103 protein-coding genes and 1 tRNA gene (1 of these 104 running past the window's edge) are annotated in these 114872 nt (G+C 62.7%); 60 read left to right on the top strand and 44 right to left on the bottom strand.

Annotated features, from left to right (window positions below; all coding sequences use genetic code 11):
* Positions 1 to 382: the start of a DUF1295 domain-containing protein gene (locus A3A9_RS0118165; RefSeq protein ID WP_027060048.1), read on the bottom strand. Its footprint begins 455 nt before the window's first position; the window shows 382 of its 837 coding nt (coding positions 1-382); the start codon lies at positions 380 to 382; its stop codon lies off the left edge, out of view.
* A gap of 183 nt (positions 383 to 565) precedes the next feature.
* Complete coding sequence (locus A3A9_RS39060; RefSeq protein ID WP_051371003.1) at positions 566 to 1114, bottom strand: hypothetical protein; 549 nt, start codon at positions 1112 to 1114, stop codon at positions 566 to 568.
* Positions 1115 to 1249: 135 nt separating this feature from the next.
* Here A3A9_RS39060 and A3A9_RS0118155 point away from each other — a divergent pair, with 135 nt between their 5' ends.
* From A3A9_RS0118155 to A3A9_RS0118130, 6 genes are all read left to right on the top strand, one after another.
* Entirely contained in the window at positions 1250 to 1912 is a 663-nt protein-coding gene (locus tag A3A9_RS0118155) for a response regulator (protein WP_027060047.1), read from the top strand.
* Positions 1909 to 3312, top strand: a complete 1404-nt coding sequence (locus A3A9_RS0118150; protein ID WP_063827782.1) for an ATP-binding protein — start codon at positions 1909 to 1911, stop codon at positions 3310 to 3312. Before A3A9_RS0118155 ends, A3A9_RS0118150 begins: the two co-directional genes overlap by 4 nt.
* A 64-nt stretch (positions 3313 to 3376) precedes the next feature.
* The gene (locus A3A9_RS0118145) at positions 3377 to 3988 is read left to right on the top strand and encodes a rod-binding protein (protein WP_027060045.1); all 612 of its coding nucleotides are present in this window, start codon (positions 3377 to 3379) and stop codon (positions 3986 to 3988) included.
* A 13-nt stretch (positions 3989 to 4001) separates the two neighbouring features.
* Positions 4002 to 4427, top strand: coding sequence for a hypothetical protein (locus tag A3A9_RS0118140; RefSeq protein WP_027030856.1), 426 nt, complete (start codon positions 4002 to 4004; stop codon positions 4425 to 4427).
* 29 nt (positions 4428 to 4456) lie between these two features.
* Positions 4457 to 4996, top strand: a complete 540-nt coding sequence (locus tag A3A9_RS0118135) for a hypothetical protein (protein ID WP_027060044.1) — start codon at positions 4457 to 4459, stop codon at positions 4994 to 4996.
* A gap of 215 nt (positions 4997 to 5211) precedes the next feature.
* Complete coding sequence (locus tag A3A9_RS0118130) at positions 5212 to 5496, top strand: SCP2 sterol-binding domain-containing protein (RefSeq protein WP_027060043.1); 285 nt, start codon at positions 5212 to 5214, stop codon at positions 5494 to 5496.
* 73 nt (positions 5497 to 5569) lie between these two features.
* Here the strand turns inward: A3A9_RS0118130 and A3A9_RS0118125 are convergent, their stop codons facing one another.
* Both A3A9_RS0118125 and odc2 read right to left on the bottom strand, forming a co-directional pair.
* A complete protein-coding gene (locus A3A9_RS0118125) occupies positions 5570 to 6139 on the bottom strand; it encodes a GNAT family N-acetyltransferase (RefSeq protein WP_027060042.1) in 570 nt (189 codons plus the stop codon).
* Between the two features lie 96 nt (positions 6140 to 6235).
* Positions 6236 to 7369, bottom strand: coding sequence for an ornithine/lysine decarboxylase (gene odc2 / locus A3A9_RS0118120; RefSeq protein ID WP_027060041.1), 1134 nt, complete (start codon positions 7367 to 7369; stop codon positions 6236 to 6238).
* A 541-nt stretch (positions 7370 to 7910) separates the two neighbouring features.
* Between odc2 and A3A9_RS0118115 the strand changes: the two genes are divergently transcribed.
* The 4 genes from A3A9_RS0118115 (at position 7911) to A3A9_RS0118100 (ending at position 11985) form a co-directional block, all read left to right on the top strand.
* Positions 7911 to 9104 carry an amidase gene (locus tag A3A9_RS0118115; protein WP_027060040.1) on the top strand — a complete coding sequence of 398 codons (1194 nt, stop codon included), beginning with the start codon at positions 7911 to 7913 and terminating at the stop codon, positions 9102 to 9104.
* 3 nt (positions 9105 to 9107) lie between these two features.
* Positions 9108 to 10007: a LysR family transcriptional regulator gene (locus A3A9_RS0118110; RefSeq protein WP_027060039.1), complete on the top strand. Its 900-nt coding sequence runs from the start codon at positions 9108 to 9110 to the stop codon at positions 10005 to 10007.
* An 89-nt stretch (positions 10008 to 10096) separates the two neighbouring features.
* Positions 10097 to 10765 (top strand): DUF1007 family protein, encoded by a 669-nt coding sequence (locus A3A9_RS0118105; protein ID WP_027060038.1) that lies wholly within the window; start codon positions 10097 to 10099, stop codon positions 10763 to 10765.
* Positions 10762 to 11985: a nickel/cobalt transporter gene (locus tag A3A9_RS0118100; protein ID WP_027060037.1), complete on the top strand. Its 1224-nt coding sequence runs from the start codon at positions 10762 to 10764 to the stop codon at positions 11983 to 11985. Before A3A9_RS0118105 ends, A3A9_RS0118100 begins: the two co-directional genes overlap by 4 nt.
* A 41-nt stretch (positions 11986 to 12026) precedes the next feature.
* Here A3A9_RS0118100 and denD read toward each other — a convergent pair whose 3' ends face one another.
* The 4 genes from denD to A3A9_RS0118080 all read right to left on the bottom strand — a co-directional run bounded on the left by denD (position 12027) and on the right by A3A9_RS0118080 (position 15003).
* Positions 12027 to 13004: a D-erythronate dehydrogenase gene (gene denD / locus A3A9_RS0118095; RefSeq protein ID WP_027060036.1), complete on the bottom strand. Its 978-nt coding sequence runs from the start codon at positions 13002 to 13004 to the stop codon at positions 12027 to 12029.
* Positions 13005 to 13016: 12 nt separating this feature from the next.
* On the bottom strand, positions 13017 to 13229 hold the full coding sequence (locus tag A3A9_RS0118090; protein WP_027060035.1) for a hypothetical protein: 213 nt from the start codon (positions 13227 to 13229) through the stop codon (positions 13017 to 13019).
* Between the two features lie 89 nt (positions 13230 to 13318).
* The gene (locus A3A9_RS0118085) at positions 13319 to 14284 is read right to left on the bottom strand and encodes a cation diffusion facilitator family transporter (protein WP_027060034.1); all 966 of its coding nucleotides are present in this window, start codon (positions 14282 to 14284) and stop codon (positions 13319 to 13321) included.
* A gap of 32 nt (positions 14285 to 14316) precedes the next feature.
* A complete protein-coding gene (locus tag A3A9_RS0118080; RefSeq protein WP_027060033.1) occupies positions 14317 to 15003 on the bottom strand; it encodes a GNAT family N-acetyltransferase in 687 nt (228 codons plus the stop codon).
* A gap of 83 nt (positions 15004 to 15086) precedes the next feature.
* Between A3A9_RS0118080 and A3A9_RS0118075 the strand changes: the two genes are divergently transcribed.
* Positions 15087 to 16271 (top strand): pyridoxal phosphate-dependent aminotransferase, encoded by a 1185-nt coding sequence (locus tag A3A9_RS0118075; RefSeq protein ID WP_027060032.1) that lies wholly within the window; start codon positions 15087 to 15089, stop codon positions 16269 to 16271.
* A 152-nt stretch (positions 16272 to 16423) separates the two neighbouring features.
* Positions 16424 to 16798, top strand: a complete 375-nt coding sequence (locus A3A9_RS0118070) for a YciI family protein (protein WP_027060031.1) — start codon at positions 16424 to 16426, stop codon at positions 16796 to 16798.
* A 33-nt stretch (positions 16799 to 16831) separates the two neighbouring features.
* Here the strand turns inward: A3A9_RS0118070 and A3A9_RS0118065 are convergent, their stop codons facing one another.
* The 3 genes from A3A9_RS0118065 to A3A9_RS0118055 all read right to left on the bottom strand — a co-directional run bounded on the left by A3A9_RS0118065 (position 16832) and on the right by A3A9_RS0118055 (position 19669).
* Positions 16832 to 17587: an SDR family oxidoreductase gene (locus A3A9_RS0118065; protein WP_027060030.1), complete on the bottom strand. Its 756-nt coding sequence runs from the start codon at positions 17585 to 17587 to the stop codon at positions 16832 to 16834.
* 294 nt (positions 17588 to 17881) lie between these two features.
* Positions 17882 to 18622: a tellurite resistance TerB family protein gene (locus A3A9_RS0118060; RefSeq protein ID WP_027060029.1), complete on the bottom strand. Its 741-nt coding sequence runs from the start codon at positions 18620 to 18622 to the stop codon at positions 17882 to 17884.
* Between the two features lie 117 nt (positions 18623 to 18739).
* Complete coding sequence (locus A3A9_RS0118055; RefSeq protein WP_027060028.1) at positions 18740 to 19669, bottom strand: rhodanese-related sulfurtransferase; 930 nt, start codon at positions 19667 to 19669, stop codon at positions 18740 to 18742.
* A 201-nt stretch (positions 19670 to 19870) separates the two neighbouring features.
* Between A3A9_RS0118055 and A3A9_RS0118050 the strand changes: the two genes are divergently transcribed.
* On the top strand, positions 19871 to 20509 hold the full coding sequence (locus A3A9_RS0118050; protein WP_027060027.1) for a 2-dehydro-3-deoxy-phosphogluconate aldolase: 639 nt from the start codon (positions 19871 to 19873) through the stop codon (positions 20507 to 20509).
* Between the two features lie 71 nt (positions 20510 to 20580).
* Here the strand turns inward: A3A9_RS0118050 and A3A9_RS0118045 are convergent, their stop codons facing one another.
* The 3 genes from A3A9_RS0118045 to A3A9_RS0118035 all read right to left on the bottom strand — a co-directional run bounded on the left by A3A9_RS0118045 (position 20581) and on the right by A3A9_RS0118035 (position 24931).
* Positions 20581 to 20781 (bottom strand): hypothetical protein, encoded by a 201-nt coding sequence (locus A3A9_RS0118045; RefSeq protein ID WP_027060026.1) that lies wholly within the window; start codon positions 20779 to 20781, stop codon positions 20581 to 20583.
* Between the two features lie 172 nt (positions 20782 to 20953).
* Positions 20954 to 22792, bottom strand: a complete 1839-nt coding sequence (locus A3A9_RS0118040; protein ID WP_245279066.1) for a DUF882 domain-containing protein — start codon at positions 22790 to 22792, stop codon at positions 20954 to 20956.
* 576 nt (positions 22793 to 23368) lie between these two features.
* A complete protein-coding gene (locus A3A9_RS0118035) occupies positions 23369 to 24931 on the bottom strand; it encodes a sigma-54-dependent transcriptional regulator (protein ID WP_027060024.1) in 1563 nt (520 codons plus the stop codon).
* Between the two features lie 156 nt (positions 24932 to 25087).
* Between A3A9_RS0118035 and A3A9_RS0118030 the strand changes: the two genes are divergently transcribed.
* The 13 genes from A3A9_RS0118030 to A3A9_RS0117970 all read left to right on the top strand — a co-directional run bounded on the left by A3A9_RS0118030 (position 25088) and on the right by A3A9_RS0117970 (position 40636).
* Positions 25088 to 26926: a M3 family oligoendopeptidase gene (locus A3A9_RS0118030; RefSeq protein ID WP_027060023.1), complete on the top strand. Its 1839-nt coding sequence runs from the start codon at positions 25088 to 25090 to the stop codon at positions 26924 to 26926.
* 360 nt (positions 26927 to 27286) lie between these two features.
* Positions 27287 to 28075: an NADH dehydrogenase gene (locus A3A9_RS0118025; RefSeq protein ID WP_027060022.1), complete on the top strand. Its 789-nt coding sequence runs from the start codon at positions 27287 to 27289 to the stop codon at positions 28073 to 28075.
* Between the two features lie 157 nt (positions 28076 to 28232).
* A complete protein-coding gene (locus A3A9_RS0118020) occupies positions 28233 to 29390 on the top strand; it encodes an aminodeoxychorismate synthase component I (protein WP_430515888.1) in 1158 nt (385 codons plus the stop codon).
* Entirely contained in the window at positions 29339 to 30001 is a 663-nt protein-coding gene (locus A3A9_RS0118015) for an aminotransferase class IV family protein (protein WP_033838655.1), read from the top strand. Before A3A9_RS0118020 ends, A3A9_RS0118015 begins: the two co-directional genes overlap by 52 nt.
* A 3-nt stretch (positions 30002 to 30004) precedes the next feature.
* Positions 30005 to 30931, top strand: coding sequence for a heme-dependent oxidative N-demethylase family protein (locus tag A3A9_RS0118010; protein ID WP_027060019.1), 927 nt, complete (start codon positions 30005 to 30007; stop codon positions 30929 to 30931).
* Positions 30932 to 30933: 2 nt separating this feature from the next.
* Positions 30934 to 32172 carry a hypothetical protein gene (locus A3A9_RS0118005; protein WP_027060018.1) on the top strand — a complete coding sequence of 413 codons (1239 nt, stop codon included), beginning with the start codon at positions 30934 to 30936 and terminating at the stop codon, positions 32170 to 32172.
* A gap of 127 nt (positions 32173 to 32299) precedes the next feature.
* Positions 32300 to 33745, top strand: a complete 1446-nt coding sequence (locus A3A9_RS0118000; protein WP_027060017.1) for a homospermidine synthase — start codon at positions 32300 to 32302, stop codon at positions 33743 to 33745.
* Positions 33746 to 33928: 183 nt separating this feature from the next.
* Positions 33929 to 34306 carry a hypothetical protein gene (locus A3A9_RS0117995; RefSeq protein WP_027060016.1) on the top strand — a complete coding sequence of 126 codons (378 nt, stop codon included), beginning with the start codon at positions 33929 to 33931 and terminating at the stop codon, positions 34304 to 34306.
* A 191-nt stretch (positions 34307 to 34497) separates the two neighbouring features.
* Positions 34498 to 36615: a bifunctional metallophosphatase/5'-nucleotidase gene (locus tag A3A9_RS0117990; protein ID WP_027060015.1), complete on the top strand. Its 2118-nt coding sequence runs from the start codon at positions 34498 to 34500 to the stop codon at positions 36613 to 36615.
* 136 nt (positions 36616 to 36751) lie between these two features.
* Positions 36752 to 37816, top strand: a complete 1065-nt coding sequence (gene hemH, locus A3A9_RS0117985; RefSeq protein ID WP_027060014.1) for a ferrochelatase — start codon at positions 36752 to 36754, stop codon at positions 37814 to 37816.
* Between the two features lie 51 nt (positions 37817 to 37867).
* Positions 37868 to 39079, top strand: a complete 1212-nt coding sequence (locus A3A9_RS0117980) for an NAD(P)/FAD-dependent oxidoreductase (RefSeq protein ID WP_027060013.1) — start codon at positions 37868 to 37870, stop codon at positions 39077 to 39079.
* Positions 39080 to 39200: 121 nt separating this feature from the next.
* Positions 39201 to 40151 (top strand): SPFH domain-containing protein, encoded by a 951-nt coding sequence (locus A3A9_RS0117975; protein WP_027060012.1) that lies wholly within the window; start codon positions 39201 to 39203, stop codon positions 40149 to 40151.
* 20 nt (positions 40152 to 40171) lie between these two features.
* On the top strand, positions 40172 to 40636 hold the full coding sequence (locus A3A9_RS0117970; RefSeq protein WP_027060011.1) for an NfeD family protein: 465 nt from the start codon (positions 40172 to 40174) through the stop codon (positions 40634 to 40636).
* Here A3A9_RS0117970 and A3A9_RS0117965 read toward each other — a convergent pair.
* Positions 40633 to 41634 carry a KpsF/GutQ family sugar-phosphate isomerase gene (locus A3A9_RS0117965; protein ID WP_027060010.1) on the bottom strand — a complete coding sequence of 334 codons (1002 nt, stop codon included), beginning with the start codon at positions 41632 to 41634 and terminating at the stop codon, positions 40633 to 40635. The two genes, A3A9_RS0117970 and A3A9_RS0117965, sit on opposite strands and share 4 nt — an antisense overlap.
* 206 nt (positions 41635 to 41840) lie before the next feature.
* Here A3A9_RS0117965 and A3A9_RS0117960 point away from each other — a divergent pair, with 206 nt between their 5' ends.
* Positions 41841 to 43646, top strand: a complete 1806-nt coding sequence (locus A3A9_RS0117960; RefSeq protein WP_027060009.1) for an outer membrane beta-barrel protein — start codon at positions 41841 to 41843, stop codon at positions 43644 to 43646.
* A gap of 23 nt (positions 43647 to 43669) precedes the next feature.
* Here A3A9_RS0117960 and galU read toward each other — a convergent pair whose 3' ends face one another.
* Positions 43670 to 44575, bottom strand: coding sequence for a UTP--glucose-1-phosphate uridylyltransferase GalU (galU, locus tag A3A9_RS0117955; protein ID WP_027060008.1), 906 nt, complete (start codon positions 44573 to 44575; stop codon positions 43670 to 43672).
* A gap of 211 nt (positions 44576 to 44786) precedes the next feature.
* Here galU and A3A9_RS0117950 point away from each other — a divergent pair, with 211 nt between their 5' ends.
* Complete coding sequence (locus tag A3A9_RS0117950; RefSeq protein ID WP_027060007.1) at positions 44787 to 46010, top strand: lytic murein transglycosylase; 1224 nt, start codon at positions 44787 to 44789, stop codon at positions 46008 to 46010.
* A 28-nt stretch (positions 46011 to 46038) separates the two neighbouring features.
* On the top strand, positions 46039 to 47265 hold the full coding sequence (locus A3A9_RS0117945; protein ID WP_027060006.1) for an SGNH/GDSL hydrolase family protein: 1227 nt from the start codon (positions 46039 to 46041) through the stop codon (positions 47263 to 47265).
* A gap of 68 nt (positions 47266 to 47333) precedes the next feature.
* Here A3A9_RS0117945 and A3A9_RS0117940 read toward each other — a convergent pair whose 3' ends face one another.
* A complete protein-coding gene (locus A3A9_RS0117940; RefSeq protein WP_027060005.1) occupies positions 47334 to 48788 on the bottom strand; it encodes a glutamate synthase subunit beta in 1455 nt (484 codons plus the stop codon).
* A gap of 141 nt (positions 48789 to 48929) precedes the next feature.
* Complete coding sequence (gene gltB / locus A3A9_RS0117935; RefSeq protein ID WP_027060004.1) at positions 48930 to 53675, bottom strand: glutamate synthase large subunit; 4746 nt, start codon at positions 53673 to 53675, stop codon at positions 48930 to 48932.
* Between the two features lie 469 nt (positions 53676 to 54144).
* On the opposite strand from gltB, the gene A3A9_RS0117930 reads away from it, so the two are divergent.
* Entirely contained in the window at positions 54145 to 55197 is a 1053-nt protein-coding gene (locus A3A9_RS0117930; protein WP_027060003.1) for a threonine aldolase family protein, read from the top strand.
* 128 nt (positions 55198 to 55325) lie between these two features.
* On the opposite strand, the gene A3A9_RS0117925 is transcribed toward A3A9_RS0117930, so the two are convergent.
* A complete protein-coding gene (locus tag A3A9_RS0117925) occupies positions 55326 to 55799 on the bottom strand; it encodes an Hsp20 family protein (RefSeq protein WP_027030903.1) in 474 nt (157 codons plus the stop codon).
* A 479-nt stretch (positions 55800 to 56278) separates the two neighbouring features.
* On the opposite strand from A3A9_RS0117925, the gene A3A9_RS0117920 reads away from it, so the two are divergent.
* The 4 genes from A3A9_RS0117920 to A3A9_RS0117905 all read left to right on the top strand — a co-directional run bounded on the left by A3A9_RS0117920 (position 56279) and on the right by A3A9_RS0117905 (position 58752).
* On the top strand, positions 56279 to 57256 hold the full coding sequence (locus A3A9_RS0117920) for an alpha/beta fold hydrolase (RefSeq protein WP_027060002.1): 978 nt from the start codon (positions 56279 to 56281) through the stop codon (positions 57254 to 57256).
* 146 nt (positions 57257 to 57402) lie between these two features.
* Positions 57403 to 57558, top strand: coding sequence for a hypothetical protein (locus A3A9_RS45235; protein WP_202596390.1), 156 nt, complete (start codon positions 57403 to 57405; stop codon positions 57556 to 57558).
* A 3-nt stretch (positions 57559 to 57561) separates the two neighbouring features.
* Positions 57562 to 57810 (top strand): DUF1127 domain-containing protein, encoded by a 249-nt coding sequence (locus A3A9_RS0117910; protein WP_027060001.1) that lies wholly within the window; start codon positions 57562 to 57564, stop codon positions 57808 to 57810.
* A gap of 111 nt (positions 57811 to 57921) precedes the next feature.
* Positions 57922 to 58752: a helix-turn-helix domain-containing protein gene (locus tag A3A9_RS0117905; RefSeq protein WP_027060000.1), complete on the top strand. Its 831-nt coding sequence runs from the start codon at positions 57922 to 57924 to the stop codon at positions 58750 to 58752.
* A gap of 6 nt (positions 58753 to 58758) precedes the next feature.
* On the opposite strand, the gene hisN is transcribed toward A3A9_RS0117905, so the two are convergent.
* On the bottom strand, positions 58759 to 59532 hold the full coding sequence (gene hisN / locus A3A9_RS0117900; RefSeq protein WP_027059999.1) for a histidinol-phosphatase: 774 nt from the start codon (positions 59530 to 59532) through the stop codon (positions 58759 to 58761).
* A gap of 314 nt (positions 59533 to 59846) precedes the next feature.
* Positions 59847 to 60788, bottom strand: a complete 942-nt coding sequence (locus tag A3A9_RS0117895; protein WP_027030908.1) for an N-formylglutamate amidohydrolase — start codon at positions 60786 to 60788, stop codon at positions 59847 to 59849.
* A gap of 163 nt (positions 60789 to 60951) precedes the next feature.
* On the opposite strand from A3A9_RS0117895, the gene cpdR reads away from it, so the two are divergent.
* Both cpdR and A3A9_RS0117885 read left to right on the top strand, forming a co-directional pair.
* On the top strand, positions 60952 to 61314 hold the full coding sequence (cpdR, locus tag A3A9_RS0117890) for a cell cycle two-component system response regulator CpdR (RefSeq protein ID WP_027030909.1): 363 nt from the start codon (positions 60952 to 60954) through the stop codon (positions 61312 to 61314).
* Between the two features lie 105 nt (positions 61315 to 61419).
* A tRNA-Val gene (locus tag A3A9_RS0117885) sits at positions 61420 to 61494 on the top strand.
* Between the two features lie 260 nt (positions 61495 to 61754).
* Here the strand turns inward: A3A9_RS0117885 and A3A9_RS0117880 are convergent.
* The 5 genes from A3A9_RS0117880 to A3A9_RS0117860 form a co-directional block, all read right to left on the bottom strand.
* Entirely contained in the window at positions 61755 to 62819 is a 1065-nt protein-coding gene (locus tag A3A9_RS0117880) for a glycosyltransferase family 8 protein (protein ID WP_027059998.1), read from the bottom strand.
* A gap of 252 nt (positions 62820 to 63071) precedes the next feature.
* A complete protein-coding gene (locus A3A9_RS0117875) occupies positions 63072 to 64553 on the bottom strand; it encodes a hypothetical protein (protein ID WP_245279065.1) in 1482 nt (493 codons plus the stop codon).
* Entirely contained in the window at positions 64498 to 65466 is a 969-nt protein-coding gene (gene fcl / locus A3A9_RS0117870; RefSeq protein WP_027059996.1) for a GDP-L-fucose synthase, read from the bottom strand. The genes A3A9_RS0117875 and fcl overlap by 56 nt, the downstream gene beginning before the upstream one ends.
* Before the next feature lie 11 nt (positions 65467 to 65477).
* Positions 65478 to 66545 (bottom strand): GDP-mannose 4,6-dehydratase, encoded by a 1068-nt coding sequence (gene gmd, locus A3A9_RS0117865; RefSeq protein ID WP_027059995.1) that lies wholly within the window; start codon positions 66543 to 66545, stop codon positions 65478 to 65480.
* 90 nt (positions 66546 to 66635) lie between these two features.
* Positions 66636 to 67790, bottom strand: coding sequence for a dihydrodipicolinate synthase family protein (locus tag A3A9_RS0117860; protein WP_027059994.1), 1155 nt, complete (start codon positions 67788 to 67790; stop codon positions 66636 to 66638).
* A gap of 239 nt (positions 67791 to 68029) precedes the next feature.
* On the opposite strand from A3A9_RS0117860, the gene A3A9_RS0117855 reads away from it, so the two are divergent.
* The 14 genes from A3A9_RS0117855 to A3A9_RS0117790 all read left to right on the top strand — a co-directional run bounded on the left by A3A9_RS0117855 (position 68030) and on the right by A3A9_RS0117790 (position 84133).
* Complete coding sequence (locus tag A3A9_RS0117855) at positions 68030 to 69088, top strand: LacI family DNA-binding transcriptional regulator (protein ID WP_027059993.1); 1059 nt, start codon at positions 68030 to 68032, stop codon at positions 69086 to 69088.
* Positions 69085 to 70101, top strand: coding sequence for a Gfo/Idh/MocA family protein (locus tag A3A9_RS0117850; RefSeq protein ID WP_027059992.1), 1017 nt, complete (start codon positions 69085 to 69087; stop codon positions 70099 to 70101). Before A3A9_RS0117855 ends, A3A9_RS0117850 begins: the two co-directional genes overlap by 4 nt.
* Complete coding sequence (locus A3A9_RS0117845) at positions 70098 to 71699, top strand: acyl CoA:acetate/3-ketoacid CoA transferase (protein WP_027059991.1); 1602 nt, start codon at positions 70098 to 70100, stop codon at positions 71697 to 71699. The genes A3A9_RS0117850 and A3A9_RS0117845 overlap by 4 nt, the downstream gene beginning before the upstream one ends.
* Complete coding sequence (locus tag A3A9_RS0117840) at positions 71692 to 72468, top strand: enoyl-CoA hydratase/isomerase family protein (RefSeq protein WP_027059990.1); 777 nt, start codon at positions 71692 to 71694, stop codon at positions 72466 to 72468. Before A3A9_RS0117845 ends, A3A9_RS0117840 begins: the two co-directional genes overlap by 8 nt.
* A 14-nt stretch (positions 72469 to 72482) precedes the next feature.
* Complete coding sequence (locus A3A9_RS0117835) at positions 72483 to 73994, top strand: aldehyde dehydrogenase family protein (RefSeq protein WP_033838654.1); 1512 nt, start codon at positions 72483 to 72485, stop codon at positions 73992 to 73994.
* Positions 73995 to 74052: 58 nt separating this feature from the next.
* Positions 74053 to 75306 (top strand): ABC transporter substrate-binding protein, encoded by a 1254-nt coding sequence (locus A3A9_RS0117830; RefSeq protein ID WP_027059988.1) that lies wholly within the window; start codon positions 74053 to 74055, stop codon positions 75304 to 75306.
* 156 nt (positions 75307 to 75462) lie between these two features.
* The gene (locus tag A3A9_RS0117825) at positions 75463 to 76413 is read left to right on the top strand and encodes a carbohydrate ABC transporter permease (RefSeq protein WP_027059987.1); all 951 of its coding nucleotides are present in this window, start codon (positions 75463 to 75465) and stop codon (positions 76411 to 76413) included.
* The gene (locus A3A9_RS0117820) at positions 76410 to 77369 is read left to right on the top strand and encodes a carbohydrate ABC transporter permease (protein WP_027059986.1); all 960 of its coding nucleotides are present in this window, start codon (positions 76410 to 76412) and stop codon (positions 77367 to 77369) included. Before A3A9_RS0117825 ends, A3A9_RS0117820 begins: the two co-directional genes overlap by 4 nt.
* Positions 77370 to 77389: 20 nt before the next feature.
* On the top strand, positions 77390 to 78505 hold the full coding sequence (locus A3A9_RS0117815) for an ABC transporter ATP-binding protein (protein ID WP_027059985.1): 1116 nt from the start codon (positions 77390 to 77392) through the stop codon (positions 78503 to 78505).
* Positions 78506 to 78593: 88 nt separating this feature from the next.
* Positions 78594 to 80096: a GMC oxidoreductase gene (locus A3A9_RS0117810; RefSeq protein WP_027059984.1), complete on the top strand. Its 1503-nt coding sequence runs from the start codon at positions 78594 to 78596 to the stop codon at positions 80094 to 80096.
* Entirely contained in the window at positions 80093 to 80854 is a 762-nt protein-coding gene (locus A3A9_RS0117805) for a 3-ketoacyl-ACP reductase (protein ID WP_027059983.1), read from the top strand. The genes A3A9_RS0117810 and A3A9_RS0117805 overlap by 4 nt, the downstream gene beginning before the upstream one ends.
* A gap of 11 nt (positions 80855 to 80865) precedes the next feature.
* On the top strand, positions 80866 to 82494 hold the full coding sequence (locus tag A3A9_RS0117800; RefSeq protein ID WP_027059982.1) for a GMC family oxidoreductase: 1629 nt from the start codon (positions 80866 to 80868) through the stop codon (positions 82492 to 82494).
* Between the two features lie 13 nt (positions 82495 to 82507).
* Positions 82508 to 82825 carry a Dabb family protein gene (locus tag A3A9_RS0117795; protein WP_027059981.1) on the top strand — a complete coding sequence of 106 codons (318 nt, stop codon included), beginning with the start codon at positions 82508 to 82510 and terminating at the stop codon, positions 82823 to 82825.
* 90 nt (positions 82826 to 82915) lie between these two features.
* On the top strand, positions 82916 to 84133 hold the full coding sequence (locus A3A9_RS0117790; protein ID WP_027059980.1) for an MFS transporter: 1218 nt from the start codon (positions 82916 to 82918) through the stop codon (positions 84131 to 84133).
* Positions 84134 to 84212: 79 nt separating this feature from the next.
* Here the strand turns inward: A3A9_RS0117790 and A3A9_RS0117785 are convergent, their stop codons facing one another.
* From A3A9_RS0117785 to A3A9_RS0117730, 12 genes are all read right to left on the bottom strand, one after another.
* Complete coding sequence (locus A3A9_RS0117785; RefSeq protein WP_027059979.1) at positions 84213 to 85058, bottom strand: EamA family transporter; 846 nt, start codon at positions 85056 to 85058, stop codon at positions 84213 to 84215.
* 7 nt (positions 85059 to 85065) lie between these two features.
* Positions 85066 to 85974: an endonuclease/exonuclease/phosphatase family protein gene (locus A3A9_RS0117780; RefSeq protein ID WP_027059978.1), complete on the bottom strand. Its 909-nt coding sequence runs from the start codon at positions 85972 to 85974 to the stop codon at positions 85066 to 85068.
* 207 nt (positions 85975 to 86181) lie between these two features.
* A complete protein-coding gene (locus tag A3A9_RS0117775; RefSeq protein WP_027059977.1) occupies positions 86182 to 87735 on the bottom strand; it encodes a cation:proton antiporter in 1554 nt (517 codons plus the stop codon).
* An 83-nt stretch (positions 87736 to 87818) separates the two neighbouring features.
* Positions 87819 to 88883: an ABC transporter ATP-binding protein gene (locus A3A9_RS0117770; protein ID WP_027059976.1), complete on the bottom strand. Its 1065-nt coding sequence runs from the start codon at positions 88881 to 88883 to the stop codon at positions 87819 to 87821.
* Positions 88884 to 88899: 16 nt separating this feature from the next.
* Positions 88900 to 89691, bottom strand: coding sequence for an ABC transporter permease (locus tag A3A9_RS0117765; protein WP_027059975.1), 792 nt, complete (start codon positions 89689 to 89691; stop codon positions 88900 to 88902).
* Positions 89688 to 90677, bottom strand: a complete 990-nt coding sequence (locus A3A9_RS0117760; protein ID WP_033838653.1) for an ABC transporter permease — start codon at positions 90675 to 90677, stop codon at positions 89688 to 89690. The genes A3A9_RS0117765 and A3A9_RS0117760 overlap by 4 nt, the downstream gene beginning before the upstream one ends.
* Positions 90678 to 90756: 79 nt before the next feature.
* Complete coding sequence (locus A3A9_RS0117755; RefSeq protein WP_027059973.1) at positions 90757 to 91863, bottom strand: ABC transporter substrate-binding protein; 1107 nt, start codon at positions 91861 to 91863, stop codon at positions 90757 to 90759.
* 243 nt (positions 91864 to 92106) lie between these two features.
* Positions 92107 to 93279 (bottom strand): iron-containing alcohol dehydrogenase, encoded by a 1173-nt coding sequence (locus tag A3A9_RS0117750; RefSeq protein ID WP_027059972.1) that lies wholly within the window; start codon positions 93277 to 93279, stop codon positions 92107 to 92109.
* Positions 93280 to 93296: 17 nt separating this feature from the next.
* The gene (locus tag A3A9_RS0117745) at positions 93297 to 94685 is read right to left on the bottom strand and encodes an aldehyde dehydrogenase family protein (protein ID WP_027059971.1); all 1389 of its coding nucleotides are present in this window, start codon (positions 94683 to 94685) and stop codon (positions 93297 to 93299) included.
* Between the two features lie 87 nt (positions 94686 to 94772).
* Positions 94773 to 96143: a glutamine synthetase family protein gene (locus tag A3A9_RS0117740; protein WP_027059970.1), complete on the bottom strand. Its 1371-nt coding sequence runs from the start codon at positions 96141 to 96143 to the stop codon at positions 94773 to 94775.
* Positions 96144 to 96241: 98 nt separating this feature from the next.
* Positions 96242 to 97783 carry an amino acid permease gene (locus A3A9_RS0117735; protein WP_027059969.1) on the bottom strand — a complete coding sequence of 514 codons (1542 nt, stop codon included), beginning with the start codon at positions 97781 to 97783 and terminating at the stop codon, positions 96242 to 96244.
* A 22-nt stretch (positions 97784 to 97805) separates the two neighbouring features.
* The gene (locus A3A9_RS0117730) at positions 97806 to 98624 is read right to left on the bottom strand and encodes an N-formylglutamate amidohydrolase (protein WP_027059968.1); all 819 of its coding nucleotides are present in this window, start codon (positions 98622 to 98624) and stop codon (positions 97806 to 97808) included.
* A gap of 136 nt (positions 98625 to 98760) precedes the next feature.
* On the opposite strand from A3A9_RS0117730, the gene A3A9_RS0117725 reads away from it, so the two are divergent.
* From A3A9_RS0117725 to A3A9_RS0117715, 3 genes are all read left to right on the top strand, one after another.
* Positions 98761 to 99588 (top strand): MurR/RpiR family transcriptional regulator, encoded by an 828-nt coding sequence (locus A3A9_RS0117725; RefSeq protein ID WP_027059967.1) that lies wholly within the window; start codon positions 98761 to 98763, stop codon positions 99586 to 99588.
* Between the two features lie 201 nt (positions 99589 to 99789).
* A complete protein-coding gene (locus A3A9_RS0117720; RefSeq protein WP_027059966.1) occupies positions 99790 to 100950 on the top strand; it encodes an efflux RND transporter periplasmic adaptor subunit in 1161 nt (386 codons plus the stop codon).
* Positions 100947 to 104078 carry an efflux RND transporter permease subunit gene (locus A3A9_RS0117715; protein WP_027059965.1) on the top strand — a complete coding sequence of 1044 codons (3132 nt, stop codon included), beginning with the start codon at positions 100947 to 100949 and terminating at the stop codon, positions 104076 to 104078. Before A3A9_RS0117720 ends, A3A9_RS0117715 begins: the two co-directional genes overlap by 4 nt.
* Positions 104079 to 104098: 20 nt before the next feature.
* Here the strand turns inward: A3A9_RS0117715 and A3A9_RS0117710 are convergent, their stop codons facing one another.
* From A3A9_RS0117710 to A3A9_RS0117685, 6 genes are all read right to left on the bottom strand, one after another.
* Positions 104099 to 104503 carry a GtrA family protein gene (locus tag A3A9_RS0117710; protein ID WP_027059964.1) on the bottom strand — a complete coding sequence of 135 codons (405 nt, stop codon included), beginning with the start codon at positions 104501 to 104503 and terminating at the stop codon, positions 104099 to 104101.
* Entirely contained in the window at positions 104500 to 105318 is an 819-nt protein-coding gene (locus A3A9_RS0117705) for a ChbG/HpnK family deacetylase (RefSeq protein WP_027059963.1), read from the bottom strand. The genes A3A9_RS0117710 and A3A9_RS0117705 overlap by 4 nt, the downstream gene beginning before the upstream one ends.
* Positions 105315 to 106298 (bottom strand): glycosyltransferase family 2 protein, encoded by a 984-nt coding sequence (locus A3A9_RS0117700; protein ID WP_033838652.1) that lies wholly within the window; start codon positions 106296 to 106298, stop codon positions 105315 to 105317. Before A3A9_RS0117700 ends, A3A9_RS0117705 begins: the two co-directional genes overlap by 4 nt.
* On the bottom strand, positions 106291 to 107472 hold the full coding sequence (locus tag A3A9_RS0117695; protein ID WP_033838651.1) for a glycosyltransferase family 87 protein: 1182 nt from the start codon (positions 107470 to 107472) through the stop codon (positions 106291 to 106293). Before A3A9_RS0117695 ends, A3A9_RS0117700 begins: the two co-directional genes overlap by 8 nt.
* Before the next feature lie 209 nt (positions 107473 to 107681).
* Positions 107682 to 108719 carry a zinc-binding dehydrogenase gene (locus tag A3A9_RS0117690; RefSeq protein WP_027059960.1) on the bottom strand — a complete coding sequence of 346 codons (1038 nt, stop codon included), beginning with the start codon at positions 108717 to 108719 and terminating at the stop codon, positions 107682 to 107684.
* Between the two features lie 55 nt (positions 108720 to 108774).
* A complete protein-coding gene (locus A3A9_RS0117685; protein ID WP_027059959.1) occupies positions 108775 to 110016 on the bottom strand; it encodes an acyl-CoA dehydrogenase in 1242 nt (413 codons plus the stop codon).
* A 119-nt stretch (positions 110017 to 110135) separates the two neighbouring features.
* Here A3A9_RS0117685 and A3A9_RS0117680 point away from each other — a divergent pair, with 119 nt between their 5' ends.
* From A3A9_RS0117680 to A3A9_RS42710, 7 genes are all read left to right on the top strand, one after another.
* Entirely contained in the window at positions 110136 to 110951 is an 816-nt protein-coding gene (locus A3A9_RS0117680) for an SDR family oxidoreductase (RefSeq protein ID WP_027059958.1), read from the top strand.
* A 39-nt stretch (positions 110952 to 110990) separates the two neighbouring features.
* Positions 110991 to 111476 (top strand): MaoC family dehydratase, encoded by a 486-nt coding sequence (locus A3A9_RS0117675; protein ID WP_275451172.1) that lies wholly within the window; start codon positions 110991 to 110993, stop codon positions 111474 to 111476.
* On the top strand, positions 111473 to 112513 hold the full coding sequence (locus A3A9_RS0117670; RefSeq protein WP_027059957.1) for a phosphotransferase family protein: 1041 nt from the start codon (positions 111473 to 111475) through the stop codon (positions 112511 to 112513). The genes A3A9_RS0117675 and A3A9_RS0117670 overlap by 4 nt, the downstream gene beginning before the upstream one ends.
* The gene (locus A3A9_RS0117665) at positions 112513 to 113289 is read left to right on the top strand and encodes an SDR family NAD(P)-dependent oxidoreductase (RefSeq protein WP_027059956.1); all 777 of its coding nucleotides are present in this window, start codon (positions 112513 to 112515) and stop codon (positions 113287 to 113289) included. The genes A3A9_RS0117670 and A3A9_RS0117665 overlap by 1 nt, the downstream gene beginning before the upstream one ends.
* A 116-nt stretch (positions 113290 to 113405) precedes the next feature.
* The gene (locus A3A9_RS0117660) at positions 113406 to 114050 is read left to right on the top strand and encodes a TetR/AcrR family transcriptional regulator (protein ID WP_027030953.1); all 645 of its coding nucleotides are present in this window, start codon (positions 113406 to 113408) and stop codon (positions 114048 to 114050) included.
* 192 nt (positions 114051 to 114242) lie between these two features.
* The gene (locus A3A9_RS0117655; protein WP_027059955.1) at positions 114243 to 114491 is read left to right on the top strand and encodes a DUF680 domain-containing protein; all 249 of its coding nucleotides are present in this window, start codon (positions 114243 to 114245) and stop codon (positions 114489 to 114491) included.
* 224 nt (positions 114492 to 114715) lie between these two features.
* Positions 114716 to 114872: helix-turn-helix domain-containing protein (locus tag A3A9_RS42710; protein ID WP_245279071.1), on the top strand; the 157-nt coding region annotated here is incomplete at its 3' end.

Raw genomic sequence — 114872 nt, 5'->3', positions numbered from 1 at the left:
TGGAAAGTGAAAGCAGCCAGGCAGCGCCGGCCTGGATCTGCAGAAACCAGAACAGCCGGCGCGGAAAATCCTCGCCCCATTCGCTGCGCAATTGCGCATAACGCGGATCGTCACCGCCGTGCAGGGTTCTGCCAACGATATGCAGTCCAAGCCTGATCGCCCAGATCGCCGCGAGCAGGGCGACGACGACAGCCCTCGTCCCCGCGTGCTGCCAGCCGGACAATGGAACCAGCGCCATGGCGATGCCGGCGGCGCCCACCGCGAACGACCAGATCGCATCCACCCAGCCGGACTTGCCGCTTCGAAGGGCAATCGCCCAGGCGATCGACATGACGAGAGACAGGCAAATGCCCACACCGACAAACAAGATTGCAAACGTCACGACGTAGCCCTGCACGATCACTGTGATCTGTTGCGTGAGTTACGCTTCGGCATGGCGGCAAGTTTCCGGCATGCTCAGAGTTTTGCGGAACCAGCACCTCTATCTGTTCAGATATCGGCGCCGTGCGGCAAGGCAGCCCCGGCTTCATCCGGAGCAGCCTTGTCGATCTGACCGTGATTGCGCTCAAGCCTTAGGTGGAGGCGGTGCGTCATCGCCCGGGCCGGGCCCACGCGCGTCCGGTCCGAAATCACGCCAGCCATGACGCGGGCCGTGCGGATGTGGCGGCCGTAGCTCATCGACGCGGCCGTCGCCATGGATCACCATCCCGGCATGAACGAAGCCGTCGTCGAAGCGGCCTTGCACCGTCACCTCCTCGTTTTGCGCCACAAGTGCTGCATTGCTACCTCCAGGCCCAACGTCGACCAGTGTTCGGCCTGTGCTGTCGGAAATGATGAACTTGTTGCCGAATATCTCGGCGACTTTGCCCTTTACCGCGACGAGGCTGTCATCGGCCATGGCGTTGATGGCGACGGGCGGGAGCAGTGCCTGACGTTCATCGTGGTGCGATACCTTCATGGCGACGGCACCCGCCACCGCGCCAACCAGCAGCATGCCCACCAGCGCCGAGCCGCCGATGATTCTAGCGCCGAGCCGGCGCTTGGACGGTCGGGTGGTTTCAACACCGCTGGTTTCCGTCGGGCTTGCGGGTCCAATATTGTCTTGGTTCGACATTCCTAAAAATCCTTTTGTGCGTTGTAGACACCGCATTTCTAGCCGAGCAGGTCGAACCGAAACTGAACCGAGCCGTTCAGGTTGAGTTAAGCTGGAGCGCCTATCCGGCACGCCAGAAGGGATACGGTCCAACACATGCGCATCCTGCTCATAGAAGACGACAAGACGCTTTCCGACGGTATCGCCAAGGCGCTCCGATCGGAGAACTTTGCTGTCGATGTGGCGCGTAACGGTGAAGACGGCATGCATCTTGGTGACACGGAAGCCTATGACGCGGCTGTGCTCGACCTTGGTCTGCCCAAAGTCGACGGAATCAGCGTGCTCACCTCATGGCGCAAGGCGAACCGGACGATGCCGGTCCTGATCCTCACCGCGCGCGATGGATGGTCGCAAAAGGTCGAGGGCTTCAAGGCCGGTGCCGACGACTACATGACCAAACCATTCCGGATCGAGGAACTTGTCATTCGGTTGCGAGCTCTTGTACGGCGCGCGGCAGGCCATGCAGCCCCGCAAATCAGCTGCGGCCCATTGAGCTTTGACGCGCAGCTCGGGACGTTTGAAAAGGACGGGCTGCCGCTCAAGCTCACGGCGCTGGAATGGCGTGTCCTGCAATGTCTCATCCTGCGCAAGGATACGACAATCGATCGGTCCAACCTTGTCGAACGTGTCTATGAAGGTGATGCCGACGTCGATTCGAACTCGATCGAAGTGATCATTGCCAGGCTTCGCCGAAAGATCGGGCATGACATGATCGCGACGGAGCGTGGCCGGGGCTATCGTCTGGTATCGGCGCCATGAACCCGCTTGGTCGCTTTCGGCGATTGGCACCGAAATCCATTGCGGCGCGGCTGGCGTTGGGATCCGCCGTCCTGGTTATGGCGGCTTTGATCGCCACGGGCATCAGCACAGGGATCGTTCTTTCGCGGTTCATCCGCGACCAGATCGACCAGCGCCTCGATACGCAAATCGGTGCCGTAACGAGTGCGCTGGAAAACAAGCCATCATTGCCCGATCTCCTGGCGCTGAACGATCCGCCGCCATTCGACCGGCCCGGTGCCGGCTGGTACTGGACGGCGACGGTCGATGGCCACACCTATCGTTCGGCTTCGCTTAATGGCGGCGATATCATCAATGGTGGTTCAGACCACTGGTGGGGTGGATGGCATGACGGGCCGCTGGACGCCAATGAGCGCCCTCGCCCGTTCAACGGGGTCGGCCCACGAGGCGAGCCGCTTTATCTGCGCGTTCAGGTCGTGCCGATGAACGGTACATGGATAACAATTACGGCTTCCGCACCCGCGCATGCGCTGGTTCGGCCACTTCGCGATGCGCTGGCACCCGTCATTTTGGCGATGCTGGCACTGGGGATGCTGCTCGCGGCTGCAAGCGTCTTGCAGATGCGACTGGGTCTTCGGCCCCTCAAGCGCGTGACGAAAGGCCTGGAGGATGTTCGCGCAGGCCGCGCCACCCACATCGAAGGCAATCAACCCAGGGAATTGAGTGGGTTGGTGAACGAGCTGAACTCACTGATCAAGCAAAACGCCGAAGGCATGAGGCGTGCCCGCGGTCACGTCTCGAACCTTGGCCACGCGCTTAACACGCCACTCGCGGCTTTATCGTTGTCTCTCGCCGGCAGCAGGAACGGACGCGATACCGAGCGTCTGAGGCTTGTTGGCGAGATGCAGGAGCGCATTCGACATCACCTTGGGCGAGCGCGCGCTGCGGCCCTGAATGGACCCGCCCACGTCAGCACCGCGATCAGGCCGCGCGTTCTGGACTTGAATATTGTTCTTTCAAAAATCAACGCTGAGCGCGGGTTGAGCGTGGCGGTCGATGTGCCCGAGACCCTTGCCGCCGCCTGCGAACCGCAGGATCTCGATGAGATGCTGGGCAACATACTGGACAATGCCTTCAAATGGGCTGCGAGCACGATCTCCATCAGAGGTCGCAATGACGGCACCCAGGTCTCGATAGAAGTCGCCGATGACGGACCTGGCATAAGCGTGGAGAAAATCGAGGACGTTCTGCAGGCCGGCAAGAAGCTCGACGAGACCGTCGTCGGTCACGGGTTTGGAATGTCGATCACCAGGGAACTCGCAGAGCTGTACGGCGGAGATCTCAATCTTGGCAAAGCTGCGCTAGGCGGACTGAAGGTCGTCGTTCGACTGCCAAGCCCGGTAGCAGCCAATGAGACATAGCCATGAACAGGCTACCGTCTCGAGCTTTCTCTCCCCCGCAAGCCTGCCACAAGCTTGTTGAGGCATGGTCTGGCCAAGGAACCCCGGCAAAAGGCGGACTTTCTTGGCGATTTCTCCACCCAGCGACATCGTTATGGATGTCGCCCAAGCTGCCGATCCTATGGATATAGAGGCTGCCCGCGCCGCGCTGACAAAGCGCGCGGGTGGTGCCGCCGGGACATTCTCGGTCGACACCGCGGCGTCCGTCGATGCCGGCTCGATCCTCTCGCGCGCCACGGCTGACAAAGCGGCGGCGACAGCCGATCCGGCCAAGAAATTCAAGAAGTTCGAGGCGATGGTCTTGCAGACCTTCATCCAGAACATGCTGCCTAAGGACACCGAGGGTGTCTATGGCACCGGGCTTGCCGGCGACATGTGGAAATCGCAGCTCGCCGAGCGCGTTGCCGACGTCATGGCCGAGCGCGGCGGCATCGGCATCGCCAAATCGATGCTCGCCGACCACTATATGGACGGTAAGCGCAAGGTGCCGATCGGTCCGATTTCAAACGGACCGGAAAAGACCGAGGTCGATCAGCAGACCCGTCTGTCCACCTCGCTCGTCCAGGAGCTGCAGCGCAAGGCCGCCAGGTCGATGACCGGCGACGAGACAACGATAAAAACAGACATCAAGATCTAAACTGGGAAACGCCATGGCCGACAATTCGGAATTCACACCCAACCTGCCGGCACGCACGACGGAATCGGAAACACCGATCCAGTTCGCGCGGCCGGGCAACCTCGCCGCCATCATCGGCCGCATCGAGGAGGTGGTCGAGGAAGAGACCGCCGGGATCCGCAACGACACCAGCTACGACCTCAAGGCGTCGAACGCCCGCAAGAGCCGCTATCTCTATGAATTGAACCGCGCCATGAAGGGCGGCGCCGAGGCCGAGTTCGTCGAGCAGCACCGCGAAGGCCTGACCCGGCTGCGCCAGAAGCTGGCGAAGAACGAGGCCGCCATCCTGGCGCATCTGAGCGCCGTCAACGAGGTCGCCAATCTGCTGCGCAGCGCCATCCAGCGCGCCGAGACCGACGGCACCTACTCCGCCGGCGAGTTCGGCCGGGCGCAAGGCTAGACGCAAATGATCTCACGCTCGATATCTCTGTGATCAAGGTCATCGCCATCGCGGTCTGGGTCTGCGCCGCCACGCTCGGCGCGGTCTTCTATTCGTTCCAGGCCGCCGGCGATCGCGGCGTTGGTGAGAAACCCAAACCGATGCTGGGCGGGCTCGATTACGTCAAGACCGACATCATTTCGGTGCCTCTGATCCGCGATTCCGGGATCAACGGCTACTTCCTGGCCAAGCTGGTCTACACCGTCGAGCCGGAGCAGATAAAGAAACTGTCGATCCCGGCCGAGGCGCTGATCACCGATCAGGTCTACACCTATCTTTATTCCAATCCCCAGATCGACTTCAGCAAGAAGGGCTCGATCGACCTCGATGCCTTTCGCGCCGCGATCCGCGACACCATCAATGCCCGCGTCGGCGCAACCCTTGTGCATGAGGTTCTGGTCGACCAGATCAATTTCCTGAGCAAGGACGAGATCCGCGACAACTGGCTGCGCCGCCGGCAGGATTCCAGCCCGAAGGCGCCCGAGAAGCCTGAGACGCCTGAGGCTGCAACGCCGGTCAGCGCGCATTGAACCAACCCGCACCCACCCGGCACCGGTGATCCCGCAGGTTGCCCCGGTGCGACGATAGGAACCAGCTTCCAGGATTCGCGTTGACGTAAACGTCAACCCAAAGCTATATGCGGCAGCGACCGTGATCGCCATGCGGCATGGACTTCGACAGGATCGGGGTGCCGTAGCGCGCCAGATATAATAAACCAGAAGATGCAACAAACCAGGAGAACAGCGTGAGCGTTCAGGAGATTGCCGAGAAGATCAAGTCGCGTGTGGCCAGCAGCGGGTTCGATCGTTCCGTGAAGTTCGACACCGGCAGCGACGGCGTCATCGTCATCGACGGCGCAAGCGTCTCGACATCAGACGCCCCCACCGACTGCACCATCAAGCTTTCGCTCGACGATCTCGATTCGCTGATCGCTGGCGACTTGAACCCGACCATGGCGTTCATGACCGGCAAGATAAAGGTCGAAGGCGACATGACGGTCGCCATGGCGCTCAGCCAGTTGATCGGCTGAGCAACCCGCCTAGATGTTACAAAAAACGCCGCCTTTTCGGGGCGGCGTTTTCATTTGAACGGCAATAGGGGTTTCAGGCGGCCAGCGTCCGCGCCTGTGTCTTCAGCTTGCGGCCTGAAGCCTTCAACGTGCCGTGCACGCCATCAAGCGCGCCGTCCGCCAGTTCCAGCGCCAGCAGGCGGTGGCGCTCATAAGGCCCCGGCATCGCCAGCGAACCAGTTTTGGCGGCCGAGAATCCGAAGCGTCCGTAATAGGGCGCATCGCCAACCAGCAGGATGGCCGCGTGACCGAGACGCGCGGCTTCCGCGATGGCATGGCGCATCAGCGCCGAGCCGATGCCGGCATTCTTGAGCGACGGATCGACTGCGAGAGGGCCAAGCAGCAGCGCTGCCGGACCGCCCTCGCCCAGCCTGACGTCCCACAGCCGCACCGTGCCGGCGACGCCGCCCGATGCGTCGCGCGCGACAAAGGCCAGGCCTTCCGAGGGCCGGCGGCCACGCCGCAACTTCTCCGACGATTTGGTCTTGCGCTTCGGCCCCATGGCACGATCGAGCAAGGCTTCGCGCGCCGCGACGTCGGCAACGGTTTCGGCGACCATTGTGAAGGCCGGCGCATGAGCTACGATTTCAACTGACATTTCCATTTCCGCGATCCTTCACGAGCGGAGCTTGTTCCACAGGCGAGCCCAAGCGGGCGACAGGCGCCCACCTGGGATGATCTGATCGGTTCTTTCGAACCGTCAGATCACGTAGGATCGGAGAGGCTCGAAGCCGTTGAACGCGACCGCCGAGTAGGTGGTCGTGTAGGCGCCGGTGCCTTCGATCAGCACCTCGTCGCCGATGGTCAGCGACAAGGGCAGCGGATATGGCGTCTTCTCGTACATCACGTCGGCCGAATCGCAGGTCGGGCCGGCGAGCACGCAAGGCGCGGTCTCGGTGCCGTCATGGCGGGTGACGAGGGGATAGCGGATCGCCTCGTCCATCGTCTCGGCCAGGCCGCCGAACTTGCCGATGTCGAGGAACACCCAGCGCACATTGTCGTTGGCGGCCTTCTTCGAGATCAGCACGACTTCCGACTTGATGACGCCGGCATTGCCGACCATGCCACGACCCGGCTCGATGATGGTTTCCGGAATGGCATTGCCGAAATGCTTGCGCAGCGCCGAGAAGATCGCCTGGCCATAGGCCTGGGCCGCCGGCACGTCACGCAGGTATCGCGTCGGGAAACCGCCGCCCATATTGACCATCTTCAAGACGATGCCTTCCTCGGCCAGCGTCGAAAACACCTTCTTGGCGTCGGCCAGCGCACGGTCCCAGGCGGTCAGGTCGGTCTGCTGCGAGCCGACATGGAACGACACGCCATAGGCGTCGAGGCCGAGGCCTTTGGCATGGCGCAGCACGTCGACAGCCATATCAGGCACGCAGCCGAACTTGCGCGACAGCGGCCATTCGGCACCTTCACCGTCGGTCAGCACGCGGCAGAACACACGCGCCCCGGGAGCGACGCGGGCGATCTTGTCGACCTCTTCGACGCAATCGACCGCGAACAGCCGGATGCCGAGCTGGTAGGCGCGTGCAATGTCACGCTCCTTCTTGATGGTGTTGCCGAAGGAGATGCGGTCCGCGGGCGCACCGGCGTCCATCGCCATCTCGACTTCGGCAACGGAAGCGGTGTCGAAGGACGAGCCCATCGCAGCAAGCAGGCGCAGGATTTCCGGCGCCGGGTTTGCTTTCACCGCATAGTAGATCTTGGAATCGGGCAGCGCCTTCTCGAAGGCGCGGAAATTGTCGCGCACGACATCGAGGTCGACGACGAGGCAGGGGCCGGACGGACGTCGGGTGGCGAGGAAGTCGAGGATGCGCTGTGTAGCCATCGGAATTCTCCAACACGCCTTTCGGCGCGCACAAGGGTGCGTACGCGGGCTGTCGGCCTCGCGAACACGCGGTCAAACAAAGGCGGGACGGAAATCCATGGAACCAGCCGGTGGAGACCCCGGAACCATGAAGCGCCGTCTCGCGGCGATGAACCTTGGCCTTGCCCGGCTTCGGTTCGCTTTGTCTGCCTTGGCTTGGATTGGGAGAACCCCGTTCCGCACTGCCGGCAATGAAGGTGTGCCTCTTTAGTAACCCCGGTCTTTGGACAACCGGAAGAGAACCAGAAAGGCCCGCACCGTCGTTGCTTCAAGGTGTCCTCGGGCTGGCGGTTGGCCGCTAGACCGACTGGAGGGGTTGGCTCCAGTTACCTTACCGATTTCCCTCACCATTCGAGGATCGGCGGACACCCACAGGCACGTGCGACTTTGGGCAAGCGCGATATATGGCTGGTTGCCGTCACAATCAATAAAAATCGTATCTCCGGTTGTAAAATTTCTGGCATCGAACAATGTAGGCACAACCGTATTCGGATATCGAACGATGACAGGCACGCACGGCCCCTTCAACGCCTTTCTCGATCTTCGCCAGATGCCGGTGGCACATGCCGAGCTCGGCCCGCTCGCCGGCCTGCGCCTCGCAGTCAAGGACATCTATGACGTTGCCGGCTACCGCACCGGTTGCGGCAATCCTGTGAAATTCGCCGAAAGCCATGCCGCCTCGCGCACCGCACCCGCCGTGCAGATGATTCTCGATGCCGGCGCGCGCTTTGTCGGCAAGACACAGACCGACGAGCTTGCCTTTGCGCTGTATGGCCAGAACGCGCATTTTCCGTTTCCGCTGAACCCGGCGGCACCAGACCGCGTCACCGGCGGCTCGTCTTCCGGATCTGCGGCGGCGGTCGCGGGCAGGCTGGCAGACATTGCTACCGGCTCCGACACGGGCGGCTCGATCCGCGCGCCGGCGAGCTTTTGCGGGCTGATTGGCCTGCGCACCACGCATGGCCGCATTTCGCTTGATGGAGCCATGAAGCTGGCGCCGAGCTTCGACACGTTCGGCTGGTTCGCCGACGACATCGAGACCTACGAGACCGTCGGCAAGCTGCTGCTTGGCCGCGACCCGCACCAGCACGCCCTCGACCGCCCCCTGTCGATCACCTGGCTGGACGAGATGGTCGCTCGCCCCGCCCTTGCCGAATATGCCGGGATGAAGGCGCTGGCAGGTAGGGTTTGCGGCGCACTGGCAACACCAACGACACGCTTCAGCTCTTCTCCTGATGAACTCTACTGGTGCTTTCGCCGGTTGCAGGCCAGGGAGGCCTGGGGCGTGCACGGCGAATGGATCACCAGCGGCGAGCGCGACCTTGGCCCCGGCGTCGAGGAGCGTTTCGGCTTTGGCCGTGCCGTCGATGACCGCACAGTGCAAGCCGAAAAGGTTCGTCGCCTGACCTTTCGCGGCGAACTGAGCGCCTTGCTCGGCAGGGACGGCGTCCTTGTCCTGCCGACGGTGCCGGGCCCAGCACCCTATCTCGACAGTACGCCGGAACAGTTCCAGGCCTATCGCGAGCGGGCCCTGCATCTTCTGTGCCTGGCCGGGCTCTCCGGTTTTCCACAGATCACCTTGCCCATCGGTTCGGTCGCCGGCGCACCGTTCGGCCTGTCGCTGCTTGGCCCTTCCGGCAGCGACATTGCCCTGATACGGCTCGGCCGAAGACTTCTCGACGCAGCAAAGGCCTGAACCATGGACACACTGACCCGCATGCGCGCCTTCATCGACGTCGTCGAGGCCGAGGGCTTTTCGGCGGCAGCGCGCAAGATCGGCCGCTCCAAGGCGTTGCTGTCAAAGTATGTGCGCGAACTGGAAGATGAGCTCGGCGCGCTGCTGCTCAACCGCACCACGCGCCAGTTCTCGATGACCGAGGCCGGCCACACCTATTACCGGCGCGCCTCGGAGATCGTGCGTGAGGTCGACAGCCTGGCCGATGCGGTGCGCGAATCCTCCGGCGACGTGCGCGGCCGGATCAAGCTGTCGGCGCCGCGCACCTTCGCCGACGCACCGATCGGCCAGTCGCTGATCGACTTCGCCAAGCAGCATCCCGACATCGTGCTCGACATCCAGCTCGACGACCGCTTCGTCGACCTAGTCGAGGAAGGTTTCGACCTCGCGGTGCGCATCTCGCGGCTGGAGAATTCGTCGCTGATCGCCAGGCGGCTGGCGCCATTCTCGATCAAGCTTTGCGCTTCTCCTGAACTGATCGCCAAGCACGGCATGCCGACACGGCCGCAGGACCTCGGCCACATGCCCTGTATCGTCGACACCAATGGCCGCGGGCTGAACAACTGGGCGTTCAAGGGCGACAACAACGATCAGCTGAGCGTCGCCGTGTCGGGTCCGATCGAGGTCAACAGCCCGATGGCGGCACGCGCTGCTTCCGTGGCGGGCCTTGGATTTTGCATCCTGCCGGATTTCATCGCGGCGCCCGATCTCAAGAGTGGTGCGCTGGTGACGGTGCTCGACGACCGCATCCTGTCCGGCGGCGGCATCTTCGCCGTCTACCCGCACCGCCGCTATCTGCCGGCCAAGGTCCGTGTTTTCGTCGACTTCCTGGTGCAATGGTTCAGGACGCGCGAGGTCGCTTGACCTGTTCCAGCCATGTCCCGGTCCCAATTTCGCCCCCTTTCTGGTTCCTCTCGATATCTCTCCGAGGCCCAAGGGAATCGCGACCGGGAATGCACCTGAAACGGCACGCAATCATGCTGGCTTCGGCCCTGGCGGCGGTTTTCGCCGCCACGGAACCTGCTTACGTGCATCCACACGTCTTCGCCGAGGCCCGCCTCGACGTGATCCTCTCCCCGGATCACCAAAGTGTGAAAGCGCTGCGCCATCTCTGGCGCTTCGACGACCTGTTTTCGAGTACGGTGATGATGGAGTTCGACAAGAACTCCGACCTGAAGCTTGACGACAAGGAGCTGAAGGATGTCGCCGACACCGTTCATGCCTCGCTGGCCGAGTTCAACTATTTCCAGCTCGTCACGCAAAACGGCAAGGACGTGACGATGACGCCTCCGCCGCATTTGATGGCCAATTTCGACAACGACCAGTTGATCATTCTGTTCGAATCCGAACCCAAGGTGCCGATCAAGCTGACCGGCACGATCGACATCGGCGTCTATGACCCGACCTTCTACACGGCGATCGACTTCACCGAGGATTCCAACATCACGGTCGAAGGCCTGCCATCGAATTGCACCAGCAAGGTCATCCGTCCGGACCCGGATGAGGCCATCAAGGAAAACCAGAAGACCCTGACGGATGCCTTCTTCAACGACCCGACGGGCACAGACATGAGCAAGATCTTTGCCACCAAGCTCGAACTGACCTGTCAGCCAGAAGGATGACCCCGGTGACGAAACCGTCCCTGCGTTTGGCACTCGGCCTGTTGGCCCTCACCTTTGCCGCGATGCATTTCGCCAACGCCGCGCACGCCCAATCCTCGCTCGGCATCGGCGTCAATGACGGCATGGCGCCAACCACCGGTCCGTTCGCCCACATCCTGATGTGGATCAACCTGCGGCAGCAGGAATTCTACCGCGCCCTTGCCGGCGCCATGAAGGCGATGCGCCAGGATGGCGGCAAGATCTGGATCCTCATCGGCCTGTCCTTCGCTTACGGCATTTTCCATGCCGCCGGCCCCGGCCACGGCAAGGCGGTGATCTCGTCCTACATGGTCGCCAATGAAGTGGCGCTGCGGCGCGGCATCCTGTTGTCCTTCGTCTCGGCCCTGCTGCAGGGCCTGACGGCGATCGTTGTCATGCTGCTCGCCTATTTCGTCCTGCGCGGCACCACCATCTCGATGACCGACGCGGCCTGGTTCATGGAGATCATGAGCTTTGCCCTCGTCACGCTGTTCGGCGCCTGGCTCTTATGGCGCAAACTCGGCCCGTCCGTTCTGCGCCTGTTTGGCAGGGCTCCCGCCTACAGCCTGTCGGCGGCCCATGCCGGTCATTCTCATGCGGGTCATTCCCACGCTGGCCATTCGCACGCAGCCCACAACCATTCGGCGCATGCCCATTCGCATGCGCTGCAGGTTCATGACGACCATGTGCATGACCATTCGCACGATCATCACGACCATGGCGCACATGATCACCACCACGATCATGCTGCACATGATCATGCCCCCCATGATCACGGCGCACATGACCATGCGCATCACGATCATGCAGATGGCGAGGTCTGCGAAACCTGCGGCCATTCGCATGCGCCGGATCCGGCGCTGCTGTCGGGCGATCGCTTCGACTGGCGCACCGCCTGGTCGGCGGTCGCAGCCGTCGGCATCCGCCCCTGCTCCGGCGCGTTGATCGTGCTCAGCTTCGCGCTGCTCAACGGGCTCTGGCTCGGCGGCCTGCTGTCGGTGCTGGCGATGTCGCTGGGCACCGCCATCACCGTCTCGGCGCTGGCAACGCTTGCCGTAACAGCCAAGAACTGGGCCGTGTATTTCGCCGGCGACGGCCGCATGGGCAATCGCATCCACTCGATCGTCGAGATCGGCGGCGCCGCCTTCGTCTTCCTGTTCGGATTGTTGCTGCTGTCGGCGAGCCTGACGGGCAGCGTCTAGGCCTGGCCCATCCCGATCAAACGGGTGGGCTCCACAGACCTCTAACTGGGAATCTTGCCACCCAGCTCATCCTCGATATGCGCGCGGATGATCTCGTCAAAGCTTTTCTCGGCGCTGAAGCCAAGATCCCTTGACCGTCGCGCTTCGAACCGGGTCGGCCAGCCTTTGACGATTGCCCAGATCGTCTCGTCCGGCTCCTCGCGGATCAGGCTTACCGCATTCGGCCCGGCAATGCGCTCCAGCGCCTCGATCTGCTCGCCGACGGTGACGGCGACACCCGGCATAGTCAGATTGCGGCGCGGCCCGACGGCGGCGCCGTCGATCCCGGCTGCATGGATCAGAAAATTCACCGCCGAGCGCGGGCTGGCATGGGTGTGCACGACCGAGCGCGACACCGGCAGGATCGCCTCATGGCCGCTCAACGGTTCGCGGATGATGCCGGAGAAGAAGCCGGAGGCCGCCTTGTTTGGCTTGCCGGGCCGCACGCAGATCGTCGGCAGCCGGATGCCGATGCCGTCGAAGAAGCCGCGCCTGGAATAGTCGGCCAGCAGCGCCTCGCTCATCTGCTTCTGCGTGCCATAGGAGGTCAGCGGTGTCGGATGGAATTCATCCGGGATGACATCCGGGAACGGCGCGCCGAACACCGCGATCGACGAGGTGAAGACCACGCGCGGCGCAAAGCCGGCCAGCCTTATGGCATCGAACAGGGCGCGCGTGCTGTCGAGATTGACGCGGTAGCCGAGATCGAAATTCGCTTCCGCCTCGCCCGACACGATGCCGGCGAGATGGAAGACGACATCGGGGCGTGACGCGACCAGGCTTTCAGCCGCATTTGCCTCGGCGAGGTCGCCGGTGTGAATGCTGACGCTGACGCCGTCCATGGCCGGCGCCTGCGGCGGCACGATGTCATGCAAATCGAGCGCGGTGATCTTCGCCCCACGCAGCGTGCCGTCCTTGGCCAGCCGGGCGATGAGTTTGCGGCCGACCATGCCTGCGGCGCCAGTGATCAGAATGCGCATGTCAGATATTCCTTACTTGCCCTGATTTTTGCGCTGGGTGCGCGCGCGCAGCCAGAACACGAGGAAAAACGCCAGCACGAAGACAATGCCGAAGATACCCGCCAGCACGGTCGAAAAACTGCCGAGTGCCAGCATCACGGTCGGCAGGTAGAATGCGGCAATGCCGAACAGCAGCATGATCCAGACCGCCGCGATGGCCGCATTGCGCGTCTCGCGGTCCATCATGCCGCACCGGGGCGGCGGTCGTTCATCGGGTTGGGTTTCAAAGCTGGAGAACTCCTGAGGCAGGTCCGATCAATGGTCATCGATCGGGCCTAATGATGGTGGCCGTGATGCGCAGCCGCATCATGCTCATGCTCATGGTCGTCGCCGTCATCGGCGCATTGGTCGAATTCCGGTTCCACGGTGGCATGGCTGATGCCGTGCTCGCTGGCAAGCCGCTTCTTGATGGCGCTGACTGCCTGATGCGCATCGACGCCCTCGTCGAGGCAGGCATGCAGCGTCGCCATGTTGCTTGAGCCGTCAATCGACCAGACATGCATGTGGTGTATCTCGCGCACGCCAGTAACCGTCGTTTCCAGGTCCTTGGCGACCAGGTCGCGGTCGAGGCTTGGCGGCACGCCCTCGAGCAGGACATGGGCCGCGGCGCGCATCAGCGACCAGGCCGTCGACAGGATCAGCAGCGAGACCAGCACCGACAGGATCGGGTCGATTGGCGTCCAGCCGGTGGCAAGGATCACCAGTGCGGCCACGATTGCCGCCGCCGAGCCAAGCAGGTCGCCAAGCACATGCAGGATGGCGCCGCGCATGTTCAGGCTTTCGTGGTCGCCGCCATGCAGCACCAGGAACGAGCCGATATTGACCAGCAGGCCGAGGATCGCCACCACCAGCATCGGTCCGCCCAGCACCGGCGCCGGCGCTTCAAGACGTCCCCAGGCTTCATAGACGATCCACAGCGCGATGATGAAGATCGCAACGCCGTTGGTATAGGCCACCAAGGTCTTGACCCGGCCAAAGCCATAGGTGAGGCGGCCGGTCGCCGGCCGTCCCGCAAGATGGAAAGCATACCAGGCAAGGCCGAGCGCGATCGCGTCGGCAAGCATGTGACCGGCATCGGCCAGCAGCGCCAGCGACCCGGTGAAGAGACCGCCAAGCGCCTCCGCCACCATGAAGCCCGCCGTCAGGCAGGCCGCGATCAGCACGCGCTTCTTGTCGGTCGAGCCATGCACATGGCCGGCGCCATCATGGTCATGCGCGCTATGATCGTGGGTGTCGGCCAATGGCAACTCCTGTTATGCGCCTCAAGCCGGACTTAAGCGCCGAATTCCGCGCGACAATCCTCGAGCCGTCGCTTCTGCTGGCCGGCACCGTCGAAATTGGCCGGATCGAGCCACGCCTCATAGGCCTTGCGCAGAGCCGGCCATTCCTTGTCAATGATCGAATACCATGCGGTGTCGCGGTTTTCACCCTTGACGATGAGGTGCTGGCGGAAAATGCCCTCGGACTTGAAACCGAAGCGTTCCGCCGCCCGCTTCGACGGCTCGTTACGGTTGTTGCACTTCCATTCGTAGCGACGGTAGCCGAGCTCATCGAAGATGTATCTCATGAACAGGAACTGCGCTTCCGTCGCCGCCGGCTTGCGCGAGATCAGCGGCCCCCAATAGATGTTGCCGATCTCGATGACGCCGTAGGCGGGGTCGATGCGCATCAGCGTCTGGCGTCCGGCGACCTTGCCGCTTGCCTTGTCGATGGTGGCGAAGAACAGCGGATCCTCGCTGGCCTCGACCTTGTCCAGCCATGGCTGGAAGGCTGCACGGGTTTCCGGCGGATAGTCTGGCAGCCAGGCGAAGCGGCCGTCGACATCGGACACTGAAGACGCTTCATAGAGGCCATCGCCGTGCTTTGTGGCGCTCAGCGGTTCAAGCCGGACATATCGGCCGTCGATCGCCTTGCGCTCGGGTCGCGGACGCGGTTGCCAATCCTTGAGATTTTCGGACACCAAAAACTCCAATCCGTTTGACTTTTGCGGGCCGAAGCTCACAAAAACATGACCCAACAGTAAGAACCACACGGACGGGAAAAATGCTCCACACGATTTCGGCCTTCGATCGTCTCGGCGAGGAAAATGCGTTCGCGGTGCTGGCGCGGGCGACCGCATTGGCGAGCCAAGGCCGCGACATCGTCAATCTCGGCATCGGCCAGCCCGACTTCAAAACGCCTCAACACATCGTGGAAGCCGCGATCAAGGCGCTGCGTGACGGCCATCACGGCTACACGCCGGCCAACGGCCTTCTGGCGACGCGCGAGGCGGTGGTGCGCCGCACGCTGACGACCACCGGCGTCGAAGTCTCACCCGAGACCGTGATGATCCTGCCCGGTGGCAAGCCGACCATGTTTGCCGCCATCCTGATGTTCGGCGAACCCGGCGCCGAGATCCTCTATCCGGATCCCGGCTTTCCCATCTACCGCTCGATGATCGAATTCACCGGTGCGGCGCCCATCCCAGTGCCGATGCGCGAGGAAAACGGCTTTGCCTTCTCTGCCGAGGAAACACTGGCGCTGATCACCTCCAAGACCAGGCTGCTGATCCTCAACTCGCCAGCCAATCCGACCGGCGGCGTGACGCCGCGCGCCGAGATCGAAAAGCTGGTCAAGGGGCTGGAGAAGCACCCTGATGTCGCCATCCTCTCCGACGAGATCTATGACGTCATGACCTATGACGGCGAGACGCATTGCTCGCTGCTCGCCTACCCTGAAATCCGCGACCGGCTGATCGTGCTCAACGGCTGGTCGAAGACCTGGGCGATGACCGGCTGGCGCATGGGCTGGTCGATCTGGCCGAATGGTGACAAGGGCGCCCATCTCTACGACAAGGTGCGCAAGCTGGCGGTCAATTGCTGGTCCTGCGTCAACGCGCCGAGCCAGTTCGCCGGCATCGCCGCCATCGACGGCCCGCAGGACGACGTCGACACAATGATGCGCGCCTTCGACCGCCGCCGGAAGATCGTCGTCGAAGGATTGAACGCTCTGCCCAACATTTCCTGCATCACGCCCAAGGGCGCATTCTACGCCTTCCCCAATGTCTCGAAGACCGGCTGGAAGGCAAAGAAGCTTGCCTCCGCTTTGCTCGACGAGGCCGGCGTGGCGCTGATCGGCGGCCCCGATTTCGGCATTCTCGGCGAAGGCTATATCAGGCTCTCCTACGCCAACTCCGAAGAGAACATTTTGCGAGCGCTGGAGCGGATCGGGGCGTTCCTGGCCAAGTGAGGCTCGGAACGGTCCGGCCATCTCTTTCCTGATGGTCGCGGCTGGCGGCAATAATGGTGTCATGAGCCGTCCGGAGGACGCATGGCCCGGGCTGGGCGTGCACGTCGGGAACGGCTACGCTTCCTGGATCAGGATCGAAGCAGGTGCCTTAGATGTTCTATGCAATCCTTGCCTATCACGTGGAAGATGCGATCAAGGCGCTGACCCCGCGGGAAGACGCGGCACTGATGGCCGAGTTGCTGAAGATCAACATCCGGCTTCATGAGGAAGGCGCGCTTGGACCGTCCGCGCGTCTGGGGGCGACACAGGATGCCTTCACGCTGCGCGGCCCGGGCGATGGCACGATCATCGACGGGCCCTTCGCCGAGACCAAGGAGCAGTTGCTCGGCCTCTATGTTGTCGACTGCGCCACGAGAGACGAGGCAATCACGATCGCCCGCGACCTTCGCCGCGTCAATCCTACCGCCGTCTACGAGATCAGGCCTATTCTGCTCTTCAAGCCCGGCGTGCCGCTGACAGGCAAATGAGCCGTCGACGAAAGCCCTGCCGGTCCCGGCCGCTCACCCACGCCCGACAAACGGCATCTTGGTCGCCATCACGGTCATGAACAGCACGTTGGCATCGAGCGGCAGGCTGGCCATGTGGACGACGGCATCGGCAACGCGCTGGACGTCCATCACCGCTTCAGCTGATATCGAGCCGTTGGCCTGCGGCACGCCGACGGTCATCGGCTGCGCCATGTCGGTCAGCGCGTTGCCAATATCGATCTGGCCGCAGGCGATATCATAGGGGCGGCCGTCGAGCGCCAGCGTCTTGGTCAGCCCCGTAATGGCATGCTTGGTCGCCGTATAGGGCACCGAGCCGGGGCGCGGCGCATAGGCCGACACCGAGCCGTTGTTGATGATGCGGCCACCCATCGGCCGCTGCTTGCGCATGGCGCCGAAGGCGGCACGCGCACACAGGAACGAACCGGTAAGATTGACGCCGACAATATCGTTCCAGACCTCGACCGGGATCTCGTCGATCGGCGTCGACTTGTAGCCCATGCCGGCATTGTTGAAGAGCAGGTCGACGCGGCCGAAAGCCTCCGTCACCGCCTTGAACAGATGATCGACCTCACCGGCCTTGCTGATGTCGCAGGCAACCGCCAATGCCCTGGCTTCGGTCGGTCCGGCCTCGGCGATCGCCGCATCCAGCACCGGCTTGCGGCGGCCGCAGAACACTGTGTTCCAGCCGGCCTTGAGCAGCGCCGTGGCAACACTCTTGCCGATGCCCGTGCCGGCGCCGGTGACGATGGCCGTTTTCTGATCTGTCATGATTGTCCTCCGGCAGCGCCGCGCGCCTGACTTATTTCTCGGGATTTGGCTCAGGAAGAAGGCATCGCAAATGACGGTAGCGATGGCAAGCGGCCGGCCGGGGCGCGATCTCGAAAAGCCAGATCGGTTTTTCGGAAGCTCTGACAGGGGGTCGACAAAAAGGGCGGTCATTGGCGACCGCCCTGATCTGAACCGGGCTTGGGAGGAGGAAAGCCGATCCGACTGTGTAGAATCATGCGCTTCCTGAGTTAACGAAAGGTTAACGCCGGGAGTACTGGCTGTCCCGATCTGAGGCTACCAGCGCGGATTGGGCGAAGTACCCGTCGTTGTTGCCGGCACCTTGGCCGCCGAAACCGTCGCCTCGACATGGTCGACCAGCGCGTCCGGCAGGCCAAGCCGGCCGGCGAGCAGGTCGAGATAGCCGCGCTCGGCGCGCGTGTCGGGATCGATGGTAAGGCGCGATGCCGTATAGAGTTCGAGCTTCTGCGCGTCGGTGTGGGCACCCGCCACCAGCGTGTCGAGGTCGAGCGGGCTTTCCAGCTCTGCCATCAGGAATTTCTCGGCATCGAACCCGATCCCCGACAGGCTGAGCTTGCCGGCAATCTTCTTGCGTTCCTCGTCGTCGACATGGCCGTCAGCCTTGGCCGCCGAGATCATCGCCCGCACCAGCGTCAGTGTGAACTCATCCTCGCCCTGCGGGGCCTGCGACGGGTGGAAGGCGGTGTCCTTGGGCGGCGGCAGCAATTCCGGTTCGCCGGCGGCGGACGCCTGCTCCGGCGCGTTGCCGGCCTTGTAGTTCTGGTAGGCCTTGTAGGCGAGGCCGCCGATCGCGGCCAACCCACCAAGCTTCACCGCGGCACCGGTCACTTCGCGGCCAGCACCTGTTCCAAGCAGCACTGCCGCCAGGGCACCGGCGGCCAGCGGATTGTCCTTGGCCATCTGCACGGCCTGGCCCGCCTTGTCGCGGACAGTGCCGCTGGTGCCGGGAATTTGCGAGCCGAGCAGATCGTCGAGAAGCTTCTTGGGATCGAACATTCAGTGCCTCCAGCATGTGCCCGGCCGAACGGGCAGGTTTCGAACGCCGAAGACGTAGGTCCCAAAACTTGACATTGCAATGACAGGCGCCGCTTTGCCGCGCGCCTTAGCCCTCGATCAGGATCCGATATGCGGCCCCTTGCCCCGGGCTTGCGCAAGTTCAACCTGCCGCTGGCGCTCGGCATAGCGCTGGCGGTCCTCGTCGGTACGGGCGTCAAAACAATGCGGGCAAGAGATGCCGGCGGCAAATTTGGGCGATATCAGATCGCTTGCCGTCAGCGGATGGCGGCAGGCTCGGCAGAGCTCCGCATCGCCCTCGGCGAGGCCGTGCGACACCGAGACCCGCTCGTCGAAGACGAAGCACTCGCCTTGCCACAGGCTCTGCTCGGCCGGCACCTCTTCGAGATATTTGAGGATGCCGCCCTTGAGGTGGAATACGTCCTCGAAGCCGAGCGATTTTACGTAGGCCGTCGCCTTCTCGCAGCGAATGCCGCCGGTGCAGAACATCGCCACCTTGCGGCCTTCGAGCTCCGTCCGATGCGCTTCCACCCAGGCCGGGAATTCGCGAAAGCTTGCGGTCGCCGGATCGACCGCGCCCTTGAAAGTGCCGATCGAAACCTCGTAGGCGTTGCGCGTGTCGATGACGATCGTGTCGGGCTGCGAAATCAGCGCGTTCCAGTCGGCGGGCACGACATAGGTGCCGGCGCTCGTCGCCGGATCGATGTCCTCGACGCCCATGGTGACGATCTCGCGCTTCAGCCGCACCTTCATGCGGTGGAACGGCATGTCCGCGGCACCGCTGAACTTGACCTCGAGGCCCTCCAATCCGTCGATGGCTTCGATATAGGCGATCAGCTCGGCGATTGCGGCCTCGCTGCCGGCGACCGTGCCGTTGATGCCCTCATGCGCCAGCAGCAGCGTGCCCTTGATGCCGCGTCCGCAACAGAAGGCAGCGAGCGGCGCGCGCAGTTCGTCAAAGGCATCGAGCCGGGCAAACCGGTAGAGCGCGGCGACGCGGACGGGCTGGGATGGAGCGGACGGTGTCATTGCCAGAGCAACTAGACGCTCGTAAAAGCCGATTCAAGGCAAAACGGGTTTGGCAGCCTGTCATGGCCCTGTCGGAGAAGAGCCGGTAAACTGTCCGACGGCGCGTGACATCGCGACGCGACCGGTTTCGTGGACAGGCAAACACGCGTCTGCTAATCGGTTGAAATCGCCTTCGATATGGCTCGACACGGAGAGAGACAGATGCCCAGCAAGACCGAAAAACTCCTGTCGCTTCTCAACGGCCAGCCGGTCATCCCGGTGCTGAAGATCTCTGATGTCGCCAACGCCGTGCCGCTGGCCCGCGCCCTGGCGCGTGGTGGCCTGCCGGCGATCGAGATCACGCTGAGGACCGCCGACGCGCTGGAAGCGATCCGGCGCGTGGCGGCCGAAGTCGAGGAAGCCATCATCGGCGCGGGCACCATTCTGGACAGCAAGCAGTTCGACGAGGCAGCCAGCGCCGGTTCGCGCTTCATCGTCAGCCCCGGCATCACGCGCGAGCTTCTGGCGGCAGCCGCCGACAGCGAGGTTCCGCTGCTGCCCGGCGCCATCACGCCCGGCGAGATCATGGCCGCGCGCGAGGCCGGCCTGCGCTTCCTGAAATTCTTCCCGGCCGAGCAGTCCGGCGGCATCGCTTCGCTGAAGGCTTTCGCCTCACCGCTCGCCGACGTGAAATTCTGCCCGACCGGCGGCATCACCGGCAAGAACGCCGCCGATTACCTCAGCCTGTCCAACGTCATCTGCGTCGGCGGCTCCTGGGTGGCGCCCGATGACCTCGTCAAGGCCGGCAAATGGGATGAGATCGAAGCCCTCGCACGCGCTGCCAGCCAGCTTAAGAAATAGCGTTGCCACGCGCACACAAAAAACCCGGCCAGCTTCCGCCGACCGGGTTTTTCAAAATCGACTTTGACTGATCAGTTGCAGACCTTGACCTCTTTGGTCACCTTGTGATGGTGCTTCCAGGTCGTGACCACCCTGGTGTGGCAGTGCTTCCTCATCATGTGCATATGCATATGATTGTCGGTCTTGACGACAACGGTCTCTGCCTGTGAGGGCGCAATGGCCGCCGAAGCGGTTGCCAGCGCAATGACCGATGCCAATAGAGTGTTCTTCATGGATATCCCCGGGGTTTGAAGGTACGGGGGAGAAACTCTTGCAGCAGCAACGAGTTCCACGATCACAGCAATGTCAGGCCGGCGTGATCGGCGCAGAGTCCACCCTTGGCCAGGACAGCAAAAAGCCGCACAGGTCGCCCAGCGCGGCTTCAGCAATCTTCTGGTCTGTTCGTTACTTCGTCTGGAAGCGAGCGACCGACATGAACTTGACGGCGTTGCCGGTGAAGCGGTTGGCGTCAGCCATCTGGTTGCCCGGCTGGAAGCCGGCCGTGTAAACCTCGCTCGGAGCGGTATGCACGATGTTATAGGCATAGCCCGGCGCCGTTGTAGGGCTCGCGACGGTGGCAACAGCCTCGCCGCTGGTCAGCGCCCAGCGGGCGGCCTGAGGTGCCGCAGCGACCACCACGGCCCTCGGGCCGGGTTTCTGGTCGCGCGCGGTGGCCCTGGCTTCCTTGCGGGTCGTCTTCACGCCGGCGCCGATCGCGGCGGCCGGATCGGAACCGGCCGGACGAGCGGCGACGGCCTGGCGCGGCGTCGCAACATCGACATAGGACGGATCGTTGAAGGCCGAGCGCGGTTCTTCGGCTAGGGAGGCAACCTGATATTCGTCGGCGTTGCCGACCTGGGTCCCGACTTGGGCCCCAACCTGAGCATTGGCCTCGTCGAGCACCGCCTTGACGGCGTCCGGCTTAGCCGGCTCCGGCCGTGCCGAAGGCAGCACCGCGAACGCATCGGTGGCGGTCTTGCCCTGTTCGGCCGTCTCCGCCAGCGCCATCAGCACATCCTTGCTGGGCGGCGGTGCAAGCTCGGCCGGCAGCGTCGGACGCCATGTCGGCAAGGGAATGTTGTTGACGGCGACCTGCGCCGGATCGGCGGCGGCGGTTGCAGCCGCTGTTACCGCGACGGGGTCAGCCTTGCCGAAAGGCATGTTCGCCGGCGCCTGCGCGATCGCAACGGCCCGTTCGGTCGTGGCCGTCGCATCCGCCGTGGCGAACGGAACATTCTCAGGCTGTTGCGCGCCGACGTCAGCCTTCGGCCGCGGCGCGAAATCGGGCAGCGGAATCTCCTTGGCAGGCAGCGCCGCGATGATCGTCTCCGGTGTATCCTTCTCAGGCTCGGGAGCCTGATCTTCGGCGACCTGCGGAATTTCGGCACGCTGCGCATTCTCGGGCGCGACTATGGCGATGCCCGGCAGGTTGCTGCTCTTGGCCGTCGCTGCCGGCTTCAGGCTCTTGGCCCTGGGCGCGGGGGCTGCGGAAGCGGTCTCGACGTCGGCGCTGTCATCGGCCTCGTCGTCGCCACCGCCACCAAAGAAGGCGGAGAGGAACCCGCCCGACTTCTTGCTGCCGCCGCCGATACTAGCCATCTCGACATTCGGCGTGCCCGAACCCTTGCGCGCCTTGTAGGAAGCCATTGCCTGCTCATAGCCGGGCAGCGGCCGGCCGTCGCTCGGCACATGCAGCGTCTTGCCATTGGGGAACAGGCTGACCAGTTCCTGGCGGCTGATGCCGGGCCAGTGGCGCACATTGCCGACATCCATATGAACGAATGGCGAACCCGAGGTCGGGTAGTAGCCGACGCCACCACCCTGCATCTTGAGGCCGATGTTGCGCAGCTTCTTCAGCGGCACGCCGGGAATGTAGAAATCCATCGCCTTGCCGAGCATGTGCTGGCTCTTCTCGGCGACACCCCGGCCGCGGCTGCGCAGCATAGAATTGGTCGACGGCGAGCGGTAGCCGCATACGACCTGGATATAGTCGGTGGCGCCGCTTTCCCGATACGCTTCCCAGACCAGGTCCAGCAGGCGCGGGTCCATCTTGGTCGGCTCGTTGCGGCGCCAGTCGCGCAGGATGATGTTGATCTTGCGCAGGCCCTCGGGATCGTAGCGGCCATTGCGCTTGTAGACGATCTCGGCCTTCTCATGCGTATGGAGGTGGTAGAGCTTCAGCGAACGAACTTCGGCCTGGGCGCCGGTGGCGGCCGCGGCAACAAAACCAAAAGCGACAATCAACGCTGCCAGCCATCTCGGCCAGACGCTCAAGTGATCGTGACGCCCGTTTTTGAATCGTTCGATTCTGTTCAAATCAAAAGGCCTTGCAGGCTGCCGTTTGTCCCCGGATTTGCCCAAACGGATGTGTGGTTTTCACATCCGAATATCGATCCTAATGGTTAATCATCGCTTATTGAAGCCGAAATGCGGTAACACCGTGGCGATATCCCGTCAAAAATTGTTCACAAGGTTTCTTGGTAAACCGCTGGTTTAGATCAGGATTCCGGCTTTGACCGAACACGATCTGTTACCGTTAGCCTTAATGCGTGAACAGAGCTGTCCACAGGCTTGCCATATTCCATCCGAAACCCCCGATACAGGGCCAATCCTGGCATTGCAAGCTGGTCCCGGCCTTGCGTCCAGGCATGTCGCCCAAAGGTTGCAAGACAAGATGCATGAAGCAGACGCCTGAAGCGCGTCGCGGGAAATCCGTTTCGGCGTGACGCGATTTAGAGCAATTCCAGGAAAAGTGTGAAACGGTTTTCCCGGGAGAAGCGCATAGCGCATCCCCATGGGAATTGCGTAAAAACAAAGAGTCTAGGACGCGAGCCGTTCCACGCGGCCGGTCTCAGGGTCGATGCCGTATTCCTTGAGCTTGCGATAGAGCGTCGAGCGGCCGATGCCGAGGCGGCGGGCGACTTCGCTCATCTGGCCGTTATAGTGGTCGATGGCGAGCTTGATCATTTCAAGCTCGACATCGGCCAGCGCCCGTACATTGCCGCGCTCGTCGAGCGCGCGCAGCATCCCGAAGCGAGGCTGAAGCCTTGATGGCTGCTCGGGCGTGGCCGTTGGTCCTGCTTCGCCAGCCAGAAGATCATCATCGCGTGGTTCCAGCGATGGCGGCGCAACGATTTCCGTTTCGAGATTGCCATCCCCCGCGAGATTGCCATCTGTCTTGAGATCGACAGTGCCTTCGACCTGCGCCCGGATCTGCGGAAAATCATCGACATCAAGCACATCGCCTTCACACAGCACCGAGGCGCGGAAGACGGCGTTTTCGAGCTGCCTTATGTTGCCGGGCCAGTCATAGGCCTGCAGCACGGCAAGTGCTGGCGCCGAAATGCCTTGCAGGCGGCGGCGCGGGTCGGCGGGCGCCACCTTCTCCATGAAATGCGTGACCAGATGGGGAATGTCGTCGCGCCGGTCGCGCAACGGCGGCACGAAGATCGGGTAGACGTTCAGCCGGTAGAACAAATCCTCGCGGAACTTGCCGTCCTTGACCTGCTGCAGCAGGTTGCGGTGCGTTGCCGAAATCAGCCTGATGTCGACCCTGACGGTGGCGCGGCCGCCGACCGGATCGACCTCACCGTCCTGCACGGCGCGCAACAGCTTGACCTGCACGTCGAGCGGCAGGTCGCCGATCTCGTCCAGGAACAGCGTGCCGGAATGCGCTTCAACGAACTTGCCGGTGTGCTTGTCGGTGGCGCCGGTAAATGAGCCCTTCTCGTGACCGAAGAGGATCGATTCGACCAGATTGTCGGGGATGGCACCGCAATTGACGGTAACGAAGGGTTTTGAGCGGCGATCGCCGGTGCCCTGGATGGCGCGAGCCACCAGTTCCTTGCCGACGCCGGATTCGCCTTCGATCAGGATCGGTATGTTGGAGGCAGCCGCCTTCTGGCCAAGGCGGATCACCCTGTCCATCGCCGGACTGTGGGTGATCATGTCCCTGAAGGTCAAAAGCCCGCCGCGCTTGCGTGATGTGCGCTTGACCTCGCCCTCGACCGCCTCGACCTTGAGCGCATTGGCGATCGACGCCTGCAGCCTGTCGGGAGAGGCCGGCTTGACGACGAAATCGAAGGCGCCGTGACGCATCGCCGACACCACGGTCTCGATGCCGCCCTGGGCGGTCTGGACGATGACCGGGACGGTGATGCCGCGTTCGCGCATCGCCTTCAGCACGCCGATGCCGTCGAGACCGGGCATGACAAGGTCGAGTATGACGACCGAGACGTCGCGGGCGCTTGGCCCGTCGAGCACGTCGAGACCAGCGGCGCCGCCGTCGGTGACGATTGCCGTGTGGCCGAACCGCGTCACCGCCGCCTCGAGCAGCCGGCGCTGTACCGGATCGTCATCGACTATGAGTATGGAACCTGTCATGACTTTATGAGTTGCCCGCTCGAAATCCCGATGGATCATCTTGGCACAGGGTTCTAAATAAGCTTTCAAAAAACCCGGTGAACGAATTGCTTAGGATTTGACCGGCTTCCTCATTCCCCTCGATTCTGGCTCCGTGGTTTAAAGAAGGTATTGTCCATGCGCATGATGTTTGATCGGCGGCTTGCGGCACCAGCGTCCGGTCAGGGCGCGGCCGAGCTTGGCGATCTGCCGGAATGGAACCTTGCCGACCTCTATGCCGGGATGGAAGCGCCGGAACTGAAGCGTGACATCGCCAGGGCCGCCGCCGACGCGATCGCCTTCGAGACCCGCTGGAAAGGCACGCTCGCCGCCGAGGCCGGGCGCGGCGACGCCGGCAAGCTCGGCGAGGCGCTGGTCGCCTACGAGGCGCTGGAGGAACTGATCGGCCGCATCGTCTCTTATGCCGGTCTCATCTATGCCGGCAACACCGCCGACCCGCAGCGCGCCAAGCTCTATGGCGATATCCAGGAGAAGATGACCGATGCCAGCGCACATCTCCTGTTCTTCGCCCTCGAACTGAACCTGATCGAGGACGCCGCGATCGAAAGCGCACTTGCCGCCGATTCCGCATTCGGCCATTACCGGCCGTGGGTGCTCGACCTCAGAATGGACAAGCCCTACCAGCTCGAGGACCGCGTCGAGCAGCTTTTCCACGAGAAGTCGATCACCGGGCGCGGCGCTTGGAACCGCCTGTTCGACGAGACGATGACCGACCTGCGCTTCGACATTGATGGCGAGGAATTGACGCTGGAGCCGGCACTCAACCGCCTGCAGGATGCCGACAGTGATGTGCGCCGCCGTGCCTCCGAGGCGCTGGCCGCGACCTTCCGCAAGAATTTGCGCACCTTCACGCTGATCACCAACACCCTGGCCAAGGACAAGGAAATTTCCGACCGCTGGCGCGGCTTCGAGGACATCGCCGATTCACGTCATCTCGCCAACCGCGTCGAGCGCAGCGTGGTCGATGCGCTCGCCACCGCGGTGCGCGAGGCCTATCCGCGCCTGTCGCATCGCTATTACGCGATGAAGGCGCGCTGGCTCGGCATGGAGGTGATGAACCATTGGGACCGCAACGCGCCGCTGCCGGAGACGCCGCAGGCGGTGATCGGCTGGGACGAGGCCAGGAATACCGTGCTGTCGGCCTATCAGCGCTTCTCGCCGGAGATGGCCGAGATCGCCCGCACCTTCTTCGACCGCAACTGGATCGACGCGCCGGTGCGCCCCGGCAAGTCGCCCGGCGCCTTTGCCCATCCGACCGTGCCATCGGCCCACCCCTATGTGCTGCTCAACTACATGGGCAAGCCGCGCGATGTGATGACGCTGGCGCATGAACTCGGCCACGGCGTTCATCAGGTGCTGGCCGCCGGCCAGGGCGCGTTGATGGCCTCGACGCCGCTGACGCTGGCCGAGACGGCTTCCGTCTTCGGCGAGATGCTGACCTTCCGCTCGCTGCTCGAGCAGACCACCGACAGGCGCGAACGCAAGGCCATGCTCGCCCAGAAGGTCGAGGACATGATCAACACAGTGGTGCGCCAGATCGCCTTCTACGAATTCGAGCGCAAGGTGCATGCCGAGCGCCGCAACGGTGAACTGACATCCGACAAGCTCGGCCAGTTCTGGCTGGAAGTGCAGGCGGAAAGCCTGGGGCCGGCGATCAAGTTGCGTGAGGGCTACGAAGTGTTCTGGACCTACATCCCGCACTTCATCCATTCGCCGTTCTACGTCTACGCCTATGCGTTCGGCGACTGCCTGGTGAACTCGCTCTACGCCGTCTATCAGAACGCCGAGCGCGGCTTCCAGGACAAGTATTTCGAGATGCTGCGCGCCGGCGGCACCAAGCATCACTCCGAGCTTCTGGCGCCTTTCGGCCTCGACGCCACCGACCCCGCCTTCTGGCAGATCGGCCTGGGGGTGATCAGCGGCCTGATCGACGAACTGGAAGCACTCGACGGCTGACCCCTCTCGCCCGCGCAGAACAGTTTAGCCGGAATGCATATCGGGATCGCACTATTCCTATGCTAAATATTTGTTCTTGAAGGACTCTAGACAGAAGTTTTTCCCATAGCTTTCCACAAGCTCTATGATAGCCTTCACTCCAAGCTCAGCCGGAGCGCATGCGGATCGGCGAGGGAAAGTCTCAGCCGGCCGTGACGCTCAGGCGAATGCGACAACGGCCGTTGGCCATGGGCAAGCAAAGCCGATCGCCGACTGCTCGAACCGAGGCCGGCTGTTCCGCGAACCCGCGGAACCATCACCGAGTAGTCCATCGCCTGAGGTCATGACCCCACGGCAGACGGATTTGACTGGAGAGAGACAATGGGCACTTTTTTCTACGTGGTCCTGGCGTTCTTGGTAGGCGTGTTGGTCGGCTGGTTCATCTGGGGCCGCCTGCGCGGTGAGCTCGACAGTTTGCGCGGCGACCTCGACCGCACCCGCAGCGAGCGTGACAGGCTGCGCGCCGACAGCGACCGCCTGACGGGCGAACTCAATGCATGCGGCAAGACCAGGGCCGACCTTGAGCGCCAGTTGCGCGACGCGCAGGCTGCAGGCAGCGGCGGCGCAAAGGCCGCCAGTCAGCCGCCGGCCGCCCTGGTGTCGACGCCGGCCGTGGCCAAATCCGCTTCGGCACCGGCCAAGGCTGCACCGGCCAAACCAGCCGCACCAAAGCCCGCAGCAACAAAACCCGTCGTGGCCAAACCTGCGGCTCCAGCCAAACCCGCGGCGAGCAAACCCGCAGCCGCCGGCTCGGCGACCAAGAGCGGGGCCGCTCCCAAGGCTGCGGCAGCCGCCGCGGCCAAGGCAGCCGCTCCCAAGGCAGCCGCACCGGCAGCGGCCAAACCAGCGGCGGCCAAGCCGGACAATCTGCGCCGGCTGATCGGCATCGGCCCGGTCAACGAGAAGCTGCTCAAGGGACAAGGCGTGACCACTTTCGCCCAGATCGCTGCCTGGACAACCGCCGACATCGAACGGATCGAGCATGCCCTGCAGTTCGGTGGCCGCGTCGAGCGTGAGCGCTGGGTTGAACAGGCCAAGCTGCTGGCCGCCGGCAATGAGGCGGAGTTCGCGAAACAATTTCCGAGCGCGGGAACCTCTAGCAACACCTGAACGCTGGAGGCGGATTATTAAGCCGGCGGCGCCAAAGGCCCGCCGGTTTTGTTTTTGGCAGGCAAGGCCGGTCATAGGTCGGCTTTGAGGGGCAAGGTGCCGTTCCCTCGATTGCACGCGAGCAGCCCCCCATATAGAGCGATCGTCGGCTTCATCGATCCCGGTTCCCATGTCCCTGCCCGCCGCCATTTTCCGCAACGACGAAAGCGCGCGCCAGCTCGTTTTCGAGCGGCCGGCCGACATCATCGTGGCGCATGAGGCACGGGACTTCTTGCCGGCGCTGGAGGCCGCACAGGCAGCGCACGACGCCGGCAAATGGCTGGCCGGCTATTTCTCCTACGAAGCGGGTTACCTGCTCGAACCGAAGCTCGTTCCGTTGCTGCCGGACGGGCGCCGCGCACCGCTGATCTGCCTCGGCGTCTTCGATGCTCCGGAAGAAGAAGCGGTGCCGCCGCGCGACGTGGCGACCCCGAACGGCCCGATCTTCGACGCAAGGGCGACGTGGTCATTCGCGGACTACGAGAAGCGCTTCTCGCGGCTGCACCAGCACATCAGGCAAGGCGATTGCTACCAGGGCAATCTGACCTTTCCGGTGCAGGCGCAATGGTCGGGCGACCCGCTCGCCGCCTTTGACGCGCTGACCGAACGCCAGCCGGTGAAGTATGGCGCGCTGGTCGCGCTGGGTGACCCTATCGTGCTGTCGCGCTCGCCCGAACTCTTCTTCGAGATCAACGCACAAGGCATGATCGAGACCCACCCGATGAAGGGTACCGCACCGCGCGGCGCGACCAGGGACGAAGACGAACGGCAGAAGACCTTCCTGCGCAACGACGAGAAGAACCAGGCCGAGAACCGGATGATCGTCGACCTCCTGCGCAACGACATCTCGCTCATCAGCGAGGTGGGTACACTGGAGGTGCCGGCGCTGTTCCGCATCGAAAGCTACCCGACCGTCCACCAGATGGTCAGCGACGTCAGGGCAAGGCTGCTGCCCGGCCTCTCGATCCGCCAGGTCTTTGCGGCGTTGTTTCCCTGCGGCTCGATCACCGGCGCGCCAAAGATCCGCGCCATGGAGATCCTGCACGATCTGGAGGGTAAGCCGCGCGACGTGTATTGCGGTGCGATCGGGTGGATCGCGCCCGGCGGCACCATGCGCTTTTCCGTAGCAATCCGCACCATCTCGCTCTTTGCCAGTGGCGAGGCCGTCTACAATGTCGGTGGCGGCATCGTCTTCGATTCGACGCCCGAGGAGGAGTATCAGGAGTGTCTGCTCAAAGCCCGCTTCGCGACGGGGACACCGCCGACTTCGAACTGATCGAGACCATGCGCTGGGAGCCCGGTCCGGGCTTCCTGCGCTTCGATCGCCACCTTGCGCGCCTTTACGGCTCGGCGGCGGAACTGGGTTTTGCCTGCGACCCGCAAAGGATCGCCGAGGTGCTGGGCGACGCCCTCGATGGCGCCCGCACAGCCATGCGCACACGGCTCGCTTTGGCGCGCAATGGCGACGCGACGGCCTCGGCGCAACCCTATGAGCCGCTCGCCGCCGACAAGGTCTGGGTGCTGCGGCTGGCGCGGACGAGGCTCGATTCAGGCAACACGCTGCTGCGCCACAAGACCAGCCGGCGGCAACTCTACACGCATGCCCGCTCCGAATATCTCATCACCCAGGCCGACGAGGTGCTACTGGCCAATGAGCGCGGCGAACTCTGCGAAGGCACCATTACCAATGTCTTCGCCGATTTCGGCGACGGCGTGCTGGCGACGCCCCGGCTCGACTGCGGCCTGCTGCCTGGTGTATTGCGCGCCGAGCTTCTGGATGAAGGCCGGGCGAAGGAAGCAATCTACAGCTACGACGATCTGAAATCCGCCAAGGCCTTGTTCGTCGGCAATTCGCTGCGCGGACTGATCCCTGCGAGACTGACCTGAAGCATGACGTCCTTGCCCACCCACACTCCCTATGATGGCTCGTCGAAGCTGTTCACCATCGGGCTGAAGCCGCTCGACCCGGCATACTGGATCGAGGTCGACGGCTATCTTCTACCCTATCTCGCCGAGAAGCGCCGGCTCTATGCAGAAATCCCGGAGCGGGTTTTCGTCGAGGAGGACGGCACGCGCGACGCCCAGCAGGAAGTGCTCGAATTGCTCGGCGCGCATCTGCCAGAGAGATTTCCGAGCACCCATCGCCGCACCGATGCGGGCATCGAGGTGACGGAGACCGCGAACCACCTTCCCCTGCCTTCTGGTCTCGCCGATGCGCCACTGGTCACAGCCTCGCTGCTGGTCCAGGAAGACCTGATCCTGATGCGCCGCGACGACAGCGGCTGGCGGCTTGCAGCCGGTTCGCTGTGCTTTCCCTCGTCCTGGTCGCTCACCGAAAAATTCGGCAAGCCGCTGCAGCAGATCCACGAGCCTGTGCCGGGCTTCGGCCCGGGCACGCGTCCGGCCGAATTGATCAACCGCATGTTCGACGGCCTGCAGGGTCAGGCGGTCGAGCGCTTCAACTGGTCGATCCAGGCCGACAATGCGCTCTACCATCCGCTGTCCAATGTCGAGCGCATCGACCGCGCCACCAACCGGCCGACACGCTTCCCGGACGGTGACGTCAACGCGCACGCCTTCATCCGCGTCGAACGTCAGACGCTGCGCAAATTGCCGTCCTCGCGCGACATCCTGTTCACCATCCGCATCCATCTCGACCCGCTCGCCGTGCTGGCGCGGCACCCGGACCGGGCCGCACTGGCATCCTCCTTTGCCGGACAATTGCTGGCACTGGACGAGGCTCAACTTGACTACAAGGGGCTGACATCGGACCGTGACCGGATGGTGCAAAGCCTGGAAGCCATGGCGCGGGGGTGACAATGATCTGGACTGTCGTGAGGCGGGCCGCGCTGCTCGGTGCCTTGCTGGCGTTGCCGCTAACGGCGCGCGCCGAACCGGTGACCTATGCCGGCAAGCTCGGCAACATCGACATCGTCGTCGAATTCACCGGCGATCCGGCAACGGCCGGCGCGGCACTGGCGGGCCGCTATTTCTATCGCTCCAAGGGCGTGGATATCCCGTTGCAGGCGAAGTCGAACAAGGGCACCGCCTTCCAGTTGGCCGAGGAAGAAGCCTGCGATGCCAAGAAGTGCGGCGAAGGTCAGGCCCCGCCAATTGCCGCTGTCTGGCGGCTGAGTTCCTCCGACAAGGGCAAGACGCTGGAGGGCACCTGGACCGCCAAGAAAGCCTTGCCGTTGAAGCTGACCCGGATCGCGAGCCGGGCGCAGACCGAGACGCCGGCGACGACGCCACGCGATCTCTATGATTTCACCGACATGACGTTCTCGGCCGACAATGCGCCAATCACCATGGCCGCTTCACCCTATGATTATCTCAAGCTCGATTTCGCGCCAAAGGCGGATGCCAAGGCCGGCTGGCCAGACGCGGCCTATGATTACGTCACCGATCCGCGCACCAAATTCGCCCGGCCGCGCATTGTCGATCTCGCCGGCGGCACGCCGATCGAGGCCGCCAATGCCTTGCTGCAGAGCCGGCACTGGCATGACAGCCTCAGCGCCCTGAGTTGCGCGGCCCTGCGTTATGCCGGTTTCCACGAAGGTCCGCCCATCGAAGGCATGGATGACGGCTCCCTTGGCGGCTACGAGGATTCGCATTCGCAAGTGACGTCGCTGACGTCAAAGCTGATGAGCTGGCGGGAATCCGGCAGCCTGTTCTGCGGCGGGGCGCATCCGGACAATTATTCCAACGGCTATGTCATGGATGTGCGCCGGGGCGCACTGCTTGGCCTTCAGGACATGTTTTCCGATACAGTCGACGGTAAACCCGGCCCTTCGCTGCTCGCCTTCGTCAGGGAAAAACGCAAGAAGCCGAGCGACCAGACAGAGGTGGAGTCCGAGGCCGAATGCGGCACCGACGATCTGATCAACGACTATCTGGCCGCCAGCCTCAAACGCGATGGTGACAAGCAGATTCTGGTCTTCGGGTTCCAGGATTTGCCCAACGTCATCCAGGCTTGCGGCGACGACCTGCTTGAAATGCCGGTCTCCGAGGCACAGGCGCTGTTCAAGCCGGAATTCGCGAAATTGCTGGAACCGTAGGCGGATCTGGATGGTCCCGGGCTAACCCTGTCCCTGCTTTTCCCTTTATTGTGACAATGATCTATGGTTTGTCGCGCCGCGGCCAGACGGCTGCGGCAAAGCGTTTTCTGAAGGAGTGCTCGATAAAATGGCGAATGAAAACTGGCCCGTTTACGGTGAGATCACCGGCCCCGTGGTGATGATCGGCTTCGGTTCGATCGGCCGGGGAACGCTGCCTCTCCTCGAACGCCATTTCAAGTTCGACAAGTCGCGCATGACGGTCCTCGATCCGCGCGACACCGACCGCAAGCTGCTCGACGAGCGCGGCATCGCCTTCGTCCAGGATGCGGTGACCGAGAAGAACTACAAGAAGCTGTTGACGCCGCTGCTGACCAATGGCGGCGGCCAGGGCTTTTGCGTCAATTTGTCGGTCGATACCGGCTCGGTGGACCTGATGCGGCTTTGCCGCAAGCTCGGCGTGCTCTACATCGACACCGTCGTCGAGCCGTGGCTCGGCTTCTATTTCGACGCCAAGGCCGACAATGCCAGCCGCACCAACTATGCGCTGCGCGAAGCGCTGATCAAGGAAAAGCACGACAAGCCCGGCGGCGCCACCGCCGTCTCCACCTGCGGCGCCAACCCCGGCATGGTCTCGTGGTTCGTCAAGCAGGCACTGGTCAATCTCGCTACCGATCTCGGCTTGGAGTTCTCGGAGCCTGGGCACGAAGACCGCGAGGGCTGGGCCAAGCTGATGAAGAAGGCCGGCGTCAAGGGCATCCACATCGCCGAGCGCGACACCCAGCGCGCCAAGAAGCCGAAGCCGATGAATGTGTTCTGGAACACCTGGTCGGTCGAGGGCTTCATCTCCGAGGGCTTGCAGCCGGCCGAGCTCGGCTGGGGCACGCATGAGAACTGGATGCCGAAGAACGCCAAGAAGCACAAACACGGCTCCAAGGCCGCAATCTACCTGGAACAGCCCGGCGCCAACACGCGCGTGCGCTCCTGGTGCCCGACGCCAGGCCCGCAATACGGCCTGCTGGTGACGCACAACGAGGCGATCTCGATCGCGGATTTCTTCACCGTCCGCTCCAAGAAGGGCAAGGTTCAGTACCGGCCGACCTGCCACTATGCCTACCATCCCTGCAACGACGCGATGCTGTCGCTGGATGAGATGTTCGGCGCCGCCGGCAAGCCTCAGCCGGTGCACCACGTGCTTGACGAGAACGAACTGGTCGACGGTGTCGATGAGCTCGGCGTCTTGCTCTACGGCCACGACAAGAATGCCTACTGGTACGGTTCGCATCTCTCGCTCGCCGAGGCGCGCAAGCTGGCGCCCTATCAGAACGCCACCGGCATGCAGGTCACGTCGGCGGTTCTGGCCGGCATGGTCTGGGCCCTGGAAAACCCTGACGCCGGCATCGTCGAGGCCGACGAGATGGACTACAAGCGCTGCCTGGACGTGCAGGCGCAATATCTCGGCCCGGTCGAGGGCCACTACACCGACTGGACACCGCTCGACAGGCGCCCGGGCCTGTTCCCCGAAGACCTTGACCGTAGCGACCCGTGGCAATTCCGCAACATCCTCGTCCGATAGCACCCTGGGCACCATGCCTCATTGCCTTGCAATCGCCCGGAAATCGGGCGATTGAAGGAATGCGGCTTGAAGCGGTGTGCATCCCATAGGATGCTTACCGCTATAACACTTGGGACGTTCGTATCGGGCCTTCCAGAAATCGAATCCGATTTTCTCGGCCGATGCGTTTGGAGAGGATTTCACATGACTATTGCGCGCAAAGTTCTTTCTGTGGGCGTGGCGGGTGCCCTTGCCACGATGCTCGCTGCCTGCACCACCAGCGGTCCTGACCAACCGCCGATGGCGGCCGCGCCGAAGGGGGTCGAGGGCTCGTGGATCGATGGCACCGGCAAGGCCTTGTCGACATTCAACGGCGGAAAATACAAGACTGTTTCGGCCGAAACCGGCGAGCCATTCGCCGAGGGCACCTACACCATGACTGGCGCTACGTCCCTCGAGATCACCGGTACCTCCTTGATCCGTCAGACGCAGATCAACACCAACTGCCTGATGGTGTCCATCAATCAGCTCAACTGCACGGACGCGGCCGGCAAGAACTTCGTGTTTACGCGCCGGAGTTGAACCAACACCGGTCGGACTTCAAAAAAAGGACGGCGGCCACTGGCCGCCGTCCTTTTTTATGCCGGCAAATGTCACCGGATTTCTGCTTGCGTCGACCCGAACACGATGGGAACATGACCCAGGCGCTGGCTGTTATATCCCAGTCAAGCAAGAGCGTTAAACGCCGCTGATCAGCTTTCCAGGAGACGAAGATGAAGAAGATTGTCGCCATTGCCGCACTTTCCGCCTCCGCGCTCGGCTTGTCGGTCGGCGCGTCCTTTGCCGACTACACATTGAACATTTTGCATTTCAACGATTGGCACAGCCGCATCGAAGGCAACAACAAATACGAGTCGACCTGTTCGGCCGACGAAGAGACCAAGGGCGAATGCATCGGCGGCGCCGGCCGGTTGATCACGGCGATCGCCCAGGAGCGCAAGAAGCTTGAAGGGCAGAACGTGCTGCTGCTCAATGCAGGCGACAGCTTCCAGGGATCGCTGTTCTACACCACCTACAAGGGCGCTGTGGAAGAGGAATTCCTCAATCAGATCAAGCCCGACGCGGTGACGCTGGGCAACCACGAATTCGACGACGGCGAGAGCGCGCTGGTGCCTTACCTCGACAAGGCGAAGTTCCCGATCGTCAGCGCCAATGTGGTGCCCAACCACAAGTCTGGCGCAGCGGGCAAGATCAAGCCGTCGATCGTCGTCGACGTCGGTGGCCAGAAGATCGGCATCATCGGCGCCGTCACCAACGACACGCCCGAACTCGCATCCCCCGGCCCCAATATCGCCATTGCGGACGACGTCAAGTCGATCACCGCGGAAGTCGAGAAGCTCAAGGCGCAGGGCGTCAACAAGATCATCGCCGTGACCCATATCGGCTACAACAGGGAGCGCGATGTCATTGCCAAGATCCCCGGCATCGACGTGGTCGTCGGCGGCCACAGCCACACGCTGTTGTCGAACACCGATCCGAAGGCTGCGGGCCCCTACCCGACGATGGTCGACAACCCCGACGGCTACAAGGTGCCGGTCGTGCAGGCGGCCTCCTATTCGAAATATCTCGGCGAGTTCAAGGTGGTGTTCGACGACAATGGCGTCGTCAAATCGGCGAGCGGTGATCCGATCTATCTCGACAAGTCGATCACGCCGGATCACGCCGTGCTTGCCCGCATCAAGGAACTCGGCGCGCCGATCGAGGCCCTGAAGAACAAGGAAGTGGCCGAAACCACCGACGTGATCGACGGCAGCCGCGAGAATTGCCGCGCCAAGGAATGCGCGATGGGCAACCTCGTCTCCGACGCCATCCTCGACCGCGTCAAGGGACAGGGCGTCGAGATCGTTATCTCCAATGGCGGCGGCCTGCGCGCCTCGATCGACAAGGGTACCGTCACCATGGGTGAGGTGCTGACCGTGCTGCCGTTCCAGAACACGCTGGCGACCTTCCAGATTTCCGGCAAGGATCTGGTCGCGGGTCTCGAAGGCGGTCTCAGCCAGATCGAGGACGGCGCCGGCCGCTTCCCGCAGGTCGCGGGTCTCAAATATTCCTTCGACAAGTCGGTTGCGCCCAATGCCGGCCGCGTCAAGTCGGTGGAGGTGATGGAGAACGGCGCCTGGACGCCGATCAACCCCGACAAGGATTATCTCGTCGCCACCAACAACTATGTCCGCCAAGGCGGCGACGGCTACAAGGTCTTCGCTGAAAAGGCCAAGAACGCCTATGATTACGGTCCGGGCCTCGAACAGGTCGTCGCCGACTATCTCGCAGCGCACCGGCCCTACACGCCGAAGCTCGACGGCCGCATCACCGAAATCGCCGCGACCGTCGCGGCGGCGCCTGCTGCCGAGCCGGCCAAACCTGCCGAACCCGCAAAGCCGGCGGAGACCGCGCCGGCAGCGCCAGCACCGGCCGAAGCCGCCAAGCCAGCCAAGCCCGCCGACGCAGCACCGGCCATGCCGGAACTGCCCGCCAACTCAGGCGATATCGCCAACACGCCACCGGCCATATCGACGGAGGCAGCACCGCCACCACCCGCTCCGCCGGCTCCCGCACCAGCGGCGCCTGCACCAGCCGAACCGGCAAAGCCGGCCGAAGCTGCTCCGGCCCCTGCGCCAGCAGAACCCGCGAAGCCTGCAGAGCCAGCAAAGCCCGCTGAAGCCGCTCCAGCCACGGGCAGCCATGTCGTCGTTGCCGGCGACACCTACTGGGATCTGGCAAAGAAGGCCTATGGCGATGCGACCAAGTGGAAACTGATCTATGAGGCCAACAAGGGTCAAAGACCCCACCAGCTCAAGCTTGGCGCGACGCTGACCATCCCGGCGAAGTAGCGCCGCTTCGCCTCTTCCAACGACAAACCCGCCTGGGAAACCGGGCGAGTTTTGCGTTTTCAAGCTAAGGTGCGGCCAGACGCTGCATTGAAAGCGGACGCAAGATGGTTAGGTTCGCGTCTTCTGGAGAACCCGTATGACGCTTTCCACCCCTGTCGATGCCACAGCCGCGAAGGCCGTCGGCCCCTTGCCGACCGGCCATCCGCCGGTCAAGGCCGGCAAGGTCGGCGTCATGCTGGTCAATCTCGGCACGCCTGACGGCACCGACTTCAAGCCGATGTGGCGCTATCTCAGGGAATTCCTCTCCGATCCGCGTGTCATCGAACTCAACAGGGCAATCTGGTATCCGATCCTCTACGGCCTTGTGCTGACGACGCGGCCGAAAAAGTCGGGCGCCAACTACGCCCGGATCTGGAACCGGGAGAAGAACGAGTCCCCTCTGCGCACCTACACCCGCGCCCAGGGCGAAAAGCTTGCCGAGGCGCTGCGCGACCTGCCCAATGTCGTCGTCGACTGGGCGATGCGCTACGGCAATCCATCGACGGCGAGCGTCACTGAGAGCTTGGTCGCGCAAGGCTGCGACCGCATCCTCTCGTTCCCGCTCTATCCGCAATATTCGGCGACCACCACCGCGACAGCCAACGACCAGCTGTTTCGGGCGCTGATGAAGATGCGCCGCGCGCCTGCCGTGCGCAGCGTGCCGCCCTACTATGACGAGCCCGTCTACATCGAGGCGCTGGCACGTTCGATCGAGCAGCATCTGGCGACGTTGGATTTCGAGCCGGAGGTGGTCATCACCTCCTATCACGGCATCCCGAAACCGTATTTCGAGAAGGGTGATCCCTATCATTGCCACTGCCAAAAGACGACCCGGCTGTTGCGTGAACGGCTAGGGTGGGATGACAAGAAACTGATCATCACCTTCCAGTCGCGTTTCGGCGCCCAGGAATGGCTGCAGCCCTACACCGACAAGACCGTGGAGAAACTGGGCAAGGACGGCGTGAAGTCGATCGCCATCGTCAACCCCGGCTTTTCCGTCGACTGCATCGAGACGCTCGACGAGATTGGCCGGGAAGCAGCCGAGACCTTCCATCACGCCGGCGGCAAGAATTTCGCCCATATCCCTTGCCTCAACGACAGTACCGAGGGCATGGCCGTGATCGAGGCCATGGTGCGGCGGGAATTGTCAGGCTGGGTCTAACCGGAACAACGCTCGCTTCGGGGCGTTGAGGCGCGCTTTCCGGAGAAATGGATGTCCCGCAAACTTGATCTCAGAACTGGCCGGCCCGTCTGGTCCGCCTATCGCGCACCGGCGGTGCCGACTTCAGCGCTGACCCGAGACGTCAAGACAGATGTGCTGATTATCGGCATGGGCATCAGCGGCGCCATGATGGCAGAGGCGCTGACGGCGGAAGGCCATCAGGTGATCTGCATCGATCGGCGCGGACCGCTCAAGGGCTCCACCCCCGCGACCACCGCGCTTGTGCAGTTCGAAATCGACCAGCCGCTTTCGACGCTCTCGAAGATGATCGGCAAGACCTCTGCGCAACAGGCCTGGCGGCGCTCGCGGCTCGCCGTGACCAATCTTGCTGGCCGCATCGCAGAACTTGGCATCAACTGCAGTCCAAGTCGCACCCAGTCACTCTATCTCGCCGGCACTGTGCTGGGTCCTTCGGAACTGCGGGAGGAAGCCGACGCACGACGGCAAGCTGGCATAAAGGCGACCTATCTCACACCGGCCCCGCTGGCTGAGCGATACGGCATCGATCGCGACGGCGCCATTCTTAGCCACGACAACATCGCGCTCGACCCGCGCAAGCTGACGGCCGGGCTGCTGCTCAAGGCCCTGGAGCGCAAGGCGCGCTTCTACGCCCGTGTCGAAGCGACGGCGATCAAGGACAGTGCCGACGAGATTATCGTCTCCACAAAGGACGGCCCCACCATCACGGCACGGCATGTTGCCCTGGCCACGGGCTATGAGCTGGTCGACATCGTGCCGGCGGCGGCGCATCAGGTCATCTCGACATGGGCGATCGCGACACACCCGCAATTGCGAAAGATCTGGCCGGAAGCCGCGTTCATCTGGGAAGCATCGGATCCCTATCTTTACATGCGCGCGACAGCCGATGGCCGTGTCATCTGCGGCGGCGAGGACGAGGATTTTGTCGACGAGGCAAGGCGCGATGCACTCATCGCCGACAAGAGTGCGCGCATTGCCGAAAAACTGGGCCGGCTGTTTCCTCATCTCGACGTCAGGCCCGAATTCGCCTGGACCGGCTCCTTCGGTACAACCACCACGGGCCTGCCCTATATCGGTGCGGTTCCCAGGCATCCACGCATCCATGCCGTCATGGGCTATGGCGGCAACGGCATCACCTTCTCCCAGATCGCTTCCGAAATCATTCCGGCTTCGATCAAAGGGCTTGCCGACATGGATGCAGAGCTGTTCGCATTCAATCGCTGATTGCAATCCTGCAAACAATCCCTCATCACCTGATTGTAACGCTGCTGAAACACACTTAAGTCTTTGGTGAAGTCGGCGGCACTGAAATATGTCGCGCGGCTTGCATCTGAGGGAGAGCCAAATGGGTTTCAGTGGTTTCGATATTGCGGTTGTCGTTCTGGTGGCCCTTGTCGTGTTGGTGCTGTTCAAGGGCATCAAGACAATTCCGCAAGGCTACAACTATACCGTCGAACGCTTTGGCCGTTACACCAAGACACTGAGCCCGGGCCTCAACATCATCACACCGTTCGTCGACCGCATCGGCGCCAAGATGAACATGATGGAACAGGTGCTCGACGTTCCGAGCCAGGAGATCATCACCCGCGACAACGCCATCGTCGGTGTCGACGGCATCGCGTTCTATCAGATCCTCAACGCGGCACAGGCGGCGTACCAGGTTGCCGGACTGCAGAACGCCATCCTCAACCTGACGATGACCAACATTCGTACCGTGATGGGCTCGATGGACCTCGACGAACTCCTGTCTAACCGCGACGCCATCAACGAGCGCCTGCTGCGCGTTGTCGATGAGGCAGCGCATCCGTGGGGCATCAAGATCACACGCGTCGAGATCAAGGACATCAACCCGCCGGCCAACCTCATCGAATCGATGGGCCGCCAGATGACAGCCGAGCGCAACAAGCGCGCGCAGATCCTGGCTGCCGAGGGTCTAAAGCAGTCGCAGATCCTCGAAGCCGAAGGCCGCAAGGAAGCCGCCTTCCGCGACGCCGAGGCACGCGAGCGCTCGGCCGAGGCGGAAGCCCGCGCCACGCAGGTGGTGTCGGAAGCGATTTCCAAGGGCGACGTGCAGGCGCTGAATTACTTCGTGGCGCTCAAATACACCGAAGCGCTTGGCAGGATCGGCACCGCCACCAACAGCAAGATCGTGCTGATGCCCTTCGAGGCGTCGTCGCTGATCGGCTCGCTTGGCGGCATCGGCGAGATCGCCAAGGAGGTCTTCCGCAGCGAAGGCACGACCGGCGCGCAGCGCCAGACCGCCCGCCCGCCGGTCGTACGTCCGAGCGAAAACTGAGATCATAGGGGTACATTCCCATGCTCGACCGCATCGTTTCCGAACTCGGCCCCTGGAACTGGATGGTTCTGGGCTTTGTCCTGCTGGTGATGGAAGTCATAGCACCCGGCATCTTCATGCTCTGGATCGGCATCGCGGCGCTGATCATCGGCGCTGTGTCGCTGCTGATCTGGGATGCGGCGATCTGGACCTGGCAGGTTCAGGTCCTTGCCTTTCTGGTTCTCTCGCTGGTCTCGGCCTATGTCGGCAAGAGGGTAGTCGGCAGTCGCAATGATCCGACGGACCAGCCGCTGCTCAACCGGCGCGGCGCTCAGATGGTCGGCAGGATGGCGACGCTCGCCGAACCGATCAAGGACGGCCGCGGCCGCATCAAGCTCGGCGACACGCTATGGCGCGTCGCCGGTCCGGACCTGCCAGCCGGCACACAGGTGCGAGTGATCGGGGCGGCCGATACGGACCTGGAGCTGACGGTCGAACGGGTCTAAGCGGCGCCGATGCGCAGCAGGTCGTGGAAATGCACCACGCCTAGCGGCATATTGTTCTTGGTCACCACCAGCGCACCGATATTGTGCTCGTTGAGCAGCGCGATGGCCGTGCCCGCAAGCGTTTGTGGGTCGACCGTCTTGGGCGTGCGGGTCATCACCTCGTCGACGGTCACGTCGGCCAGGTGGCGGTGCAAATTGCGCGCGACATCGCCGTCGGTGATGATCCCGGCCAATTCGCCATTGGTGTCCACGATCAGGACGCAGCCGACCTTCTTCTGCGATAGCGTCATGACCGCTTCCGGCATCTTGGTGCCGAGAAGCGCTAGCGGAATCTGGTCGCCGACCCGCATGATCTCGGAGACCAGCGTCAGGTTGGCGCCGAGCTGGCCGCCGGGATGGAAGGTGCGGAAATGGTCCGGCGTGAAGCCGCGCGCCTCGAGCAGCGCGATCGCCAGCGCATCGCCGATGACCAGTTGCAGCAGCGTCGATGTCGTCGGCGCCAGGCCGTGCGGGCAGGCCTCCGGGGTGCGCGGCAAAAGCAGCACCACGTCGGCCGCACGCGCCAGGGCCGATGTCTCCCCAGCTGTGATGGCGATAAGCGGAATGGAGAAACGCCTGGAATAGGCGATGATACCCTTGAGCTCGAGGCTTTCGCCCGACCACGACATGGCGATGATGGCATCGTCCTTGGCGATCATGCCGAGATCGCCATGGTTGGCCTCGACGGGATGGACGAAAAAGGCCGGTGTGCCGGTCGAAGCGAGCGTCGCGGCGATCTTCGAGCCGATATGGCCGCTTTTGCCGACACCGGTGACGATCAGCCGGCCTTCGATCTTCGAGATCATATCGACGGCCTGGGCAAACGGCGCGGCCAGTCCGTTCTCGAGCGCTTCGGCAAGGGCTGCGATCCCGGCCTGCTCGGTTGCCACAGTTCTCAGTGCCGAATCAATCGACGCTTGCCTGTCCAGGGGCTTCTTATCGAGGGGTCTCGCCTGCATGGATGATGCGATTAACGCTTTGCCGCCCGCCTGTCCAACAGAAATGGTATTGACGCCGGGGAGCAGAGCCCCGGGGCGCCGCGCGATCCTGTAAAACAGCGGCGCTTTAACCGACTGAACGGCCGCCGCCTCAACCCTCCGTTAACCATCCCCATTTACGGTTCGGTAAGTATGGCGCGCATAGCGCCGCGCAAGCAGTGGTGGCGATGTCCGGGGCCCAGCCAGAAAAATCAACAGGACGACAGGGCAAGGCGGTATGCGCCTTGTTGCTGGCGACCAGCATGCTTGCCTTGCTGCGCCCGGGCGCCCTTCATGCCCAGGAAACGGAGCTGCGTGGCGAGGTTTCAGAATCGGCGATCCTGTCCGACCAGCAGCGCAAGGCAAGGCAGCTCGCCCTTGCCGCCCAGGGCCAGCAGGCACCGGCCGATGCCGCGACCGACAACACGCCGCCGCGCACCTATTTGCCGGCCAGCGCCGGCGCTGTCCCTGACGACACGAACACTGATGCCGCGACCGCCGCCGGCAGCATCTTCGATCCGCCGCAGGCGACCGACGACACCGCCACCGACAATCCGACGCCGCCCAAACCCCGCCGCCGCCCTTCGACGACCGGGCAGAACGCAGCGGATCAGGACAAGACTAAGGCTGGCACCAAGGCGGCCGACAAGTCGAAAAAGAAGAAAAAGACGACGGCTGCAACCACCGATACCACCGCTTCAACGACCGCCTCCACGACGGACGCTACCGGTACGACCGACACGGATGAGGAGACGGCCAACCGCCGTGCGCTGACCGTCGACAGCGCCGACAGGCAGAAACTCGACCCCGGCGCCGAGCGCACCGCCGCCATCGAAGGCCAAAACAAGAAAGCCGAGGAAGATCCGTTCGCCGCCCCCGGCGTCAAATGGGGTTCCTTTGTCATCCGGCCGACGATCGAACAGGGCCTGACCGCCACGACGAACGGCGATTCAAGCAGTGCCGGCACGTCGGCCCTGCTGTCCGAGACGGCATTGCGTTTTACCGCCATTTCCGACTGGCGCGAAAACTCCGCCACCATCGACGGTTATGGCATTTTCCGCGAGACCGTGTCGGGCTACCCGGTCCACGATGCGCAAGGCCGCATCGAAGGCCAGTACAATGTCGATCTCGACAATGAACTGCGCGCCATCGCCAAGCTCGGCTACGAAGCCGTGCCGGAATCCGCGTCTTCACCCGATGCCATCTCCGGTGTCAGCACGCAGCCGCTGCGGCAGACAATCGACGGCAGCCTCGGCGTCGAAAAGGCGGTCGGCAAAATGCAGTACACGTTGACCGGCGCGGTCTCGCACGACTTCTATAGCGACGCCAAGCTTTCGGACGGCACCACGCTGTCGCAGAAGGACCAGGACAACACGCTCTACACGGCGACCTTGCGCGCCGGTTACGAAATTTCGCCGGCCCTGACCCCGTTCAGCGAAATCGAGGTCGGCCGCCGAGCCTATGATCAGCGCATCGACAATGAAGGCTTCGAACGCTCCTCGACACGCCTCGGCGCTCGCGCCGGCCTGCAACTCGACATGGGTGAGAAGCTGTCGGGCGAATTCTCGGCCGGCTGGCTGAGGGAAGCCATCGACGACAACAGCCTGGAGGCGATTTCAGGCGCCACCGTCAACGCCGACCTCAAATGGTCGCCGGAGCGCGGCACCACGATCGGCCTCACCGGCAAGACCACCGTCGAGACAACGACCACGGCAGGTGAAAGCGGCGACATTCTCTATTCCGGTCGACTGACGGGCGAGCGGATAATCCGAGCCAATCTGACCGCGAATGCGGCTCTCGGCCTCGACTGGCGCCACTATGTCGGCATCGACGGCCATGACCAAATCTTGAGCGCTGAGGCCGGGCTGACCTGGTGGCTGAACCGCTATGCCGGCCTCACCACGCGGGTGAGAACCGAAAAGCTGACCAGCAACCTGCCCGGCCGCGACTACACCGCCAACAGCATCTATCTCGGCTTGAAGGTTCAGCGCTGAGGACGTCTGAGCGGGGCGGGGTCCTAAAACGCTGCCCCACGGCGCTCTGATGGCTTCATCTCGTCGAGCAGCGTGCGGATGACGCCAGCCATGTTCTCGTTCATGTCGCTGCGCCACAGCGCGAAGGCGACATTGGCCTCGACAAACCCTTCCGGCGAGCCGCAGTCGAAGGTGCGGCCCTGATAGTGATAGCCGTAGAAGGCCTGCTGCTTTTCCAGCTTCAGCATGGCGTCGGTGAGCTGGATTTCGTTACCGGCGCCCTTTTCCTGGCCTTCGAGGATCTTGAAGATCTCGGGCTGCAGGATGTAGCGGCCGTTGATGTAGAGATTGGACGGCGCCATGCCGGTCTTCGGCTTCTCCACCATCTCGGTGATGCGGAAGCCGTGATGCGTGTCCTCGCCACGGCCGACGATGCCGTATTTGTGGGCCTCGACCGGGTCGCATTCTTGCACGGCGATGATGTTGTTGCCGGTTTCCTCGTAGAGCTCGACCATCGACTTCATGCAGCTCTTTTCGGACTGCATAATCATGTCGGGCAACAACAGCGCGAACGGCTCGTCGCCAACCAGTTCGCGTGCGCACCAGACGGCATGGCCAAGCCCCATCGGTACCTGCTGGCGGGTGAAGCTGGTCTGCCCGGGCGCCGGCTGCAGCCGCTGCAGGCGGGCAAGCTGCTCGTCCTTGCCGCGTTGGGCCAGCGTGTCATAAAGCTCGAACTGGATATCGAAATGGTCCTCGATGACCGCCTTGTTGCGGCCGGTCACGAAGATGAAATGCTCGATGCCGGCCTCGCGTGCCTCATCCACCACATACTGGATGACCGGCCGGTCGACGACGGTCAGCATCTCCTTGGGAACAGCCTTGGTGGCTGGGAGGAACCGCGTGCCGAGACCGGCGACCGGGAAAACTGCCTTGCGAACTCTCTTCATGCTTTCAATTATCCGTTTGCAGGCCGGCTCCGCAATCCCTGTCTCGCGACATTTTCACGCCGGAATTGAAGATTACTGAAGCGGGTGTGGGAAACTTCCACCGGTTAAAGCATCGAGGTGTCTTTTCGTTCCAGGCGACACCTATGGTAAACTAATTCCTAACCCGGTTCGGCGATGAATGGTCTTTCCTGAGACAGAGAAGGAGGAAAAGATGTCCGTTCGCAATGCCGCAAAAATTTTTACCAGCGTCATGACGGCAGCCAGCCTCTCGCTCGCTCTGCTGATGCCTGCCGGGCCGGCTTTCGCCGACGCCGGTTTCCGGCAATGGGTCGCCGGTTTCCGTGCCACCGCGGTGGCGGGCGGCGTTTCCGGCGCCGTCTACGACCAGGCTTTCAGGGACATCAAGGACCCCGACCCCGTGGTGCTCGACAAGGCGCGCACGCAGCCTGAATTCACAGCGCCCGCCTGGGATTATTTCGACAACCGCGTCCACGACCAGTCCATCGCCGTCGGCCAGCAGATGGCCAAGAAATGGAAGCCGTGGCTGGACAAGATCGAGGCTAGGTTCGGCGTCGACCGCTACATCCTGCTGGCGATCTGGTCGATGGAATCGAACTATGGCGAAATCCTCAAGCGCGACGACATCATGCGCAATGTCGTGCGTTCGCTGGCGACGCTGGCCTATGGCGACCCCAAGCGGTCGAAATATGCCCGCACCCAGCTGGTCGCGGCGCTGAAGATCCTGCAGACCGGTGACATCGACGAAAGCCACCTCATGGGCTCCTGGGCCGGCGCCATGGGCCAGACCCAGTTCATCCCCACCAGCTACCAGCATTATGCCGTCGACATGGACGGCAACGGCAAGCGCGACATCTGGAATTCCATCCCCGACGCGCTGGCGACATCAGCCAATCTGTTGAAGAAGAATGGCTGGCAGGCCGGCAAGACTTGGGGTTATGAAGTCACCTTGCCGGCCGGCAAGTTGCCCGCTGGATCGAAGACGATCGCGCAATGGCAGGCACTCGGCGTCGCAAGGGCAAGCGGCAAGCCGTTCAAGAACCTCACCGACAAGGCAACGCTGAAGGTGCCGGATGGCCGTGGCGGGCCAGCCTTCCTGATGGTCAGGAATTTCTCCGTCATCAAGGCTTACAACAACGCCGACAAATATGCCCTCGCCGTTGGCCTTCTCGCCGACGAGATCGCCGGCGGCAGCGGCCTCGTGCAGGATTGGCAGCGGCCGTTCACCAAGCTCTCCTTCGAGGAAAGGCAGGAGCTGCAGCAGCGGCTTTCGCAGCACGGCCTTTATGACGGCAAGTTCGACGGCAAGATTGGTGACGGCACGAAAACAGCCATCATGACCTATCAGGCGAAGGTCGGCTTGACCCAGGACGGGTATCCGAGCATGGAAGTGCTCAAATGGCTCAGGAAGAAATAGAGCCTGTTACGGACTAGGGAGGAAATGTTTGGTCTGGGCTAAGCGCATTGGGACGCTCGTTCGTCGCATGCCGGTGCTTGTCCTGGCCATCGCTGTGCTGGCCATTGCCGTGGCGGGTACCGTCCATGTGCCGGCCATGGCGCAGGAACAGCCGCAGCAAAATCGTGGCTGGTCGTTGCGCGACCTTCTGTTTCCGCGCCGCAGCGAGCGCGTCGAGCCGCCAGCCGACGTCCTGAAGGCAAAGCCGAAGCCGCGCAAACCCAAGGCCCCACGCGCGCCCGCCGAGCCACAGACGCCAATCGTTGAGAAGGCACCGGACGCCCACACTGTTCTGGTCGTCGGCGACTTCATGGCGTCCGGTCTCGCCGAGGGCCTGGACACCGCCTTTGCCGACAACCCAGCCGTCAGGATCGTTGTTCGCTCCAATGGCTCGTCGGGCTTCGTGCGCGATGATTTCTACAACTGGCCAGAACAGATCAAATCGTTGATCGAGACCGAAAAACCAGCCGCCGTCGTCGTCATGCTGGGCTCCAACGATCGCCAGCAGATGAAGGTGGGGGATGTGCGCGAGCAGCCTCGATCCGAGAACTGGACCAAGGAATATGAGCGCCGCACCGACGAATTCGGCAAGGCGATCGCCACCGCCAAGGTGCCGTTCCTGTGGGTCGGCATGCCAGCCTTCAGGGTGCCGAAGATGACATCCGACATGCTGGCCTTCAACGACATCTACCACAAGGCCGCCGAAAGCCATGGCGGCGAATTCGTCGATGTCTGGGACGGCTTTGTCGACGAGAACGGCGCCTTCATTACCAGCGGCCCCGACATGAACGGCCAGCCGGTGCGGCTGCGCGCCGATGACGGCATCAACGTGTCGACAGCAGGCAAGCGCAAGCTTGCCTTCTATACCGAAAAGCCGCTGGCGAAGATCCTGGGCCTGGCCGCTCCCGGAAGCCTGGCCCCGGCGACCGCCCCAGCCGGCGCGCCCGTCGAAGCGCCGGCACCGGCCGCAGCACCAATCGTCATCGACCGCACCGCGCCCATGCTGCTCAGTGATCCGGCACTCGACGGCGGCACCGAATTGCTCGGCGCCGAACCGCCGGCCAAGGCCAATCCAGCCCTTCCCGGAGAAAAACTGGTGATCGAGGGCAAGGCGCCGGAGGCTTCACCCGGCCGCGCCGACGATTTCTCCTGGCCGCCGAAGGCAAGCCCGGCAGCCACTGCGGCGGCCGATACGACGACTACCGTCAATCGCTAAGCGATCCGGGTTTCGTGGAAAACAAAAAAGGCGCCTGATCGGCGCCTTTTCCATTCGAAGCAGAAGCCTCAGCGCGGCAGGACGCTCGTCCCCATCAGCGCCTCGTCGATGGAGCGCGCGGCTTGGCGTCCCTCGCGGATCGCCCAGACAACAAGCGACTGGCCACGGCGCACGTCGCCGGCGGCATAGAGCTTGTCGACGCTGGTCTTGTAGTCACGGTCATTGGCCGTGACGTTCCTGGAGCGACGGCTATCGGTGGTGATTTTCATCGCTCCCTCCAATTCCGCTGCCACGCCGGCCTTCGCCGGACCGGCAAAGCCGATGGCGATGAAGGCGAGATCGGCACGGATGACGAATTCGGAGCCGGCGATCGGCTGACGCTTCTCGTCGACCTCGCAGCACTTGACGCCAGTCAGCTGGCCTTCTTCGCCGATGAACTCGAGCGTCGCCACCTGGAACTCGCGCTCGGCACCCTCGGCCTGCGAGGACGAGGTGCGCATCTTGGTCGCCCAGTAGGGCCATACCGCGAGCTTGTCTTCCTTCTCCGGCGGCTGCGGGCGGATGTCGAGCTGGGTGACGCGCACCGCGCCCTGGCGGAAAGCGGTACCGACGCAGTCGGAAGCGGTATCACCACCCCCGACGACGACGACATGCTGTCCGCCGGCAATGATCGGATGCGAGGGCCACGCCACCGACTGGATCGGTTCGCCGCCGACACGGCGGTTCTGCTGCACCAGATACGGCATGGCATCATGCACGCCGCCGAGATCATCGCCGGGAATGCCTGCCGCGCGCGGCGCTTCCGAACCGCCGCAATAGAGCACGGCATCATATTCAGCGAGCAGTTCGGCCACAGGCTTGTCGACGCCGACATTGACGCCGCAATAAAACGTCACGCCCTCGCCCTGCATCTGTTCAATGCGCCGGTCGATATAGTGCTTCTCGATCTTGAAGTCGGGAATGCCGTAGCGCATCAGCCCGCCCGGTCGGCTTTCGCGCTCATAGACATGAACATCGTGGCCGGCGCGTCCGAGCTGCTGGGCGGCGGCCATGCCGGCAGGGCCGGAACCGATGATGGCGACCCGCTTTCCCGTCTTCTTCTCCGGGGGATAGGGCCTGATATGGCCGGTCTCGTAAGCCTTGTCGGCGATCGCCTGCTCGACCGTCTTGATAGCGACCGGAATGTCCTCGAGGTTCAGCGTGCAGGCTTCCTCGCAGGGCGCGGGGCAAATGCGGCCGGTGAATTCGGGGAAATTGTTGGTCGAATGCAGGTTGCGGATCGCGTTGTCCCAGTCGCCGGCATAGACGAGGTCGTTCCAGTCAGGGATCTGGTTGTGGATCGGACAACCCGTCGGTCCGTGACAGAACGGAATGCCGCAATCCATGCAGCGCGCGGCCTGTTTCTCGACCTCCTTGTCCGACATCGGCAGCGTGAATTCGCGGAAATGCCGGATGCGGTCTGAAGCTGGCTGGTACTTGTGCACCTGCCGGTCGATTTCGAGAAAGCCTGTTACCTTGCCCATGGTCCAGTTCCTGCTGTCCAGATGGTGCGGGGTTCGCCGCACCCGTTAACCTCTTGAGGCAGCCATGGCAAGCGTGCACCCGAGGTCAAACCGTCGATGAAGGTGGGCCGGGAAGCCTGGACCTCCCGGCAATTGCGAAATCTATTCGGCCGCGACGCCCATGCGCATGCGTTCCATCTCGATCAGCGCCCGGCGGTATTCGACCGGCATGATCTTGCGGAATTTCGGCCGGAAAGTCGTCCAGTCGTCGAGAATCTCGCGGCCGCGCACCGAACCTGTGAAGTGCACGTGGTTCGAGATCAGCTGGTAGAGCCGTTCCTCGTCATGGCTGGTCATGTCGCCGGAGACATCGACGCGACCCTTGTGGTCGAGATCGCCGCCATGGTGCAGCAGCCTTTCCATCAGATCGTCTTCTTCCGGCACCGGTTCCAGCTCGACCATCGCCATGTTGCAGCGCTCGGCGAAGTCGCCTGCCTCGTCCAGCACATAGGCAACGCCGCCCGACATGCCGGCAGCGAAGTTGCGGCCGGTCTTGCCGATGACGACGACGATGCCGCCGGTCATGTATTCGCAGCCATGGTCGCCGACGCCTTCGACGACGGCAGCCACACCCGAATTGCGCACCGCGAACCGCTCGCCGGCAACACCGGCGAAATAGGCCTCGCCCTCGGTCGCGCCATAGAGCACCGTATTGCCGACGATGATCGATTCCGCCGCGACGATCTTGGACTCTTCCGGCGGCCGGATGACGATGCGCCCGCCCGACAGGCCCTTGCCGACATAGTCGTTGGCAGCGCCGACGAGCTCGAACGAGACGCCGCGCGCCAGGAAGGCGCCGAAGGACTGGCCGGCGGTACCGGTGAGCTTGACCTGAATCGTGTCCTCGCGCAGGCCCTTGTGCTTGAAGCGCCTGGCGACTTCGCCCGACAGCATCGCGCCCGTCGAACGGTCGACATTGCGGATGTCGACCTCGATCTTCACCGGCAGCTTGCTCTCGAGTGCGGGCTTGGCCAATTCGATCAGCTTGCGATCGAGCACATCGGCGATCGGATGCTTCTGCCGCTCGGTCCAGTGCACCGCTTCATGTGGCGCATCGGGCTTGTGGAACATCTTCGAGAAGTCGAGGCCCCGCGCCTTCCAGTGCACGATCAGCTCGCGCTTTTCCAGAAGGTCGGTGTCGCCGATGATCTGGTCGATATGGGCGTAGCCCATCTCGGCAAGCAGTTCCCTCACCTCTTCCGCGACATAGAAGAAGAAGTTGATGACATGCTCGGGCGTGCCCTTGAAGCGCTTGCGCAGCACCGGATCCTGCGTCGCGACGCCGACCGGGCAGGTGTTGAGATGGCACTTGCGCATCATGATGCAGCCGGCCGCGATCAGCGGCGCGGTCGAGAAGCCGAACTCGTCGGCACCGAGCAGCGCGCCGATGATGACGTCACGGCCGGTGCGCAGGCCACCATCGACCTGCAGCGCCACGCGAGAGCGCAGGCCGTTCAGCACCAGCGTCTGGTGCGTCTCGGCAAGGCCCATTTCCCACGGGCTGCCGGCATGCTTGAGCGAGGTCAGCGGCGAAGCGCCGGTGCCGCCATCATAGCCCGAGATGGTGATGTGGTCGGCGCGCGCCTTGGCGACACCGGCCGCGACCGTGCCGACACCGACTTCCGACACCAGCTTGACCGACACGTCGGCCGCCGGATTGACGTTCTTCAGATCGTAGATCAGCTGCGCCAGATCCTCGATCGAATAGATGTCGTGATGCGGCGGCGGCGAGATCAGGCCGACGCCCGGCGTCGAGTGCCTGACCTTTGCGATAGTCGCGTCAACCTTGTGGCCAGGCAGCTGACCGCCTTCGCCGGGCTTCGCGCCCTGCGCCACCTTGATCTGCATCATGTCGGAGTTGACGAGGTACTCGGCCGTCACGCCGAAACGACCCGAGGCAACCTGCTTGATCGCCGAACGTTCGGGATTCTTGCCGCCGCCAGGCAGCGGCAAGTAACGGTCCGCTTCTTCGCCGCCCTCGCCGGTGTTCGACTTGCCGCCGATCTGGTTCATGGCACGCGCCAGCGTCGTGTGCGCTTCACGCGAGATCGAGCCGAACGACATCGCCCCGGTCGAGAAGCGCTTGACGATATCGGCCGCCGACATCACGTCGTCGAGCGCGACCTTCTTGCGACCGGTCTCCTCGGCCAGCTTGATCTTGAACAGGCCGCGAATGGCCTGGGCGCGAGCCGTCTCGCTGTCGATCTGCGCGGAATAGTCCTTGAACGTCTCCCACGAACCCTGGCGCACGGCATGCTGCAAGGTAGCGACCGCATCGGGCGACCACATATGGGCCTCGCCGCGCATGCGGAACAGATATTCGCCACCGACTTCCAGGCTGTTGCGCAGCACCGGATCGTTGCCGAACCCGTCCGTGTGACGGCTGACCGTCTCGCCCGCGACCTCGTCCAGCCCGACGCCTTCGATCAGCGTCGCGGTACCGGTGAAGTATTGCTGCACGAAATCGGTCTTCAGCCCGATCGCGTCGAAGATCTGCGCGCCGCAATAGGACTGATAGGTCGAGATGCCCATCTTGGACATCACCTTGAGGATGCCCTTGCCGATCGACTTGATGTAGCGCGACACGACTTCGTAGGCGTCGACCTCTTCCGGCAGCTCGCCGCGCTTGTGCATGTCGAGCAGCGTGTCGAAGGCGAGATAGGGGTTGATCGCTTCCGCGCCGTAACCGGCAAGGCAGCAGAAATGATGCACTTCGCGCGGCTCGCCGGATTCGACGACGAGGCCGACCGAGGTTCGCAGACCCTTGCGGATCAGGTGATGATGGACCGCGGCTGTCGCCAGCAGTGCTGGAATGGCGATGCGGTCCGGGCCGAGCTGGCGGTCGGATAGGATGATGATGTTGTAGCCGCCGGCGACGGCTGCCTCGGCGCGTTCACACAGGCGGTCGATGGCGCCCTGCATGCCGGCAGCGCCCTCGCTCGACCCATAGGTAATGTCGATCGTCTTGGTGTCGAAACGGTCCTCCGTATGACCAATCGAGCGGATCTTTTCCAGATCGCCATTGGTCAGGATCGGCTGTCGCACCTCGAGCCGCTTGCGGCGCGAATTGCCGACCAGGTCGAAGATGTTCGGCCTGGGGCCGATAAAGGACACCAGGCTCATCACCAGTTCCTCGCGGATCGGGTCGATCGGCGGGTTGGTGACCTGGGCGAAGTTCTGCTTGAAATAGGTGTAGAGCAGCTTCGACTTGTCCGACATCGCCGAGATCGGCGTGTCGGTGCCCATCGAACCCACGGCTTCCTGGCCGGTGGTCGCCATCGGCGACATCAACAGCTTGGTGTCTTCCTGGGTGTAGCCGAACGCCTGCTGGCGATCGAGCAGGCTCACGTCCCTGCGCAGTTCGCGTGGTTCGACCGGCTTCAGATCTTCCAGGATAAGCTGCGTGTTGGCGAGCCAGGTCTTGTAAGGATGCTTGGTGGCGATCTCCGACTTGATCTCCTCGTCGGGAACGATGCGGCCCTTGGCAAGGTCGATCAGAAGCATGCGGCCAGGCTGCAGCCGCCACTTCTTGACGATCTTCTCCTCCGGCACCGGCAGCACGCCGGCCTCCGAGGCCATGATGACGCGGTCGTCATCGGTGACGATGTAGCGCGCCGGGCGCAGGCCGTTGCGGTCGAGCGTGGCGCCGATCTGGCGGCCATCGGTGAAGGCGACCGCCGCCGGCCCGTCCCACGGCTCCATAAGGGCTGCATGGTATTCGTAGAAAGCCTTGCGGTCGGCACCCATGAGCTTGTTGCCGGCCCATGCTTCCGGGATCAGCATCATCATGGCGTGGCTGAGGCTGTAGCCGCCCTGGAACAGGAACTCGAGCGCATTGTCGAAACACGCCGTGTCGGACTGGCCGTCATAGGAGATCGGCCAGAGCTTCGAGATGTTGTTGCCGAACAGTTCGGAATCGACCGACGCCTGCCTGGCCGCCATCCAGTTGTTGTTGCCGCGCACGGTGTTGATCTCGCCATTATGCGCGACCATGCGATAGGGATGCGCGAGCTTCCACGACGGGAAGGTGTTGGTCGAGAAACGCTGGTGGACGAGGATCAGCGCAGTCTCGAAACGCGGGTCCTTGAGGTCCTTGTAATAGGCGCCGACCTGGTAGGCCAGGAACATGCCCTTGTAGACGATGGTGCGCGCCGACAGCGACACGCAATAGGCGCCGATATCCTTGTTGTCGTTCTCGGCGTAGATGCGGCCGGAGATGACCTTGCGCAGCAGATAGAGCCTCGCCTCGTATTCCTCGTCATCGGGAATGTCAGCCGTGCGGCCGATGAAGACCTGGCGATGGAACGGCTCGGACGCGACGATGTCGGGCGCCTTGGACAGCGACGAATTGTCGACCGGCACGTCACGGAATCCGAGCAGCGGCAGCCCCTCGGACTGCGCCGATTCGGCGATGATTTCTTCGATATGGGCACGCAACTCCGCGTCCTGTGGCATGAACCAGTGTCCGACGCCGTATTGACCGGCGGACGGCAGTTCAATGCCCTGGGCTGCCATTTCCTCGCGGAAAAATTGGTCGGGAAGCTGCACCAGAACGCCGGCGCCATCGCCGACCAGCGGGTCGGCGCCGACGGCGCCGCGATGCGTCAGGTTTTCAAGCACGGCAAGCCCGTCCTGGACGATCTGATGCGACTTCACGCCCTTCATATTGACGATGAAGCCGACGCCGCAGGCATCATGCTCGTTGCGTGGATCGTAGAGGCCCTGAGAGGCAAAACCGGTTCGGCCAATGTCGGTTCGGCCAATGGCGGTTCGAGACGTATTTTTGACGGCAGCCGCTTTCGTCTGCGCGGCCTGGCCGTTCGTCGCAGAGAGCGTCATGTCCGTCATTGTCCTGTCCTCCATCCCAGCCCTTCAGGCGCCGGTTTGCCTTGGCAAGCGCTTGGCTCGCCCTGATCCCTGTGGCACGTCTTGCGAAATCCTTGCGAAACCAGGCGGCCTCCCGCATGGCTCCATCGTACAGGCCAGCTCCTGGCCGTCCACCTGTCGCTCGCAGCAACAGCCGGAGAGGCCAATATGTTACGCCAATCCAGCCTGTTTTGTGCGACAAAATAAGACAGCACTACTGTCCTAAATTTTTATGGCAGAATTCCCCAAGACACACAAGACCGATTCACAAAAAACTTGGGCGTTCCGCGACATAAAATTTCGTGAAGTTGACGAAAAACGTAAGCTTAAGTCGCCAACCTTTTAGCTCTGAGTTGATTGGCTTTAACGGTTTTCCGGCATCTGGCCCCTTGCGATTGGCCCGCGAAACCGGTCAAGTTCGCCCCGGTTTCCCCAAGACATAGGCAGATGCATGTTCTTCGCTTCCGACAATTGGGCAGGCGCCCATCCCAATATCGTTGCCGGCCTGTCGGCCGCGGCCGGCGGCTTTGCCACCGCTTATGGTGACAGCGCACTCGACCAGGCGGTCTATCAGCGCTTCAGCGAGATTTTCGAACGTGAGGTTGCCGTGTTCTTCGTGGCGACCGGCACCGCCGCCAATTCGCTGTCGCTGACCACCTTCAACAAGCCCGGTGGCATTTCCTTCGCCCATCGCGAATCGCATGTCATTGAAGACGAATGCGGCGCGCCGGAATATTTCTCGGGCGGCTCGCGGCTGCACGCCGTGGATGGCGCACTGGGCAAGATCGACCCGCACAATCTGGAACGGACAATCGGCCGTTTCGCACCAGAAATCGTCCATTGGGGCCGGCCGATGGCCGTCTCCATCACCCAGTCGACCGAGGTCGGCACCATCTACGGCCTGGAAGAGATCGAGACGATCTCGGCCATCGCCAAGAAGCATTCCGTACCGCTGCACATGGATGGCGCCCGCTTTGCCAATGCACTGGTCGCGCTCGATACGACGCCGGCCGAGATGACCTGGAAGCGCGGTGTCGACATCCTGTCCTTCGGTGGCACCAAGAATGGCTGCTGGTGCGCCGAGGCGATCGTGTTGTTCGACCTCGACCGTGCCAAGGAACTGGCCTTCCTGCGCAAGCGCGCCGCCCAGCTGTTTTCGAAGTCGCGCTTCGTCGCGGCGCAATTCGAAGCCTATTTCAAGGACGGCCAATGGCTCGACACCGCGCGCCACGCCAACGCCATGGCTGCGCGGCTGGCGGCGGCGATCGAGGATTCGGCCAACGCGAAGCTCGCCTGGCTGCCGCAGGCCAACGAAGTGTTTGCGGTGATCAAGAAGAGCGAAGCCGACAGGCTGCAGGCAGCGGGCGCTGCCTTCTACGACTGGCACAAGCCGCATGGCTTCGACGGCCATGTCGGCGAGGATGAGTTGCTCTATCGCTTCGTCACCAGCTTTGCCACGACATCAGAGGACGTCGACCGTTTTGGCCAGCTGATCGCCGGATAACAGGTCGCTGTTATAGCCAACAAAAAAGCGGCGCCTTTCGGCGCCGCTTCCGTCTCGGGAGGAGACTTCAAAGCAATTCCAGGAAAAGTCTGAAGCGGTTTTCCGTCCGGAATTGCGTATGACAGATATTACGCGGCTGCAGCCGTCTTGGCCTCGATCTGCTTGGCCTTGGCCGGAGCCGAGGTGATCGCGATCTTGCGCGGCTTCAGCTCCTCGGGAATGTTGCGCTTGAGGTCGACGAAGAGCAGGCCGTTCTTCAGCGCGGCGCCGACGACTTCAACGTGATCGGCAAGCTGGAAGCGGCGCTCAAAGGCCCTGGAGGCAATGCCGCGATAGAGCAGCTCGGAGCCTTCGCCGGTACCCTCGTCCTTGCGCTCACCCTTCACGGTCAGCACGTTGCGGTGGGCTTCGATCGAGATTTCCTCGTCGGAGAAGCCCGCAACCGCCATCGAAATCCGGTAGGAATCCTCACCGGTGCGCTCGATGTTGTAGGGCGGATAGGTCTGCGCGCCATCCGGCTGCGCAAGCGAATCCAGCATGGTGAAGAGACGGTCGAAGCCGACGGTCGAGCGGTAAAGCGGGGAAAAATCAACATGACGCATGAGGTGTTCTCCTGTTGAGCAACATGGTTTGCGTATGGCCGGTGCGAAACCCATAAGCGGCGTTTCGGGAGGACCAGCGGCCCCGACATTGGCGACCGCAACCCACATCTGGGGAGCGCTCGAAAGCATTTCAAGATTTTTTGCTGGATGGTGAAAGCGGAGTGACCTGCCCTTGATGAACGGCAGATGAACCGGCGCTTCGGCGCCCGTTCAGACAGCCGGCGCTAAAGTCCAACCAAGATCAAGGATTGGCGGCGCCGGATCTTGCTGAGGTGCCGCAACGAGGCCGACCGGGTGTTAACGTCCCTTCCTCCCGGATCGACAAGGCCGGAAGCACGCTCTCGAGCGGCTTCCGGCCTTCCCCGTTGCAACCCGGCAAACCCGGATTTGCTTTGCTTTTGATGTGTTGACGTCTATCAACTCGGGCGGGGCCAGCCGCGACAGGCTGGCACGTGAAGACGCCAAGCACAAAGCGCCGAATGACGGACCTTTTCCAAGACACGCCGCTTTTCCACGAAACCGAGGGCAATCCGCGACCGGAAAACGCCACCGGCGGCTTCTTCGTCACGCGTGATCGCAAGAAGATCCGCTATGGCCTGTTCGCGGCGGTGGCGCGTCCCATGCGGGGCACGGTGGTGCTGCTGCCCGGCCGCAACGAGTGCATCGAGAAATATTTTGAAACCATCCGCGACCTTGCCGCGCGGGGCTTTGGCGTCGCTACCCTCGATTGGCGCGGCCAAGGCGATTCCGACCGGCTGATCCGCGATCGCCAGCGCGGTTATGTCAAAAGCTTTCGCGATTATACCGCGGACCTCGAACAGTTCTTCGAGGAGATCGTGCTGCCCGATTGCCGCGGGCCGTACTACATCCTCGCCCATTCCGCTGGGGCGGTGATCACGCTGCTCGCCGCGCCATCCATGGTCAACCGCGTGCGGCGCATGGTTTTGATCGCGCCGTTCCTGACGCTGCCCGACCTGCCGGTTTCGATCACGACCGTCCGCCGCATCTGTTCGTTTTTCTGTGCTTTGGGCCTTGGCCGGCTCTATGCTGCCTGGGGTCCGCGTCCCAGACACACGCTTCCGTTCGAGGCCAACAAGGTGACTTCTGACCCGCAGCGCTACCGCCGCAACACGCGCATCTACGAAGAATATCCGCAAATGGCGCTTGGTGGTCCGACGATCCGCTGGCTGCAGGCAGCGGCCAAGGCTTCGGAGGCCGTCAGCGATCCTGACTTCATGGCCCGGATTCAGGTTCCCTTGCTGATCATCGCCGCCGGCGCCGACCAGGTCGTCTCGACCAAGGCGGTGGAGGGATACGCCAGAAGGCTGAGACTCGGTTCGATGCTGATGATCGACGGCGCCAAGCACGAAATCCTGCAGGAAGTCGACCTCTACCGCGAACAATTCCTCGCCGCCTTCGACGCCTTCATTCCCGGCTCCGACGACCCGACGGCCTGATCGGCGCCATAGCTGACACACCGTTGTCAGTATGGCCGGGGGGCCGCACCCCCACGGCACACAAACTGCTAAAGATTCTGACAGCCCATACCCGTTCCAGAATGCTCATCTGCATGCGTCGAACTGAACGCCATGGAGATGAGATCATGACCGAGAAAACCTGTGCCGCCTGCGATTGCCAACTCGATGCCAACCCGATCCGCGTCAAGGTCGGCGGCAAGACCGTCGAGGTCTGCTGCGAAGAATGCGCCTTCGCGCTGAACGAAGCCGGCGCCTCGGCGGCCGGCGCCGGGGAGGAGTGAGCGATGCGTCCGAACCATACAGCGGCGGCGCCCTATCTGGCCTGCAACGGTCGAGCAGAGACGCCAGCAATCGGCGCCTCGACCTTTCGCGGGTCCTTGCGCGCACGTAGCGTCGCGGTCGCCAACTGGATCGGCCGGCAGATGGAGAAACGCCGAAGCCGGATGGCCTTGCAGGAAATGACCGACGACCAGCTCAAGGATATCGGTCTGTCACGCGGCCAGGCCTATTCGGAATTCAGGCGGCGCTTGTGAGATTGAGAGCCACCTGTCGAGAAGTCTCCTGACAGGATTGGGCAGGCCGTTCGCGTAAAGTGCCCATAGCACCTGGATCAACTCCCGGTGCTATGAAAGAACCCAAACATCATGTCGCAATTCACGGTTCACCCGCTCCTCGACACCGGCACCGTCAAGGTGCGTGATGTCGTCTGCAGCGGCGAATGCCGGCATAAAAGCGAAGAGGAATGCACGGCCGCCACACATCTGGTGTTTCCCTATCGCGGCGTCTTCGTGCGCCATGTCGGTCGCAATGACGCCGTCGCCGAAGCCAACCAACTGCTGTTCTTCAACGAGGCGGAACTCTACCGGATCAGCCACCCGATCGAAGGCGGCGATTCCTGCCTCGACCTCGTCATCGACGAGGCTCAGCTGCGGGAACTGGCGCCGAAGGAACAGCTGCGCTTCGGTGGTGTCCTGGCATTTCGTCGCCAGCGCCGCCGCATCGATCCGCGAGCGCAGGCGCTGGTGGCATTGCTGCGCCACAGCCTGAGCCGCAATGTCGCGGAAACGCTGGAGGCCGAAACGCTTGCCCTGACATTGGTGCGGCGGTCTCTCGGCGAACGTACCTCGCATGTCGCGGGCGCCAGTCCGGGACGACAGAAGCTGGTCGACCGCGCCAAGCTCGTTCTGTCATCGGACCTGTCACGGCGCTGGACGCTGGCCGAGATCGCCGCGGAGGTCGGCGTCTCTCCGGTTTATCTGACGCAAATGTTCCAGCAGGTCGAGGCGATGCCGCTCTATCGCTATCATCTGCGCCTGCGGCTGGCGCGTGCGCTCGACCTGCTCGGAAGCTACGACAATCTGACGACGCTCGGCATGGATCTCGGCTTCTCCAGCCACAGCCATTTCAGCTCGGCCTTCAGGCAGGTCTATGGGCGCACGCCGGCGGAGTTCCAGCGCTCGATCCGATTGCGCTGAAAGCAGTTAGCCGCGCAGAGCAGCCATGGCGGCTGCGTGCAGCTCCGGTGTCGCGGCGGCCAGGATATCGCCGCCCTTTTCCGCCGGCCCGCCGTCGAAAGTGGTGACGATCCCGCCCGCCTTCTCGATGATCGGGATCAGCGCCACGATGTCGTAGGGCTTCAGCCCGGGATCGGCGACGATATCGACGCTACCAGACGCAATCATGGCGAAGGCATAGCAATCCGCGCCGTAGCGGGCGAGCTGGACCCGCTTCTCGAACGCGTCATAGCGGGTGCGCGCCTCGCCCTTGAACAGCGCCGGCGTCGTGGTGAACAGCGTCGCCTCGTCGAGCTTTGTCGTCTTGCGGGTCGTCAGTTTTCGCGGGCCGCCCGGCCCCTCATAATGCGAGCCCGAGGCGTTGGCGTAGAACAATTCGCCGGTGAAGGGCTGCGCCATCATGCCGGCGACGGCGTCGCCATCGACCGTCAACCCGACCAGCGTCCCCCACACCGGCAGGCCGGAAATGAAGGCGCGCGTCCCGTCGATCGGATCGATCACCCAGACATGCTTGCTGGAGATGTTTTCGCTGCCATGCTCCTCGCCCAGGATGCCATGATCGGGATACTCAGCCGATATCAGCGCCCGAATGGCACGCTCCGTCTCTCGGTCGGCTTCCGTGACCGGATCGAAGCTGCCCTTTTCCTTGTTGGCGACCGCGCCCTGGGCACGGAAGCGCGGCAAGGTTTCCGCCGCTGCCGCCTGCGCGATACGGCGCATGAAATCTATGCTGATGTCCAACTGAGTCTCCCGCCTTACGACATGCCCAACTGGCTCTGTCGCGAATTTCCTGCCAAAATAAGGGTGTTTATCGATTTATCCGTCGCGTTTTGCGTTGCCAAAATGTCACAAAAGCGTCCCCGAAACGCAATTTCCACATCACTCTGAATTAAAAATGCCTGAACGTCGCTTGACATTTGTGCACCGCACAATACCCTCGACCTCGGACAGGTTTTCCTGTCCATGCCCTCCTTGGGCGTTTCCTCCCTAGACTTCGACCGTATCGTGAAAGCGATGCGGTCTTTTTTTACGCCTTGCACTTTGGGCAGCCCATTTCACTCCGCCGCCAGCGGCAGGTCGATGAAATGATGGTCGGGCATCGCCATCAAATCCGCCGAAAATCGCGTCAAATCGTCGGCCAGCGCGTCGAAGCCGGCGGCCTTCTCGAATGTCCGCTCATTCATGTAGAGCCCGCGATTGACCTCGATCTGCAGCGCATGCAGATGACGCGCCGGGCGACCATAGTGCTCGGTGATGAAGCCGCCGGCATAGGGCTTGTTGTGGGCGACCGTATAGCCCATCGCCGAGAGCAGGCCGATCGCGGTCTCGGTCAGGGCCGCGGTGGCGGAAATGCCAAAACGGTCGCCGATGATGAAGTCCGGCCGCAGGCCGCTGTCGCCGACACGGATGCTGGCCGGCATCGAATGGCAATCGATCAGCACGGCAAAGCCGAAGCGGGCATGCGTCCTGGTCAAAAGCCGCTTCAGCGTCTCGTGATACGGCTTGTAGACGGCTTCGATGCGGGCGACCGCTTCGGCCAGCGGCAAGCGGCCGGAATAGATGTCGAGCCCCTCGCCGACGAGCTTCGGCACGGTGCCGAGGCCGCCGGCCACCCGCGCCGACCGGATGTTGCAGAAGGACGGCACCGGTTCGGCGAACATGCGTGGGTCGAGTTCCCACGGTTCGCGATTGACGTCGAGATAGGCGCGCGGGAAATTCGCCGCCAGCATCGGCGCTCCCAGCGCCACGGCACCGCCGAACAGCTCATCGACATAACAGTCTTCCGAGCGGCGGATTGCGTTGCGGTCGAGCCTTGCCATGGCAAGGAAGCGCTCTGGATAATAACGGCCGCTATGCGGTGAGTTGAACAGGAAGGGTACGCGCTGCTCGGCGCCCGATCGGATTTCGAAGGGTGGAACGACCGAAAAATCCTCGGCTGCCGTCTTCAATTTGCACGAACCCGAAAACACCAATGCGTCATCATATGAAAGTGCCACCTTGCTGGCCGCATGTCCAGCATTTCGCCACGCACATTGCCTTGCCAAATGCGGATAATGCTTCGCCGCGTTCACTTGATGTTTACCGTCACCTCCTCATATACAGGATGGTTAACGGGCTGCCCCAGCGGCAGGCTCGGGCGGGTGATTCGGACGGGATATCATGGCACGCATTCTTCTGGCTGAAGACGACGACGATATGCGTCGGTTCCTCGTCAAGGCGCTGGAACGCGCCGGCTACCAGGTCACCGATTTCGACAATGGCGCCAGCGCCTATGAGCGGCTGCGCGAGGAACCGTTCTCGCTGCTGTTGACCGACATCGTCATGCCGGAGATGGATGGCATCGAGCTGGCGCGCCGTGCCACCGAGATCGATCCCGACCTCAAGGTCATGTTCATCACCGGTTTCGCCGCCGTTGCGCTGAACCCGGATTCCAAGGCGCCGAAAGACGCCAAGGTGCTGTCGAAGCCCTTCCACCTGCGCGACCTCGTCAACGAGGTCGAGAAGATGCTGCAGGCGGCCTGAGCCGCCTTCCGCAAAGGCATCATCGCTGCGGCGAGACGACGCCTTCTTTCCTTTTTCTCGCTATTGACGCGCCGGACCAAAAATGGTGTATGCGCGGCTTCGGATGGGCGTGTAGCTCAGCGGGAGAGCACTGCATTGACATTGCAGGGGTCACAGGTTCAATCCCTGTCACGCCCACCATCCTTTCAATAACTTAGCTAACATCTTGATAGACCGCACCGGGCTCACCGGCTGCCTCGTCTCGGGCCCTGTCGTCAATGAGCTTCCATCGCTTCAGATGGGCGCTTAGTCGCTTCCAAGGCGCACTGGCGGCTAACGTGTATTCGCGGACCGGTGCGGGTCTGCACTTCTAGCGGCTCGCTCCTCCCCGCCAACGGCGGTATTTGAGAGCCCGCTGCCCCAACCGCCGCCCAAGGCAGCGGGCTGGTTTTTTCAGATATTCAGGCCCGGTCGCGTCTTGCCTGCAGGATCAGACGACGCTTCTGACGCCGCCGATCGCCGAACGGGAATAGAAGATAGCCGATATTGCGCAGCCGCCGCACAAACGTTGCAACGGTGCGCCTGGCCCGGCCCACCTTTCGCGGTGGCGCGATGGCTTCCGACAGCACCTGTTCATACCACGAGGTGATTCGGCTCCAGATCCAGAAATGGTGCCCCAAAGGACGGTTGATGGAATGCCAAGGCTTCAGAGGGCCCGGGTAGTGCACAATGAAAGGGTCTTCTACCGACGCTCCGTAAACTTGCGCGTCCTCGGTCGCGAGTTGCGTCTCCAGCGCGACCGCTGAGACAACGTTCCAACGAGGATCGATGACGGCAACCCGGCCATTGAACAGAATGTTCAAGACATCCTGGTCGACAAACCAATAGGCCCTCTCCGCCAGAATCGACCGCACGCAGTGATCGTAGGCTGGACGATCTATGCGAGCCAAATCGAATAGCAGGACGCCGGCTTGAAAATACCCATCCGGATCCTTCAGGCACAAATAGTTCGAAACATAGTTTTCAGCAGTTGCAGAACCCCAAGCCTGCGGCGACAGCACGTTTGTTCGGCGGAACGATAGCATTAAGAAATCGCGCACGGCGCCAATCGGCTTCCCGCCAAGCTCGATCTCGTGCAATCCGGCAATATCCCGGAGTACTACAACATCGGAATCAAGGTATATGACCTTCGAAAAATGCTTGAGGATTAGTGGAATCCACAATCTGAAGTATGTTTCGCGCGAGAAATGGAGATGAACAGGCAAAATTATGCCAATGTCCTCCTCCGAGATCTCTATGAAGCGCAGCGAGATATTACTCCGTCGGGTGACGGCCGCCCCCAGCCGCCGCTGCGTTGTAAGCGAAATATCCTGGTGGAAAACCAGGATGTCATACGACCGGCATACATCCGCATGGGCAACAATCGAAGCAAGAAGGGCTGCGGCATAGGGCGAATAACGTTCATCAAACGAAAGAACAACGGCGATTCCCTCGTTTGGAAAGGCCGGCCTGACTTCCTCGCGCATTCTATTGGCTCTCTCTACAAACGTCGTCGGGTGTTCGACCACTCTGTTTCACGCTCTGTTGGCGCATATCAGCCAATGAAAACGAACAAAGCACTGCATTGACATCGCATGGTCACAGGTTCAATCCCTGTCACACTCACCATCCAGATCTATTTATATCAATGTGCCAGGTCTCTACTCCCCTCAATATGATTGCCGGCGCACAAGCCAGCCTCGCGGCGCACCGATCGCCCTGATATGCTCGATCAGGACTCAGACCCAGAACCTCAACCGGCCAAGCCGCCATCTTGCCTTTGCCAGCCGGCCGGATTTCGGCTTCTTGCCCAGAAGAATTCGCCGTCTGACCCTCCTGAAGATCGGATTTTCCGGCTCGACCTTTACCAGCCTTGCCGCCATCTCCACCGCCGACTTCCCGTCCTCCAGCACTTCAAGCAGAATGTAGGCCGCGCAAGCCATGGCGTAGGGATGGCCCGCCCTTGCCGCCGCGAAGAAGACCTCCAGGTCCCTGGCCATGGTAAGACCACCACCAACCTGGCCGGCTAGGGCGCCCATCATCTGCAGTGGAATTTTGGAGCGCCGTCGGGATTGGCCGATCATCAGCGATTTCAGGATGGCCTCGCCGGCTGGATAGTTGCCTTCGTGGAAATGGGACGCCGCCATCTTCAGATCATAGACGTCGTTTTCCGGATCCAATGCCCCTGCTTTTCCCAGCAATGCCCTCGCTTGCGCCGGAGCGATCTCGCCTTCCAGCGACAGAAATGCCCATTGGTAGCCAAAGGCTGCCTCGAGAGGATGGTAATCGGCTTGATGCGCCTGCAATTCCTCCATGATGAGTTCCGCCGCGCGCTGCTTGTCGAACAACGCACTGATGCCCAGGCATGGCACCTCGCCCATGACGGACGCCACCACCGCGTAGATGCTGTTGCCGGCATGAATCTGCTGGCACCTTGCCATCAGCGCCATCTCGAAGAACGCGCTGAGGGCCTCCTCCCCCTCGAAGGCCGCAGCGCCGAAGTCGTCTGTCCGCAACGCTCCGGTTTGCGCGCTGACATAATCGACCGTCGCGCGATCCTGGCCGACAAGAAGCGTCGTCAGGCCCTTCGACGAGAGTTCCGCCACGACAGCCTTGGCCAAGGTCGAAGGGATGACCTTGTCGGCGAAAACCAGCCTTTTGCGATATTGACCATAGACGATGTCACCACTGCGAAGGTGCAAGGCGGCCATCGGACCGGGAAAGCGGCATTTGCCGGCGGCATCCAGTGCCTGCCGCACGGCGGGCGCGAAGCCGAAGGCCCGCAGCGCTTCGGATGGGTTTGGTCGGACCCCCTCGTCGCGGAAGATATCGAGAACGCCGAAATCGTCGCAGATCCAGCCGCGCAGCTTTCCCGATCTTGCAACCGCCTCAAGGTCCGACGGCGCGAATACAGAGCCGCCAAGAACGCCGAAATCAGCAGGCTTGATCCTGTCGCCCAGCCAGTGCTTCTCGATGAAGTCGCCGGAGAATATCTTCCCGACCACGTCGACGGTATGGGAGTCCTCGTCGGTGATATCCCTGCTGTTCCAGGTGAAGCCAAACCGGTAGCCAAGCCGGTCGGCAAGGGACTTGGCGTTGGCCATGGCCAACAGGCGGCCGCCCAGCCCGTCGATCCGGTTGGCGACAATCAACATCGATCTGTCGTCACGCGGCTCCGAGCCGGACATCGCCCTTTTCAACGTGGCGGAGAAACCATTCATATGTCTGTTCCAATCCGCTGCGCAGCGAATATCGGGGGCGCCAGCCGATGGCAAACAGCCGCGATACGTCCAGCAGTTTGCGCGGTGTTCCGTCCGGCTTGGTCGTATCGAACGTAATCTCCACGTCTCCGCCAACGATCGAGGCAACCGTCCTGGCCAATTCGGCAATGGTGATATCCTGACCCGAGCCTACATTGACATGGCTTTCGCCGCTGTATGTTTTCAGGAGCGAGACCAGCGCATCGGCCGCATCGTCGACATAGAGGAATTCGCGCATCGGCTTGCCCGATCCCCACACTTGCAGGGTCTTGCGACCGGCCTGCTTTGCTTCATGTGCCTTGCGCATCAACGCGGGTATGACGTGGCCTGATTCAAGGTGAAAATTGTCCCCTGGACCGTAGAGATTGGTTGGCATCGCCGAGATATAGTCGACGCCGTATTGGCGCCGATAGGCCTGGCAGAGTTTCAGCCCGGCAATCTTGGCGATCGCATACCATTCATTGGTTGGTTCGAGCGGACCGGTCAGCAAGGCGTCCTCGGAAATCGGCTGCGGCGCGAGTTTCGGATAGATGCAGGACGAACCGAGGAACAGAAACTTGCCCACGTCGCTGCGGAAAGCGCCCTCGATGAGATTGGTTTGCACAGCGATATTGTCATACAGGAAATCGGCCGGAAACCGGTCATTGGCCAGGATGCCGCCGACCTTGGCCGCAGCCATCACCACGGCATCCGGCCGACGATCGGCCATCCAGCGCCGCACACCGGCCTGATCCAGGAGATCGAGTTCAGCACGCGTCGCGGTCAGGATCTCGCAGTCCTCGGCTGCCAACCTGCGCACGACGGCAGACCCGACCATGCCGCGATGCCCTGCCACGAATACCCGTTTGCCCCTGAGGTCGAAGGTTTCGTTCATCGCACAGCCTCTCAAGAACGGCCGCCAGGCCTGGCATCGGCGTCAATATCTTCCAGATCGGCCCGCACCATCTCGGCCACCAGTTCCTTGAAACCAGTTATAGGCGACCAGCCGAGCTTGGCTTTTGCCTTGGACGCGTCTCCGACAAGCAGATCGACCTCGGTCGGCCTGAAATAGCGCGGATCGATTCGTACCAGAACGGCGCCCGAGCCGGCGTCGGCGCCGACTTCGTCGACACCTTGCCCTTGCCAGTGAATGGTCCGCCCGGTCTGAGCAAAGGCCAGCTCGACAAATTCGCGCACCGAATGCGCCTCGCCTGTCGCCAGAACGAAATCATCCGCTTCCTGATGCTGTAGGATACGCCACATGCCCTCGACATAATCGAGCGCATGGCCCCAGTCGCGCTTGGCGTCGATGTTGCCGAGATAGAGCGTGTCCTGCTTGCCGCGATGAATGGAAGCAACCGCCCGCGTGATCTTGCGGGTCACGAAAGTCTCGCCGCGCAGCGGGCTCTCATGGTTGAACAGGATGCCGTTGGACGCGAAGATGCCATAGGCCTCGCGATAGTTGACCGTCGTCCAGTAGGCATAGAGCTTGGCCACAGCATAGGGCGAGCGCGGACGGAAGGGCGTTGTCTCGCGCTGCGGAACTTCGAATGCCTTGCCGTAAAGTTCCGAAGTCGAGGCCTGGTAGAAGCGTACCTTTTGTTCCAGGCGCAGGATGCGGATCGCCTCAAGCAGCCTGAGCGTTCCCAGTGCATCGGCATTTGCCGTGTATTCCGGTGTCTCGAAGCTTACCTGAACATGGCTCTGGGCGCCGAGATTGTAGATTTCGCTGGGCTGCGTCTCCTGCACCAGACGGATCAGGTTGGTGGCGTCCGTGAGATCGCCATAGTGCAAGAAGAACCTGACATCGCCTTCATGCGGATCGACATAAATATCGTCGATGCGCTCGGTGTTGAATGAGGATGAACGGCGTTTGATGCCATGGACAACATAGCCCTTCTGCAAGAGCAGCCGCGCCAGATAAGCCCCATCCTGACCGGTTATCCCGGTGATGAGGGCCACTTTGTCTGCCATTGCCCACTGGTCCTTTGATCCTCTCGCAGACTGAAACCAATACCGCAAATTCCCCGCGCGTGGGACATTTCAGCCCAAATTTCGTTCGCCTCAGCCGCCCGCGACGGCGCACAGGCTCTTCATCCTTGATACGGCAAGGTCGGGATCGGCCAGCAATCCTGCCTGGTCGGCAAGGCGAAAGACCTCGGCATAGTGGCGGATGCCGCGTGCCGACTGCATGCCGCCGACCATGGTGAAATGGTCCTGGTGACCGTTCAGCCAGGCCATGAAGACGATGCCGGCCTTGTAATACTCGGTCGGCGCCTCGAATATCTTTCGCGATAACGGCACCGTCGGCGCCATCAGCGCGTCATAGCCCGCCTGATCGCCCGCAGCGAGCCTTGCCAGGGCGGCGTTGGCTACCGGCGCAATGGCGTCGAAAATGCCAAGCAGAGCATGCGAATGCCTGTTGCCGTCTCCGGCGATCAGTTCGGGATAGTTGAAATCGTCACCGGTGAACATGCCGACGCCATCCGGCAACCGGTTGCGGAGCGCGACCTCCTTGTCGGCATCCAGCAGCGACATCTTTATGCCTTCGACCTTGTTTGCGTGGCGTTCGATGACGGCAACCACCGTATCGAGCGCGGTCTCGAAATTGCTGCTGCCCCAATAGCCCTTCAGGGCCGGGTCGAACATGTCACCCAACCAATGCAGGATGACCTTGCTGGAGGCCTGCCCCAGAATCCGGTCATAGACGGCGGCGTAGTCGTCCGGCCCCTTTGCCACCGCCGCCAGAGCGCGGCTGGCCATCATGATGGCCTTGCCGCCCTGTCCTTCGATGAAAGCGAACTGCTCCTCATAGGCGGCAACCACGTCATGCAGTGTCCTGGCCGACATCGGCGCCAGATGGTCGGTTCCCGCACCCGAGGCAAGATCGGCGCCAGCAACGGAGCGCGCCTCGGCGATTGAGCGGCGGATCAATTCCTTCGCGCTTGCCCAGTCGAAGCCCATTCCGCGCTGCGAAGTGTCCATCGCCTCGGCGATGCGGAAGCCGAGCCGCCACAGATGATGGCGGAACGCCATCGTGCTTTCCCAGTCGACCACGGGTCGCGACCACGGATCGGTCATTCCAAGGGGATCGGCAACGACATGCGCGGCGGCATAGGCGATGCGCGAAAACCGCGCGCCGATGTCAGGCTGCACCGGCTGTCCGACAAGCGCGTAGCGGGTGCTGCGGCCACCCTCACCAGGCAAGGCTATATCCATCGATCTCTCCCTTTATCGCGCCTATAAATGGAACGTTCCAATAAATCAAGAACCTTTAAGATTCGCAGGCGATTCCCGAGAAAATGCTGCGCCGCAGCAAAAAATCCGTTCCGCTGTATGGCTTGTGGCGTCGAATTATCAATTCTCCAGGCCGATAAAAAATCCCGATTGACTCTCGATTGGAGCAATGATTAGAACGTTCCAATAACTTTGACCAAAACCAGGGAGGAGATATCTGGATGGCCAGCCGGGCCAAGGCGACGATCTTCGACATCGCCCGCGAGGCAGGCGTGTCCAAATCGACGGTGTCGCTCGTGCTCCAGGGCAGCGGGCTGATCCGGCCTGAGACGGCGGTCAAGGTGCGCAAGGCGATCGAGGATGTCGGCTATGTCTACAACCGCGGCGCCGCCAATCTGCGCAAGGCCCATTCCAACGTCATCGGCATGGTCATCAACGATCTCACTAATCCCTTTTTCGCCGAACTGGCGGTCGGCATGGAGCGCGTCTTCCAGTCGGCCGGCATCGTGCCGTTCATCGCCAACACGGCGGAGAATCCGGTGCGTCAGGAAGAGGTGCTGAAGTCGCTGATGGAGCAATGCGTTGCCGGCCTCATCGTCTCGCCGGCGCGCGGCACCACGCCAGGCGCCTTCCGCCGCCTGGAGATGGCGGGCGTGCCGGTCGTCTTCGCCATGCGCCGCTTGCCTGAGAGCCGCATCCCGGTCATCGCACCCGACAATCATCGCGGCGCCTATCTTGCCGCTGCCCACCTGATCGGCAAAGGCCATCGCCGGCTCGCCTTCTTCGGCGGCTCTTCGGATCTGGTGGTCTATCAGGAACGACTTGGCGGCTTTCGCGAAGCCTGCGAGGTCCTGGGAATAGCCGCCAGCGACGTGCTTGTGGTCGAGGGCGAGACCAGCCGCAGGGGCGGCATTGCCTGCCTGGAAACCGCCCTCACCATGGTCGAGCCGCCGACCGCTGCACTTTGCTTCAACGATGCCGTCGCCTTCGGCGTTATGCTGGCGCTGCGCAAGCGTGGGCTTGAACCGGGCGCGGATTTCGCCGTCGTCGGTTTCGACGACGTGGTCGAGGCCGAGCACTACATGCCGGCGCTGACCAGCGTTTCCGTGGACACCGCCGGTCTTGGCGAGCGCGCCGCCCACGTCATGCTCAAGATGATCCAGTCGCGCACCACGCGTGCCGAAGACCATATCGGCGCCGTCAATCTCGTGGTCCGGGAAAGCTGCGGTCCCGATCGCCGCACGCAAGGCAGGCCTGCGGCAACGGGAGGTGCTGCATGAGCGTCAGATGGGGACTGATCGGCGCCAGCACGATCGCCGGGCAATTCATGATCAATGCCATTCGTGCGCAAGAGGGCGGCGAGATCGCGGCGGTGATGAGTTCCAGCGCCGAACGCGCTAAAGCCTATGCTGGGGAACACGACATTGCGCTTGCGGTCTCGACGCTCGACGGCCTCCTAGGAGCGGACATCGACGCCGTCTACATCTCGACCACCAACGAACTGCATCTCGAACAGGCGCTTGCCGCCATCAAGGCGGGAAAGCATGTGCTGTGCGAAAAGCCGCTGGCGCTGACCAGCGCCGACGCGCGCACGATGGTCGCCGCGGCCAGGGCCGCGGGTATCGTGCTTGGCACCAACCATCACCTGCGCAACGCCGGCGCGCATCGCGCCATGCGCGACGCGATCGCCGCCGGTCGCATCGGCAAGCCGATCGCCGCGCGCGTCTTCCACGCCGTCTACCTGCCCGAGAACCTACAGGGCTGGCGCATCACCAAACCCGAGGCGGGCGGCGGCGTGGTGCTCGACATCACCGTGCATGACGCCGACACGCTGCGCTTCGTCCTCGGTGACGATCCGGTCGAGGTCTCGGCCTTCACGCAGTCGGCCGGCATGGCCGGCAGCGGGCTGGAAGATGGAGCGATGTGCATCTGGCGCTTCAAGTCCGGCGTCATTGCCCAGTCGCATGAAGGCTTCACCACCCGGTTCGCCGACACCGGCTTCGAGGTGCACGGCTCGGAAGGGTCACTGATCGGCCGGAATGTGATGACGCAAAAGCCTGTCGGCTCGGTCATTCTGCGCACCGCCAAGGGGGAAGAGGAATTGAGCTTCGACCGCGAGGATCTCTATGCCAGGTCGCTGCGCCAGTTCCACGCCGCGATCCGTGGCGACGGCCAGCCTTCCGCCACCGGCGAGGACGGCATCTGGTCGCTGACCTCAGCCGAGGCGGCATTGCAATCGGCCGGCTCCGGCAGGGCCGTCAAGATCGACCCGAAACTCGGGAGCATGAAGTGAGTAAGGTCGTTTCCGCAGCCCAGGCTGCCAGCCTGATCAAGGACGGCATGACCGTGTCCGTGTCGTCGTCGAGCGGCCTCGGCTGCCCGGACGCTGTGCTGGCCGCCATCGGCGAACGCTTCGATACGGAAGGCCATCCAAAGAACATCACCACGCTGCACCCGATTGCCGCCGGCGATATGTATGGCATCAAGGGCATCGATCATCTGGCCAAGCCCGGCCTTTTGAAGCGCACGCTGTGCGGCTCCTATCCATCCGGCCCCTCTTCTTCCGAACCGCCGCAGATCTGGAAGATGATCGGCGACAATTCGGTCGCCGCCTACAATGTGCCGTCCGGCATCCTGTTCGACATGCACCGCGAGGCCGCGGCCAAGCGGCCGGGCGTGCTGACCAAGGTCGGCCTCGACACCTTCGCCGACCCGCGCCACCAGGGCTGCGCCATGAACGCGGCGGCAAACGAGCCGATCGTCTCGGTGCAGCTGTTCGATGGCGAGGAATGGCTCTATTTCCGCTCGATCGTGCCTCACGTCTCGATCATCCGCGCCACCACGGCGGACGAGCGCGGCAACCTTACGTATGAGCATGAAGGCGCCTATCTCGGCGGTCTCGAACAGGCGCTCGCCGCCCGCAACAATGGCGGCGTCGTTATCGCGCAGGTCAAGCGCGTCGTCGAGAACGGCACGCTGAAGCCGCATGATGTACGGGTTCCCGGCGTGCTGGTCGACCACATCGTGGTCGCGCCCGACCAGTTGCAGACGACGCTGACGCCTTACGATCCGGCGATTTCGGGTGAAATCTTCCGGCCGCTATCGACCTTCCGCAATGCCGAGATGAACGTCCAGAAGGTGATTGCCCGCCGCGTCGCCATGGAGCTTCGCGACGGCATGGCCGTCAACATCGGCTTCGGCATCTCGGCCAATGTGCCGCGCATTCTTCTGGAAGAAGGCCAACACGGCAAGGTCACCTGGGTGATCGAACAGGGGGCGGTCGGCGGCGTGCCGCTGCTCGATTTCAAATTCGGCTGTGCCTCCAACGCCGAGGCGATCATGCCCTCGCCGCACCAGTTCATCTATTTTCAAGCCGGCGGCTTCGACGCCTCGCTTTTGTCCTTCCTGCAGATCGACCGCCACGGCTCGGTCAATGTCTCGAAGCTTTCTGCGCGGCCGCATGTCACCGCCGGCGCCGGCGGTTTTGTCGACATCACCGCGCGGGCCAAGAAGATCGTCTTCTCCGGCTTCTTCAATGCGGGCGCCAAGCTTTCGCTGGCCGATGGCGGCATCCGCATCGACGCGGAAGGCAAGGTCAAGAAGGTGGTCAACGAGGTCGAGCACATTTCCTTCTCCGGCAAGCGCGCCGTCATGCAGGGGCAGGACATCACCTATGTCACCGAGCGCTGCGTGATGAAGCTGACACCGGACGGGTTGATGGTGACGGAACTAGCGCCGGGCATCGACCTCGAGCGCGATGTGCTGGCGCAGTCCGAAACTCCACTCGGCGTCGCCAACGACCTCAAGGTGACGCCGGCGGCGCTCTATCAGGACCAGCCGATCGGCCTGTCGCTCAATGGCGGTGCCTCGCTTGGAGGCGCGCATGGCTGAACGCCTTGTTACGTTCGAAAGGGATGGCGCCATCGGCACCATCACCTTGCGTCGGCCGGAAAAATTCAACGCGCTCGACATTCCGATGCTGCGCGCGCTGGAGGCAGCACTCGACGAGGCGGAGGCGGCTCAAAACGTCCGCGTCGTGTTGCTGCGCGGCGAAGGCAAGGGTTTCTGCGCCGGTGGCGATGTCGAGGCGTGGGGTGAGATGAGCGCCGCCGATTTCCAGGTGCAATGGGTGCGCTACGGCCACCGCGTCTTCGACCGGCTGGCGCGGCTCCGGCAGCCGACCATCGCCGTGCTATCAGGCCATGCGCTGGGCGGCGGGCTGGAACTGGCGGTTGCCTGCGACTTCCGCGTCGCCGAAGCGCAAGTGAAACTCGGCTTCCCGGAAACCTCGATCGGCGTCGTGCCCGGCTGGTCCGGTACCCAGCGCGCGGTGCGCCGCTTCGGCGCGCAGACCGTGCGCCGCCTGGCTTTGGGTGGCGAGGTTTTTGTTGCGGCCGATGCGCTCGCTCTGGGCGTTGTCGATAGGGTTGTCGAGACCGGCAAGGCGTTCGACGAGGCCAAGGCCTGGGGAGAAAAGATCGCCGAGCGTGGCCCGCTGGCGACGGAAGCCGCCAAGCTGATGATCGCCGTGGCCGAAGGCGAAGAAAGTGCTGCCGCCGTCGAAGCATTGGCCAGCGGCTTCATCGCTTTGACCGGCGATCTCAAGGCTGGCGTGAGCGCCTTCAAGACCAAGCAGAAACCAGCATTTTCAAGAAGCTAGAGAAAACAGCCCTGATGAACGCTCCCCTTAACATAGCCATGCCCGCCGAGGCATCCGCCGCGCCGAAAACCTATCGGTTGCTGATCGACGGCAAGCATGTCGATGCCCGCGACGGCCGCACGCTGGAGCGCAAGAGCCCTGGCCATGGCTTCACGGTTTCGCGCTATGCGCAAGCCGGCGAGACCGAGGTGGAAGCTGCGGTGCAGGCCGCGCACAAGGCATTCGAGACCGGCCCCTGGCCACGCATGAAGGCCTCCGAACGCGCCGCCATCCTGCTCAAGACGGCCGACCTGATCGAGGCCCGGCTGGAAGACATCGCCCGGCTCGACGCGCTGGAATCGGGCAAGCCGATCGCCCAGGCGCGCGGCGAGATCGGCGGCGCCGTCGACATCTGGCGCTATGCCGCGGCACTTGCCCGCACGCTGCATGGCGAGAGCTACGCCAATCTCGGCGACGCCATGCTGGGCGTAGTGGTGCGCGAACCGATCGGCGTCGTCTCGATCATCACGCCATGGAATTTCCCGTTCCTGATCGTCAGCCAGAAACTGCCTTTCGCGCTCGCCGCCGGCTGCACGGCGGTGGTCAAGCCGAGCGAAATGACTTCGGCATCGACCTTCGTGCTGGGCGACATCCTGATGCAGGCCGGCCTGCCCGCCGGCGTCGTCAACATCCTTGCCGGTCTTGGCGCCGATGTCGGCGCGCCGATGGTCAGCCATCCCCTGGTCGAGATGGTGTCGTTCACCGGCTCGACCCGCGTCGGCAAGATAACCATGGCGGCGGCCTCGAATTCGCTCAAGAAAGTCTCGATGGAACTCGGCGGCAAGAACGGCCAGATCGTCTTTCCCGATGCCGACCTCGAAGCCGCCGCCGACGCGGCCGTGTTCGGCGGCTTCTTCAATGCCGGCGAGTGCTGCAATGCCGGCAGCCGGCTGATTGTGCACGCGGCAATCGCCGACGATTTTCTGGCCGCCGTAAAGGCACTTACTGGCAAGGTGACGGTCGGAGATCCGCTCGATGACCGTACCAAGGTCGGCGCGATGATTTCCTCCGACCATTTGGCGAAAGTGACAGATTACGTTACGGCAGCCGCAAGCGGCGGCAATAATGTCTACAGCGGTGGCAAGCAGTTGGCCTCCAATGCCGGTCAATATCTCGATCCGACCATCATCCGCGGCGTCACCGAGGATATGGCCATAGCGCGCGAGGAAGTGTTCGGACCGGTGCTCTCCGTGCTGACTTTTGAAACGATTGAAAAGGCGTTGCACATCGCCAACAACACGCCCTATGGTCTGTCTGCAGGCGTGTGGAGCGCCAGCATCGACACGTGCATGTCGGTGGCGCGTGGGGTGCGTTCTGGGACGGTCTGGGTGAACACATTCATGGAAGGTTATCCCGAACTGCCTTTCGGAGGCTACAAGCAGTCCGGTCTCGGACGCGAACTCGGAAAGCGCGCCGTCGAAGACTATACCGAGGAAAAGACAATCCAGTTTCATCGCGGCCAGCGTACCGGTTGGTGGGTCGGCTGAGTTGGGAAGAACCCGGTGGGCTTCCACCGGTCGTGTAATGCAACAAGGGAGGTAGTACATGTTGCGCAAACTGCTTATCGGAACGGCTCTTGCGACGAGCTTTGTGTTCTCGGCGCATGCCGCGGACGTCAAGGAAGTGCAGATGCTGCATTGGTGGACGTCGGGCGGCGAAGCGGCTGCTCTCAACGTCCTCAAGGGCGATCTGGCCAAGGAAGGCTATGCCTGGAAGGACGTCCCGGTGGCCGGCGGTGGCGGCGACGCTGCCATGACCGCGCTGAAGGCGATGGTCGCGGCCGGCAATTATCCGACCGCCTCGCAGATGCTCGGCTACACCGTGCTCGACTATGCGGCGGCCGGCGTCATGGGCGACCTGACCGAGACGGCCAAGAAGGAAGGCTGGGACAAGGCGGTTCCGGCGGCCCTGCAGAAGTTCTCCGTCTATGACGGCAAATGGGTCGCGGTTCCCGTCAACGTCCACTCGGTCAACTGGCTGTGGATCAACAAGGCCGTGATGGACAAGATCGGCGGCACCGAGCCGAAGACCTTCGACGACTTCATCGCCCTGCTCGACAAGGCCAAGGCGGCAGGCGTGATCCCGCTCGCTCTCGGCGGTCAGAACTGGCAGGAAGCCACCATGTTCGATTCGGTCGTGCTGTCGACCGGCGGACCTGAGTTCTACAAGAAGGCCTTCAACGACCTCGATGACGCTTCGCTCAAGTCCGACACGATGAAGAAGTCGTTCGACAACCTCGCCAAGCTCGTCACCTATGTCGACCCGAACTTCTCGGGCCGCGACTGGAACCTGGCCACCGCCATGGTCATCAAGGGCGATGCCCTGGTGCAGGTCATGGGCGACTGGGCCAAGGGCGAGTTCCACGCCGCCAAGAAGACCGCGGGCACGGACTTCCTGTGCTATCGCTTCCCCGGCACCGACGGCTCGGTGATCTACAACTCCGACATGTTCGCCATGTTCAACGTTCCGGACGACCGCAAGGCCGCCCAGATCGCGCTGGCGACCGCCACCCTGTCGAAGAGCTTCCAGTCGGCCTTCAACGTCGTCAAAGGCTCGGTTCCGGCCCGTACCGACGTTCCGGACACCGACTTCGATGCTTGCGGCAAGAAGGGCATGGCCGACCTGAAGGCAGCCAACGACGGCGGCACGCTGTTCGGCTCGCTGGCTCAGGGTTACGGCGCGCCTCCAGCGGTCGCCAACGCCTACAAGGATGTCGTGACCAAGTTTGTCCATGGTCAGATCAAGACCTCGGACGAAGCCGTGACCGAGCTGGTCAAGGCAATCGACGACGCCAAGTAAGCGCCACGTCCCAAAAACGCCTTCCCCGCTTCGGCGGGGAAGGTTCTCACCCCACGATTGGCCGGCTTGAACACTATGCCGACCGAAGCCCCGTATGCACGGGCCGCCTTGCCGCCTGACGGCAGAGCACGGACGACCCGAAACGGGAGGAGCCTCATGAGCAGTGTAGCGACAACACAGATCAAGCTGACGCCGGAGCGGCCGCGCGCTTCGACGCGCGCGCGCCTGCAGGATGCCTTGCCTAAGATCGTGCTGGCGCCGAGCTTCGCCATCACCATCGTCTTCGTCTACGGCTTCATCCTGTGGACGATCTATCTGTCCTTCACCAATTCCAAGACCTTCCCGTCCTATGTCATCACCGGCTCGCGCGCCTATCAGCGGCTGTGGGGCTGGACCTTCGACAGCGACCCACCATCGAGCTGGTACACGTCGATCACCAACATGGGCATATTCGGCTTTCTCTACATCGGCATCTGCCTGGCGCTAGGCCTTTTCCTGGCCATCCTGCTCGACCAGAAGATCCGCGGCGAAGGCGTGCTGCGGCCGATCTATCTCTACCCGATGGCGCTGTCCTTCATCGTCACCGGCGTCGCCTGGAAATGGTTCCTCGATCCCGGCCTCGGCCTCGAGCAGACCTTGCATCAGTGGGGTTGGACGAGCTTCCATTTCGACTGGATCAAGAACAAGGATTTCGTCATCTACACGGTTGTCATCGCCGGCGTCTGGCAAGCCTCCGGCTTCATCATGGCGATGTTCCTGGCCGGCCTGCGCGGCATTGACGGCGAGATCATGAAGGCGGCGCAGATCGATGGCGCCACCACCTTCCAGCTCTATCGCCGCATCGTCATCCCGCTGCTGCGGCCAATCTTCCTGTCAGCCTTCATCGTGCTCGCGCACCTCGCCATCAAGTCCTACGATCTGGTGGTTGCGTTGACCTCCGGCGGCCCCGGCGGCTCAGCCTGGCTGCCGTCCAACTTCATGTATGAGTACACCTTCAAGCGCAACGAAATGGCCGTCGGCTCGGCTAGTGCGGTGATCATGCTGATGACCATCGTCGCCATCATCGTGCCCTATCTCTATTCGGAACTGCGGGAGAAGCCGCGATGAGCGCTGTCGCCACCCCTGCCCGCCCCACTGCTTCCCGGCAAAACTCAAGCGGCATCAACACCAGGATCGTCAACCGCATCGTCATCTACGGGTTGCTGGCGCTGTTTGCGGTGTTCTACCTGATGCCGCTGTTCGTCATGCTGGTCACCTCGTTCAAGACCATGGACGAGATCCAGAATGGCAACATGCTCTCCCTGCCCAAGGCGCCTACCTTCGACCCGTGGCTGAAGGCCTGGGGCGAGACCTGCGTCGGCCTCACCTGCGCCGGCATCAAGGGCTATTTCTGGAACTCCATCAAGATGGTGGTTCCGGCGGTACTGATCTCCACCATGCTCGGCGCGCTCAACGGCTACGTGCTGACCAAATGGCGCTTTCGCGGTGCAACGCTGGTGTTCGGCCTGATGCTGTTTGCCTGCTTCATTCCGTTCCAGTCGGTGCTGCTGCCGATGGCCACCATCCTTGGCAGCCTTGGCCGTTTCGGCGTGACCCTGCAGAATGACGTGGGAACCAGCTTCGGCCTAGGCAATCCGACGGTCAATCTCGTCTTCGTCCACGTCGTCTATGGCCTCGGCTTCACCACTTTGTTCTTCCGCAACTATTACGAAGCGTTCCCTACCGAGCTGATCAAGGCCGCCCAGGTCGACGGTGCCTCCTTCTTCCAGATATTCCGCCGCATCATGCTGCCGAACTCGATGCCGATCTTCGTGGTCACCGTCATCTACCAGTTCACCAACATCTGGAACGACTTCCTGTTCGCCTCGGCCTATGCCGGCACCGGCGACGCGATGCCGATGACGGTGGCGCTCAACAACGTCGTCAACACCTCGACTGGCGTCGTCGAATACAACGTCAACATGGCGGCCGCGATGATCGCGGCTCTGCCCACCCTGATCGTCTATGTCGTCGCCGGCCGCTATTTCGTGCGCGGGCTGATGGCGGGCGCGGTCAAGGGCTGACCAATTCAGAAGGAACGACCATGGCTTTTCTGGAAATTGATGGGCTGAAGAAGCGCTTCGGGAATGTCGAGATCCTGAAGGGCATCGATGTCGAGCTCGAAAAGGGCGGCTTCCTGGTGCTGGTCGGCCCCTCCGGCTGCGGCAAGTCCACCTTGCTCAACACCATCGCCGGCCTGGAGCAGATCACCGAGGGCGAGATCCGCGTCGACGGTCGCGCCATCAACGATCTGCACCCTTCCAAGCGCGACATCGCCATGGTGTTCCAGAGCTATGCGCTCTATCCGAACATGACGGTGGCCGGTAACATTTCTTTCGGCATGGAGATGCGCGGCGTGCCGGCCGACGAGCGCCAGAAGGCGATCGACAAGGTGGCCAAGGTACTGCAGATCGGCCACTTGCTGAAGCGCAAGCCGAGCCAGCTCTCCGGCGGCCAGCGCCAGCGCGTCGCAATGGGCCGGGCGCTGGTGCGCGACCCCAAACTGTTCCTGTTCGACGAGCCTTTGTCCAACCTCGACGCCAAGTTGCGTGTCGACATGCGCATCGAGATCAAGCGCCTGCATGCCACGACAGGCACCACCATCGTCTACGTCACCCACGACCAGATCGAGGCGATGACGCTGGCGACCAAGATCGCCGTCATGCGTGACGGCGAGGTGCAGCAGTTCGGCACGCCGGCCGAGATCTACAACAACCCGACCAACCTGTTCGTCGCCGACTTCATGGGCTCGCCGGCCATGAACCTGATCCCGGCGACCATCGCCACATCGGGCAATGCGCTGTCCGTCGTGCTGCAGCGTGAGGCACGCGAGCCGATCACGCTGCCGATGGCAAACGCGCCGGCGGGCCTCTCGGCATTCCAGGGCAAGCCGATCATCTTCGGCGTACGCCCGGAAGCGCTGACCGATCCGGAAGGTGCTGAACGCAACGCATCCAACATCGCCACCGCCGAGCTGCACATCGAAGTCGTCGAGCCGGCCGGCTCCGATACTTTCGCTGTCACCAATCTCGGCGGCAAGGGTGTGGTGGCGCGGCTGCGCGCCGATGCCAACATCCAGCCGGGCACCAACACGCCGCTCGCCTTCAACCTGACCAAGGCGGTGTTCTTCGATCCGGCGACTGAAAACCGCATCCGCTAATGTATGTCGCCCAAAAATGGATCCGGTTTTGGGGCAACGACATGCATCAAAACAAAAACCTAAAGCGCGTCAGGACGCGATTTAGGCCATGACAAATCCGGACATCGTTATCATCGGCTCCGGCATCGGCGGCTCGACAATCGCCTCCGGTCTGGCCGGCAGCGGCGCCTCGATCCTGATGCTAGAGCGCGGCGAGCCCTTGCCGGCAACACCGCATGCGCGCGACACGCGCTCCATCTTTGTCGACGGCCACTACCGGCCAAAGGAGATGTGGCGCGAGGCCGGGGGGGCTGCCTTTAATCCCGGCAATTACTACTATGTCGGCGGCAATTCGAAATTCTACGGCGCGGTGCTGATCCGCTACCGCAAGGAAGATTTTGCCGCCATGGAGCACTTCGGCGGCGTCTCGCCGGCATGGCCGTTTTCCTACGACGAATTCGAGCCCTGGTATTCCCGGGCCGAGCAGTTGTTTCGCGTGCGCGGCACACTGGGCGAGGACCCGACCGAACCCTTCCACTCGATTCCCTATGCCTATAAGCCGGTGCCCGACGAGGCGCCGATCGCGCGTGCCCGTGCCGAACTCAAAGGCCTCGGCCTGCATCCGGCCTCGCTGCCGCTCGGCGTCGACATCGACACCTGGCTGAAGGAGGGCAAGACCGGTTGGGACGCTTTCCCGAACACCGGCCAGGGAAAGATGGACGCCCAGACGGCACCGCTGGCGGTGGCGCTCAAGGACCCCAACATCCGGCTTGAGACCGGCTGCTACGTCGAGTATCTCGAAACATCGCCAGACGGCAAAACCATATCAGCCATCCACTACCGCCAGAATGGCGAGGCAAAGACAGTCGCGCCGAAGCTGGTCATCCTGTCCGCCGGCGCGGTCAATTCCGCCGTCATCCTGCTGCGTTCGCCTTCAGCGGATGGCAAGGGCCTCGCCAACCGCTCCGACCAGGTCGGCCGCAATTTCATGAACCACAATTCGAGCGCCATGCTGGCGATCGATCCGCGCCGCAGGAACACATCCGTCTACCAGAAGACGCTGATGCTAAACGACTATTACCTCACCGACGGCAAGGGCGGCAAACCGCTGGGCAATGTCCAGCTGCTCGGTAAGGTCGACGGCAACATGCTCAAGGCCAATGTGAAGACGATGCCGAAATTCGCGCTCGATTACATGGCCGGCCACGCCGTCGACTGGTATCTGATGTGCGAGGATCTGCCAGATCCCGAAAGCCGCATCATGGTCGACGGCAAGGACATCGTCATGCAGTGGCGGCGCTCCAACATGCAGTCGCTCGACGGCCTGACCAAGGTGATGCGCGAAAACTTCCGCGCCTGCGGTTATCCCATCGTATTGTCGCGCCCCTTCGACAAGCGCACGCCCTCGCATCAGTGTGGCACGGTCAAGATGGGCGACGATCCCGCGATCGCGCCGCTCGATCCGTTCTGCCGCGCCTTCGACCACCCGAACCTGTTCGTCGTCGACGGCAGCTTTTTGCCGAATTCGGCTGCTGTGAACCCGGCACTCTCGATCGCGGCCCAGGCGCTTCGTGTCGCCGAGCATATCCGCCGGACGGATCTAACCGCATGACCCGCCCCTCCGCCATAGTAACTGGCGGCGCCCGCGGCATCGGGCTTGCCTGTGCCGAGGCGCTGGCCGATGCCGGCTTCGACATTCTGGTCGCCGACCTTGCCGAACAAGCGCCGGATGGGCTTTCCACCAACCTCAGCACTCGTGGCGCGAAATTCGCCTATATCACCTGTGACATTGCCAACCTCGACAGCCACGCCGCGCTTGTCGACACCGCCATGCGCGCCTTCGGCCGCATCGACTGTCTCGTCAACAATGCCGGCGTCGGCGCCGTCGTGCGCGGCGACCTGCTGGAACTCACGCCCGAAAACTTCGACCGCACGCTGGGCATCAACCTGCGCGGAACGGTGTTTCTCAGCCAGGCCGTCGCCAAGGCGATGCTGGCCACACCGGGTGGTCACCCGAAATCGATCATCGCTGTCACTTCGGTCAGCGCCGAGATGGCCTCGCCGGAGCGCTCCGAATACTGCATCTCGAAGGCCGGGCTCTCCATGTGGGTGAAGAACCTGGCGCTCAGGCTCGCCCCGGAAAACATCGGCGTGTTCGAGCTTCGGCCGGGCATCATCCGCACCGACATGACGGCGGGCGTAACCGCCAAATACGATGCATTGATCGGCAACGGCCTGGTGCCGGCCAAACGCTGGGGCGAGGCATCGGACATCGGCGCCGTGGTGGCGACGCTCGCAGCCGGCAAGCTCGCCTTTTCGACCGGCTCGATCATCAATGTCGACGGCGCGCTCTCCGTGCCGCGGCTGTAAGTGGAAACGACATGACCGACTACATCATCGTTGGCGCCGGCCCGGCCGGCTGTGTTCTGGCCAACCGGCTGAGCGAGGACCCCGGTAATTCGGTGCTGCTGCTCGAAGCCGGCGGCAAGGACTGGCATCCCTACATCCACATGCCGGCGGGCTTCGCCAAGATGACCAAGGGCATTGCGTCCTGGGGCTGGTCGACCGTGCCGCAGAGAAACATGAAGGACCGCGTCTTCTGGTACACGCAGGCCAAGGTTGTCGGCGGCGGCTCCTCCATCAACGCCCAGATCTACACGCGCGGCAATGCCCGCGACTATGACGCCTGGGAGAAGGAAGAGGGCCTCGCCGGCTGGGGCTATCGCGACGTGCTGCCCTATTTCAAGCGCGCCGAAAACAACCAGCGCTACGCCAACGATTTCCACGGCGACCAGGGCCCGCTCGGCGTCTCCAACCCGATCGCGCCGTTGCCGATCTGCGAAGCCTATTTCCGCGCCGGCCAGGAGATGGGCATTCCCTTCAATCCGGACTTCAACGGCGCTGCCCAGGAAGGCGTCGGCTACTACCAGTTGACGCAAAAGGATGCCCGGCGCTCCTCGGCTTCGGTCGCCTATCTCAAGCCGATCCGTGCGCGCAAGAACCTGACCGTCAGGACCGATGTGCTGGTGACCCGCATCGTCGTCGAGAAGGGCCGCGCGATCGGCGTCGAGATCGCCGACAGGCCAGGCGGTCAGACAAAAATCCTGCGCGCCGAGCGCGAGGTGATTGTCTCGTCCGGCGCCATCGGCTCACCTAAGCTTTTGATGCAGTCGGGCATCGGCCCGGCCGATCATCTGAAATCGGTCGGCGTCACGCCGGTGCATGACCTGCCCGGCGTCGGCTCCAACATGCAGGACCATCTCGATCTGTTCGTCATCGCCGAATGCACTGGCGACCACACCTATGACAATTACGCCAAGCTGCACCGCACGGCGTGGGCGGGCCTGCAATATCTGCTGCTCAAGAAGGGGCCGGTGGCCTCAAGCCTGTTCGAAACCGGTGGCTTCTGGTACGCCGACCCGACTGCCGCCTCGCCCGACATCCAGTTCCATCTCGGCCTCGGTTCCGGCATCGAGGCCGGCGTCGAGAAGCTGAACAATCCGGGCGTCACCTTGAACTCGGCCTTCCTGCGCCCGCGCTCGCGCGGCACTGTGCGACTGAGAAGCGCCGACCCCGCCGACCATCCGCTGATCGATCCCAACTACTGGTCCGACCCTTATGACCGCGCCATGTCGATCAAGGGCCTGCGGCTGGCGCGCGAGATCATGCGGCAGAAGGCGCTTGCCCCCTACGTGCTGCGCGAAGTCCTGCCTGGCCCGCCGCTTGCCAGCGATGACGAGCTGTTCGACTACGCCTGCCACAGTTCCAAGACCGATCATCACCCGGTCGGCACCTGCCGCATGGGCCATGACGCCATGGCCGTGGTGACGCCGGATCTGCGGCTGCGCGGCATCGAGGGGCTGCGGGTCTGCGACGCCTCGGTGATGCCGCGCGTGCCTTCCTCCAACACCAATGCGCCGACCATCATGGTTGGCGAAAAGGGTGCTGACATCATCCTCGGCCGCGAGCCGCTGCCGCCGGCGGTGTTCTCAGGAAACCGGGCCGCTTGAAGGGAATATGAAGATGATCAGGCACTGTGTGTTCGTGAAATTCCGAAACGATGTCGGCACCGGAGAACGCAAGGCGATACACGCCGACCTCGAGGCGCTGCGGCAGGTGATCGACGGCATGGACACCGTCCACTTCAGCACCAATGTCAGCCCCGAACCCTTCGCACGCGGCTTCACATGTGGCTTCACCATCGATTTCCGCGACGCCGCCGCCCGCGATGCCTATCTGGTGCACGAGGCGCATCAGCGTGCCGGCGCCCGGCTGGTCGCCGCGCTTGAAGGCGGCACCGACGGATTGATGGTCTTCGACCTCGATCTTACGAAAAAGTGACCGCCGGTCTTTCGAAAGCCGACTGATAACTGTTCTCTTTTGCCAATAGGGCGACATATCGTTCCTTTGGGGGAACCAAAGGAGGACGCCTTGAATCTCACTGCCGAGCAGAAGAAAACCGTTCTGGCCTCATTCCTGGGCTGGACACTCGATGCTTTTGATTTCTTCCTTCTGACATTCCTGCTCACCGATATTGCGAGTGAGTTCCAGACAGATGTTCCGGCAGTCTCCAAGGCACTGTTCCTGACCTTGGCGACACGCTTTATCGGCGCGTTCTTCTTTGGCATGCTCGCCGACAAATATGGGCGCAAGCCGATCCTCATGCTCAACATCGTCAGCTATTCGGTGATCGGCGCGCTGGCCGCCTTCTCGCCCAATCTCGGCATCTTCCTGGCGTTGCGCGCTCTGTTCGGCATCGCCATGGGCGGCGAATGGGGGCTCGGCAGTTCGCTCGCCATGGAGTCCGTCCCGCCCAGCGCGCGCGGCCTGGTCTCGGGCATCCTGCAATGCGGCTATCCGGCCGGCTATCTCCTGGCGGCGGTGGTCTATGGCCTGCTCTATCAGCAGACGATCGGCGGCTACACGATCGGCTGGCGCGCCATGTTCCTGCTTTCCTTCGTGCCGGCGCTGATCGTGCTCTTCATCCGCTCGCACGTGCCGGAATCACCCGCCTTCGTCGAGGCGCAGAAGGCACCCAGGCCTGGCCTGCTGGAAACGCTTCAGAAGAACTGGGGCGTCGCGCTTTATGCGGTCGTGCTGATGATGTTCTTCAACTTCTTCAGCCACGGCACGCAGGACCTCTACCCGACCTTCCTGAAGAAGCAGCATGGCTTCGATCCGCACACAGTGAGCTGGATCACCATCGTTGCCAATCTCGGCGCCATCGCGGGCGGCCTGACCTTTGGCGCACTGTCCGAGAAGATCGGCCGCGTCAACGCCATCACCCTGGCGTGCATTGTCGCCCTGCCGGCGATTCCGCTGTGGGCCTACAGTTCCACGCCGTTCATGCTCGCCATCGGCGCCTTCGTCATGCAGGTCGCGGTGCAGGGCGCCTGGGGCGTCATCCCCGTGCACCTCAACGAACTTTCGCCCGGTTCGGTGCGCGCGACCTTGCCCGGCTTCATCTATCAGGCCGGCAATCTCGCCGCATCCTATGGCGGTCCGTATCAGGCGGGAATCGCGGAGGCACCCGGGGGCAGCTACGGCTACGCGCTGGCGCTTTTTGCCGGCGTGGTCGCCGTCTGCATCATCGTCGTCATCCGCTTCAGTCCGGAACGGCGCGGCCAAGTGATGACTGTGCTGAGTTAGGCGCGGCGCTTTCCCTTGGGAATTGCGTCAGAACAAAGAGTTAGAGCGGTTCGCCGTTTCCGTGAAACGGTGAACTGCTCTAACCCATCCGGAGTGCGATAACACCGGCAACAATGCTTAGCGCGGCCGCGCCGCGCCAGCCTGTCATCTTCTCGCCAAGCGCGAAGACCGAGATCACCATGGCGAACAGGATCGAGGTCTCGCGCAGCGAGGCGACCGAGGCGATCGGCGCCTTGGTCATCGCCCACATCACGATCCAGTAGGCCGCACCGCTGAGCACGCCGGTGAATATGCCGGTCTTCCAGCTGCTGGCCAGCACCGGCAGGGCCTTTGGTCCCCGGAAGATCAGGCACAGCACCAGGGCTCCCATGGCATCGCAGACGAACAGCCATGCCGCATAGCTCTGCGCGGTGGCGGCAAGCCTGGCGCCGCTGCCGTCCGACAGTGTGTAGCTGGCGATGAACACCGAGGTGCCGAAGGCAAAGCCGACCGCGCGCAGATTGAGCTTCTCCAGATGCGCGCCACCGCGAAATGACATCACCAGCGTGCCGGCGGACAGCAGGAGAATGCCGAGGATGGCAAACGGCCCAGGCACCTCGGCAACAACGAATATGCCACCCAATGCCGCAAGCAGCGGGGCGGTGCCGCGCGCCAGCGGGTAGGTCTGCGCGAAATCGCCAGCCTTGTAGGCGCCGATCAGGAATGTCCTGTAGCCGATATGGAAGATCACCGAGGCGATGATGTAAGGCCACACCCCCGACCTGGGCACTTCGACGAAAGGCAGCGCCAGGAGCGCGGCCGCGCCCATGCCGAGCGTCATCAGCGTGATCGACATGAAACGGTCGAGATGCACCTTGACCAGCGCGTTCCAGATCGCGTGCATGGCAGCGGCGGCAAGCACCGCGAAGAAGACGAAAAGCGTCATTTCAGGCTTATCGACCTCCCGAGCCAAGCGGCGTTTCGAGATCGATGTCGACCCGGACCGGGAAGTGATCGGACGCCACCTCGCTTATATCAGATCCGACCGAGCGCACGCGGCCCGCAAACATGCCGCCGACGAAACAATGGTCGAGCCGGCGCTTTGCCAGTCTGCCGTCGATGATCTTCTCGTGGGTGTGGAAGTCATCAGTCGGTTCGCTGGCAACGGCGGCGGCATCGACGAAGCCGTCGAGATAGGCGGCACCCCGATGATAGGGCGTGCTGCCGGTGATGCGGTGATATTCGGCGCTGCCCGGCTCCATGTTGAAATCGCCCATCCAGATCGCCGCCAGCGGATTTTCCGGCTCGGCTTCGCCGCTGGTCCAGTTGCGCGAAGGCTCGTCATCGGTGCCGCTCCACGGCCCGCCATCGGAGGGCGCCCGGCGATGCTCGGCCAGGAGATAGTCGATCTGCTCCAGCCGCTCTTCGGCCGCGATGTGGGCGAGATGCAGCGAGACGATCCGCACCGGGCCGGCCGGCGTGCGGATCATGCATTCCAGTGCCGCATTGCGGGTGTTGAGCGGCCGCAGCGTGCGGCGCATTGGCAGCGCATGCAGCCGCGACCAGACGATCGGTGATTTCGACAAGACCATGGTGCCGAACTGCCGGCGCCGGTTGACCAGGCAGCCGTCCCGCCGCTCGCTGGCATCCATGTCGAAGGCCGGACCGTAGACCCAGTGATAGTCCGGCAGCAGGCGAGAAAGCTGTTCCGGCTGGTCGTCGAAATTGCTGCGCTGCCAGTTCCGCTCGACTTCCTGCAGCGCAATGATATCGGCGCCGTCAACGATGCGCGCGGCGCGCGAAAGATCGTAGCGGCCATCGCTGCCGAACCCGTACTGGATGTTGTAGCTGACCAGCTTCATTGCTTATCCGGCTCACTTTCGGTGATGGCAGTAGCGGTTCGGTGGATTGGTTGCAATGTGCAGGAGAATGGAAGCGGCTTGTGCCAGAAGCGGCCTTGCTGCGCGATCATGCACCGATTCCGGACCGCATCGGTATCCTTCGCGCGCCGGGAAACGCCGCGAGGCGTCTCATGAGCGCTGGCGGCTCAGCTGTGACGATAAACCGTCCTAGTAGGTCGTCAGCGGCTGAAAACTCCCGGCCGGCGACGCCGCCAGCTCTGACCAATCGATCTCTTCCTCCAACCGGTGATAAGCCTCGTCGCCGATCGTGCCGTTGCGGCGCAGTTCCTCGAGCGTGTCGCGCTGGCGGTTGATGGCGTAGAGGCGCAGCCGGTCGTATTCGGTTGCGGCTTGAGCGTCCTCGGGGTTTTCGGCAATCACGCGCTGAGCCTCGTACTGCTCACGCACGACAGAAGCCGCCGCGGACGTCTTGCGGCTCAGCACGTCGAGTGCTGCCTGCATGATGGCCACGCGCGCCTGTGCCACCTCGCGATCGATGGTCGTATCCCGCGGGAAGTTGAGTATCCGCAGCAAAGGCTTCAGCGTCATCCCTTGCAGCACCAGCGTGCCCAGAACCACAGCGAAGGCGGCAAGCACGATCGGATCGCGGCCGGGAAAGCCCGCCGGCAGGGCAATGGCCACCACCAGCGTCACCAGCCCCCGCATGCCGCACCAGCCGACGAGCACGGCGCCGCCAAACGTCGGCACGTCCTGCCTTCTGTCTTCGCTGCCGAAGCGGGCAAACCACCGTATGATCGCAACGTAACTTGCCACCCAGACAAGGCGTGCCACGATGACGACGACCAGCACTGTCGCGGCGAAGAGAAAGGCCTGGCCTTGCCCTTCCCCGGCAAGCCGGCCGACGATCGATCGCGCTTGCAGGCCCATCAGCACGAAGGCCAGCACGTTGAGCACGAAAACCACAGATTCCCACACCGAATAGGTGCTGACACGGCGTCTTGCCGACATGCGGCGCGGCGCCCTGCGCGCGATCGTCATGGCATAGACGACAATGGTGATGATGGCCGAAAGGCCGAGCTTGTCGGCGATGATCCAGACCGCGAATGTTCCCGCGAACTGCACCACCGTGCTGCTCGCCGCATCCTCGATCCGGGTGAGCGTCAGCAGCGACAAGCGGCCAAACAGATAACCCGCGACCAGGCTGCCTATCGTAGCCAGCAGGATCGTCGGAATGGCGTTGCTCAGCATGATCGTGCCGAGCGCCGCCGAAACCGCCAGCCGGTAGATCAGGAGTGCGGTGGCATCGTTGAGCAGGCTCTCGCCCTGCAGGATGGCGGTGATGCGGTGCGGCACCTTGAATTGCCCAAGCACCGCACTTGCCGCAACCGCATCCGGCGGCGCGACGATGGCGCCGAGCGCGATCGCCGCCGCGATCGGCAGACCGCCCATCTTCCAGCCAACGAAGGCAACCACCGCGGTGGTGAAGACCACGGCGCCAAGCGCCAGCAGCAGCAGCGCCAGCCGATAGCGCTTGAGATCGCGCAGCGACGTGTCATAGGCGGCATCGAGAAGCACCGGCGCGATGAACAGGGCAAGCGCCAGTTCCGGATCGATCTCGATCATCGGCGCGCCAGGCACGAAGGCAATCGCCACCCCGGCTAAGGCCAGCAGGGACGGATAAGGTATCTCAAGCCGCCGCGACAGCGCCGTCAGCGCGACGGCAGCCAGAAGCAGGACAAGGGTAAGTTCAAAAAGGGCCATGGCTCATCGTAGCGATGGAACAAGCCGATTGGCAGTGCCAAAGTCACGATGATCAGCAGTTACGTGACGCCCTGTGGCAACGCCTAATGTAGTACCAGCATGTCGTCCGACGAGAACGAAATCTCGGCCTTTTCGCCGACAGCCGGTGGCGGCGTGGCTGGGCTGTTGAACGTGTCGAGCGACACCGTGTTGCCGCCGATGCCGACGCGAACGCGGATGACCGAGCCGAGGAAATGCACTTCCGAGATTTCGCCGGACAGGCTGGAATCGCGACCGGGCTGGCGACCGAGCGAAATGGCTTCCGGACGCAGCGCCAGCGACAAAGTATCGCCGGACTTCGAACCGTTGAGCTTGCCCTTCAGCGAGACCTGTTCGGAATTGACCCGCACCGTGCCCGCCGCCGCGTCGGTGACAGTGCCTTCCAGCACATTCAGCGTACCGACGAAATTGGCGACGAATTTGGTCGACGGCCGGTTGTAGATCTCGAACGGCGTGCCAACCTGCTCCGCCTTGCCGCCATACATGACGGCGATGCGGTCGGAGATCGACAGCGCTTCTTCCTGATCGTGCGTGACGAAGATGGTGGTGATGCCGAGCTTCTTCTGGATCGAACGGATTTCCTCACGCAAAGACACGCGCACCTTTGCATCGAGCGCCGACAGCGGTTCGTCGAGCAGAAGCAGCTTCGGCTTCGGCGCAATGGCGCGGGCGAGCGCGATGCGCTGCTGCTGGCCGCCCGAGAGCTGGTAGGGGTAGCGGTCAGCCATCTGCGGCAGCTTGATAATACCCAGCATCTCGGCGACGCGGGCGTCGATGTCCGCCTTGGGCATGCCGGCGACCTTCAGGCCGAAACCAATGTTCTGCGCCACGGTCAGGTTCGGAAACAGCGCATAGGCCTGGAACACCATGCCGACATTGCGCTGATTGGGCTTCAGCCGTGTGATGTCCTTGCCACCAACGACGATCTTGCCAGCGCTCGGCTCCTCAAAGCCCGCGACCATGCGCAACACCGTTGTCTTGCCGCAGCCGGATGGTCCGAGGAAAGAGACGAATTCACCACGTTCGACGTCGAGATTGAAATCCTCCACCACCGTGGTGGTGCCGAAGGACTTTCGAACGTGCTGGATGGAGAGGAACGGGTCTGCCATGGTGTTGTTCTTTCGATCAGTTCGGGCGGTTCGCCGATTTCGGCGCGAAACGGGACAGGATCTGTATGAGCGACATGCAACCCCAGGTAATGGCGAAAGCAATGATGGCAAGCGCTGCCGGCTCATAGGCGCGGTTGGCGCCGATGTTCTGCAGATACGGGCCGAAGGCCGGCCGGTTGAGCAGGCTTGCCATGGTGAATTCACCAATGACAATCGCGAAGGTCAGGAACGCACCCGACAACACCGCGATCAACACATTGGGCAGGATAACACGGGTGACGATCGTCCCCCAGCCGGCGCCGAGAATCTGCGCTGCTTCCGTCAGCGTGCGCACGTCGATGGTGCGAAGTCCAGTATCCACCGCGCGGTACATATAGGGCAACGACAGTGTGGCGTAGCCGATGACCAACAAGGCATTGGTGCCCGTGTCGGTTGCCAGGAACGGCAATGGCGAGTTCGAGCCATACATTCTGATGTATCCGAAGACGATGACGATGGCCGGGATGACCAGCGGCAGCAAGGTGATGAACTCGACGATGGGGCGCAGCTGCGGCAGGCGCAGCCGGATCCAGTAGGCGGCGGGCACCACGATCAGCACGCCGAGAATGATGGTGAAAACGGCTGCAAGCACCGAATAGCCGAATGTCGCCTGGAAGCGTGCGTCGCCCAGCACGACCTTGTAGGCATCAAAGGAATAGGCACCGCGCCGCATACGCATAGAAAACTCCACCGTCGCGATCAGCGGGATGAAGAAATAGGCCGCGCCCAGCGCGAAGACGAACCAGGCCCAGAACCTTCCAGCCTTCATTTGAGCCACCTCTCGGAACGGGTGCGGAACCAGATGTAGAAGACATTGGCGAGACCCGTAATCAGGATCATGCCGAAGGCGATTGCATAGCCTAGGTGGGCATTGTGCAGCACGTCGCCACGAATCTGGGCGTAAAGCACGATGGGAATGATGTTGAGAGACGAACCGGTCAGCGCATAGGCGGTGGCGATGGCGCCAAAGGCATTGGCGAACAACAGGATCACGGTGCCGAGGAAGCTTGGCCAGATCACCGGAATGACCACCATTCGCCAGTACTGAGACATGGTCGCACCCAGCGTTGCGGCAGCCTCGCCCCATTCCTTCTTCAGCCCATCGATGGCCGGAACGATGATCACCACCATCAGCGGAATCTGGAAATAGACATAGGTCAGCGTCAGGCCCCAGAACGACAGGATGTTGAAGCCGTGTGCGTAGATGTTGAGGCCGAACAGGGTGTTCAGAATGACCGTCGCAAGACCGAGTCGGCCAAGAGTGGCGAGGAAGGCGAAGGCCAGCGGCACACCGGCAAAATTCGAGGCGACGCCGGAGAACGTCAGTGTCGCAGAGCGTATCCAGTCTGGCAGGCCGCCACGCACGATGGCAATGGCAATCGCGAGCCCCGCGAAAGCGCCAATCAGCGACGAAGCAAGGCTGATCTTGATCGATATCCAGTAGGCCGCGAGAATGCTTGGCAGCTGGCAGTTGCCATCAACCCAGGAAGTCCATGAGTCGTACTGGCACTGCATATAGTTCTTCAAATTCGGCGGGTCGAAGATGCCCACGATGTTGTTGAAAGTGAATTGGCCAGCATCGTTCTGGAATGCGCCCAGCATCAGGTAGAGCGTGGGCAGGATCAGGAACATGATGGCGAAGATGAAGAATGGCGCAACGCCGAGCCACTGGGTCGGCAGCTTCATGCTGCGCGCCTCGGCGGGAGGAGCGGTCTTCCCGGAAACAGCGTGGTCGGACATTGAGATATCGGTCATGCGCCGGCTACCGTCTTCGAGAGAACGACTTCGAGAGAAAAACCGGGTGGCCGTGAAGCCACCCGGTGAATTTCAACTGTTACTTGACGTTGGCGCCGACAACGGCGTCCCAGTTCTTGGTGATGGCTTCCTTGGCCTTGCCCTGCTCGTCGAGCGTCGGGAACACCGCGGCCGCATAGGACTCAGCCGGCGGCAGCTTGGCCAGCACGTCCGCCGGGATCTTGCCGTTCTTGGCGAGATCGTTGAAGCGGATCGGGTGACAATAGCCCTTTAGCCAGGCGATCTGGCCTTCGTCGGAATAGAGGTATTCCAGCCAGAGCTTGGCTGCGTTCGGGTGCGGCGCGTAGGCGCTGATTGCCTGCACGTAGACACCGGCAACGACACCTGTCTTCGGCACGACGACGTCGACGGGCGGGTTGCCCTTCAGCGTGTCGCGGCCGGCGAGCGCGTTGTAGTCCCAGGTAACGAGGATCGGGGTCTGGCCCTGCGCCAGCGTCGCAGCCTTGCCGATGACCGGCACGAAATTGCCAGCGGCGTTGAGCTTCTTGAAGAAGTCGAGGCCAGCGGTGCCGGCGGCTTCACCAGCAGCCGCACCCGACGACAGACCAGCGGCATATACCGCCTGGATGGCCTGGTTCGAAGCGCGCGGATCCCCGGCAAGAGCGACCGAGTTGGCGAATTCCGGCTTCAGCAGGTCGGCCCAGTCCGTCGGCGATACCTTCACCAGGTCCTTGTTCACCTGGAAGGAAAGCACACCGTAATAATCGCCCGTCCAGAAGCCGTCGGCATCCTTGGCGGTGTCGGGGATCGAGTCCCAGGTCGACACCTTGTAAGCTTGGATCAGGCCGTCCTTCTTTGCGGACGGACCGAAGGACAGGCCGACGTCGATAACGTCGGGAGCCTGCGGGCCCTTGTTGTCCTTGTTGGCCTTGATCGCCTCGACCTCGTCGCCGGAGCCGGCATCGGGGTTGAGCTCGTTGATAGTGATTTCCGGATACTTCGCCTTGAAGCCGGCGATGACATCGCCGTAGCCGCACCAGTCATGCGGAAGCGCGATGGTCGTGAGCTGGCCTTCGGCCTTGGCGGCCTTGACGAGATCATCCAGCGAAGCCGCGGACGAAATCACCGACGACACCATCAGGGTCGCGGCCGAAAGGGAAAGTACTTTCCCCGTGAATTTGAACATGTGTTCTCTCCGTTGAACTGACGCCGTTGGACGCCTGCGATCCGGTATCGTTTTCATGTGACAGCCAGATGAAAGCTTTATGAAACCGGGTGCTCGCAGTACGAAAAAGTAAACTCTTTTTAACCGGTTGTAGCAATCGCCACGCGATTCTTTTTCCGGCTAACTAGTTTCTGCCTTGCCCGTCATCCCTCCCCCTTGGTTTTCTACCCCTTTTTCAAATCAATTTCCTGCGCCGAAAACGCCTCACACCGTGCCGGCGATGGCGTTTTCGAGCAAGGTCAGCGCCGCCTTCTTGGTCAGCTTGACCGGGTTGCCGCCAGCGGTCGGATCGACCACCGCCATGTCGGCGATCAGCGCCTTGCGCTTCTTGTCCATGTCGAGCCCCTTGATCAGGCCCGGCAGCGCGTGCGGCACCTTCAATTCCTTGCGCAGCTTGATGATCGCCTTCGCGAAGCCGTCGAAGCCACCCTTGATGCCGCAATAGGCGGCGAGCCGGGCGATACGCTCCTCGATGGAGTCACGGTTGAAGGCGAGCACATAGGGCATGAACACGGCGTTGGTCATGCCGTGATGGGTGTCATAGAGCGCGCCTATCGGATGCGACAGCGAGTGGATGGCGCCCAGCCCCTTCTGGAAGGCGGTGGCGCCCATGGCGGCCGCGCTCATCATATGGGCGCGCGCGACAAGATCCTTGCCGTTAGCATAGGCCTTGGGCAGGTTTTCGAACACCAGGCGGACACCTTCGACCGCGATACCGTCAGCCATCGGATGATAGCCCGGCGCGCAATAGGCTTCGAGGCAATGGGCGAGCGCATCCATGCCGGTGCCGGCGGTGATGAAGCTTGGCATGCCAACCGACAGCTCCGGGTCGGCAATCACGATCGCTGGCAGCAGCTTCGGATGGAAGATGACCTTCTTGGTATGCGTCTCCTCATTCGTAATGACGCCGGCTCGGCCGACTTCCGATCCGGTGCCGGCCGTGGTCGGCACGGCGATGATGGGCGCGATCACATCGGAATTGGCGCGCGTCCACCAGTCGTCGACATCCTCGAAATCCCACACCGGCCGCGTCTGTCCGGCCTGGAAGGCGATCAGCTTGCCGAGATCGAGCGCCGAGCCGCCGCCGAAGGCGATGACACCGTCATGCTTACCTTTCTTGAATACGGCAATGCCGGCGGTGAGGTTGGACTCGACCGGGTTCGGCCTGACTTCGGAGAAGACACCGTAGGGAACCTTCGCATCGTCAAGAATCTTCAGCGTCGAGGCGACGACCGGCAGTTTTGCCAGGCCCGGATCGGTGACGAACAAAGGCCGCTTGATGCCGGTCGCCGCCAGCACCTCGGGCAATTCCTTGATGCGCCCGGCGCCGAAGCGGACGGTGGTGGGGTAGTTCCATTTGGAGATCAGCTTGGACATGTGTTGTCTTTCAAAAATCAGATGGCTTCGCGCAGGTGGAAGGATTTTGGCCGGGTCAGATTGTCGTAGCCGATGGCCGACAGCCCCGCGCCCTTGCCGGTGTCCTTGACGCCGGTCCAGACCAGCGCCGGATCGAGATAGTCGCAGCGGTTCATGAACACCGTGCCGGTCTCGATGCGATTGCCGATCGCCACCGCGTGCTCGGTATCGCGCGTCCAGATCGAGGCCGTCAGACCGTATTGGCTGTCGTTCATCAGCGCGATCGCCTCTTCGTCATTGCGCACCTTCATGATGCCGACGATCGGGCCAAAGCTTTCCTCGCGCATGACGCTCATCTGGTGATCGACGCTGGTCAGCACCTCAGGCGCCAGGTAGGGCGAGCCGGCCTTGTCGTTAGCCACCTTCATGTTGATATGCGCCACCGCACCCTTGCGCAGCGCTTCGGCCTTCTGCTCGCGGATCAGGTCGGCAAAGCGCGCCTGCGCCATCGGTCCCATCGTCGTCGCCTGGTCCAGCGGATTGCCAACGACATAATTCTTCGTCTCGGCGATGAAGCCCTCGATGAACTCGTCATAGACCTTCTCGTGCACATAGACGCGCTCGATGCCGCAGCAGCACTGGCCGGAATTGTAGAAGGCGCCGTCGACCAGGTTGGCAACCGCGTGATCCAGCTTGGCGTCGGGCAGCACATAGGCCGGATCCTTGCCGCCAAGTTCGAGGCCGAGCGTCATGAAGGTGCCGGCCGCGGCCCTTTCAATGGCACGGCCGCCGCCGACCGAACCGGTGAAGTTGACATGGTCGATCTTGCCCGAGCCGAGCAGCTTCTCGGTCTGGGCATGGTTGAGCACGACATTGTGGAACACGCCCTTGGGCAGGCCGACCTTGTCGAAGGCCTGTTGAAACCGCTCGCCGACCAGCAGCGTCTGCGCCGCATGTTTCAGGATGACGGCATTGCCGGCCATCAGCGCCGGCACGATGGTGTTGACGGCAGTCAGATAAGGATAGTTCCACGGCGCGATCACCATGACGACGCCGAGCGGATCCTTCTTCACATAGCGGCGGAAGCCATCCTTGGGATTGGAGGCCGGCACGGACTTCAGCGCAGCTTCAGCGATCTCGACCATGTAAGTGGTGCGTTCCCTGACGCCGCCGAACTCGCCGCCATAGCGAACCGGACGCCCCATCTGCCAGGCGATCTCCGGCACGATCTCGTCTGATATGGCGTCCAGCGCTTCGAGCATCGCCAGCATGTACTTGCCGCGCTCGACGATCGGCACCTGCGCCCACTTTTCCTGCGCTGCCTTGGCGCGCTCGACCGCGGCGTTGATCGCCTGGTCGGTTGCCACGGGCCGCTCGGCATAGATCGAACCATCGATGGGAGTTATCAACTTGACCGTTTCGGTCATTCCTTCAGTCCTCGCACTTCATGAAATCTTGATTTTGACGTCGCCCGCCATTCCGGCGATGGCCAAGGCGGGCAACGCCGATATAGCTTAATACCGCTCGAAACCTCTGTGCAGTTCCCAATCCGTAATGCGGCGGTCGTATTCGAACTGCTCCCACTTGGCGGTGTGGACGTAGTGTTCGAGTACGTCCTCGCCGAGTGCCTCTTTCAGCATCTTCGACTTGGCCAGGGTCTCGGTGGCGTCGCGCAGCGTCTTCGGGATCTCCGGCAATCGAGATGCCTGATAGGCATCGCCGACGAAGGGTTTCTGCAGTTCCAGCTTCTCATCGATGCCGGCAAGGCCGGCGGCGATCAGCGCGGCGAAGGCAAGGTAGGGGTTCAAGTCGGCGCCGCCGATGCGGCATTCCATGCGGATGCCCTTGGTGCCTTCACCGCACAGGCGGAAGCCGGCGGTGCGGTTGTCCTCGCTCCACATGATCTTGGTCGGCGCGAAGGTGCCGGCCTGGAAGCGCTTGTAGGAATTGATGTAGGGCGCCAGGAACCAGGTGAACTCTTTGGCGTATTTCAGCTGGCCCGCCCCCCATTGCTGGCCGAGCGTCGACAGCGTCCAGTCCGCCTTTTTGTCGAAGAACAGCGCCGTCTTGCCGTCGGCGCTCCACAGCGAATTGTGGATGTGGCTGGAATTGCCGGCGAGCCCGTAATTGTACTTCGACATGAATGAGATCGCCTTGCCTTCGGACTCGGCGATCTCCTTGGCGCCGTTCTTCAGGATCACGTGGCGGTCGGCCATGTCGAGCGCTTCGGCATAGCGCACATTGATCTCTTCCTGGCCTGGACCCCATTCGCCCTTGGAGTTCTCGATCGGAATACCGGCCGCTTCCATCTCGTTGCGAAGCCGGCGCATGACGCCTTCTTCCTTGGTGGTGATACCGATCTGGTAGTCGCCGATATAGGGCGAAGCGGTTTCGAGGCCCTGCCAGTGCTTTTTGCGGGCGGAATCGTAGGTCTCGTTGAACAGGTAGAATTCGAGCTCGGAAGCGAAATAACCGATATAGCCACGCTCGCTCAGCCGCTTGACCTGTTTCTTCAGGATGGCGCGCGGCGAATGCGGCAGGTCGTCATGGGTGTGGTGGTCGAGCACGTCGCAGATCACCAGCGCCGTCTTCTCCAGCCACGGAATACGACGCAGCGTCGCCAGATCCGGCTTCATGACGAAATCGCCATAGCCCTTCGACCAGCTCGCCGCCTTATAGCCGGGCACCGGCTCCATATCGATGTCGGCAGCCAACAGATAGTTGCAGCCATGCGTTTCGTCATGCGCGGAATCGACGAAATACTGCGCCAGGAAGCGTTTTCCCGCGAGCCGCCCCTGCATGTCGACGATGCAAGCCAGCACCGTGTCGATCTCACCGCTGGAGACCGCTTTCTTCAACTGATCGAATGAGAAATTTCCGGCCATTCCTTTGGCACTCCAGCGCTAGTCGTTTCGGACTTGTCAAATTGAACAGGAACAAAAAAGCCGTGGCGAGCGGGCCCGCCACGGCTTCGGCTTGTAGCTTAAGCAGATTCGCCGACAGCCTTTTCGGCCTCAGCAATGGTCGCCCTGCGCTTGGCGATTGCCGCCTCGCCAATGGGCGGCCCCTGGAAGCGCCGGTTTTCAACGGCGAACCACAAAACGACGAGCAGAACGATCAAACCGATCGCATAGTTGATCAGGATGTCGAAGGGCGGCTGGATGCCGGCATACATCAAGACCAGAACACCAAGCACGGTGATGACGGCGAACGGCTTTGACCAGATGCCGAGCCGGAACGGCCCGAATTCGGTCCAGCTCTTTCCTTCCGCAAGAAGGCCGGCTGCGATCGGCATGGCATAGGAGACATAGAGGAAGAGAGCGCAACCGGCTGCGAGCGCCGCGAAAGCCGGCGAATACAGTGTGGCGGCAATGGACAGCACGACGCCCAGCCAGATGGCCGGGACAGGCGTGCGCCAGGTCGGCGAAACCTGCTTCCACAGAGATGACCCCGGCAGGCCTCCGTCACGCGAAAAGGCGAAGATCATGCGCGAGGTCGAAGTGAGCCCGGCCAGCGCGCACAGATAGTTCGACAGCACGATGGCGATGCCGAGCAGAGCCTTGAGCCAGGTTGGCGCCGGTAGATTGTTGAACAGGTTGAACCAGGCATTGCCGCCGTCCTTGGCGGTCGCCACGAGATCGGGGCTGGCAAGGACGAAGGAGACCGCCATGATGAAACCGAAGACGAGAGACCACAGGACCGCGTGGATCATGCCTCTGGGCACAGCGACGCGGGCATTGTGCGTTTCCTCGGCGGTATGCGCCGAGGCGTCGAAGCCGGTGATGGTATAAAGCGGGTAGAGAAGGCCGATGAGGAAGGCCACAAGTGCGGTGCGGGCCGTCGGGACATAGGCACCACCGGCATCGCCGGTCGTGTTAACGAAAGTCGTCAGCCGCGCAAGATCAAAGCCATGCGCGCCCCAGATCAGGAAGGTCAGCGTCAGGACGACCGCAACAACGAGGATGAGGTAGCCGGAAAAGTCGGTCAACATCGTCGTCGTCTTGATGCCGAGATGATTGAAGAGGCCTTGGGTGACGGTAATCAGGACGACTGCCACCGTCTGCTGCCAGAAGCCCCATGCCGATGTGTCCCAACCGAAGATAGGACCCGCGACGAGCCCCTGAAACAGCAAGTAGACGCCGACATTCACCGAAGCGACAACGAAGATCAGGCCGAGCAAGTTGATCCAGGCAGTGGCCCAGCCCCAGCCGCGTCCGCCGAGGATCGACGACCAGTGATAGAGGCCGCCGGCTGTCGGATAGGCTGATCCAATCTGGCCGAGAGAAGCCGCGACCACGAGCGCAAAGACGCCGCCGATTACCCAGCCGATGGTCGCCTCGAAACCGCTGCCGGTGGCCATGGCCAGCGGGAATGACGTGATGCCGCCGGCCAGAATGCAGATGATCGAGAAGGAAATGGCGAAGTTGGAGAAGCCGCTCATGCGGCGAGACAATTCCTGGGCGTAGCCCATACTGTGAAGGATTTTTGTGTCCTCCGACTTGTCGGAGTGATCAGGTGTTGTCATTTCAGAATTCCCCTGTTGGTTCTTAGCTGGCCGATTGTGCTGACTTTCCGACTGCGCTTGATCGAGAGCCCCTGGCCTCCTCTGGCTCCAGATCCGAAAAAATGCCGGTGAGCAGATCCGCCCATTTCCGCTGCCCGGTCTCGCCGGAGATTTCATCGTTGCGAATTTCGATCATCGCGCAGGGCAGCCCGCGCGAGCGCGCATGCCGTTCCAGCGTGAAATAGACGCGGTCGGCTGGCGAATAGGGTTCGTTGATGCCGACGGTGATGCCGGCAAGCCGCTTGAGCGCCGATATCAGGGGTGACGCCAGCCGGTGGTCATCGTCATGAATGATGCCGATATGCCAGGGCCGGTTGCGCCCCTTGTAGACCGGGGTGAAGGAATGGACGGAAACCAGGCGGGTCTCCTGTCCCCGCGCCAGCCTGTCTTCGACAATTTGCTCGATGGCGCCGTGAAACGGCTGCCATGACAAAGCGATCCGTGCGGCGCGCTGTTTTTCCGACAGGCCGGTATTGCCCGGTATGGCTGTCGTTTCGCTGACCGGCGGCACCAGGTCCGGCGCATCGAGAGGCCGGTTGCAGTCGATGACGAGACGCGAAATGCGGGTTTCGACCAAGGTCGCATCGAGCGCCTGCGCCATGCGCGTTGCCACCGGCAGCGCGCCGGGATCCCAGGCGATGTGACGCAACAGGTCCTCGGCAGCAAGGCCGAGCGTGCCGAATTCGGCGGGCAGAAAATTGGAAGCGTGATCGCAGGTCAGCACGAAAGGGCTCGATCCGCCCGGGTTGGTCACCCTCACGGTATCGGACGATGCAAGGCTGGCGGGCCGTGCTTTCTCCATAGTCTGCGGTCCCCGGGGAGCGCTGTATCGTATGTTACGTATTTTGCCTCATTGCGTCCCTATGGATGATTTCATACAGTTTACCCGGCTTTGTCAAATGCGATCTCATGGGGCGGGCCAAGGGGTGGGGGAAAAGATGATTTCCAGCATTGCCGAACTGATCGCCGACCGCATCGGCACGATGCCGGCCAGCGAAAGGCGCGCGGCGCAGACGCTGATTGCCAGCTATCCGATGATCGGCCTGAAGACGGTCGCCGAATTCTCGACCGCGGCCGGCGTTTCTTCGCCGACGATCCTGCGCTTCGTGGCCCGGCTCGGCTTCCAGAACTATCCGGAATTCCAGTCGAGCCTGCAGGACGAACTGGCGGCACAGTTGCAGTCGCCGGCGATACGGACGCTCAACCCGCCCTCGCCCGGCGGCGGCACGGTCTCGCCGATGCTGGAAGCGACGCTCGACAATATGCGCGAGACCTTCCGTCACCTGTCCGACAAGCAGCTTGCCGACATCGCGGCACGGCTTGCCGAGCGGCGCGGCAAGACATTCCTGATCGGCGGCCGTTTTACCGACCCGCTGGCGCGTTACATGGCCGCCCATCTCGCCGTCATCCAGCCCGATGTCTTTCACCTCGCCGGCCAGGAGAGCATGTGGCGCGACCGGCTGATCGACATGGGCAAGCGCGACGTGCTGGTGATCTTCGACATCAGGCGCTACCAGGACAGTCTCATCCGCTTCGCCGAGAAGGCGCACCAGCGCGGCGTCCAGATCGTACTCTTCACCGACCAATGGCTGTCGCCAATCGCCCGCTTTGCCCGCCATGTCATCGCCGGGCGAACCGCAGTGCCGTCGGCATGGGATTCCTCGGCGGCACTTTTCGTCGTCGCCGAAACGCTGATCGGCGCCGTTACCAGGCAACTCGAGGCAGACGGCGCCCGGCGCATTCGCGAGATGGAAGGCCTTCGGTAAGCAGCCCCGCAAGGTCTCCCGCAGTCGCCCCAAGATCACTTCGCGATCACGTTACCGAGATTTAATGTGCACGATTGCGTGATAATTGCCATAAACCGATGATATCGGGGCTGTGGTGGCCGGTTTTGGCCGCCAGCCCTTGTCGTCGCTGCATCCGCTTCCACTTGGAACCGGCAGACGATTTTTGCTGCTGGAGTATCGATGTCGGGTTGGAAACAGATTGTCCTTGCGCTTGTCGTCGTGGTCGCCGCGGCGGCCTCGTGGGCTGGCTTCTACCCCGGCGCTCCGCAGGTGCTGGCGCGCTGGGGCATCGACTGGGCCTATGGCGCGACGCCTCCAACGAAAGAAACGGCGGCCGGGGGCTCCAGGCAGGCTGGGCGCAACAGCGCCCAGATTGCCACCATCGTTGCATCGCCGGTCGCGTCCGCTGTTATCAATGACCGCTTGCAGGCGATCGGCACCGGCCGCGCCAACGCCTCAGTGACCGTCAATCCCTACAGTTCCGGGCGCCTTGCCGAACTGCTGGCCGAATCCGGCACTCATGTCGACAAGGGACAGATCATCGCCACGCTCGATTCCGAGACCGAGATCATCTCTCAGGACCGGGCTAAGCTCGCCTTGCAGGATGCGCAATCCAAGCTTGACCGTGTCAAGTCGCTGCGCGCCTCAAATGCCGCCACGCCTGTCGCCGTTGCCGACGCCGAAGTCGTGCTGGCAAGCGCCAAGCTGGCGCTTCAGGATGCCGAGCTTGCGCTGCAGCGCCGCTCCATTCTGGCGCCGATCGCAGGCACCGTCGGCATCCTGCCGATCTCGGCCGGCAATTACGTGACAAACCAGTCGGCGATCGCCACGCTCGATGACCGCTCCTCGATCCTGGTCGATTTCCAGGTGCCGGAGCGCGTTGCCGCCGCCATCAAGGTCGGTTCGCAACTGACGGCGACGCCTATCGCCAATCCGAGCAACGCCTATAAAGGCACGGTATCGGCCATCGACAACCACATCGACGAGAAGAGCCGCACGCTCCTGGTCAAGGCCAAGATCGCCAATCCCGCAGATTCGCTGCGCGCCGGCATGTCGTTCTCCATCACCATGAAATTCCCCGGCGAAACCTATCCGGCCGTCAGCCCGCTGGCGATCCTGTGGGGCTCGGACGGCGCCTACGTCTGGCAGATCGAGGACGGCAAGGCAAAGCGGGTGCAGGTGCGCATCATCCAGCGCAACACCGAGACCGTGCTGATCGACGCCGAGATCGACAATGGCGACATGGTGGTCACCGAAGGCACGCAGAGTGTCAGCGAAGGCGGCGAGGTCCGTATCGCCGGCCAGGACCAGCGCGCCGCCAACACCGCCGAAGGCTCATGACCGGACCGGTCAACGCCGCCAGCGATACCGGCTTCACCGCGCTCTTCATCCGCAGGCCGGTCATGGCCTTCGTGCTCAACGTTCTCATTGCGGTTGCTGGCCTCGCCGCCTTCTACGGCGTCGAGATCCGCGAACTGCCAGATGTCGACCGTGCAGTGGTCACCGTCTCGACCGCTTTCGAAGGCGCGGCGGCCGAAACCGTCGACCGCGAGCTGACCGACACGATCGAGGGCGCCGTCGCCCGCGTCTCCGGCGTCAAGTCGATCTCGTCTTCCTCCTCCTTCGGCTCGAGCCGCGTCACCATCGAATTCAACGACGGCGTCGATCTCAACGTCGCCGCCTCCGACGTGCGCGATGCCGTCGGCCGCGTCGCCAACCAGATGCCGGACACCGCCGATCCGCCGCGCATCGTCAAGGCCGATGCCAATTCCGACGCGGTGATGCGGCTGGCGGTGACATCAGACAACATGTCGATCCAGGACATGACGGTCGTGGTCCAGGACCAGATCGAGGATGAACTGGCCGCCGTGCCCGGCGTTGCCGACGTCCAGGTCTATGGCGACCGCGACAAGATCTTCCGCATCGACGTCGACCAGAACAAGCTCGCCAGCCTCGGCTTCACGGTGGCCGACCTCAGGACAGCCCTTGCCTCCGTCGCTTTCGATTCACCGGCCGGTTCGATCACCACCACCAACCAGGATCTGATCGTTCGCACGACAGCCGACGTGACCACGCCCGAGGAATTCGAAAACATCATCATCGGCGGCACGACGCGCATCCGCGATGTCGCCACCGTTACGCTCGGCCCCGATGTCGGCCAGACCACGCTGCGCTCGGATGGCAAGACCGGCATCGGTATCGGCATCATCCGCCAGGCCGAATCCAACACGCTGGACATCTCGACCGGCGTTCAGGCCGCTGTCGCCAAGCTGCAGGAGAACCTGCCCAAGGGCATGGCGATCAAGATCACCAGCGACGACGCCGTCTTCGTCAAGGGCGCGGTTCACGAGGTCGAGATCGCGCTCGGCCTGTCGGTGACCATGGTGCTGATCGTCATCTATGTCTTCCTGCTCGACTGGCGCGCGACACTCATCCCGGGCCTGTCGATGCCGGTCGCCATGATCGGCACCATCGCCGCCATCTATCTGGCCGGCTTCTCCGTCAACATTCTCACCTTGCTTGCCCTGGTGCTGGCGACAGGCCTCGTCGTCGATGACGCCATCGTGGTGCTGGAAAACATCGTTCGACGACGCAATGAAGGCATGGGGCCGCGTGCGGCCGCCGTGCTTGGCGCGCAGGAAGTGTTCTTCGCCGTCATTGCCACGACGCTGACGCTGGTCGCCGTCTTCGTGCCGATTTCGTTCCTGCCCGGCCAGACCGGCGGCCTGTTTCGCGAATTCGGCTTCGTGCTTGCCATGTCGGTGCTGCTGTCCTGCGTGGTGGCGCTCACACTTTGCCCGATGCTGGCCTCGCGCATGCTGACCAGCGCCTCGCTTCACCATGAAGGCGGCCATGGCATCGGTGCCCGTATCGGCGGCGCGCTGAATGCCGCCTACAAGCGAGCCTTGCACGCTTGCCTCGATGCGCCCTGGATCGTGGTTCTGGTCGCGGTGCTGTTTGCCGGCACCGCCTTCGCGCTGTTCAGCACCATCCGCCAGGAACTGACGCCGACCGAGGACCGCGCCGCCGTGCTGTTGCGCATCAGCGCCCCGCAAGGCGTCAGTCTCGACTACACGACGCAGCAGATGCAGAAGATCGAGAAACTGATCCAGCCGATGCGCGATTCCGGCGAGATCCGCTCAACCTTCGAGAATGCCGGCCAGAACGGCTCCTACAATTCCGGATTCATGGTGATGACGCTCGCACCTTGGAACGAGCGCAGCCGCAGCCAGCAGGAGATCATGGCCGAGATCAGCCTGCTGACCAAGCAGGTGCCAAGCGTGCGCATCTTCCCGGTGCAGCCCAACAGCCTCGGTATCCGCGGCGCCGGCAATGGCCTGCAGTTTGCGCTCGTCGGCAACAACCGCAAGGCGCTTGGCGACGCGGCGGTGCAAATTATTGCCGAGATGCAGAAGGACCCGCGCTTCCAGACGCCGCGCCTATCGATTGACCCGACGCAGCCGCAGCTCGCCGTCGCCATCAACCGCGAGCGTGCCTCCGACCTCGGCATCGACATTACGGGCCTCGCCAATACCATGCAGGCCATGCTCGACGGCAATGATGTCGTCGATGTCTACATTGCCGACCGCAGCTATGGCGTGAAGCTGGTCTCGACCACCAACCCGATCAACGATCCGACCGATCTGGAAAACGTCTTCCTCAAGACAGCCGATGGTCGCTTTGTGCCGATGTCGACCATTGCCACGCTGACCGAACGCGCCGTGCCGCCATCACTGTCGCGCGAACAGCAGCAGCCATCGGTGGCCATCACCTCCAACCTCTCGGGCAATTTCGCGCTTGGCGACGCGCTGAACCAAGCCGAGCAAATCGCCACGCCTCTGCTGCCGCCGGGCAGCCGCATCCTGCCGCTGGCCGAGGCAGCGACGCTGGGCGAAACCAACAGCGCCATGGTCACCATCTTCGGCTTCGCTCTGGTCATCATCCTGCTGGTGCTGGCCGCCCAGTTCGAAAGCTTCGTCAGTGCCGTCATCATCATGGCGACGGTGCCGCTCGGCCTAGCCTGCGCCATCTTCGCCTTGCTGCTCTCAGGCACCAGCCTCAACGCCTACAGCCAGATCGGCCTGGTGCTGCTGGTCGGCGTCATGGCCAAGAACGGCATCCTGATCGTCGAATTCGCCAACCAGCTGCGCGATCGCGGGCTCGGCGTGCGCGAGGCGATCGAGCAGGGCTCGATCATCCGCGTGCGGCCTGTGATGATGACGATGATCTGCACCGTGCTCGGCGGCCTGCCATTGGTGCTGGCTGCCGGCGCCGGCGCCGAAGCACGCGTGGCGCTCGGCTGGGTGATCGTCGGCGGGTTGGGGCTGGCCACCATCTCGACACTGTTCCTGACGCCGGTCGCCTATCTCCTGCTCGGCCGCTTCGTCACCCCGAAGACGCATGAGGAAGCACGCCTGAAGCGCGAGCTGGAGGAAGCCGCCTACACCAATGTGGAGCCGGCGGAGTAGAGAGAAATTCCGCGATAAGCTTACTTCAGCAGCCGGCCTTCGATCGACCAGCGCGCGGCGATGAAATTGAGCGCCGCCGCCGCCGCGACGCCGCCGATCTTTGCCGGCCAAACGCCGGCGATGCCGGCGAAGAGTGCGATCGACAGCGTGGAGACGCCGAGCGAAATCAGCACCCCAAGCGAGACGAAACGCAGGAAGGCCTGATGCAGCGGGATGGTCTGGTTTCGCTCGAACGACCAGAAGCCGTTGGCCACGAAAGAGAAGATGACGGCGATCGACCAGGAGATGATGTTGGCCGGCAGCGGCGGGACATGCAGCTTGAGCAGCAGGAAAAAGCCGGCAAGGTCGATGGCCGTATTCACCAGCCCGACCATGGCAAAGCGCACGATCTTGCTGCCGGTCGAACGCTTGGGCTCGCCGCTCATCCCTTGCCGTCCATGATCTCGGCACCGGCGCGAACTAGGCTCGCGCTGAACGCGTCCGAGGCCAGGACCGCGAATTCCACCTCGCGCACGCCTTGCATCGGGTCGCGCGCCCGCAGCGTCTCGTCGACATGGCCGGGATGGCACATGAACAGGCCTCGTTCCGGCAGTGCTTCGACAGCGGCCTGGAGAACCGGAGCAAATCGCTCGGGTTGCCGCCAGTCGTAGATGCCGGCGAGCGGCTCGAAAATGCTGAAGCCGGCGCGCGCCATCGACCGGTTGAAGCCGGCGGCCACGGCCGCGATTGCCGCGACCTTCGGCGCCACGGCGGCATTGCCCAGCGACGGAGCACCGCGCAGCACCGGCTTGCCGGTCGCTTCCGTGAAACGCGTGCGTAGCCAACTGCGCACGACAGGCAGGAAATGCACATGCTGGTGCCCATCGATGAAGTCAGGCTGGCGACCAAGCGCCTCGACGAAGCGGCTGTGCTGCGCGTCGAGCTCGGCATCGATATCGCGAGCCTCGATCTGACCGCGCAGGACCGGCAGTGCCAGCGAACGCAGCGGCGGCAGCCGGCCTTCCGGCGCCAGGCTCGACCGGCCGGTGAGGGCCGGCTGGTCAGTCAAGGTAAGATGCAGCCCCATCGCGGCGCGGCCGCACAACGGCTTGATGCGCTTCGCCTCGTCAGCCCATTCCGGAAAGCCCGTCATGCAGCTGGTGCCGGTCAGACGTCCGCGACCGAGCAGATCCAGGATCGCGGCGGAGACGCCGGGCGCGAGGCCGTAATCATCGGCGATCAGGCGGATGCGCCGCGTCATGTCTCCGACACGCCTGGCGGCCTGTCCGAAACGTTGCCGCGCAGGACATCGCGCACGATATAGACCGGCCGGTCCTTGCTCTCCGAGAGCGTGACCCAGACATATTCGCCGATCAGGCCGAGCAGAGTAAGGTTGAGACCGCCAAGCAGGACGACGGCGACCATAAGGCTGGGATAGCCCGGAACGGCGATGCCGTAGAACATCACCTCGAAGAACACTTTGGCTCCATAAACGAGGCCTGCCATCGCCGCCAGCATTCCGCTCAGGCTGATGATGCGCAGCGGGATCACGGAGAAGGAGGTAAAACCCTCCAGCGAGAAGGCGATCAGGTTGAGCCGGCTCCATTTCGACGTGCCGGTGACACGGTTTTCCGGCGAATATTCTATCGCCTTCTGGCGAAAGCCGGCCCAGGCGAACAGGCCCTTGTTGAAGCGCCGCTTGTCGCGCAGGCTGGTCAGTGCGCGCACCACGGCACCGCGCATGACGCGAAAATCGCCCGCGTTCTCCGGAATGTCGAAACGCTGGCTGCTGTTGATCAGGCTGTAGAAAAGCCGCGCCAGCTGGCTGCGCCGCCAACTGGCCTCGCGGCGGTCGTTCTGCGCGTAAACGACATCGATATCCGGATGTTCCACCAGCTCGGCGATCATCTTCAGGCTGGTGTCCATCGAATGCTGAAGGTCGGCGTCCATGATCAGCGCCATGTCGCCGCGCGACTGGTCGAGGCCGGCGAGCACCGCAACCTCCTTGCCGAAATTGCGGCTGAGCCGCACGATTTCCCAGGATCCCGACAGCGCCCGCGAAAACCGCTCCGCGCCATCGTCGCGGCTGCCGTCGTCGACCAGGATCTTGTGGACTTCCATGCCGAAACGCTGCGCCACCGCAGCCTCGAGCTTGTCGAGCAATGCGGCAAAAGCCGATGCCGATTGCGCCTCATTGAAGAACGGCGCCACGATGTCGAGAACAGGTCGCGACTCAGCCATTTGCGACGGGCCTTTCATTCATCACCTTGTCTCTCGCCATCTTGTCTCTCGGCCTGGCCCAGAACCACCAGGTCAGGAAACCGGCGATGATGGTGACCGCGACTGGCCGGAACCAGGGGTATGTCAAATCCTGGATATGGCGCTCGACGCCCGTCAGCCCGGTCAAAAACAGCATCACGGACAACACCGAGGCCAGAACACCACCTCGTTCCTCGCGCCACAACAAGGCAATAGCGAGACCGGCGGGCACGGCTATCATGGCATAGGTGTTGGGCTCGACGCGCGGGTTGAAGACGCACATGTAGAACGTCGCCGTCAGGAAGATGGCGAGCCCGGCCGTTCCGCGTTCGAGCTTGCGGTCGAGCCAGAGCACCATGGAAAGCGTGAACAGGGCCATGACGATGCGCACGATCGTGGCCCCGAATTCAGGGATGGGCAGCCCCACCCTGGTAAAGGGTGCCGTGAAGTCGGTGGGGACAAAATGGCTGTTGTTGTCGACAGCCATCGAGGTCAGCATCTGGCCAAAAACACGATACTGGTCGTTCAGATAGCTGGCTGGGGCGAAAGCATAGGGCAGAGCGAGCACGAACAGCACCGCCAGCACGAGCACCGGTATCAGCCGCAAACGCAAGGCTCCGACCAACAAGAGCATGATGATCGCGGTCGGCTTGGCGATAATGGCTACCGAAGCCCAGAAGAAGGTTTCGGCGCGCCGCCCTTCGAGCGCCGACAAAGTGAGAAGCCAGCAGGCCCCGGTCAGGAGGATCGTCGCCTGGCCGTTGCGGATCGCCCCGGCGGCCATCGACAAGGCAAGAAACAGGCCGAAGGACAGCAGCCATGGCAATTCACCGCCGCCGAGCTTGCGCACCTGCCGCATCGCGGCAAAGGTCAGCACCGCGAAGCCAATCGCATGCCAGACCAGGCCGCCCAGTTGCGGCCCGAGCTTGAGTATCGGAACATAAAGCGCGGCAAAGGCCGGCGCATACAGATACCCCATCTCGGACCGGATATTGTAGAGCGGCTGGCCGGCCAGGAATTCCTGGCTGCCATATCTGTAAGCCAGCAGCACGGTGCGTGTGTCGGGTGCCAGCAGGACAAGCACAAGAACGACCAGGAACGCTGCGATCCACAGGCCAAGTCCCAAACGGTCGAAAACCGGCTTGGACATCGTCATCAAGACACCCCACAACACCCGGAACAGGCTCAGTCCAGCACTGTCCCGGCATTCGATGGCGGCGGCATATCACGGACAAAGCGGCGTGGCATAGGGGGCTAAAAGACGCCTATACCTTTGCCTTGGCCCTGACGGCCACGCAGCACCGCCCTTCTGTTGACAGTCACGAGCCTACTGAAAGCTACGTATCTTGAGTTTTTCAAATGAGACTAAGGTTTGATGAACACCTTGCCGTTGGGCTTGGCCAGTTCCGCCGGCACCCGCGCAATGGCCTCGGCGAGCGGCACCACCGCCGTCACGTCGGTCGACCAGCGCCCGTCAGAGAAACGCTTTTGCGCTTCCATGATCGCCGGACCACGCCGATCTCTAGATTGCCGCATCCATTCGCTCAGCCAGAAGCCTTCGATGTGCTTGTGCTGGAAGATCAGCTGGCCGGGCTCGCGGATGATGGTGGCGTCCGTGTCGAGCCGCCCATAGATGATCCAGCGCGCCCGTTTCGGCATCGCATGGAAGATCGCCGAGGCCAGCGGCCCGGTGACCGCATCGAGGAAGATGCGCGGCTGTTCGGCCTTCATCACCTCGCGCAGCGTGGCCTCGAAATCCGGCGCTTTCTCGTTGAGCACATGCGCCGCGCCGAGATCCTTCAGAAGCGCGATCTGCTCATCGCGGCGCACGGTGACAACAGGCCGGAACCCCTCCTCCCTGGCCAGGCCGATGATCAGCTTGCACAGCTGGCTGGCGCCGGCGGTCATGACGAAGGCCTTTTCGCCCTCCTGTTTGACGATGTCGAACATGGCGATGGCAGTGAGCGGATTGACGATCATTGCCGCGCCATCCTCGTCGCGCACGGTATCAAGCAGCGGAATGCAGGCCGCCGCCTCGGCAACGGCATAATCGGCCCATGAACCCCAGTTGCTGACGCCGGTGGCAAAGGCGACGCGCTTGCCGACGAGGCTTTTGGGATAGGGCTCATCACCGCTGGCGACGACGGTGCCGACCCCCTCGAAGCCGGCCGGCTGGCCCTTGGCGCGCGGCTGGCCATACTGACCCTTAATGAAGGCGACATCGGACGGATTGATCGAAGCCAGGCTGACCTTGATCAGCACCTGGCTCGGTCCGGGCGCCGGCACCGCGATGCTGCCCGGCTGCAGATAAGGCTCCATCGCTTCCAGCGCGCTGCCGCTCGGCGTTCTGGTGTAGCCGTCGCCGACAAGCAGCAGCGCCTTCATTTCGGAGGGGATCGTCATTGGTGACACTCCTTGGTTGTCGGCGGAAAACCGCGGCCGCAGCCCGATCTGCCGCTCAAATCTTCTCCTGCGTGTATTTCTTCAGCTCCGTGCGTGCCACCTGCCGACGATGCACCGCGTCAGGCCCGTCGGCTAGGCGCAATGTCCTCAGATGCGTCCACGAGCGCGCCAGCGGCGTGTCCTGGCTGATGCCTTGCGCGCCGAACATCTGCACCGCCTCGTCGGTGACCTTCAGCGCAACGCGCGGCGCGATGACCTTGATCTGGCTGATCCAAGGGGCCGCAGCGCGCGCATCGCCCTGGTCGATCATCCACGCCGCCTTGAGGCAGAGCAGCCGGGCCATCTCGATCTCCATGCGGCATTCGGCGATGATGTCGAAATTGGCGCCGAGCTTTGCCAGCTTCTTGCCGAAGGCTTCGCGGCGCACCGAACGCTGGCACAGCAACTCCAGCGCCATTTCGGCCTGGCCGATGGCGCGCATGCAGTGATGGATGCGGCCTGGGCCAAGCCGCCCTTGGGCGATCTCGAATCCCCTGCCCTCGCCAAGGATCAGGTTCGACGCGGGTACCCGGACATTGTCGAAGCGAAGGTGCATATGGCCATGCGGCGCGTCGTCGTCGCCATAGACCTGCATGGCGCGGACCTTGGTGACGCCTTTTGTGTCCGACGGCACCAGGATCATCGAATGGCGGCGGTGCTGCGGTTCCTGATCGCCGCCGGTCCGCACCATGACGATGTAGATGGCGCAGCGCGGATCGCCGGCGCCCGACGCCCACCATTTCTCGCCATTGAGCACATAGTCGTCGCCCTGGCGCTCGCAGCACATCACAATGTTGGTGGCGTCGGATGACGCGACATCGGGCTCGGTCATCAGATAGGCCGAGCGGATTTTCCCATCCAAAAGCGGTTCAAGCCATTTCTTCTTGTGCTCGGCCGAGCCATAGCGCTCCAGCACTTCCATATTGCCGGTGTCGGGCGCCGAGCAGTTGAAGGTTTCGGCGCCGAGATGCGCCTTGCCCATCTCCTCGGCGAGATAGGCGTATTCGACGGTGGACAGGCCATAGCCGCGTTCCGAGCCGGTCAGCCAGAAATTCCACAGCCCGCGTTCCCTTGCGGTCTTCTTCAGCCCTTCGAGGATCTCGCTCTGCCGCACGCTGTAGATCCAGCGGTCGCCTGCCTTGCCGACTTCGCTCAGGAATTCATGGTCGAGCGGCATGATCTCGTCGCGCACCATGGCCGCGACGCGGGCGTGGATCGGCTTCAGCCGCTCGGTCATGCCGAGATTCATCTCTGTCATCGGTCGCTAACCCTTCATAGAGGCCAGGCATTTTGTCAGTGGCAAGGATGACCGTACTTCGGATAGCCTTGTCAACGCGAACTCTTTGCCCAAATACCGAGGCGAAGTGCGGAGGATTGATGGCCTATCTCGACGAGTTGTTTTCGGTGGCCGGCAAGACCGCGCTGGTGACGGGCGCGGCGACCGGCATCGGCCGCATGGCGGCGACCGCACTGGTCAGGGCCGGCGCCACCGTGATGATCGCCTCGCGCAAGGGCGAGGACTGTGTCAAGGTCGCCAATGAGCTGAACGGGCTCGGCGCGTCAGGACGGGCCGATGGCTTCGCCGGCGATGTCGCCAGTGAGGCCGGCATCGCCGCCCTCGTCGCCGAGGTCAAGGCGCGGACCGACAGGCTCGATATTCTGGTCAACAATGCCGGCGTTTCCTGGGGTGCGCCGCTGGAGAGTTTCCCTTATTCGGCATGGGCCAAGGTGTTCGGCGTCAATGTCACCGCAGTCTTCCATCTGACGCGCGAATTGCTGCCGCTGCTCGAAGCCGCCGCCAGCGATGCCGATCCGGCCCGTGTGATCAATCTGGGTTCAGTGATGGGCACGCAGCCGCTGGCCGACGACGCCTATTCCTACACCGCCTCGAAGGCCGCCGTGCATCACCTGACGCGCACGCTCGCACTTGAATTCGCCGCCCGCCGCATCACCGTCAACGCCTTTGCTCCCGGGCCCTTCCAGAGCCGCATGACGGCGTTTGCCACCGGTACGGATGAACAGGCCAAGCATGTCGGCAGCCATGTTCCGATCGGCCGTATCGGCACAGCGGATGACATTGCCGGCGCAACGCTCTATTTGTGCAGCCGTGCGGGCAGCTATGTCACCGGCGCCATCCTGCCGATCGACGGCGGGCAGTCGGTGCAGCATGGGTTGACCTTGTTCAAGGAATGACATTTTCCGGCCGTAGAAGCCGGAGGTGAACTGGAGGACATGCGCGTGGAACCAATCAGTCTCGATGTGCTTCTGGCCAGTGTCGGCAAGGAGGTTGGCATCTCGCCATGGCGGGTGGTGACGCAGCGCATGATCGACCAGTTCGCCGACGCCACCGACGACCACCAGTTCATCCACTGTGACCCCGAGCGGGCCAAGCGCGAGACGCCGTTCGGCGGCACCATCGCGCATGGTTTCCTGTCGTTGTCGCTGCTCTCGGCAATGACGTTCGAGACCATGCCGCCGCTGGAAAACGGCAAGATGGGCGTCAACCATGGTTTCGATTCGCTGCGCTTCCTGGCGCCGGTAAAGACCGGCGCGCGCATCCGCACCCATTTCGTGCTGGCCGACGTCAAGGTCAGGCCGTCGGGCTGGGTGCAGACGGCGCATGACGTGACGATCGAGATCGAGGGCTCGAAGAAGCCGGCGCTGACCGCCCGCTGGCTGACGCTCACCCTGATCGAACGCCAGCCCGAGACCGCATGAGCGACCCGAACGCGCTCGACCAGGCAGCGCTTGCGCCTTATCTCAAGGCGGAAATCCCGGGCTTTTCCGGGCTCGCTGCCATCGAAAAATTCAAATCCGGCCAGTCGAACCCGACCTATCTCATCACGGCGACCAGCGGCCGCTATGTGCTGCGCGCCAAGCCGCCGGGCCAGTTGCTGAAATCGGCGCATCAGGTCGACCGCGAATTCACCGTGATGAAGGCACTTGCCGGCACCGCCGTGCCGGTGCCCGAAATGCTGCATCTGTCGGCCGAGGATTCGCCGATCGGCCGCATGTTCTATGTCATGGATTTCCTCGACGGCCGCATCTTCTGGGATCCGGGATTGCCTGAAGCGCGCGACAATGACGAGCGCGCCGCCATCTACGACGCTATGAACGGCACGCTCGCGGCCCTGCACGATGTCGACGTCGAGGCCGTGGGTCTCTCTGACTTCGGCCGGCCAGGCAGTTATTTCGAACGGCAACTGGCGCGCTGGACCAGCCAGTATCGCGCCTCGGAGACCGGCACCATTGCCGACATGGACCGGCTGATTGCCTGGCTGGAGACGCACATACCAGCCGATGACGGCCTGATATCGTTGGTCCATGGCGACTACCGGCTGGACAATCTGATCTTTGCGCCGGACCAGCCAAAGGTCATCGCGGTGCTCGACTGGGAGCTGTCGACGCTTGGCCATCCGTTCGCCGACATCGCCTATCAATGCATGCAATGGCGCCTGCCGCACGCATCGGGCTTTCGCGGCCTGGGCGGCGTCGACCGTGGCGCACTCGGTCTGCCCTCCGAAGAAGAGTATGTCGCCGCCTATTGCCGGCGGCGCGGGCTCACCGGCATCGGCAACTGGACCTTCTTCCTCGCTTTCTCCTTCTTCCGGTTGGCGGCGATCTGCCAGGGCGTCTACAAGCGCGCGCTGGACGGCAATGCCTCCAATCCCGAAAAGGCGAAAACCTATGGCGAGGCGGTGAAGCTGCTTTCGCATCTTGCCGCCAAGCTGATCGACAAGCAGGGGGAGACGTGATGGCCCGTTTTGACGGAGCAACGGTGCTGATCAGCGGTGCCGCCGGCGGGCTCGGCCGGGGTGCCGCGAAGGGCTTTGCCACCGAGGGCGCGCGGCTGGTGCTGTCGGACATCGACGAAAAGGCGCTCGCCGATCTTGCTGCTTCCTTGCCGGCCGAGACAGCGATCCTTGCCGGCAACATAGCGGATGAGAAACTCTCCGAGGATCTGGTCAGGCTGGCTGTCGAAAAGTTCGGCCGCTTGGATGTCGCCATCAACAATGCCGGCATCGTCCAGAGTTTCGTGCGCCTGCCGCAAGTGCCGTCGGACGAAGCCCGCCGCGTGCTGGAGATCGACCTGCTCGGCGTCTTCTATGCCATGAAGCACCAGATCCCGCAGATGGAGCGGCAGTTCAAGGCTACGGCCAGGGGCGGCGTCATCGTCAACATCGCCTCGGTTGCAGGTCTGGTTGGCGCGCCAAAACTTTCGGTCTATGCCGCAGCCAAACATGGCGTTGTCGGGTTGACCAAATCGGCCGCCGCCGAATATGCGACCAAGGGTGTGCGGATCAACGCCATCTGCCCCGCTCACACGAGAACCGCCATGGTGGACGGGTTTGTCCGCGTTTCCGGCGCGCCGGAGGCTGAAGCGCTGGCGGAACTGACACGTGGCGTGCCGATGAAGCGGGTGGCGGAAGTCGACGAGATCATCACCGCGATCCTGTTCGCCGCCGACCCGGCCAATTCCTTCATGACCGGCCATGCGCTGGCCATCGACGGCGGCGTCGGCGCAATCTGATCCCTGGCGATCCAGCCAGATGCCGTGTGGGAACTTCCCGCGCCCTTGTCCGTTTCCGTACAGCGTATATAACTTAGCCAGGCACCAACCCCAGACACCGAGGAAAGGCACCAGACGTGCCGCAAAGCGTCCAGACACGCCGCGAGAAACAAAAGGCCGAACTGCGCTCCGAACTGGTCGAAGCCGCGCACAAGCTCGTTCAGGAAGAGGGCTATGATGGCTTGACTATCCGCAAGCTGGCCAAGCGGGTCGGCTACGCGCCGATGTCGGTCTATTCCTATTTCGCCGACAAGCAGGACATCCTGTTCGCGCTTGCCGAAGATGCCTTCGAAACGCTTGCCCGCCGCATCGAGGAGCATCCGTCCGACGATCCGATCGAGGCCTTGAAGGTCGTCATGACCGAATATGCCGCCTTCGGGCTCGGCAATCCCAACGAATACCGCACCGTCTTCATGACCGAAAAGACCAAGCTGCCGGAAGGCAGGAGCTATGAAGATATGGAAGAGGGCAACCCTGCGATGAAAGCGCTCATCAAGCGGGTCGAGGCCTGCATCGCCGCGGGCAAATTGCACGGTGATGCGCGCGCCATCGCCACCATGCTGTGGGCGGTGGGCCACGGTACCATATCGCTGCTGATCACTTTTCCGTTCTATCCCTTCGGCGACCCGCAGGCTTTCGTGAAGCGGATGTGCGATTCCACCCTTGCCTCGCTCAGCACGCAAAACGTGCCGCCGCTGACCGAAACACCGGTCAACTGCTGAGCCGGCAATTCTGACATCTGACCCGATCGGATCGTAAGGCGCTGCTGTGTCAGTGCGTCGCTATTTTGGTCATTCAAAAAAATTTGTCGTACGTGTACGTTTTCTGACTTGAAGATCGGCGCCTCCAGACGTATCTGTACGTTGTATCGTACATGTACGGAAAAGATTCAAACGCTAAACTGGAGACTGACCATGAAAAAGATCGTCCTCACCCTCGCCGCCGTGCTGGCTCTTTCGGGCTCGGCTTTCGCCGCCAACACCACCCACCCGGTCAAGCAGGTGCCGGCTGCGACCTGCGTCGACACCAAGACCAATGTGAAGCTCGATTGCGCTTCGACCGGCTCGGTCGAGAAGAAGAGCGCCACGGAAAACACCGTTGACAGCAAGGGCCCGCGCCTTGGCATCAGCATCAACCCGTGGATCGTGCCGAGCGCATTCTAAGATTTGCGCCAAACGCTTCTGGACGGCACAAGCCGGCAAAGCAATTCCAGGAAAAGTGTGGGCGGTTTTGCGTCTGGAATTGCGTCAAGAAGAAGAGTTAGAGCAATTCGCCGTTTCCGTGAAACGGTAAAGTGCTCTAGGTGTGAGCTTTCGGGAGGTTGTCCATTCGGACCGGATCGAGGAGACTGGAGTTACCAGGCTTCAGCATCCACCGGAGGGTCCGAATGAACATCCACAAGAATGCCCGTCTCACGCCGCTGCGTCGAGAGGAGATGGCGCTGTCGGTGATAGAAGGCGCTCTTTCCCAAGCCCATGCGGCGCGCGTCTACGGCGTGACGGCCAAGATCGTGGCGCGCTGGGTCGAGCGTTATAAGGTCGAAG

Origin of the sequence: Mesorhizobium loti CJ3sym (genome assembly GCF_000472785.1) — a bacterium.
Classification (GTDB): Bacteria; Pseudomonadota; Alphaproteobacteria; order Rhizobiales; family Rhizobiaceae; genus Mesorhizobium; species Mesorhizobium loti_E.
Note: the sequence above shows the minus strand (reverse complement) of the source record. Positions and strands in the feature narration are given on the sequence as shown.

Excerpts from the sequence above, each read along its gene's own strand:
- odc2 (WP_027060041.1), bottom strand. The coding sequence starts at position 7,369 with ATGGCTACACAGCGCATCCTCGACTTCCTCGCCACCCGACGTCCGTCC.
- A3A9_RS39060 (WP_051371003.1), bottom strand. The coding sequence starts at position 1,114 with ATGTCGAACCAAGACAATATTGGACCCGCAAGCCCGACGGAAACCAGC.
- A3A9_RS0118090 (WP_027060035.1), bottom strand. The coding sequence starts at position 13,229 with ATGATGGACCGCGAGACGCGCAATGCGGCCATCGCGGCGGTCTGGATC.
- A3A9_RS0118050 (WP_027060027.1), top strand. The coding sequence starts at position 19,871 with ATGCCCAGCAAGACCGAAAAACTCCTGTCGCTTCTCAACGGCCAGCCG.
- A3A9_RS0118030 (WP_027060023.1), top strand. The coding sequence starts at position 25,088 with ATGCGCATGATGTTTGATCGGCGGCTTGCGGCACCAGCGTCCGGTCAG.
- A3A9_RS0118070 (WP_027060031.1), top strand. The coding sequence starts at position 16,424 with ATGTTCTATGCAATCCTTGCCTATCACGTGGAAGATGCGATCAAGGCG.
- A3A9_RS0117905 (WP_027060000.1), top strand. The coding sequence starts at position 57,922 with ATGTCGCAATTCACGGTTCACCCGCTCCTCGACACCGGCACCGTCAAG.
- A3A9_RS0118000 (WP_027060017.1), top strand. The coding sequence starts at position 32,300 with ATGGCGAATGAAAACTGGCCCGTTTACGGTGAGATCACCGGCCCCGTG.
- A3A9_RS0117835 (WP_033838654.1), top strand. The coding sequence starts at position 72,483 with ATGAACGCTCCCCTTAACATAGCCATGCCCGCCGAGGCATCCGCCGCG.
- A3A9_RS0118075 (WP_027060032.1), top strand. The coding sequence starts at position 15,087 with ATGCTCCACACGATTTCGGCCTTCGATCGTCTCGGCGAGGAAAATGCG.
- A3A9_RS0117980 (WP_027060013.1), top strand. The coding sequence starts at position 37,868 with ATGTCCCGCAAACTTGATCTCAGAACTGGCCGGCCCGTCTGGTCCGCC.
- A3A9_RS0118150 (WP_063827782.1), top strand. The coding sequence starts at position 1,909 with ATGAACCCGCTTGGTCGCTTTCGGCGATTGGCACCGAAATCCATTGCG.
- A3A9_RS0117850 (WP_027059992.1), top strand. The coding sequence starts at position 69,085 with ATGAGCGTCAGATGGGGACTGATCGGCGCCAGCACGATCGCCGGGCAA.
- A3A9_RS0117680 (WP_027059958.1), top strand. The coding sequence starts at position 110,136 with ATGGCCTATCTCGACGAGTTGTTTTCGGTGGCCGGCAAGACCGCGCTG.
- A3A9_RS0117755 (WP_027059973.1), bottom strand. The coding sequence starts at position 91,863 with ATGTTCAAATTCACGGGGAAAGTACTTTCCCTTTCGGCCGCGACCCTG.
- A3A9_RS0117995 (WP_027060016.1), top strand. The coding sequence starts at position 33,929 with ATGACTATTGCGCGCAAAGTTCTTTCTGTGGGCGTGGCGGGTGCCCTT.
- A3A9_RS0117785 (WP_027059979.1), bottom strand. The coding sequence starts at position 85,058 with ATGACGCTTTTCGTCTTCTTCGCGGTGCTTGCCGCCGCTGCCATGCAC.
- A3A9_RS0117715 (WP_027059965.1), top strand. The coding sequence starts at position 100,947 with ATGACCGGACCGGTCAACGCCGCCAGCGATACCGGCTTCACCGCGCTC.
- A3A9_RS0118155 (WP_027060047.1), top strand. The coding sequence starts at position 1,250 with ATGCGCATCCTGCTCATAGAAGACGACAAGACGCTTTCCGACGGTATC.
- A3A9_RS0117665 (WP_027059956.1), top strand. The coding sequence starts at position 112,513 with ATGGCCCGTTTTGACGGAGCAACGGTGCTGATCAGCGGTGCCGCCGGC.
- A3A9_RS0117730 (WP_027059968.1), bottom strand. The coding sequence starts at position 98,624 with ATGGAGAAAGCACGGCCCGCCAGCCTTGCATCGTCCGATACCGTGAGG.
- A3A9_RS0117770 (WP_027059976.1), bottom strand. The coding sequence starts at position 88,883 with ATGGCAGACCCGTTCCTCTCCATCCAGCACGTTCGAAAGTCCTTCGGC.
- A3A9_RS0117670 (WP_027059957.1), top strand. The coding sequence starts at position 111,473 with ATGAGCGACCCGAACGCGCTCGACCAGGCAGCGCTTGCGCCTTATCTC.
- A3A9_RS0117875 (WP_245279065.1), bottom strand. The coding sequence starts at position 64,553 with ATGAATGGTTTCTCCGCCACGTTGAAAAGGGCGATGTCCGGCTCGGAG.
- A3A9_RS0117690 (WP_027059960.1), bottom strand. The coding sequence starts at position 108,719 with ATGACGATCCCCTCCGAAATGAAGGCGCTGCTGCTTGTCGGCGACGGC.
- A3A9_RS0118055 (WP_027060028.1), bottom strand. The coding sequence starts at position 19,669 with ATGACACCGTCCGCTCCATCCCAGCCCGTCCGCGTCGCCGCGCTCTAC.
- A3A9_RS0118060 (WP_027060029.1), bottom strand. The coding sequence starts at position 18,622 with ATGTTCGATCCCAAGAAGCTTCTCGACGATCTGCTCGGCTCGCAAATT.
- A3A9_RS0118100 (WP_027060037.1), top strand. The coding sequence starts at position 10,762 with ATGACCCCGGTGACGAAACCGTCCCTGCGTTTGGCACTCGGCCTGTTG.
- A3A9_RS0117750 (WP_027059972.1), bottom strand. The coding sequence starts at position 93,279 with ATGTCCAAGCTGATCTCCAAATGGAACTACCCCACCACCGTCCGCTTC.
- A3A9_RS0118010 (WP_027060019.1), top strand. The coding sequence starts at position 30,005 with ATGACGTCCTTGCCCACCCACACTCCCTATGATGGCTCGTCGAAGCTG.
- A3A9_RS0117725 (WP_027059967.1), top strand. The coding sequence starts at position 98,761 with ATGATTTCCAGCATTGCCGAACTGATCGCCGACCGCATCGGCACGATG.
- A3A9_RS45235 (WP_202596390.1), top strand. The coding sequence starts at position 57,403 with ATGACCGAGAAAACCTGTGCCGCCTGCGATTGCCAACTCGATGCCAAC.
- A3A9_RS0117960 (WP_027060009.1), top strand. The coding sequence starts at position 41,841 with ATGTCCGGGGCCCAGCCAGAAAAATCAACAGGACGACAGGGCAAGGCG.
- A3A9_RS0117990 (WP_027060015.1), top strand. The coding sequence starts at position 34,498 with ATGAAGAAGATTGTCGCCATTGCCGCACTTTCCGCCTCCGCGCTCGGC.
- A3A9_RS0118045 (WP_027060026.1), bottom strand. The coding sequence starts at position 20,781 with ATGAAGAACACTCTATTGGCATCGGTCATTGCGCTGGCAACCGCTTCG.
- A3A9_RS0118125 (WP_027060042.1), bottom strand. The coding sequence starts at position 6,139 with ATGGAAATGTCAGTTGAAATCGTAGCTCATGCGCCGGCCTTCACAATG.
- A3A9_RS0117710 (WP_027059964.1), bottom strand. The coding sequence starts at position 104,503 with ATGAGCGGCGAGCCCAAGCGTTCGACCGGCAGCAAGATCGTGCGCTTT.
- A3A9_RS0117840 (WP_027059990.1), top strand. The coding sequence starts at position 71,692 with ATGGCTGAACGCCTTGTTACGTTCGAAAGGGATGGCGCCATCGGCACC.
- A3A9_RS0117855 (WP_027059993.1), top strand. The coding sequence starts at position 68,030 with ATGGCCAGCCGGGCCAAGGCGACGATCTTCGACATCGCCCGCGAGGCA.
- A3A9_RS0118025 (WP_027060022.1), top strand. The coding sequence starts at position 27,287 with ATGGGCACTTTTTTCTACGTGGTCCTGGCGTTCTTGGTAGGCGTGTTG.
- A3A9_RS0117925 (WP_027030903.1), bottom strand. The coding sequence starts at position 55,799 with ATGCGTCATGTTGATTTTTCCCCGCTTTACCGCTCGACCGTCGGCTTC.
- gltB (WP_027060004.1), bottom strand. The coding sequence starts at position 53,675 with ATGACGGACATGACGCTCTCTGCGACGAACGGCCAGGCCGCGCAGACG.
- A3A9_RS0118115 (WP_027060040.1), top strand. The coding sequence starts at position 7,911 with ATGACAGGCACGCACGGCCCCTTCAACGCCTTTCTCGATCTTCGCCAG.
- A3A9_RS0117920 (WP_027060002.1), top strand. The coding sequence starts at position 56,279 with ATGACGGACCTTTTCCAAGACACGCCGCTTTTCCACGAAACCGAGGGC.
- A3A9_RS0118065 (WP_027060030.1), bottom strand. The coding sequence starts at position 17,587 with ATGACAGATCAGAAAACGGCCATCGTCACCGGCGCCGGCACGGGCATC.
- galU (WP_027060008.1), bottom strand. The coding sequence starts at position 44,575 with ATGAAGAGAGTTCGCAAGGCAGTTTTCCCGGTCGCCGGTCTCGGCACG.
- A3A9_RS0117775 (WP_027059977.1), bottom strand. The coding sequence starts at position 87,735 with ATGGCCCTTTTTGAACTTACCCTTGTCCTGCTTCTGGCTGCCGTCGCG.
- A3A9_RS0117705 (WP_027059963.1), bottom strand. The coding sequence starts at position 105,318 with ATGACGCGGCGCATCCGCCTGATCGCCGATGATTACGGCCTCGCGCCC.
- A3A9_RS0117655 (WP_027059955.1), top strand. The coding sequence starts at position 114,243 with ATGAAAAAGATCGTCCTCACCCTCGCCGCCGTGCTGGCTCTTTCGGGC.
- A3A9_RS0117815 (WP_027059985.1), top strand. The coding sequence starts at position 77,390 with ATGGCTTTTCTGGAAATTGATGGGCTGAAGAAGCGCTTCGGGAATGTC.
- A3A9_RS0117780 (WP_027059978.1), bottom strand. The coding sequence starts at position 85,974 with ATGAAGCTGGTCAGCTACAACATCCAGTACGGGTTCGGCAGCGATGGC.
- A3A9_RS0117910 (WP_027060001.1), top strand. The coding sequence starts at position 57,562 with ATGCGTCCGAACCATACAGCGGCGGCGCCCTATCTGGCCTGCAACGGT.
- A3A9_RS0117685 (WP_027059959.1), bottom strand. The coding sequence starts at position 110,016 with ATGACAGAGATGAATCTCGGCATGACCGAGCGGCTGAAGCCGATCCAC.
- A3A9_RS0117880 (WP_027059998.1), bottom strand. The coding sequence starts at position 62,819 with ATGCGCGAGGAAGTCAGGCCGGCCTTTCCAAACGAGGGAATCGCCGTT.
- A3A9_RS0117695 (WP_033838651.1), bottom strand. The coding sequence starts at position 107,472 with ATGACGATGTCCAAGCCGGTTTTCGACCGTTTGGGACTTGGCCTGTGG.
- A3A9_RS0118105 (WP_027060038.1), top strand. The coding sequence starts at position 10,097 with ATGCACCTGAAACGGCACGCAATCATGCTGGCTTCGGCCCTGGCGGCG.
- A3A9_RS0117795 (WP_027059981.1), top strand. The coding sequence starts at position 82,508 with ATGATCAGGCACTGTGTGTTCGTGAAATTCCGAAACGATGTCGGCACC.
- fcl (WP_027059996.1), bottom strand. The coding sequence starts at position 65,466 with ATGAACGAAACCTTCGACCTCAGGGGCAAACGGGTATTCGTGGCAGGG.
- A3A9_RS0117825 (WP_027059987.1), top strand. The coding sequence starts at position 75,463 with ATGAGCAGTGTAGCGACAACACAGATCAAGCTGACGCCGGAGCGGCCG.
- cpdR (WP_027030909.1), top strand. The coding sequence starts at position 60,952 with ATGGCACGCATTCTTCTGGCTGAAGACGACGACGATATGCGTCGGTTC.
- A3A9_RS0117805 (WP_027059983.1), top strand. The coding sequence starts at position 80,093 with ATGACCCGCCCCTCCGCCATAGTAACTGGCGGCGCCCGCGGCATCGGG.
- A3A9_RS0117800 (WP_027059982.1), top strand. The coding sequence starts at position 80,866 with ATGACCGACTACATCATCGTTGGCGCCGGCCCGGCCGGCTGTGTTCTG.
- A3A9_RS0117675 (WP_275451172.1), top strand. The coding sequence starts at position 110,991 with ATGCGCGTGGAACCAATCAGTCTCGATGTGCTTCTGGCCAGTGTCGGC.
- A3A9_RS0117940 (WP_027060005.1), bottom strand. The coding sequence starts at position 48,788 with ATGGGCAAGGTAACAGGCTTTCTCGAAATCGACCGGCAGGTGCACAAG.
- A3A9_RS0117950 (WP_027060007.1), top strand. The coding sequence starts at position 44,787 with ATGTCCGTTCGCAATGCCGCAAAAATTTTTACCAGCGTCATGACGGCA.
- A3A9_RS0117830 (WP_027059988.1), top strand. The coding sequence starts at position 74,053 with ATGTTGCGCAAACTGCTTATCGGAACGGCTCTTGCGACGAGCTTTGTG.
- denD (WP_027060036.1), bottom strand. The coding sequence starts at position 13,004 with ATGCGCATTCTGATCACTGGCGCCGCAGGCATGGTCGGCCGCAAACTC.
- A3A9_RS0117765 (WP_027059975.1), bottom strand. The coding sequence starts at position 89,691 with ATGAAGGCTGGAAGGTTCTGGGCCTGGTTCGTCTTCGCGCTGGGCGCG.
- A3A9_RS0118005 (WP_027060018.1), top strand. The coding sequence starts at position 30,934 with ATGATCTGGACTGTCGTGAGGCGGGCCGCGCTGCTCGGTGCCTTGCTG.
- A3A9_RS0117965 (WP_027060010.1), bottom strand. The coding sequence starts at position 41,634 with ATGCAGGCGAGACCCCTCGATAAGAAGCCCCTGGACAGGCAAGCGTCG.
- A3A9_RS0118110 (WP_027060039.1), top strand. The coding sequence starts at position 9,108 with ATGGACACACTGACCCGCATGCGCGCCTTCATCGACGTCGTCGAGGCC.
- A3A9_RS0117700 (WP_033838652.1), bottom strand. The coding sequence starts at position 106,298 with ATGGCTGAGTCGCGACCTGTTCTCGACATCGTGGCGCCGTTCTTCAAT.
- A3A9_RS0117930 (WP_027060003.1), top strand. The coding sequence starts at position 54,145 with ATGTTCTTCGCTTCCGACAATTGGGCAGGCGCCCATCCCAATATCGTT.
- A3A9_RS0117740 (WP_027059970.1), bottom strand. The coding sequence starts at position 96,143 with ATGGCCGGAAATTTCTCATTCGATCAGTTGAAGAAAGCGGTCTCCAGC.
- A3A9_RS0117735 (WP_027059969.1), bottom strand. The coding sequence starts at position 97,783 with ATGACAACACCTGATCACTCCGACAAGTCGGAGGACACAAAAATCCTT.
- A3A9_RS0118145 (WP_027060045.1), top strand. The coding sequence starts at position 3,377 with ATGGTCTGGCCAAGGAACCCCGGCAAAAGGCGGACTTTCTTGGCGATT.
- A3A9_RS0118140 (WP_027030856.1), top strand. The coding sequence starts at position 4,002 with ATGGCCGACAATTCGGAATTCACACCCAACCTGCCGGCACGCACGACG.
- A3A9_RS0117975 (WP_027060012.1), top strand. The coding sequence starts at position 39,201 with ATGGGTTTCAGTGGTTTCGATATTGCGGTTGTCGTTCTGGTGGCCCTT.
- A3A9_RS0117745 (WP_027059971.1), bottom strand. The coding sequence starts at position 94,685 with ATGACCGAAACGGTCAAGTTGATAACTCCCATCGATGGTTCGATCTAT.
- gmd (WP_027059995.1), bottom strand. The coding sequence starts at position 66,545 with ATGGCAGACAAAGTGGCCCTCATCACCGGGATAACCGGTCAGGATGGG.
- A3A9_RS0117810 (WP_027059984.1), top strand. The coding sequence starts at position 78,594 with ATGACAAATCCGGACATCGTTATCATCGGCTCCGGCATCGGCGGCTCG.
- A3A9_RS0117720 (WP_027059966.1), top strand. The coding sequence starts at position 99,790 with ATGTCGGGTTGGAAACAGATTGTCCTTGCGCTTGTCGTCGTGGTCGCC.
- A3A9_RS0117970 (WP_027060011.1), top strand. The coding sequence starts at position 40,172 with ATGCTCGACCGCATCGTTTCCGAACTCGGCCCCTGGAACTGGATGGTT.
- A3A9_RS0117820 (WP_027059986.1), top strand. The coding sequence starts at position 76,410 with ATGAGCGCTGTCGCCACCCCTGCCCGCCCCACTGCTTCCCGGCAAAAC.
- A3A9_RS0117760 (WP_033838653.1), bottom strand. The coding sequence starts at position 90,677 with ATGACCGATATCTCAATGTCCGACCACGCTGTTTCCGGGAAGACCGCT.
- A3A9_RS0117860 (WP_027059994.1), bottom strand. The coding sequence starts at position 67,790 with ATGGATATAGCCTTGCCTGGTGAGGGTGGCCGCAGCACCCGCTACGCG.
- A3A9_RS0118035 (WP_027060024.1), bottom strand. The coding sequence starts at position 24,931 with ATGACAGGTTCCATACTCATAGTCGATGACGATCCGGTACAGCGCCGG.
- hemH (WP_027060014.1), top strand. The coding sequence starts at position 36,752 with ATGACGCTTTCCACCCCTGTCGATGCCACAGCCGCGAAGGCCGTCGGC.